Genomic DNA, 115,343 nt, shown 5'->3' on the forward strand with positions numbered 1-115,343 from the left:
GGGATTATTTTGCCTATACTATCACTTGTTATGACCTCATTAGCTCTTTTCTCCATATGCCATTTACCAGTTTGAACATATTCTTTAAACGCTTGTCTGTATTCCATTGAATCTAATATATTTTCACTTCTTTTATTAGCTGTCGTTGTTTTCGAGTTAATTCCATACGCTGCAATAGGTTTAAAACTTCTTGTATTTATACTCTGTTCTCCTTCTTCGCCATTACCGTCTTGATTTTCCTCGTTTTCTTCACTTTCTTTACTGCCTTCTAATTCGTCCTTAGCTTCTTGTAACTCTTTTAAAACAGCATCTAACGTTCCTCCTAAAGCTCTTACTTCTTCGATTGTTTCGGCTTTTTTTATTTGCTCTCTTAACTCTCTTTCTCTTTTCTCTTTACTTTCTATTACTCTTTGTAAATATTTTTTAAATGCCATTATATATTACCTCCATATAGGAATTTTATTTTTAGTTTTTCTAATTCTAAATCTTTGTTGATACTATTTCTTTTTTCTTCTTCTTTTTTATTAATTACTTTTTTTCTTGCATTTTCTAAATCTGTTCTATCTCTTGCATTAATTTCAGTCTCTGAATAAATAGGAAAACATACAGCACTTACTTCTGCAATACTAGATATTTTTTTAATACGTCTTGTAGGAAAATCACTGTCTATATTTTCCCATTCTTCATCTCCAACAGAAAACATAAACGACATACCTGTTATATCTCCACGTTTTATAGCTGAATAAAGATTTTTTGCGTCACTATTATTTTCTATGTCCAAATCTGCTTCTATACTTAAACCCTCATTATCTATTTTTATTCTCATAGTAGACTCAGAATCTTTTTTACTCCTAGCTAATGGTATTTTACTTATATCATGATTTACAAATAAAAATACATCGCTTAAATCAGCTCCATTTAATGCCCCTCTTTCAATTATTTCCTCGAAATATCCTAAATTTGCTTTTTTATCATAAACAACAGGTCTACCAATTATAGTTTTTTTATTATTTTCTGTATCTTCTACAGCTCTAAATTCTGCATTAAACTGTCTATTCCTTATTTTCGTTTTCATTTCCTTCACCCCCCTCCTTATTTAATTGATAGCTTTGCGCAATATTAACATTTACATAGTTTAAAGATTGCATCCTTATACCAGCTAATTCTCTAAGTGGCTTAAGTCCAAAAGCTTCCCTTTTTTCGTTTTCGTACATTGCTCCACTATCCCCAAGCAGTCGTATCATTTCTAACTTTTGGCTTGTATTCATAAAGATTAATTCTTTTGAATAAAAGACTATTTTATTCGAAAATTCTATCTCTCTTTTTGTAAATATTCCTTTTGTAAATGCGTCAGACAGACTAATTATAATAGGTTCAAGTGTTTTTTGGTAAAATGCTTCGTATTGTTCTTTTGTATAATTTCCTAACAAAATCGGCAAACTTACTCCAAAATTTCTTAATATTTTTTCATCTATAAATTTTAATGTTGGTTCGTCTATTGCTTGTATATTTCTTGAAAGTGGGATAAATTCGCCTTTTAAATCCATTGCTAGAAAACCACTTTCGCTATTCTTAATTTTTTCTTCTAATGCTTTCAAATTTTCTTGCATTGTTCCATCATCAAGCATTGTGTTATACTTAACAACACCATTTAAGCTATAACCAGTTTTAATATTTTTTGTTATTCCTTCTAATAAATTTTTATTAAGTTGTAATGTATCTAAAAGATGTTCTTTGTCAAATTGTCCATTTTCATTCCCTCCCATAAATTCATTTTTTGAAAATTTATGTCTGATATGAATTACATCAGAATATTTTAAAATTGTTTCATAATTATTTGAAAAAACAAATTTTATAAACAAATTTTCTGTGTTATCTTGCAAAAAAATAACGCTTGTAGGGTCAATAGGATATAGACTCGTCAAGCGTCCTGCTTCATAAAACGGAATAACAAAACTATTTGATTTTAAAAATAAATTCCATATAATTTTTTCAAGAAAATCACTTTTGGTCATAATTGGATTAGGATTATTTAAAACATTTTGTATATTTCCAGAAATGGATATAACATCAACATCATTTTTTATATGTGTTGGTTGCAATTTCTTTATTTCAAGAGCTATGCAACTAATTGCTTGTTGTACAACATCACTTGCGTAAATATCATCACCAAATTGGCTAAAAATAGGAGTATATCCGTTTAGCATATCAGCGAATTTATATTTATTAGTTTTATTTTCTTTTTTCTTTTTAAAAATATCTAAAAAAGCAATTTTTATAACCCCCTTTCATTTATTTTAAGTATCTAAAAAATTCACTTCTATATCTTTTAAAAATCTCATACAAAATAATCAGTGAGACAGCTCCATCGATACGCTTATTATGCTGATTATTTATTTTGACTGGCATAACATAGCCAAGACCATCTATTTCCATAGAAGTATTACCCAAGCACCACATGTCAATTTCATTTTCGTTGTAATTTATTAACTCGTCTTTTAAATCAGCTTCAACTAGTTTCATCGCTCCCGACATTGTGTATCTATTTTGTAGTACCATTTCATACTCAAAACCATAATTATCCATTTGCTTTAAAAAATCCTTTGCGAAACGTTGGTCATAACCAGTTTTAATTACTTTAATTCCAAATATTTTATATAACATATAAAACCAATCCGCCACTAAGCTTAAATCAACGTCATTGCCTTCTACTATAGTGATTAATCCTTGTTTAACCCATTCGGAGTACTTCGCACCTGCGTTTACATCATCCGAATTAGTAAGCTTACTCTCTGGTATCCAATAATGCTGATATATATATTTTGTTTTATCATCTTTTTTCATTAATAAGATTTTTGCACTAGTTAAGTCTGTTGTTTCAGCTAAATCAACACCGCCTAACGCTATGCAATTTTTAAAGTCTTCTATATTGTAGATAGCTTTATATTTATAATCGCTTTCTGAAAGCCAAGCTTGTGCATTAGACTGCTTAAAGTTGAAGTCTTTACTTAAAACAAACATTCTATCTGATTTACTAGTCCGTGCTGCGTCTATTTGTTCCCTTAAATAGTCCCATTTCTTAACAATTCCTAGCGAAGGATTACTTTTTGACCAGCTTTTTTCATCTTCCCAAACCTCCTGCTCGCTATCTTGTGTGTATAACCATGCCAAAGTCCTTTCAGCCATTAAACTGTCATCTTCGCCATTTATTATTTTCCTGCATTTTTTTAATTCTTCATCCAAATAACCATCATTTACAAATCCTTCTGTTGTAATATTTATAAATTTAGGGTTATCTTTAAGCGATTGAGATTGCTCTATTGACTTCCCTATTATATTGTTTTTCATTTCATGAGTTTCATCTACTATCGCAAAGTCAATATTACGACCTTCTTTGTTTCTAGTTCTATCACTTAGTTTAAATACTTTTGAATTATTAGCTAAGCACTTAATAAAACGCTGATTTCTTTTCGTATCTAATTGGTATGGGTCTATAAGTAATCTCATAGTGTCTATAGCATCATAAACGATAGACGCTTGATTGTCGTCATTGCTGCTGCATACTATATCGCTACCTGCATTACCTAAAACTAACTCCGATAAGGCAAGAGCTGAACAAGTTTCGCTCTTTGTATTCTTTCTAGCAATCAATAAAATTATTTTTTTAAAGCGGTCATTTAATGTATTAGCCATTTTGAAGCTATAAACTACTTCTATAAATGCTTTTGCCACAACATAAGTTTCATCGGTTTACCGTAGAAAGGGGATTTTGTAAGTTTAATACAATTTTCCATAAAATCCATTCTTCTGTAAGCTTCTTTTGTATTGTAGATATATTTTGGATTTTCTAAATCATCAATTAAGTTATCAAGTTGCATTATTAACTCTTGTCCTGCTACAATATTCCCTCTTTTTATCTCATTTCTATAATGAGTTAAATAATTAAACATCTAAAAATTTACTCATGTAAGCTCTAAGTGGGCTTTCTTCTCTATTTTCAGAATTAACAAGCATACTGGAAAGCAATTTCATAACATTTATATAAGTTTGTGATAGTTCTTTATATTGTTTACTAGCAGATGTAACTTTTTGCAACTCTGGATTGTTTGGATGAACTTTGATAAAAGGTAGTTTTTTTAATTCTTCTAAGTTTTTTTCAAGAAAAATAACTTCATCTATCATTTTTTCAATCAAAACTTGTTTTTCTTTGTCTATATTCTCAAATATTTTTAACAACTCACCTTTTCTATTCATTTCAAAGTCTTTCACCTCTTTTTTATTTTTCTGAAAAAGTTTCAGTAAAAATCTCGTTTTTTGACCTTCTGCGAGAAATAAGGTCTCCTTCCAGTCCTCTAACACAGTTATTTTTTTATTGAGTAGGGGGGCTATTCTTGATACCTTTCAAACCAATCAATAATATATTTTTTATATTCTTCTGGTCTGTTTGCTGCTCTTAATAAGCATTCCTCTTTACTTGTATTAATAAATATAAATTCGCAACCCAGCATTTGTTCTAATCTTTCACGTTCCATTTTTAGAGGATAACCCCCAACAATGTAAGCATTATTCCACTTACCAGTTCGGCACTTAATCATATCCAATATTAAATCTCTTATACTGAAAACATTAGTCTTTAGCGTATTAGGCTTTATATATCTATCATTAGTACTTATACATTGCCAGATATTGTCTATGTCTAATATCAAATCGTTTTTGCCTGCTACTTCTCTTGTATAACTAGTCTTGCCACAACATGGTGCTCCATAAATCGCATACACTTTTTTAAATGAAGAACTACCAAAACGATTATGTATTTCGTTATGGCATTTATGATGCACTAAAATAATATTATCTGGATTTAAACTTATATTAAAATCATTTATGTTATTGCTATTAAGCTCTATCTTATGATGTGCTATACAATCATAAGATTTTACTATATGTTTATGGCAATGTTCACAATAAAGTATTCCATCCTCTGCAACTCTTTCAAGCTTCAATGTTTCTATTAACTTTTTCCACTCTTTGTTTTTATAAAAATTCATTTCTAAATTCCTCTAATGACTTCATAACCATATCTTATTATTACTACTTTCCTATCGAGTAACTCGCTTAGACGTTCTTGCTCTGTTTCTATATCATCTATTTCTATTCCTTTAGCAGCTTGAATTACAACAGGTGGAAAATTTATCGCATACTTAACTGGTTCTGTATATTTTACTTCGCATGTCTTACTATCATAAAATTTTATTTTCACATTACCACATCCTATTCTCTAATTCTTTTTTTCTTAACTCTAAAGCTTCTTTATTATTTATTACTCTGTGTGGGTCATTTTGCCACACTTCTGGCTTTCTGTTTTTTAGCCAAAATATTTGTGCTGTTGTATCTGGTAAAACATGCTTTGTTACTCTCTTTACTTCTTTACCATCTTTGTAAGTTATTTCATCATAAAAATAACCTAAAGCTCTTTTTAATAATGCATTCTCCACTTGTTTGTCAACAACTTCTTTACCATCTTTTAAGGACTCCGAAAACTCTGGATATTTTTTCTTCCAATCATATAGAGTTGAAATTGATATCCCCATGTTAGCCGCTATTTGCCCATCAATCAAACCATCTTTAGCCCAACCTTCAACCTTCATTAAACCTTCTTTTGTTAACCATTTTTTATATTTACCCACACCACCACCTCATTCTAAAAATAATAAAAGCCTAGAAATTAATCTAAGCTTTTTAAACAGAAAAATATTCACTTATTATATATTTATAGATTTCCCATATTATCATTATAACATTTTATTATCCCTTTGTTTTCCCTCACTTTTCCCTCTACTTTCCCTTTTATATACCAAATGCTTCTATTCCCCATAACAATATATTCATTTTATTTATTATCTCGTCACGCCAACTCTTAGGAGAATTTTTCCCACAGTTTAATTCTTTACATATCTTTTCATTATCTTTTTCTTCAAAATAAAACATTTCAAAAGCTCTAAACTTATAATATTCTTTTTTAATCTTAAACTCTTCTTCTATTATCTTTTTAGCTTCATCTACATAAGCTAACATCTTTGCAGTTCTCATTTTTGTTTTAACCATACTTTTTATAAATATTTTATCCTTTTCCATCTCAAGCTCTTCTATTTTATTTAATATTGGTGTTATATCTCCCTTTACATCTTCAATATTAGATTTTAATATATTATAATTTTCTAGTAACAATCTTGTATTATGTAAATTTTCTCTTTTTTTCTCGTCTTTCATTTCTTTTAATATTTCCCTTGTTAGTTTTTTTATTTCCTTTTTATCCACTTTCAAAACCTCCTATTTGTAGATACTACCACTATTCTTATTTTCAAGTTCTATTCTATTTATAATTTCAAACCCTGCAATTCTTGCAGTATCTTTTATTAGTTTAATAACTATATTTGCCTTTTGCTTTTCTTCATCAACTTTACTTATTGCCTTATATGCTGTATTATCAATGTATCCACTTTTATTATATTTCAAGCTATTCATTATTCCCCTCCTGTGCTTCCGTTTTTAACCATCTTAAACATATATTTGTTTTTCCTACTCCTCGTTTTTCGTTACATTCAATAGCATTACCACAAAAAGCCCCAAATACTTCACAACGTCCACATATATATTCAGCTAATTTTTTAACATCCATATCTTTTATAATTTCAAATACAGTCTTAAAAATCTTTCCTTCTTCTTGTTTTTCTATTAAAATACTTTCTTCTTTTTCTTCACATTTTTTCTTTTCTTCTTTTAAACTATTTTCCTGTTTTGGTTGTCCTTCTTCCTGTTCATTATTTTTTTTGCCTTTTTCTTTGACATCCCTAATACTCAATTCTTCTTTTTCTTTATATTCAGCAAATAAATTTTGTTGCTCTGCTCCTTCCAGTTTAGATAACTCAAAAGCTGTAGATACATTTATATTTTCTTTTTTAAGTTCAGCCTTAAATTCTGAGTTCAAATTTTTTGATATACTTTCATATCTTGCTAATTGCATTGTTGATATCTCCAGCATATTAGCTATTATTTCTCTAGTTCTACCTTTTAGTTTTTTTCTTCTCTTGAAATCAAATTTTTCAAAGATTTCTTTGATTCCCATAGCTTGCAACATTTTCTCATAATCACTTATTTCTCTAATAGTTGAATTAGACATTATCAATAACAATTTTTCTTCCAATTCTTCTAAATCAGTTTCTACTGAGCAAGGTAAAAATTCGTATTCTTTTTTACCTTCATTGACTAACTCTAATGTTGCTAACCTTCTTCTATGACCAGATATAACTTTATATTTATTATCACTTATTTTTTTTACATTTAAATTTTGCTTTATTCCAAATAATTCTATTGAATGTTTCAATTCTTCTATATCATCAGTAGAATAAAAGTTTTCTTTAGATTCTACAAGGTCAAAAACACTTATGTATTTTATATTCAAATTATTTTCTTTGTTATCTTCTTCAACACTATTTTGAGCTTTATTATTAGCTAGTACTTCTAACATATTAAAAGACATATATTTACCTCCTTTAATGTGTACGATTCGTACACGTTTTTACATACTCTTTAGTAAATTTTTTATAATCTTGTGAAGCTCCACAACGACTATTATATTCTCTTAGTGTTTTTTTATAGAATGTACTCTCTTGAATGTTTTTATTAAACCTTATATTTGTTTCAAATACATTACATTTAGTTTTTATCAATCCTTTAAACTGATTATTAACTTCATTGTTTTGGTAATGTGTAAGTAAACAACCTTTAAATTCTAATTCACTATTTATTTGTTTAGCATTTTCTACTTGCTCTAGCAATTCATTAATTGCCTTGTATGAAAAATCATCTGCTCTGATAGGTATTATTACTTGATTAGATGCTATAAGCGAATTGATAGTAATTAAATCAATCGTAGGTGCATTATCAATAATACAATAATCGTATTCATTCTTAACACTATCTAAAGCTATTTTTAATATATTAAATTTATCACTTTCCATATTGTAAATTTTTCTTTCAGCTTCATAGAGATTCATATTACTTGTTATAATATCTATATTTTTATTTTCCGTCTTACATATAAACTCTTTTATATCAACACATTTAGTTGTTAGTATCCTATCTAATCCTTTTTTATCTTCTTTAAACTTTGAAAAATATTGAGATAAATTTCCCTGTTTATCTGCATCTATAAATAAAATCTTAAACCCTAATTTTGATAACATATCTCCAAAATTAGCTGCTGTTATTGTTTTTCCTACTCCTCCCTTAAAATTTAAAATAGATATGATTATAGCTTTTTTAGTTTCCATGTTTATATTTTCTCCTTTTTAATAATTCTTTGGTAATCTTATTGGCATTAAATATCCAATTATATGTTTTTTTATTGATATACGTACTAAAGATTCTGAATCTATAGCTTCTACTTTATCAAACTTTCCAAAGAGCTTTATAAATTCACCATTTAAGTAGACTTCTAACCCTTCACATATATATTTATGGTATGTAATATCCCCGACTGGTATATAGTATTTTAATAACATTTCTTTGTATCCTTCTTCTTTTATCCTACTAAGTATTATCTTTGCTTTATCATTATTAATAGTAAAAAGCTTAGGGTTTAATATCATTTCTTTCTTATCAATCACAAATATGCAAAATCCATCCATAAGATAACATTTATCATCTTTTTCAATTAACATTCTTGTCCTGTTCTTGTTAATACAATCTATGAAATGGTTTATTACTCTCTTTTCCATATCACTAGCTCCCTTTCTTCATTCTTAATCAAACTTAGAAGCTCATTATATTCATCTTCCTGTATAAACCCATTTACTTCAATTTCCTCTAAGTACTGTATAGCTTTTATTGTTGCTTCTAAATCTTCAACATTGTATAGTTCTACTATTTTACTTGCAAGCTGTATTATTTTATCTTTATTAGCTAATAACATAATAATCAACCTTTTTTTATTCTAAGAAACTTTTTAATTCTAGTTCCTCAATAATTTTTTCTATTTTTTTCTTTTTTCTAAACCTCTTCGTTCTTGCTTTTATAGCTTCAAGTCTAGTTATTTTACTATTTAGCATCTTTTTAAATTTTAATTCTATTTCTTTGACTTTATTGTTAAAAGTTTCTATTGTTTTTTTCAAAATCTCATTTTCTTCTTTTAATCTTTCTATTTCTTTTCTTAAAATTCCAGCTCCAGCTTCCATCCCTTTTTTTATATTTTGGTCATTTTCATATCTAATTTTTAAAGACATTTTTTCTGTATGTAGTGCAGCGTTTTTATTTTCTAAGTCTGAAATTATTTTTTCTTTCTTTGAACATTTATCTTTTAGTTCTTCTATTCTACCAATAGCTATTTCATATTCTGCTTTTATTTCATCAAAATCTTTTTTAGTATATAAGTTTAAAAACATTTTATCCCCTCACTTTTTTAATTTCTTGGTATCTTAATAGCTTCTATTTTTTCACTGCAATCTTGAATTACTTTTTCTAGCATATTTATAACTTCTTTTTTTATATAATTTCTTGTTTCTTCGCTAACACTAAATTCTAAATTTTCATCCCAGCCAAAATCAAAGCTTATCATTCTAAAATTTGAAACATCATTACTTTCAATAATTTCTTTTATTTCTTTTGCTTCTTCTTTTGTACTAATTAACTCTTTGTATCTACGATATATTTCTTCTATTTTTTCAAATTCTTCATTAGTCATTAGCTTTTACCCTCTCTTTATCTATAAAGATTATTATTTGTTCTTTTCCCCATCCACAAATTTCTATTTTTTTATTATTTTCTTCACAGTAAGATTCAATTTCTTTCATAGTTATATTTTTTAATTTAAAATCCATGGCAGTTATAAAATTACCTTTTTCTAGTATTTTTTCTATCTTGCTCTTTACTTCAAAGTGACCACACATACACCCATTTTTATTCTCAACTCTACAAGTATTATTAAATTTACATATTTTGCAAATATACTCTCCAGCCTTGGAACATATCGCATCTATTTCTTTATTCATTCTTATTACACCCCTATTCACTTTTCAATTTCATATAATCTAATACTTTTCTTAGTTTTAATTCTTCCATACAATATTTATATAAATTAGGATGTGTCTTTTTTAACATTTGAAATCTGTTAGGTTCTTTTTCTAAATGACATCCATAAATACAGAAAATGCATCCTGTGCGCTTACATAACGTAGTCTTATATGTTTCTATTGTTTCTATTAAATTAGCTTCTATTTCTTTTTTAACCTCACCATACGCTTTAGAAATCATCAATTTATATATATATATATATTTCAATATATCCTGTTCTGTCCAAAACGCTAAAGGTGTAGAAACTGGTCTATCTCTTCCAAAAGCATTGCAGCCTTGTTCCAAATAGTTTCTTTTTCTTAAATTACTTTCTTGTGTCATAGTTCCTATAACTGCTTTTTTACCTGTCTTTTTCTCATATTCCTTAAAAGGTGTTTTTTTCATAATTTCACAACATTTATCACTAATTTCAAAAGGGGCATCTATCATGTATTTCCATTTTTTTGAGATAACAAATTGACTCTTACTTCCATCCTTATTAATTCCATTTAAATGTTTATTTTTTATCACTTCGCTCTTGGTATTTCTAACTTTAGATATGTAATGACTTTGTTCTTTGCTTATAACTGGATAACCATATTTTGATATGACCTTCTTAAAATTTATTTTAGGTTTTATTATTGTTACATTTTCTTTTGTTTTTACAAACTCTTTAATCTCTGGATATTCTAAACCAGTATTACAGAATACAGCTTCTACGTTAGGGTACATTTGTCTAGCAATATCTAAAAGAACAGTACTGTCCTTCCCCCCACTAAAACTTATATAAATATCACCTTCCCAATACTCATACCATTCTTTAAGTCTCCTTTTGGTTAATATTATTTTTGCTTCAAGAGGTAAAGATTGTTTCTGTTTTAATGCCATTTCTTTAAATTCTTTTGATAGCTTATCACTCATTCTTATTACCTTCTTTCTGATTTCTTTTTTCTTTTTTGAATTTATTTTTACAAACATAAGAACAATATTTTTTTAAATACACATTTGTTTCAAACTTCTTTTTGCAGAACTTACATACTCTTAAATACATGTAATCACCTCATTTTAGCCTTCGCATTTTTATATACAAGCTAACTCCTGTTATCTCATTAAAACTAGCTTTACACTCTGTAAATATGTAACCTCTATACTGTTTTTCCCAAAACATTCTATTGTCTAAATCATTTCTTACTATATCCATTACTTTCCTTTTGCTATATTTGTTATCATTGCAACGCTGATAAGGTTTTTCCAAATTCTGTGATGAACTCCAACGTTTCCTACCTTGAGGGTCTTTCATAAGATAATTGCATAAACTTTGTAAACCAAATTCGTTCGGTTGTAGTCTGTGCGTGTTTATCCACCCAAGCTTTTCACCTTCTTTTTTACCTCTTAATCTTCTGACCCATAAACTTTCGACTATATCTCTGTCAAGTTCTCCAGAAAGTATCATGTGATGGTGTACTCTCTTATCTCCATTTTTCTTTTCTCCAAATTCTGTTATTAATAAATATTTAATTGCTCCTAATCCTTCTTTTTTTCTTCTATGATTTATTCTTCTTATATAATTTCTAGCTTCTTTTTCAGCTTCTTCAACTGTACTAGGTAAAAATTTTGGTGCATATGTAAAATGTACAACTAAGTCTTTATTATTAAAATTTGTGTTAGCTAATTGTATAAAGTATCTTTTAGCATTTTTATCATTTAAACTCTTTTGTTTTGGTTTAGATACATATTCTCTTTTACCTCTTTTACCTTTTGTCCCATCTATTCTTGGTATTATATCTATCTCTAAATAGTCATTACAATATATCTTTTTCTCTCTTATAAAACTCTTCATATAGCAGTACCTCTTTAGTCTTTTATTAGCATCTATATATTAGTATCTAGTATTATATATTTGTATAGATACTTTATATCGTTACAATGTTAATACCTATTACAAGCTCGTTATACGCTTAATTTAGCGTGTTTATTGAACTCTGTTGTCTTATCTGCTATAATAAAAAGTAGATATGATTTTATAGCTTTTACAACAAAGTTATTTTGTAAAGTGTCTTATAACTGCGAATTATAAGACACTTTTTGTTTACATATTTTTTAGACTTCAATTTAAATTACTTCCTTTTTTAACTTTTTCTCTTTTTCAGCTCTCATTTCTTCTTCTGTTTTCTTTCTATATGTGTACTTTATTTCTAAATCTACATCAAAAAGTCTTTTTGCCATCATTTCTTTTGCTCTTGCTAATCCTTTACAAAAGTAATCCATGTTCATTTTATTCTCAGTTTTTTCGCATGTTTTTGACATATGTATTCCCCCAATTTTTATCTATTTTTGTTTATTGAATAAGACATTTTTGTCATAATATTCAAACTCTCTTTTACAACCTTCTTCAACATCAATTTCTCTTCTGAAATTTAAAATAAGTTTTCCATCATCATTATAGTAAAAATTAATACTTATTGAATTTTCTGGCACTTCATTTAATATTGTTATCTCATTAGCTCTTACAAGTTCAGCTATTTCTCTTAAATACTGTTTTAAACTCTTATAAGAAACTATTGTATCAAGACAAAATATTTTATCGCTATTATTAAATTTAAAACTTTTTTTAGAAAAGTTGCCTCTATAGTTATCCTCTTTATTTTCATTCCATTTTATATTTTTTCTTTTTTTCTTTTTATCTTGTTTATTTGAAGTAAGCTTTTTATTATTATCTTGTTTTGCTTTTTCTTCCTCTAACTCCCATTCATGAAAATATTCTTCTTTTTTCAAATCACATGAAAGTTCTAACACTAATTCATCATTTATTTTATATTCTTTTTCTATATCAAATAATGAATTGTCATATGCTTCTATTTCATTTGATACTATCTTTAAGCCTTCTACTTCACAATCTTCATAAAATCTAAAACAAAATTCTTCTGCACTTAGAGAATCATATACCAGCTCTCCCTCTGTCTCGTCATCATTATCAGTTACAGCCCAATAAAAAACATTTAATTTGTCTATCTCTTTTTCAAAATCTTTACCTCTTAATATAAACAACTTTCTCACCTCACTTAATTATCTAACTTAAATAACTGATACATCTGAATCATTTGTAATATTTGCACCTTTCATTATGTAAAACATCTTAACTTTTTGCTCGTATGGCATTTTTACAATTTCTTTCATTAAATCATCACTATCAATTTTTTTGCTAAGAAATTCATTTGCTGAACCTCCTTTTGTTTCAATTAGTTTTTGAGTTTTATTTTCAATAACTTTATTCATATTCGACACCTCCACTTCGTTTTGTGTTTTAATCACATTTTACAACTATATTTTGTGCTTGTCAACCATTTTTTACCACCTCATTGTGCTTTACACACTTTTTTCTATATGTTATAATCCTCCTAGGAGGTGACTAAATAAATGCCTATTTATAAAAGAATAAAGGAATTAAGAAAAGATGTATTAAAATTGACTCAAGAAGACTTTTCAAAAAAAATTAACATATCCCGTTCTAATTTAGGAAGTCTTGAAATAGATAGAGTGAAAGTAACGGATAGAGTTATATCAGATATTTGTAGGGAATTTTCAGTTAATGAAAATTGGTTAAGACATGGAAAAGGTGATATTTTTACAGAAAATGATAATACAATAATTTCTGAATTATCTAATAAATATAAACTTGATAATTTAGATGTAAAAATACTTGAAAGTTATCTAAATCTTTCTGGAGAACAAAGAAAAGCAATAAAAAAATATGTATACTCATTAGTTGACACAATACTAGAAGATGATGAATTGTATCAAGATTACAGAAGTGAAAATATCGAAGAAAATGCACAGCAGTCTGCTGCAAGAAATGGTAATACTGAAAATATATCAGAACTAACTGAACTTTATGATTCATCAGAAGAAACTTACAAAAAATAATTTATATTTTAGAAATGTTGATATTGTTTTGAGGTGATAACATGGATTTTTCCACAAATTTGAGAAACATACTAGAAAAAAAACAGCTTAGACAAGCTGACTTATGTAGGATAACTGGCATACAAACATCATTAATGTCAGACTATATAAAAGGTAAAAAGAGTCCAGCTATTTCAAATGCTATTTTAATTGCAGATGCACTTAATATGTCATTGGATATTCTTGTTGGAAAAGATAAAACATCAATTGAAAATATTGAATCAGAAAATTCATTCGAATTAAATGAAAAATTTAAAAAAATAAGGGAGGAACTTGCTTTAAGTCAAAGTGAATTTGGTGAGTCAATAGGTTTAACTAAGTCAAGTATTTCTAATATTGAAAACAACAGTCGTAATGTGACTGAAAAACATATTAAATTAATTTGTAATGAATTAAATGTAAATGAAGATTGGATTAGATTTGGCTCTGGTGATATGTTTATAAAAACAGATATAAATGAGAGACTTAAGCTTGTTCGACTGTATTTTAATCTTTCACAAAAAGATTTTGGGTCAAGACTTACAATAGCACAAAACTATCTATCAAATATTGAAAAAGGTTATAGAAATGTAACAGATAAAATTATTAAAATTACTTGTTTTGAATTTAATATTAATGAGGAATGGTTACGAACTGGAACAGGAAACATGTTTACAAGACAGGATGACATACTTCAACAAGTTGCAATAGAATATAACCTAGACGAATCAGATATTAAAATATTTAGAAATTACTTAAAACTATCAAAAGATGAAAGAAATGTAATAAAAAAATATTTCTTTTCTTTCTCTGATAAAGCAGTTAATAAGGATTAGTGCAAGATTATTTAAGGAAATCAGCTTACAAATTTATTTTAGATAAAAAGATAATGACTTTACCCAGTTTGTCCCCTTGAAATTATCAACAATTCTGATGACTTCAAGGTTTATACATATATAGAATTCTCAAAAGTAATAAAAAAAAATATTGATTTTATAATAGAAAAATATGACTGCCAAGGCTTTGCTTTTTGGAGTGAAAAAGATAGTAAACATATAATTTGTTATAATAGCGACTACTCTTTTTACTCTGTTCATTGGACACTTACACACGAAATAGCTCATATAGTACTAGGTCACACTAAAAAGACAAGTATTGTAAAATTAAATTCTAGAAATAAATTACTTGAATTAGAAGCAGAAATTTTTACACAATATCTTTTATGTCCAGATATAATTTTGTTATATTGTAATATCACAAATATTTATGAAATTATGTATATATGTGGAGTTGATAAAAAAATAGCTTTAATACAAAGTAATTATATAAAAAAAATAAAACTTTCAAATTGTATAACTACCTTAGAAAACTTGATTAAAAAACAATTTTATAAATTTATAAAAAATTATTTAGAGCATAGAAAAAAAGATACTTATTTCTAAATAAAAACACAAAATTATAGTATAATAAAAACTCAATACGTATTGACACGTGTTATATTTTTTGTTATAATATAAATATAGAAAGTTAGGGAGGGGGGGAAATAAGATTGAGAGTAAGAGAAATTCTAAAAATAGCTTTTGAAAATGGTTGGGAAGTAAAAAGTCAAGAAGGTTCACACATAAAACTAATACATAGAGAAACAAATCGAACAGCTATAGTCCCAAATCATAGAGGCGACATAAAAAAAGGAACTCTTAATTCAATATTTAAACAGTTAGGGCTTAAATAGCCCTAGCAGTTTATAAAATTACTCTCTCTAACTTGTTTTTAAATTTTATAAGGTGGTGATTAAATGTATAAAAACGAATATATATTTCCAGCAGTTATAACAAAACATGATAAAGACGACTACGAAGTTAATTTTTATGATTTTGCAAATATAATAACTTGTGGTGAAAATTTAGAAGAAGCCTTCCTTATGGCAGAGGATGCTTTAAAACTAGAATTGTTTGACTTATATTCAGACAGTTTAGAAATCCCAAAAGCTACACAATTAAATAATATTAGTACTAAAGAAAATCAAACTGCCATATTAGTAAAGGTTAATTTAAGAGAAACAATAAAGCAATATGATAGTAAATCAATCAAAAAAACTTTAACTATTCCTTCATGGTTAAATAAAGAAGCTGAAAAAAATAATATAAATTTTTCTCAGTTATTACAGGAAGCATTGAAAAATAAACTTGATATTAATTAATCTTAATCAATAGTGCCTAGTGAATTTAAACTAGGCACTAAACATATAAACAATAGGAGTGATTTTAATGGACAATATAAAACGTGTTGCTCTTTATATACGTGTTAGTACAGAAGAACAAGTATTACATGGTGATAGTATTAGAACTCAAACAGAAGCTTTAGAACAGTATGCAAAAGATAATGGTTTTATTGTAGTCGATAAATATATTGATGAAGGCTATAGTGCAACAAACTTAAAAAGACCTAGCTTGCAACGTATGCTTGAAGATATAAAAGAAAATAAAATTGATTTGATTTTATTAACTAAAATTGATAGATTCAGTAGAGGCGTTAAAAACTTTTATAAAATAATTGAAATTTTAGAAAAACATAAATGTGATTGGAAAACAATTTTAGAAAACTACGACTCTAGTACTGCGGCTGGTAGATTACATATAAATATTATGCTGTCTGTTGCTGAGAATGAAGCTTCACAAACAAGCGAAAGAATAAAATTTGTTTTTAATAATAAAATTAGACGTGGTGAAGTTATAACTGGAAGTGTTTCATTTGGATATAAAATTGTTGATAAGCACTTAGCAATTGATGAGGAAAAAGCCGAAATAGTAAGAGAATGTTTTAATTCCTACGAGAAATTTACTTCAATGATAAGAGCTTTGCAACATATAAACAGCTCTTTCAATACTAACTTTTCTTATAATTTTGTTTACAGAATATTAAAAAATAATATATATACAGGAACATACATTCACAATGATTTAGTTGTAGAGAATTTTTGTGATGCAATTATAAGTTCTGAACAGTTTAATATTGTTCAAAAACTATTATTAAAAAATACCAAAGTTTATAATAATAAATATCTTAATACCCTAGGCATGCAGTATATTTTTTCTGGTATGGTAATATGTAAATGCGGTCGCAAAATGAGTGGTACATATTCTTTAAGTAGGGATAAAATAATATATAAATATTATAGATGTCATGTATCGCAAACAAGTAAAAAGTGTGCTAATACAAAACGCTTGTCAGAAAAAAAGATTGAAGCTTTTTTATTGAAAAATGTAAGAAAACAATTAGAAGAAACTATTCTTAAACATGAATCTAATAATAAAAAAATAAAAAGTAAAAATAATAATAACCAACTTAAAAACAAGATAAAAAAACAAATAAATAAACTACAAGATTTATATTTTGATGATTTAATAGATAAAGAAGATTACAAGCTTAAATACCAAAACCTTAATGCACAATTGATTGAATTAGAAAACAATAATAGAGAGGGAAAAAATTCTATAATAAATTTACAATCTATTAGAAGCTTTTTAGAAATTAACTTTGAAGAGATATACTCTGATTTAAATGACCAAGAAAAAAGAACATTGTGGACTAGTATAATAGACACTATAGTTATTGATGAAAATAAGAATCTTACTATAAATTTTTTATAATAATTTGTTTTAATTTTTGTACTAATACACTATTACCTGATGGTCCTAAAAATCCTAGTATTTCTCCTTTCCCTACTTCAAAATTAATATTTTGTAAAAATTTTTTATTTGTATAACTAAATGATAAATTATCAACTTTAATCATTTTTATCCCACCTTTTTATATATTTGACTATTTTAACTATATAGTCAATAAAAATCAATTTTTTTGTTTGTTAATACTTTTTAGTAAAAATATTAGCAAACAAGTTTAAGAATTTATTCCATAAGTTGTATAACTAGACCTCTTATCATCAATCTTAAAGCATCATCAAAGCAATTCTCACCAACTTCATGTTTGTATAACATAGTAAGAAATACTGCTCTAAACGCACCACTAAAGTTTTCTACACTTTTATTTTTTGCATTTGGAATATAAGATATCATCTTACTAATTTCAAAATCATCATGTTTAAAATGTTCTTCAATTATAGAATCTGGTAATTTTCGCATTAGTATTTCAAATTCTCCATTAATTAACAGATTTAAAATTGAAGTATCATCAACTAACTTATAAAATTTCATAAATATATCTGTCAACTGCTCATATGTAACACTGTCATCAAGTTTTTTTAATTCATATAACATTTGATTTTGTATTGAATCATGTATATCTCTCAATACTTCAAAAAAAAGTAATTCTTTAGATTTAAAAAACAGATAAAAAGTTCCTTTTGGAATATTTGCTCGTCTTACAAGCTCATCAACAGTAGTTTTTCTAATGCCATATTGCTCAATGCACAAACTAGCTTCTTCTTTAAGTCTTTTAACTATGTATTCTCTTTCTTTATCAGAATATGATTTAGGCATCCTTTCACCTCCTATTTGACTAAATTAATCTTTACAGTCAATATAATTCATTTCCACTTTAATGTCAATAAATTTCTTAATTCCATTAAAAATCTTCGAAAATTCTGAATTTTATATAGCTTTTTTTATGCTATAATGTTATAATTAAAGTATAAATAATATATTATTCTATTTTCATATCTATTTGCTTATTTTTTAACTTAGTTTCTAATAGCAGTAATCATATTTATCTTTTTAAAAGTTCCATTTTTAATAAAAAATGAAGGAGTTGATTTTATGACTACTACTACAAAAAATCGTTTTTATGATTTTGTTCAAGAAAACTTAAATAAATATGTTGAAGTAAATTCTTATTTTAGCAGTTGCCCTTTATATGGGGAAATTATAGAAGCAGACAGCTTATCAATTACACTTTGTTCAAGATATATAGACGAATCTAATCCATCTTTAAACGAGACTTACACACTATATTTACCACTTAGCTCTATAATAGCTATTAGAACTATATAAAAAAGTTAATTAAATACAGGTTGTTTTTATATAGGATGTAAGACTTTCTATATAAAAATAACCCTTTTCTATTTATACACTTAAAATATTAATACATATATTTAAAGCTGTAAATAGAATCTTATAATTATTGATTGTTTCAGTTATCAATAATTAAAATAACTATTTACAGCTTACATTTGACACTCTCTACTAGAAATATATTAATCTACTAGTATCTATCTTATTTAGCACTTTTTAATTTTACTAACTCCTTAAAGGCGTTTTGATTTGCACCTCCACCAACTTGAGTTGCTTTTTCTAAAGTTTTATTTTTAAGAACATCTTTTTGACTATCAGCTAATTTATCACCAACCAAAATTACTGGTGACGCATTTTTTGCTCCTAAAGGGCCAACTGCTAATCCATCTATTAAATCATTTTGACTCTTGATTCCATTTTTAACTACATATGCATTTTTCAAAGTATCTTTTTTATAAAAATTATCTATTATCTTTGAATTTGTTTCGTCTCTGCTACTACCAGATAATCTAGTGGGATTTTTAAGTTTACTTTCCAAACTAGTTGATAAAGATACTGTACCGCCAATAATATAAGACTTCTCTATATTTAGTGAGTTTAAAAATTCATCTGCTCCTTGTAATTCGCTTTTTTCATTTGCAAGTATAATTGGAATATTATTTTCTGCTGCGGCTGCACCTACACTAATTGCATCAGCCAAACCTTTTACACCATTTACAACAGCTATTTGAGAAACATTTTTTATACTATTTAGTTTTTGAGCTAATAGCAAGCTTGTCTTATATCTGTCACTTCCTGATATTCTTTCAGTTGATATATTTAAGTTTTTTAATTGTTGTTCAGTTTCTTTACTTATGGAATTTTCTCCACCTATTAAGTATACTTTTTTTGCACCTAATCTCTGTATTTCAGCTTTAGTTTTTGAATTCAAAGCTTCCTTTTGTGTTAATAGTATTGGTGAATTGATAGCAGATGTAAAAGGAGTTGCTGCCAATGCATCCACTATTGAACTTCCATTTACTAAAACTACATTTTCTGAAGAACTAAAGCCATTTTGACTAACTTTAATGGCAGTTTCATATCTATCACTACCAATTAAAGATTCATTTGGAATACTTTCCCCAGAAGATTTTTCTGTAACAGCTTTTATAGTAAAGTTACATGGATAAAACTTGCTATCTCTATTTATATCATAGAATTTTCCAGTACTATCTATAATGTAACTTTCTCCTAAGTTTGCTTTTGCTTTAAACGTATCGTAACCTGGAACATTTGATTCTGAACCTATAGTTGATTCTCCACTTTTATCTTCTATGCTAACTACTATAGCACCTTTTCCTTCTGGTATATCAAAAGAATCGATTGGAACTGTTATGTATCCCGAATATTGTGTAGTGCCCTCTTTTAATTTTTTCATGTTATTTTCTTGAGGTATGCTATTTACTACTGGAGCATAATATATTTCATACTTAGCTCCTATACTCTCAGTTAAAAACATTACAGACTTTAGAGTCTCATCTCCCCTATTAAAGTCAAATACATTTGCAGCTGTTATCTTGTTTGAAATTAAAGGAACAATACTTGCATAGTCATGTTGATACATTTTTTCATCATCATTTGGTTTTTGACCTCCTCTGATTGAGAAATTATCTATATCAGACATAAGAGTCTTATCTTCATAAGATATCCAGAAGTATCCACGTTCAGAATTATAATCTCCCCAACTATTTTTTATTAGCCATGCACCATTTTTTGATGGTCTATTGCTTGAATTAAAGTTATCCTTAGAATAATTGTCATCCCAACCTACAACTGAAATAGCATGGTTAGTGTTAAAACTTTTTGTTGGACAATAATATGAATTTTGGTCTTCACTTTGATACCTAATATCTTCATAATAACCTGATGTTACTGCTCCATACTGTAATATAGCATTTTTTGTAGAGTTTATATCATTACTTACACATACAGCATCTGTTACATTAAAGACAGTTGGTGCTGTATTCATATTAGCTGGTTTTGTTGCTCCTTGTGCTTTAGATATTTTACCATTATATGGAATATCTTTTTCCAATTTAGGACCTGACCAAGATGTTAAGTATCCCATAGCTTCATAATTTAAAGCACCATCCATATCATTTACAGTCCATCCATATTCACCTTCTGAAGCCCACCATCTTAAATGTTCTTCTGATAAATCATAGTCTCCATAATTCTTCAATTTCAGGAAACTTTCTAAAGTTGCCATAGCTGCAAAGTCCCAGCATATTCCAAGATTTTCTTGATTTTTTATTGATGTCATTAATCCTAACTTTCTTGGGTCATAAGATGCTGGAGCTGTTCTTCCTTTGCTTTGAACTTTAGTACCTTCCAATTGATATGGATTTGGTATAATACCATTATATTTTTCTGTACGTCCATTTTTAGCATCTTCTAGATATTGTTTATAGGTCTCACTGTATTCAGCTTTTTTTATCTGATTCAATGTATTTCCATTTTCAGCTGACACAGGAATCGTTGACATTACTAAAATAGAAATTAAAAATAATGCAATAAACCTTGATGCTTTTCTTGAAGCAAACTTTTTCATACTTTCTCCCCCTAACTTCGAGCTAATTTTTAAAGATTTAATACTATATATGACTAAATATTGATTATTTCTAAATATATAATCATTTAAATCAATTATACCAAAGTTTTCCTTTAAAAATAAATAGAATAAAATAAAAAGCTGAAATTATCTTGGATAACTTCAACTTTTTATTTTATTATTTAAGATATTTTTATTTAAATCCAATTACTGCAGCTCCTAGAGCTCCCATTATCTGAGTATCTTCTGCAATAAATATTTTTTTATCTAATATTTCTTCTATCATTTTTACTAACACTTTACTCTTTGCAAGGCCTCCAGTAAATGCAATTTCATCTACTATTTCTCCTCTTGCTAGCATTGATGTTGACTTATTTGCAATAGATTTAAGTATTCCTGCTGCTACATCTCCAGTAGAAATATTTTGAGCTAAGAGACTTACTATTTCTGACTCTGCAAAAACTGTACACATACTAGATATATTAACTGGTTCATTTCCTTGAGCTAGTGTATCAATACTTTCTATATCACTCCCCAAAAGATTAGAAGTAATTTCTAAAAACCTACCAGTACCAGCAGCACACTTATCATTCATTATAAAATTAAATACATTTCCATCTCTATCTAAATTTATAACTTTACTATCTTGGCCACCTACATCTAAAATAGTCCTTACATTCTCATTTAAAAAGTAAACGCCTCTAGTGTGACACGTTATTTCTGTTACTTTCTTATCAGCAAAGTCCATTACTCCTCTGCCATAACCTGTGCCTACTACTTTTTTATATCTTTTTATCAATTCCATCGCTTAACAACTCATAAACTTGTTTAGATGTACTTTTAGGGCTCCATCCAGTTGGTATAATTATTTTTGACAATTTTTTGACCATCAAATAACACACCTTTTGTTGCTACTGACCCTGAGTCCACTCCTATACTAAACATAAACCCTCCTATTATTTACTCCTATAACATCTCCACAAACGCTTCAAATCTAGTTCTTAATTGTTCAGTGTCTGATTTTGAATAATCAGTTTCAAGAGACATAAATGGCTTATTTTTTTCTTTTGTAACAAATTCTCTTACTCTGTAACTTTCTATATTAAATGTATGACAGGCTTGTAAAACTACATCTATTACACCATCTACATTATATTCATCTATTATTCTATCTAATAGTTCAATTCTATGGTCATTGTTCATCATACAAGAGCAACCTATATTTATGTATTTTTGTGTTAAAGCATCATACACATCTTCATTTTCTTCATCAACTAATAAATCATTTGATCTTATAGCTCCACAAAGTTCATATGCAACAACTGATGCTCCAGCATCTTCTAAAGTTTTAACTATTTTTTCACTTATTCCACCAATTGGAGAACCTGTTATAAGAATTCTTGGTTTATCTTTTGTAATTGGACATTCTCCTTTTTCATATCTTTCTTTCATATCATCTATAACTTTTCTTAAAGATTGTTTAAGTTCAGCACGGTCAAATTTAAAACCTGCTTGATATAGAACATTATGAAGTTCAAGACCTGTAAGTGCAGATGGCTGTAATTTACCAAGTGCATAAAACTCTTTTAGAAGTTCTCTTTCTTCATTCTTATCTTTTATAGCAGCTCTTATATCATCTTCTGTTATAGTCACTCCTAAAGACTTTTCAACTTCATCTTTTAATTTTATCATTTCATCTTTCCAAAGCTTATAAGCAAACTCACCTTTTGCAGTATTTGGTAAATGCATTACATATGTTGGTTTAACCTTTGCAAGTTCTTCATACATTTTTTTCTTGCCATCACAGGTAGTTTCTCCTATTAATAAATCAGAAAAATAGAAATATGGACATGTATCTGTTATTGCATGTCCATAACTTGATTTTATTAAAGGACAAAGATTTCTTGGTAACACTTTTTCTGCATCTGGAATTGGTTCTTCACTAACTCCACAAACACCTACTACTGTTGCTCCTGCTGCCATTGGAATTTCAACTGGAGTAAATGTACAGAACACTCCAACCATTTTTTTCCCACTTTCTTTAAGTTCCTTTGCATTTATAAATCCTTTTTGTCTAGCTTCATTAAAACTATCAAATTGTTTTGGTAAATTTGCCATGAAAACATTCCTCCCAATTACTTCTCTTTATAATTCATTTTGTATTTTAAACAGTAAAACTTAAATATTTCCATTAAAATACAAACCTCTACATTAGATTTTATCATGCTTTACCTTTCACTCATCATTGTTTTTATCAATGCAAATCAATATATATATAGATATATTTTATAGTCATTTTTAAAATTTTAACACTTATTAATTAAACTCTCTAATCCTCAATCTATAAGCAAATACTGCTGTTTCATGTAATTTATCAATTAATTTTCCATTCACATAAAATCCTACAAATGCTCCTATTCCAGGCATTAGTTGCAAAAATTTGGCTAAATCTAAATAGTCCCTGTATTCTTGCTGAAATGTTCTCCAATCAAAATCATTGATATCATTTGGTAAATTTTTTATATACTCATCCCAATTATCCATCAATTTAAATGTTGTATTTATATGAGATTGGCTAGAAAAGGCCAACTGCAATATATTTAGTATATAAATTCTTTCTCTATAGTCTTTGACATCATATCCATATATTGAAGCAACATCGTATAAAAATTTTATCTTAATACCTAAAAGTAGAGGAAAATCAGAAAGCCCTAAAAAAATCCCTCCAGCTCCTGTACCTGCTCCTTCAATCATTGCTGTAGTTTTATAATTTTTAGCCTTTTCATCAACTAGCTTTTCCCTTTCCTCTAAAGATATATTTCTAATTGGTGTCTTTGTCGCATATTTATATCCAAACAATACAGTTTTTGTCATTCCTTTTATTGAAGAAGTCATTATTTCATGGTATTTATCTGGCAAGACTCCATTGAATTTATTTTGTATACCTTTTGACGCCTTATCAAATATAGACGGTTTTTTTAATATATCTTTCTTCCATTGTTCTAATTCTTTTTTTGCTAATTCATTATAAGAAATCTCTTTATAATTTTTCAAATTTATCTCCTACTCTAAAATACAAATTTAATTAACTTACTTAATTGATTTAAAGTTATAGTTCATTTAACCTACTAAATTAGACTGTATAAATATTTTTTAGTCTCCTTATCTGCAAAACTTGCTTCTACTGTGTTTTTATAAATTATTTTATAGTCTTCTAAATTTAGATTAAATATATCAAATATTAGATTTAGTTCTGAATTTAAACTTATATCTGACACAGTTCTATTATCAGTATTTATGCTTACATTCAAATTATCTTTATAAAAATCGTAAAATGGATGACTTTTATAAGAATCTACTGTCTTAGTTTGTACATTACTGGTTGGACATATTTCCAGTAATACTTTTTTATTTTTAACTAAATCATATGCATATTTTTCTCCATTAATTTTTATACCATGGCCAATTCTATCTGCCTTTAAAATATTTATAGCATCTAATACATTTTTTCCACTTGCAGCTTCTCCTGCATGTACTGTAACTTTATATCCATAATCTCTTGCCAATTTAAAAGCTTCTTCATATTCACTGCAAAATCCGTCCTTCTCTGGACCACATAAATCTACTGCTACAACACCTCTATTTATAAAAGATTTACCTGCTTCAATTACCAACAATGCCTCTTCTGAGGTCATTGTTCTCATACAACCTAATATTAAATTCCCTTTTACATCATAAACACTTTCAGCATCTCTAATTCCTTCAACCACACTTTCAATTATACTTTTAGCACTCAACCCATTTTGAGTATGAAGTAATGGAGCAAATCTAATTTCTATATATTTAATATTTTCTTTACTTACATCCTCCAAAAGTTCAAAAGTAATTCTTTTTAAACTTTCTTTAGATTGCATAACTTTTAGAGGTAAATCAAATTTTTTTAAATATTCATCAAGTGAAGTACAATCATGTGGAACTTTTGATAATTTTTTTATTTCATCAATATTATCTGATGGTAAGTCTATTTTCTCTTTAAGTGCTATATCAAATATAGTTTCTACTCTAACACTTCCATCTAAATGGCAATGTAATTCTATCTTAGGTAAATTTTCAAACATTTTATCCTCCTTTTATACTTATAAATAATATATTCTATTGATAAGTTTTTAAGTCTTATTTCTATTATAACAATATACTAAAATTTTTCATGTTAAAAGCTGTGTATTAGTAAAATATTCTCATTTAATTTATAATTATCTAATTATATCCATTGATTTTTTTTAATATACATTTATTAATATACATTTGATAGTAAAAATTCCATTACATAATAATTTAAATTATATAAAGGCGATTTTAAATTTTTAAATTACAAAGGAGGACTTATTTTGATTACTTTAACTTTTAATACTATACAAACTTTAACCTTATCTATGCTATTCTTTTTAATTGGTAATCTGTTAAAGAATAAGATTAAATTTTTAAATAACTTCTGTATACCTGCACCAGTAATAGGAGGTCTATTATTTTGTTTTTTAAATTTATTTCTTAAATACTTTCATATAGCAGACATCTCTGTAAGTGGAAACTTAATGCCAAATTTCATAACTTTCTTTTTTACAACTATTGGACTTGAAATAAGCATAAACCTTATAAAAAAAGGTGGTAGTGTATTATTTAGATATTGGATTTTATGTGGAATATTAGCATTTTGTCAAAATATCATAGCCATATCAATATCAAAAATTATAAAACTTGAACCACTTTTAGGACTTATGTGCGGTAATGTATCTATGGAAGGTGGTCATGGTTACTCGGCTGCATTTGGGCTTACAATAGAAAGTCTTGGTATAAATGGTGCAGTTGGAGTTGGCTTATCGGCTGCAACAATAGGTCTTATTATAGGCGGGATATTGGGATGCCCTGTTGCTAGATTTCTAATAGAAAAGTATAAATTGCAACCTTCAACAAAAGCAGATTTATCAAGCCTTAAATATAAAAAAGATTCAATGAGAGTAATGAATAAATTTTTTAGAAACAGGAATAAAATAATCCAAAATAACTCGTCCCAAAAGATAACTCCTACTATATTTTTGGAGCAAGTTCTTCTTATATTTATTTGTATAAATACAGGAGAAATTATAAGCAGAATATTTTATATGACATGTAACATTCTTTTACCTTCTGTTGTGACTTGTATGTTTTCAGCAGTTATTTTTAGAAATTTAAATGACAAAATAAATATACTGGAGTTAAATTTTAAACTTATAGAGTTTCTAAAAGAACTTTCATTAGGAATTTTTCTAACATTATCACTTATGAATATAGATTTATTTGAATTATCAACATTATTGCCTCCAATTCTTCTAATAGTAACTTTTCAAGTAATCTTTATAATTTTATTTTCAATCTTTATTTGTTTTAAGATACTTGGAAAAGATTTTGATTCTGCCATCATAATAAGTGGCTTAATTGGACATGGAATAGGTGCTACTCCAAATGCTTTAGCCAATATGAGCTCTTTAACACAAAAATACGGAGATTCTCCAAAAGCGTTTTTGGTTGTTCCCTTAGTAAGTGGTTTTTTACTAGATGCCATTAGTATCCCTTGTATACTATTTTTTATAAACATACTAAGCTAGTATGTTTATTTTTTGTTATATATTGACAATTTAGCTTTTTTATTATATATTATAAGTATAGAATTTGATAATGATTTTCATTAGGAGGTGTTAATAATGACTGTTTACAACTTAAAACTTGGACAAAAGGGAATTATAGATAATATAGCTGGGAATGAAAAACTTATGAAGAGACTTCTTGCTTTAGGATTAATAGATGGCACTGAAGTTGAAGTAAAAAAAATAGCCCCTCTTAATGATCCTATAGTGATTAGATTTAGAGGATTTGATTTAGCTATTAGAAAATCTGATGCAAAAAATATAAATTTAAAAAATAATTAATATAAAATAAAAATAAAAAAAGAGATTTTAAAATCTCTTTTTTTATTTGCATTAAAAACATTTGCATTAAAACCACAAGTAACCTTAAGAGGATAGTCACTAATATTTATATTTGGTATAAAATTTAAAATAGAAATTCATAAATAGTAGTTATAAAGCTATATGTAAATTTACATAAATATAGTATATTTATGCAATTATTACTTAAGAAAATAATCTCTTCTCTGTTTTTATGTAATTATTTGTTGATATTTCAACATTTTAAAATAAAAGCCAAAAACTTATGTCAGTAAAATGTTTTATCCACAATTTTCTTAAAAGTTTCTCACATTTTATCCACAAGAAAAAGATAGCTACTATTAAATACAAAAAAAGACGTTTTCTAGATGGTATTGTATTTTTATCCATTATACAACAATACCTTTACACAGTATTATATCTAGAGGCTGTTTTCCTAAGTGGAAACAGTTTTATTCTTTTTTGCATAGATAAATCGAACTACTGTGAAAGTCGCTCCCAACAGAACGATTGCTGCCAAAGTGGCATACACCCAGTGCAGACCATACAGAAACACATCTGGACGTCCTTGTACATAATTAGTAACTGGATATCCGATTTTTGCACTCATGCGGTTGTATAACATCGAAGTGCTAAGCGTAACGCCTATGGACATCCCCATGTATCTCATAAGACCAGCAAGGCTACCAGCAAGCCCCAACTCACTATTTAAAACACTGCCCATGACCAAAGAATTGTTGGGTGACTGGAAAAGTCCTGCTCCAAGCGCAATTACAAATAGGAAACATACAAGTATGGCGATAGGGGTAAACTTAGTCAAAAAGACAATCAGAAGCATACCTGTGGCATTGAAAAACAGGCCTAACATAGTTGGCAACTCGCATCCAATACGGTCGGACAGGATACCACTAAGTGGACCCACAACTGCGATAACAACAGGAGTTACTGTTAACAGTATCCCCGCGAGCCCTGGACCGAAAGCTCGTACATCCTGCAAATAAAATGGCAGGAGAATGTTGTGGGCACCAATCGCTATAAAAATAGTGAGCATGGTAATCAGATTAATTATGAACATTTTATTACGGAAAATCCTCAAAGGGATAAGAGGATCCTTGGTACAACGCTCCACAATGAAAAATAGAGTAAGCAACAAAACGCCCACCCCCAGCATGAGCATCAGCGACCATGTTACACCGTTTTGCAACAACGTGATAGGAATGAAAATCAACACGATGGACATAGTCATCAGCAGTGCCCCTTTGATGTCCATCCGACCTGAGTACGCCAGCTTTCTGCGTGGCAAGGTCTTTAGCCCAACTATCAGTGAAACAAACCCAATAGGAATGTTGATGATAAAGATAAAAGGCCATGGTAGTATGCTCAGAATCAATCCACCAATCGTTGGTCCAGCCATACTACCCAGCGCCACAAAAGTGGCTACAAATCCCAGCGCCTTGCCACGTTCCTCTGCAGGAAAGGACTCAGTGATAATCCCTTGATTGGTCGCCAACGCAGCCGCACCGCCCAGTCCCTGCAAAGCACGCATCATAATCAAGAATGGCAATGAATGGGTAATACTGCAAAGCAGCGAGCTTATGGTGAACAATAGCACACCAAACTGAAATATAGGGACTTTTCCCATTGTATCACCCAATCGTCCGAAAATCAGAATAGTAGCACAAGTGACAATAAGATAGATGCTGGCCACCCATTCGACACTGCTCATAGTCACATTCATCTGCGACATCATAACTGGTAATGCGATATTGACAATACTTGTATCAAGTGTAGTCATGAAAGTCATGATTACAACGGTGAACAGAATTCCCCATTTGTGATTGGTATGTTGTTTTTCTTCTGACATAGAAATCTCCATTCCGCCACTAACACTTGTGGCACAAAAAATAATAAAAATGGCGTGCGTCTTCCACCATATTATGTAATAGTTTTAAGTGAGAAGTTATACTACAAAACACAGGAAAGTCCAAGCACAAATAAGTGATACTTAAAGTCTGCACACTAAGAATTCCAGATAGGTATGCTAGCTTTATCTAGGCTACTATGAAAATCAATAGTAACTTTTACATCCATACAATTATACTTTATGACTTCATGCTGTTCTATATTATCAGATTGTCCAACCCACTCCTAGATCCTTGATATCTACTTTCCCACTGTATCGATAAGAATGTCGTATTCAATCAGCATACAGTACATATTTTTATGGAAGATATACATTTTTGTTTGGAGTCTCATAAGAGGTTTGGATTTTGATAGCGCAAACACATGATAATTTTTTATGAACTGTAATTTCAGGCGTTCATAGTATATCTGATCGTCTGGAATTATTTTTCAACTTAATTACATAACTTTCATTTCAGATATATCACTCCCTGTATTACACTTAAATTTAATACTACTACTTTAACTCCAAAGACTCAGTACAGGCGGTTGGTTATACATTACCTGATAGGATTTCATTCTACTGTATTGCTATCAGCTTGCCAAAGCTTCATAGAATTACTTTCGCTCATTTTCCATTTCTCACTAATATTTTTATTATATCACAGTTCATTTTAATTTTCTGCATAGCAAATATAAATATATTCACACAATAATCTATCTAAAGAGTGTCGAGTAACACTTTTGATGTTTATTCCAAAAAAATAAGCACCCTTTTTTATAAGGGTACTAGTGTATATTAATAATCTTATTTAATACAATTATAACATGCCTTATGTTTTAGTATGATAATTTTCGTTCTTTTTATTGTTACAGATTATTCTATCGCTTTATGTGTTTTGTTAATATTTGTAATATTTTAGATACTCTTTATACTCGTTATACTTTTATTAGGAAAATTAATCTAATTATAAGTTGATGATTATATCATAAAGGAGGTATCTACTATGAATTTTGGTAATATCTATCTTATACTTATTGGAGTAGGAATTATAATAGTAACTACAATAATATATTTGATTAAACCTAAAACTAGTTTTTACAGTGAAAAATATTTTAATAAACTAGAATCAACATATGGAAATATAGATAGAAAAAGAACGGTTAAGCTAGAAGTACTTTATCCCTATGTAATAGATCTTGAATATATAGCAATAGGTTTATTAATAAGAAGATTAGATATTACAATATTAGCAATAATATTAGTAGTTATTATAACAGTGGTATTATATTATTTAATTAGAAAGAAATATATAACTGTATGAAAACTAATATAGTTAATGATTAAAACAAAAAGAAGGTAACAACTAATTCTAGTTGCTACCTTCTAATCTATCTATTAATAAAATCTAATACCTTATAAATAGTCTCAAACCTATCAGTTCTCTTTATCATAGTATAATTTTCTTTAGTTAAAAAAATAATTTAAGAGATATAGAATATATGATTCAAGACATATAAACGCAAGTTTGCTTTTATTAGGAGACACTAACATTAAAGTTGTTTCAGAAAAATTATGTTATAAATATATACAAATAACTATGAATAGATACTCTCATGTGCTTGAAGAAATGGATAAAAAAGCATCTGATAATTTAAGTAAAATATTATTCAAATAAACAAAACTGACTGTCAACTAATTGTCAGTTAAACTTAAAAAAATAGGTTTTGTCAGTTCAATGTCAGTCAGTTAGTTTATAATAATTTATTTTAAACATCGCTAAAACTACGTGTTTTAACACTTATTTATGTTTGTTTATACATATTTGTTATTCCTTAAGAGTATAAAATACTAATTAATATTTCAACAAGTTGATTTTCTAGATACACTATATAGGTCTATTAAATTTTACTTTTAAATTTTTATCGTCTTGAACAAGACTATAAGTATTGTCCCATTGTTCTTCTTCATTGCTTTTTTCAAAAATATCATATGGTGTTTTTGCATTTTTATTATTAGAATTTTCTTCTTTTCTATCTAATGTACTATTCTTCACTTCAGAAACAGTATTTTGTCCTCCCTCTGACTCTTGTGCTTTCTTTTCTTTTAATTCTTGAATTTTACTTTCGATTTCTTTTATTTCTTTTTTTAAATTTTCTATTTTTGACTTAGCCATTTCATTATCAATACTTTTATCGTTTTTAACTTTCTCCAATTCTTCTTGCAATACTTTTTTTTGCTGTTCTAAACTTTGTATTTCACTTTGGTTATTACCTGAACTGTCTATATTAGACATCCTTGGTGTCTGACCACTTATACTTTCAATTTTCATTTTAGTAACCTCCTATTTCTATATGTTAAATTTTTCATTTATATATACTTTTATTTACATATATAATATTGGTTACAAATTCTATTTTCAAGTTAATTGTTCTGAAATGTCAGTATAGTGTAATGAAATAATTAGTAATATATTTATTTGAAAATAATCTGATGTATTCTCTATACTTATAGCTCCCTGGTATTTCTTAGCAACCTCTCTTATATTTGAAATTCCGATACCTGAACCACTTGTGTAATTATTTGCTGCATTATAACTATTCCTTATTTCTATCATAAAAAATCCACCATCTAGTTTAGTTGATAGCTTTAAATATCTATTTCGTTTATCTACAAATTTACAAGCTTTAATTGCATTGTCAATAGCATTGGCAAATACTATACAGAGGTCAACATCATTTATACTAGTATTACTTGGTATAATTACGTCACAATCCACCTGTATTCCTAATTGTTTTGCTATGCTTAATTTATTGTTGAAAAGGGCATCAATTACAACATTTCCTGTATTACAAGAAAATGATAGGTCACTGGTTATTTTTTCGAGTTTATTTAAGTACTCTTGTGCTTTTAAAATTTCGCCTTTTTTTAGCAATCCATTTACAATAGCTAAATGATTATTAAAATCATGCCTAAAAGACATCGTTTGTGACAATCGAGATTTTGCTTCTTCAATGTAATTTTTTTGAGAATGAATTTGTTGGTTTAAAATAGCCTTATTTTTCTCTTCTTTTAAATATTGCATCAATTTCTTAAACTCAAATAAAGAGAAAAAAACACATATAATTCCAATTGAAGAAAAAAGGAAAGCTTGAATTTCTTTAGTAAGAGATGTATTCATTAATAATTTTACAGTTTGAAGTTTTGTATCGATATTTATCGTTGAACTTGAATAACCAGTATGCTCAAATGATTGCCAAAATAATATTATGAGTAACAATGGCATTATCAAAATTATTGAATATCTATCAAATTTTACAGTTTTAATATTAAATTTTTTAGCACTATACAAATATATAAATCCAACTATTATAATCGTAATAAAAAATGAAATCTCTGTATTTATAACAAATTTATAAATATTTATATCTGTATTATTTATAAATAGTAAGTAATTAAATGGAGCTATAAATCCATATGCTAACTGCTCAATTATATATACTAATAGAGATAATACTATAGATAAAACTGTAGATTTTTTTATTACATACTTTACAAACAAAAAAGTCAGTAGAAAAAATATAAGCTGTGAATAAAATAAATTATATAAATTAAAATATGTATTTATACTAATTGACAAAACTGATACTAACAAGTATAAAATACAGTCCCCAAATTTCGACTTAGTATTTGTAAAACTAATTAGAAAGTAATATTGCAATACTGCCATTAGACTTCTATCTACTGCAAAAACGAACAAAATACTATATTCTAATAATACATTAGAAGAAGATAAATTAGCCATGCTATCTCCTCCTATTTTTCATATTTTCAAGCATAGCTTCAGAAAATTCTTGTTGACGTAACCTAGAAACAGGTATCATATCTCCATTTTCCATAACTACATTACCATTTTCATAGCTATATACAGCTTGTAAATTAATTATATAACTACGATGACATCTAAAAAAATTTATTGGTAAACTTCTTTCTAGACTATCAATAGTTTCATAATAATCAATAATTTCTTTTTTTAAATGGATATAAATCTTTCTTTTTATAACTTCACAATATAAAATATCTGCTATTTTTAACCTCCAATATGAGTGCCCTTTTTGTATTGTTATATAATTTTTTTCATTACTATCCAGCTTTATAATTATTCTATCCATTGTCTTAGATAGTTTTTCATTAGATAATGGTTTGAGCAAATAATTTATAGCATCTACTTCAAAAGCATCATATACAAATTCCTTTAAAACTGTCACAAAAATTATAAAACAATCATTATCATATGACCTTAGTTTTTTAGCTGCTTGCATTCCATTAATACCTTCCATCTGTATATCTAAAAAGATAATATCAAATAATTCATGATTATATAATAGAGTCTCAGCTTTATCAAAAAGCTCTATATTATATAATAAATTATTTCTATTCATATATAGCTCTATATTTTCTTTTAAATCATTTAGCATATATGATTCATCATCACAAATAGCAATTGAAATCAATATGTAACACCTTCTTTCTCATATTATTTTATTATATAAAGTTAACTTCTTTCTTTCAATTAATCTGTTCTAGTATGCTTAATATATGTTCCAAAGTGAATAACTTTACGTTTCATAGTATATCTAATTTAAATTTATGTATCAATACTCTAAATTTAATTTTCCATTCTAGTAAATTTAAAAACACACAAATATATTTAATATTTTTAAATTACTTAATAAAAAAAGATATCATAAAATAATTTTTAAAAACTATTTCATGACATCTATTTTAATTTAAGTGTTGTGCTATATTTTTATTATTCAAATACTGTTTGGTCTTCTACATCTTCTTTTAATGAATTTAAGGCTTTTAAAACTATGTTCTTTCTAATTTTTTTACTTTCTTCTTCTCCTAGCTTTGGATTCCCAAGTGGGTATGGTATACCTACTGCTGGAACAATTCTATTTGCTCCTATTGTAAGTGATATTGGTACTACAGTACAAACATGGACAACTGCTATACCTGCTCTTTCAATCTCTTTTACCATCGTTGCTCCACAACGAGTACAAGTGCCTCATGTAGATGTTAAAATTACAGCCTCTACTTTATCTTCTACCAATTTTTTAGAAAATTCTTCTCCAAATCTCTTAGAATTACCCACACTTGTTCCAGTACCTGTAGTAGTTATAAAGTAATTTGCCAACTCTCCAATCACACCATCTTTTTCAAATTCTCTAACCACATCTAATGGCACAACTAAGTTTGGATTTTCAAGTACATATGCTCTATCATAACCTCCATGTATAGTTGTAAAATCTTTATTTGACATAGAATTCATACCTGTTAAATCATAAATACCATACTTAGTAGCACTTGAAGATTCGATTTTATCTGGATTATCAGTTGGAACTATACCCCCAGAAGTTACTAATGCAAGTTTTATTTTAGATAAGTCTTTGATAGCCTTTACAGGTGTAACTCTATCGAATTCTGGCATTGGATATTCAGTTTCAAATTGTTCTCCATTCATTTTCTTAACCAACATTTCAATTGCTCTTTCAGAACCTCTAAATTCATGGAAGAAATTTTTTCTTATTCCCCTCATTATATATCCTTCTACTTCGGGAGGTCCTACTTCTTCACCCTTAACTAATTTAATCCCTAGTCTTGACATTATTGGAACTACCTTTCTAAGACTAGCTGCTGAATTTCCTGTAGCTATTATGTGTAAATCTAGTTTAAACATATCTACACCTGGATTTTCTTTATACATTCCTGTAACTACAGGAATATTTAATTCTTCTTCAACAGCTTTACAAATAGTTCCACAGGCTACTCCATATCTCCCTGCATTAAATGCTGGCCCTGCAATAAATAAATCAGGTTTTTCTTCTTTTATCATTTTTAAAAGTTCTCTAGTAGCATTTTCAATATTTTCTCCAAAATATGTGTCTCCACAAATTACAGTTGAAACTATCTCTGCTTCATCTTTGAATTGACTTTGAAATGCCATTCCAGGTCCTACTACTCCCTTTCTTTTTTCTGGTGGAATATCTGCTTTTTCTTCTCCTCCTATACCAGCAAAGAAATTATTTATATAGTGAACAACTCTGATTTTACTCATATCTTAATCCTCCAAATCACTTTATAGTTATTACATCAATTAAGTTAATAATGGTATTAACAATAACCTATACTCAAATATTTATTTAATAATATCTTGCTGTCAAATGATTGTAACCATTTGCTATAGTTGATGCTATTATAATCTGCAATTCTGCATCCATACTTCCATCATCATTTAAGCATCCTTTATATCCACCAATCATCATTTCAACATAATCCAAAGTTCCTATAACTTTTTTCATAGCAGGAAAATGGACTACTAAGTTTCCCTGACCACAAGAAACAAGTGCATCTGCCTCTTTAGTAGCATCTGCTATAGATTGACTCTTTCCATCTTTTCCAGGAAACTCATCAGTTATTAAAACTACACTTGCTCCAACTTCACTACATTTTCTACAATTCATCATAAGGTCAGTGTCTGGATTTCCGTATCCTTCTTCTGTTATTAATACTCCATCAACCCCTAAAAATTCTACTAACTTTGCAACCATATCAGAACTTCTTTCTTTGTCAACTAAAAATACATTTTCATTAGTTAAAATTACACCTATAAAATTTAAGTCTTTTCCATGTCTTTTATATAAGTCATGTATAACTGGATTATTTAAATGGTGGAAAGTAGTCACTTTATCACATGGTGCAACACAATTACCAGATATTATGGCTCCATCCATTATTTCAGTTGGATACATAAATGTTGGAACTATTTGTTTAGCATCAACTCCATAATAATAAGTATCATGTAAAAGTCCCTGTGATTGCAACATATGAACATATGCTACTGTTGGTAGGTCTGGATATTCTTTCACTTGTTTTAATAGTGGTTTTGTTTCATATACTATTATTTCATCTGGTTCAATTTCCTTGCCTGCTTCTCCTATATAGGCGCCTATCTTTAACCCAACTATTCTAGCTGCTTCTTCATAATCATGAGTTTCTATTCCCTCTTTTGCTTTTATAACAATACATACATTATTTGTTTTTGAAAAAGGTGTATATTTAGCAGTAGGACCACTCATATCAATTACACCTTCCTGAAACCCGACTATATTTCCACAAGTTATAACACAAGCTCCTGAAAGGATATGAGTTCTTCCACTTCCTACAGTCTTTACTTTGTTAATAATTCCAGGAAATATTTTGCTTTCATCTCCAATTTTAACTCTAGGTTCTATAACATCTTTAACTGGTGCTATTCTTATTGATTCACCAGGTCTTGCAAGTTCAACATTTACACTTACAATTCTTTCATCTTCTAAAGCTATCTGTTCTATTTCTTTACCATTCACGTATAATATGCCATCTTTTACTTCTGTTTTCTCGCCAAATTCAACGTTTTTTATAAATATATTCCCTAGCTCTAACTTCATATGAAAATCCCCCTTAATACATTTAATCGCAATTAAAAATATCTATTATTACGTTTATTTATATACAAAGCATTTTATATGCCAATTATTTAAAATATAGCTTTTTTATGTTAATGCTATAGATATTTTCATTTTTTACTTATATAAACATTGAATTTACCTATAATTATTGTAAGTCTTAAATTTAAAAATTATAATAAAAAAAATAAGTAGAATTTTTCTACTTATCTTTTAATAATTGTGAGAAATTTTTTGCTCAGTATATGAGAAGTTTTTTTCTCACTTAATATTGTACTCTGATATTTTATTAGTTAATTGTCTTCTGCTAATCTCCAATTTTTTTGCTGTATTTGAAATATTATTTCCACATAGAGATAGAACCTTTTCAATATATTCACACTCAAATTCTTTTCTTATTTCTCTTAGAGGTCTAATACTTATTTTATCATCTATGTTTATATTATTTGATATTAAGTTTAAATTATCTTTTGATAACTTACTTCCTTCACTTAAAACTACTAATCTATTGATTATATTTTTTAATTCTCTTATATTACCTGGATAATCATAATTTATTAAAAAATCAACTACTTCTTTATCAATTGAGGATATTTTTTTATCATGTTCAATCTGGTATTTATTTAAGAAAAAGTCTATAAGTGTATTTAAATCTTCTCTTCTATTTCTTAAAGGTGGTATAGTTATTGTTATTGTACTTATTCTATAAAAAAAATCTTCTCTTATATTACCATTTAGTATTTCTATTTTAGGTTCTTTATTCATTGCACAAATTAATCTAAAATCAACTTTAATAGACTTGTTGCTTCCTATTCTCTCTATAGATTTATCTTCAAGTGTCCTTAACAATTTTACTTGTACATTTAGAGGTATATCTCCTATTTCATCTAAAAATAAAGTGCCCTTATTTGAAAGTTCAAATCTGCCTTTTCTATTATCTACTGCTCCAGTAAAAGAACCTTTTTCATGTCCAAATAACTCAGATTCTAATAAGTTTTCAGAAAAAGAACAACAGTTTACAGGTACAAATATTTCATCTCTTCTTGGACTTAGACTATGTATATATCTAGCTAAAACATCTTTTCCTACACCAGATTCTCCAAGAATTAGTATATTTACATCTTTACAAGCAGCCTTTTCTGCGATTTTTATTATATTATTAAAATCCTTATTTTTAGATTCTAAAGTAAAGTCCAAATTATTTTTTTGTGTACAAACTACTTCTTTTTCTATTTTTACTTTCTCAATTTCTTCTAATAAAGTTTCAATAGGATTGCTTTTTATAAAATAAGATAAAGCTCCTCTTTTCATGGCTTCAACTGCATTTTCAATACTTCCATATCCAGTAACTAATATAACTTCTATATTTTTATTAATAGATTTAATTTTATCTAAAAGTTGTACTCCATCCATGTTTTTCATCATAACATCAGACAAAATCAAATCATAATTTTTATTTTTTTTGATAATACTCACAGCTTCTTCTCCACTTAGTGCTATATCTACCACATATCCATTCTTTTGCAAAATTTTTTTCATTATTGTTCCATACTCTAATTCATCATCAACTACTAGTATCTTCATCATATAGTCACCTCTTTATTTAGTGGAATTTTTATATAAAAACAAGTACCAACTCCCAATTGACTTTTGACACTTATATCTCCGTTATTCTTTTTAATCTCATTATATGTAATATACAATCCTAATCCAGTTCCTTCACCAATCGGCTTTGTAGTATAAAAAGGATTAAATATATCCTTTAAAACGTTTTCTTTTATACCATCACCATTGTCTTTAAAATCTATAAATAAACAGCGCTCTTTCACATAGCAATTTATAATAATTTTACCACCTTTATGTACTGCATCTACTGAATTAGATATTAAATTTATAAATACATGTTTTAAAGACTCTCCATTTATGTAACACACTAAATCCTTATTGCAGTTTATATTTATTTCAACATCTTTTAACTGTAAAACTTTATACTGAAGCTTGACTATATTTTCAATAAAATTTCTCATATTTATATTTTCTAAACTATCATCTGATATTCTTGCAAAATTTAATAAGTTCGTTATTATATTACTTGCTCTATCTACATTACTTTCTATTGATTTTACACAATCATTTACCTCTTCTATAGTAACATTATCTTTTAAAAGATAACAATTATTTCTTATTATTCCTAGAGGGTTTCTTATCTCATGTGCTACTCCAGAAGCTAGTTGCCCTATAGATATCATTTTATTATCTCTCAACAACTTTGCTTCTATTATTTTATCATTAGTTATGTCTTTAATTAAAGCTACTATATATTCAACATTATTTTTTTTATATTCTACAGGGAAAGTACTTATTTTCAAAATTTTATTACTCAGTTCTATTTCACTTGTTTCATGTGTATTTTCAGAAAATGTATTCTCAATAATATTTTTTATTATATCAATTAATTCTTCTTTTTTATATTGTGTCTCATTGATAAAATCATAGAATACTTTATTTGATTCAACTATATTGTAATTGTCATCTATAAGCATTATTATGTCTGTGATACTATTAAATGTAGCCTCTAAAGCCTTCTTATTTTCTATTACTTCTTCTGTTTTCCTTTTTATTTCTATTTTTAATAAATATGTATAACTATAAAAAATATAAATAGATATCAAAATTATGCCTATAAAAATATAAATGATTGGTATGACTCCTCTATCATATAATACATCATCAACTTCATTATATATAGAATACCATTTTTTATTTAAATCTTTATATACACCATTTTTCTGAAGTTTAAAAATTCCCTTATTTAAAATACCAACTAATTCTTCATATTGTTTAGGAACAGCGAGAACTGCCTTTTTGGTATAAATAGGAGTATTTAAAATACTATATTTATCTGAAAGTTCATAGTTTATTACATAGTATTGTAGTACTGGTTCATCACCAACAACTACATCTACTTTACCTGACATTAAATAATTGACTCCAGTCTTTATATCTGGAGTCAACACAATATCTATATTATCAACTCTTTGTTTCAAAAAGTTTATAGAATAGTCACCCTCTGGTATTGCTATTGTTTTTCCTTTTAAATCTCTATAACTATTTATATTCTGTGATTTTTTATCTTTCAATATATTTGCGCTTAACGTATAAATTGGGTCAGTAAATACAAACTTATTTGCTCTTTCTTTTGATGGAATTAAGTCAAAAAATCTTATACTATCATCCACTGGATTTACAAAGGATTCTTTCCACCATGTATTTGGTTTAAAATAGAAATCTCTCCCTATTTGGATTGATAGCGAATTAATTAAATCAACAACAATTCCTTTGTATTGACCATCTTCTTGACCTTTATATCTAAGAGGAGGAGAGCTCTGGTCAGAACTATAAACTAAATTTTCATGTTTTTTTAGCCATTGTTTTTCCTCTTCTGTAAATGGAAGTGATTTCTTAACATATTCAAATATATTCAAATTATACTCCATACCTACATACATATTTGCGAGTAAAACTACAACTAAAAATGAATAAATAATCCCTATAATTACTATCTTTTTTTTATTCACCTTAAAACTCCAATCTTTCTTTTTTATATAAATTCAATATTTAATAACAAAATCCTACTTTTTTCATTAAATATTTATATTTATTATAAGATTAATTGTATAGATGTTGAAACTATAGTCATTACTATTCCTATTAGTGCTTCATACGGAATCAATTTAAATCTTTCACCTATATCCATATTTATACTACCTGCACTAGTATGAAATAATGAACCATGTGGTAATTGTTCAAATACACTAGAACCTGCATTAACAATTGATGCCCCTGAAATTGGTGATAATCCACCACTTACTATAGCATCAGAAAAAGTTGACGATGCTATAGTAGCTCCAGCTGTTGATGATGCTGTTGCCAGTGACATAAGTATACCTGAAATTGGTGCTAATAAAAATTGTGGCATATTTAAATATTGTAGTATACCTATTGTACTCTGTTGTAATTCAGACATTTGTATAATATCTGCAATAGTCCCTGTTCCGAGTAATAATATGCATACACCTTGCATCTTAGATAATCCAAAAGATAAATACTCTCTTGTATTCTTCAAATTTCCTGTAGCTATTAAGGTCGCTACTCCTCCTATAGGAAGTGCAACCATAGGGTCTATTACTATAGGTGATATATTTCCTAAAAACAATAAAAATATAGCTACAATTGGACCACATAATGACTTAAACAAACTTGGTAAGCCCTCTCTTTGCTCCAAGAGTTCATATGATTCTACCTTGTTTCCTTTATTTATTAATAAACTTGCCAAAACAACTGTAATCACAATACCAACAATTGCTGGAATTACGTTTGCTATCATAACACTAGATAGATTTACAGAAAAATTTCCTGCTATCGCAATGGTATTTGGATTTGGTGATATTATATTACCTGCTTTACCTCCACCTAACATAGCTAAAAGTATTGCTAATTTAGAGTAGTTTAATTTTCTTCCTATGTATAAGCCTATTGGTGCTACAGTTATTACAGATACATCCAAATTTACACCTACTCCTGCAAGTACCATTGTTGAAGCAGCTATAGAAAGTAAGGCTCTCTTTTCTCCTAATATCTTTACGATTTGTTCTGATATTTTATCAACTGCTCCTGTTTTTATTAGACTTCCAGCCAATACACCTGATGCTAAAGCTCTAAGAATTGATGGTGAGATATTCATAGCTCCAGTTGCCATAAAATCTACAGTTTCTGTTATACTCGCTCCTCCAATTATTCCCCCAACAAATGCCCCTAACATTAAACTATATACAGCTTGAAATTTCTTTATAATTAAAATAATTGCTACTAATAAGCCAAATATAGCTCCAAAAGTTGTTATTTGCACACTATTCCCTCCTATCTTAAAGTAAGTTAATTCTTTTTTACTTAATTTAATTTTATTTAAATATATTTTAAGTATTCTGTATCCACTTGTCAATTATATTTTAATTTATTCAATTAGATTTAACATTATTTATTCAAAATTATATCTTATATGTTATAATGATTTCATACTATATAATCTTTTTATTTAGGTTATTTTAAAGTAATATTTTTAAAACGAAAAAGAGAGGATATTTATATGAATGATTTAAATTTAGGAGAAAAAATAGCTGAAGTTCGAAAAAAACAAAATCTAAGTATTCGAGATTTAGCAAAACTAGCAGATGTTACACCATCATTATTGAGTCAAATAGAACGAGGTCTTGCTAATCCATCTGTAAACTCATTAAAATCTATAGCCTCTTCTCTAAATGTTCCTCTATTTACATTTTTTGTATCTGAAGTAGATAAAAAAAGTTTAATAGTGAGACGCGATAGTAGAAAGAAAGTTATTTTACCTGGAAGTAATGATGTTGTATATGAAGTTTTAATTCCAGATTCTAGTGGTAACTTAGAATTTGCTATTATGGATTTGGCTCCAAATACATCTTCTTGTGTTGATAGAATTACTCATAATGGAGATGAAATTGCATACATTTTAGAAGGAGAAGTCAAACTATTTATGGATGATGATGAATTTACTCTATTCAAAGGTGATAGTGTTAAGATTCCTCTAGGAACAAAGCACAAATGGCAAAATGATTCTAATAGTGAAAGTAAAGTAGTTTTTGCAGTTATACTATAAAGGGTATACCTTATGAAGAGATATAAATTTATATTTTTTGATGCAGATGATACTTTATTTGATTTTAAAAAGAGTGAATCTTATGCTTTCAAGAAACTTTTATCTAAATTTGGATTGGATTTTAACTTTGAAAAATGTATAAAAATATATAGAAATATAAGTGATAAGCTTTGGCTTGACCTTGAAAAAAACACTATAACTTTAGATGAGCTTAAGCTACTTAGATTTGAACTTTTTGCAAAGGAAATGAAATTAAATGTTGACCCTATAATTCTTAGTAAAATGTACTTAAATCTTTTGTCAGAATGTACTTTTTTAATGCCAGGTACACTTGATGTATTGCCATACCTTAAAAGTAAATATAAAATTATCATAATAACAAACGGAATTTCTAAAGTCCAAAATAATAGGCTTAAAAACTCAGAAATAAAAAAATATATTGATGGAATGATTGTATCAGAAGAAGTAAAAGTATCAAAACCAAATCCAGAAATATTTAAATATGCATTTAAAAAGTTTAAGTGTTATGATAAAACTTCGGCTTTGATGATTGGTGATAGTTTAACTTCAGATATATTAGGAGGAATAAATTCAGGAATAGATACTTGTTGGTTAAACTCCAATAACAGTATAAATTATACTAGTTCTATACCAACTTATGAAATAAACACTCTCATTGAATTAAAAAATTTATTATAATTTATAAGTAGAATCTTATTATTTTGCAATAATTTTTTTAGCTAGCGTATCTTTAAGCTAAAAAAATTATTGCAACTTGCCAATATCAACTTTAATCTTGTAAAAATTTCTAAAAACACTTTCTAATACATTTACTGCATCTTGATTCAGTATTTTCCTTATCACCCATTAATATGAGCATCGCGACACTTTTTATAGGAGCCAATTGATGATAATCATTGATTTTTATTTCCAAATTATTGTATTTATTTTTTATATATTCATAAATGTCTTTTTGATTTTCAACTTTAAAATCTTTATCTCCTGGATATATCTCGTATGATATATTGAGATTACTATAGGTTTCCTTTAAATACATTTTTATTTTTTCATTAATGTAATCTAAACATACTACACCTATTTTGTCTAGTGCTAGACCTGCCATCATATTACAATTTTTCATGTAGTCGTTCATCTTAATATCAATTTTATCTCCTATAGTATATAAAATAGCAAATGCCTTTTTACACTCTTTAGGCATTTTATCAGTATCAATTTCACTTATATAAACTTTAATATTCAATATGCTTTTTATACTTTTTATTTCTTCTTCAACTATTTCATTAATCATTTCTGGAACTTTTCTATTAGAATATCCCAAAAACTTTAGCACTGTATCTTTATTTATATAAATATTTTCTAAATCTATAAATTCTAAATAAGGCATATTTTTACTGTTATTCCAACTCATTCATATCAATCCTATCTAATTCTTTATAACTAATTCTGCCTGCTTTTATGGCTGCTTGTAAATTTTCTACTGGTGTTGTATTTAAACAGTTACAACCAAAATCGCATAGGAAATTATCATACTTTCTCATCTTTTTTAACAACTTTAGTGTTTCCTTTGTGATTTTATCAGGTGTAGAACGTCCAAGAAGTTTTATTGGGTCTAAATTTCCAATTAAAACTATATCTTTTGGAATTCTTGGTGCAATCTCTTCATAGTCTAGAATTTGGTCTAAACTTACTGCATCTATATTGCAACTCAACATATTATCTAACAACTCTCTTGTGTCTCCACATATATGCATACCTTTCCAACAATCAAGTTCATCATATATCTTATTTAAATTTTTTACTATATATTCATCAAATCTAGCTTTGTTTAAAGTTACTGATGTTGGCTCTGCTATTGAAATATATTTTGCACCTGCTTTATTTGCAGCCACAGCATATCGCCTTACTAACTCAGTAGTGAATTCTAATAACTCCTCCACAAATTTTTTATCAGTTATTATACACCTTAAAAGTTGTGTAGCCCCAGCTAATTGACCTGCAAGAGTAAATGGACCTTGTATTGATTCATACAATGGTTTTTTTATGGTTTTTGATATTAGTGACAAGCTTTCTAGATTGAGTGGCATACGTCCACTTGTATAAGGGTCTGGTACATCTAATTTTCTTAACTTTTCACTATCTGTTATTGTATGTGTCAATACACTTGGAAAATCGTAATCTGGTCTTAGTGTCTCTAAGCCCAGAGTCTCACAAAATGTAATTCCATCACAAAATGAATATATAAAATCTGATTCAAAATATTTGTCCATAGTTCTTGCTAATTCCAATTGTAAATCTACACTATCATATACTTCATATGCTTTTTTATTTATTAAAAACAAACCATTTGTACCCATATCAGGCAGGAAAAATCCTCTATCTTCACTATTTATATATTGCAATAAAGTCATATCTGAAAACATTCTAAATTTCTCCTCCTATAAGTTTGTCTATTAATTTAACTGCTTTTGGAGCATTTGGACTATATCCATCTGCACCTATCTCTTCTGCAAAATCCATACTTACAGGACCTCCACCAATTATTACCTTTGGCCTTTTACTTAAATTAAGTCTATTAAGCTTATTTATTACTGATTTCATGTTTTCCATTGTCGTTGTCATCATTGAAGATAAACCTATTATATCTACATTGTTTTTTATAGCTTCTTCTATTATATCTTCGCTTTTTCTATTTACACCTAAATCAATTACTTTATATCCAGTAGCTTCAACCATTACTTTTACAATATTTTTTCCAATCTCGTGGGTGTCACCTTCTACTACAGACATTAAAATTACTCCCTTTGATTTTTTCTTTATCTTTCCAGTGCCCTTTAAGATGCTAATACCTTTGTTTAATGCATCTGTACATACTATCACTTCTGAAAGATAGTATTCTTTATTCTCAAACTTATCTAAAGCACCTATCATACCCTTGTTTAACCCATATTCATATATATCCTCTACATTAATATTTTCCTCTATAGCGTCTTTTACCAACTCTTCTATATTATTTACACCCATATTTAATATACATTCTGCTATTTTTTCAAGTATGTCCATATAATACTCATCCTTTCAAATTCCTTCATAAAAGTACTTTTCCAACACTCATTGAACTAATCTTCCATACCAAATAACTTTATACTCAAGTTACTTGATGTAGGTAATCTCTTCTTTGATTAGCTAATTGAATCAACTTCTTTAAGCCATCTCTAAGAACATTTCTTTTAAATCTTAGGCAAAAAGTATAATAATTATTGGTAGTTTAAATTTGCAGTCCATGGAAAATCTATAGGAAATACTTTTGTAGTAAATTCATATATTTTTTTTAAATGTTTAAATTCATTGTATTGTTCTTCATTTCTTTCGAAAAATAGCTTGTTAAGTTTATCTAAACTTTCTATCATAAGCTCCTCTTCCTTATATTTGATGATATATTTATTTTCAACTTGTTTAAACTCAATATGCTCTAATAGTTCAGAATCTACATATTGATCAAAATAACCTTTTAAATTATCACATAATTTACTGTAATTTATTATTTTAATTGTTCCTTGTTGATAATCTAAAGACTTTAGTTCATTACATCCTAATTGGTCCTTTAGATTTCTTACATGTACCTTATAGTCTAAATACTCTAAACCAAATTTATTCGTAACATATTTTAATATATTTTCAACATTTATATTATTCACTCCTATTTCAACTACTTCTCCTATAATAGAACCTTCTTTTTTTATTGTTCTTATTATTAAATATCCTATTATATTACTATTTTCTTTTATAAATACTTTCTTATAATCAATTGGCCCCCAAGCAATAGTAGCTGCATGTAATAATTTTTTAAATTCATCTCTCGTTCTTATAAATCTAGTACTATTTTGATTATATAATTCAATCATTTTATCTAAATCAGCATCTTTTTCAAAATTAGTTTCATCAAATTCAACTATTTCATATGGTATTTCAATATTTTCTGGCTTTATTGTATATTTATAGAAACTCTTCACTACACTACAGTTTCTTCTACTATATAAACTTCTTGTCCCTGAAATAATTAAAACATCTACACCATCAGAAAACATTTTTTCTTCTGCTTTATCTAGTATTTTAGATGAATATCCCTTCTTCTCATAATCTGGATGTGTGCATACTCCACCTATAGCTGCAACCTTTAGTTTATTTCCTTGAATAGATACATCTTGTACCAAATAGTTTACATCTGAAACTACTTTTTCATTTTCTGATATTATAATCATATTTTCTATGTTATCTTTATTCAATAAAAGGGGAAACTCTTCCACCATAGTTGGCTTATAGTTTCTTGATATTCTAAACACATAGTTTATTAATCCTGTTACTTTATCAAACTCTTCTACTTTTGCACTTCTTGGTTTTATTTCCATCTATATACCTCCTGATGTTATTTAAAATATTTCAATGCTATCATTTTTAGTAAAATATTTATTACCACATTTTTAAATTTATCACTACATTTCTAATTATATCTTTTTTCTTCATGATTTTTAATTGTTTTTCAACAAACTTCTATAAAAAATATATATAATTCCCAGTTATACTTATAAAATGACCATTTATGTATAATATATTGAAATATTTCCTATATGTTTATATGATTAAACTCTATAGGTCAATTGAAACAAACATTTTATTGAGAAGGTTATATTTTTTTATTACCTTCTTTTTTTTATAATAAATTACTATTTGATTAATAGAAAATATTCTAAGTTCCTTTTAAATAATGACTTTATTGTTTAATTGTACTAAAATAGTATATGTAGGTTACAAATAATCTAATAAATACTAAACATTGGAGGTAATAGATATGGCAGATTGTAATTCATGTCCATCAAAGGGAAATTGTAATAGTCAATCAAATTGTTCTATTGAAAATAACCCTAACAATAAATTCGGAAAAATAATTGGTGTTATGAGTGGGAAAGGTGGAGTTGGTAAATCGACTGTAACTGCTTTACTTGCTAATAAACTAAATAAAATGGGATATAAAGTTGGTATATTAGACTCTGATATAACAGGACCAAGTATTCCTAGACTTATGGGTCTAAAAAATGTAAAAGCTTATTCTGATGGTTCTTATATTTATCCTGTAGAAAATTCAAATAACATAAAAGTAATGTCTATAAATCTTATGATAGATGATGAAAATGAACCTGTTGTTTGGAGAGGACCTCTAGTTGGAGGAGTTGTAAAACAATTTTATACTGATGTACTTTGGGAAGAACTAGACTATTTACTTATAGACATGCCCCCAGGCACTGGAGATGTTGCATTAACAGTTATGCAATCTATACCTATAAGTGGAATAGTTATGGTTTCAGTTCCTCAAGATTTGGTATCTATGATTGTATCAAAAGCTGTTAATATGGCTAAAAAAATGAACATAAATGTTCTTGGAGTTATTGAAAATATGAGTTATATTCAATGTCCTGATTGTTCTAAAAAAATCAAACTATTTGATGGTGACTCTACTGAAAAGTTTTTAAATGATTTAGATTTAAAACTTCTAGGTGAACTTCCTATGACTAAAGAAATCATAGATATTACTCATAATGGTGTTACAGACATTAGTAATGATTTAGACTCAATATTAACTGATATTGTTGAAAATATCAAATAGATATAAATTAAAATTTTATAGTTTTACACTCTAATACTAAAAGAGGTGTGTATTTATTTTGTAATATTACAAATAAAATACACACCTCTTTTACATCTATCTATGTTTTAAATACACAAAATATTCTTCTATTATATCTCCATTTTTCACTTTTACTAAGTATTCATTATAGTGAGCATTGTATGGCTGTGTCATTTTACACTCTACTACATTTTCTATATCTTCCAATTCTAAGAGTTCTACATCTTTTAAAAATTTTCTTTCTAAAAGCTCCATTAGTCTTTCCATAACCTATTCCCCCACTTCTCCAACATAATTAAAATAAAGCAAGTAAATTATCTATTTATAAAATTTACTTATTTATATTATATCCCATATCTTACAAATCCTAACAGAATTCATAAATTATTGTGAGAAAATATGTATTAACCTTTTAATAAATCTATCTTATAGTGATATATTAAGTATTCTTTCAATTATGTAAAGCACTCCTCTTAATCCAATAAATGGTGTATATGGATATATATTTACACTTTTTAGGTTTGGATTACTTATCTGTATATCTAACTTTGAATTGTGACTCATATCAATACTAGTACCATCTCCAAATAAAACCAATAACTCATTTTCTTTTAAATATTTATTTCTTTCTAACTCATTATTTCCAATATATACAGATTCGTCATTACAATCTGTATTATGCAATATATTAACTCTATCAACTTCAAGACCTAATTCATTCAATAAATCTTTAAATCCTAAAGCAGTGTCATAATCTCCAAATACAGCACATTTTTTGCTTTCCTTATAAAAATAAAACTTCCTTTTTATATTAAATACTTGTCTTTTTATGTTAGATACTTCAGCTTCATAAGCACTTTTATCCAAATCCCACATAGTTACTTTTTGTATGTCTTTAATAAATTCTTCAGTATTTTTTATTCCATAAGGCTTTTTATACACATAAGGTATATTGTACTTATCCTTCATAAAAGTTGCTGCTTTAATACCTTCTTTCCTAAGTACTATATTTAAACTAGATTTAGATGCATTTTCTATTTCATCTATTGATGTGTATGATGTAAAGGTTACATTTACTTCTTTTTTGAAAAAAGTCTTTATCATCCTTTTAATTTCTTCACAATCTGATAAAAAGTTATATTGGTCTATATTACATCCAATTATATTAAAACTATCAATTTTTTCATTGCTCTCTTTTACTACATCCTTTGCTAATATATAAAGAAAATCTTCAACTCCTTGATTATAATCTTCTCTTAATCCACCTGTTGTAATTGGGATTAACTTACAGTTTACAGAATCACTTATGATATTGCAGATTCCTACTATATCCACACCTATAATAGAAGATACAGATGAAGCCATTACAAATATATATTTTGGGTTAATATTATTATCTATTTCAATTATAGCCTTTTCTAATCTATCATAATTTCCAAACGTAACATCACTTTCACTCATATGAGTTGAATAAATCTTTGCTTTGTCTTCTCCATTTAAACTTCCAATTGCTTCTATCGCATAGTGAGTTGTTCCTGATGGGCCAAATTCTATGACACAGGCTTCACTTATTGATGATACTGTAAATATTATTCCCATTCTATCAGAAGGATTTGGAAAATATTTATATACTTCCATATTAAATCACTTCCTTTCTTGTAACTTTCTCCACATCAAACAATTTAATTAAAGTTTCCATTATGCCTATTGGAAGCTCAAACCCTATTTTTTGTGCATGTTCGTCTAACGTTATTTGCATAAGTCCTTTTTCTTTTAATAACATTGGATTTTCATGGCCTATATAAATATCTGCATTTATAGTATCATACAAACTTCTAAGTGGAGCTATATTCGCAATTCTGCTTATATATGGATTGTGTCCTTTTTTTATTATGTTGTCTTTAAATAAACCATCTTGTTCATATAGTTCACGCACTTGTATAAATTCTGGCACTAACCCTAATTCTGTTAAGAAATCCACTGTTTCAAACGCCATCATTGGTGTATTCCCATAAATTAGCTTTTTACCTTCCATTAGAAGTCTACATTTATTCAATAACAAATTATATTTTTGTCTTTGTTCTAATAATTCATCTTGTACATCTATATCTAAAATGTTACAAAGTTTATTATAGTTTTCCATTATAATTGACTCTTTCATGTTTTTATCAAAATATATGTATTCTATTCCAAATTTATTTTTCATATCTTCAGCTAAATCCAATGCTATCATGTCTGTTACTATATTTAATTTAGCACTAGATGCACTTTTTATATCTCTTATAGTACATTTAGATGGTATTACACAATTTATTTTTACGCCTTCTTTAAAAAGTAACTTTACAAGCTCTGTATCTTCTACATTCTCTTGTCTATGCCCTAAAATATTAACACCTTTTTTATTTGTATGATTCTCCATAACTGATGATAAACTCTTTAAAGCTCTAGTCATTCCAATTATATGAGAATTACAAGTATAATGTTCGGTATTAACTGCTAAAACAGGGATACCTATCAGTTCTTCCAATTCCTCAGATAAAGCATTATAATCCTCACCTATTAACTCTGGTACACATGTAGTTACTATCATTATTGCATCAAACTTTTCAACTTCTGAAATATACTTTACAGCTTCTATTACTTTTTTTTCTGCACCAAAAACTATATCTTTATCTTTTAGAACTACTGAATAAACACTATCTTGACCAGACTGTCTATGATATGCAAAGTTTTTACTATAATAAGTACATTCATTTGTTCCTACTATCACAAGAGCCATGTTTTTTATATATGATGCAGTTAATACAACTCCAAACAATGGACAATGAGTCCCTGGAAACACAGCATATGATAAAGATTTTATATCTTTATCATATGCTATATCTTTTAATCTATTTAATACATTTAAAGTATACATATTTTTTCCTTTCCAATCCTATTACTTATACAACTTTATAAATTTAAAGTTACACTTATATTACTTTTTATATTTTTAAACTGTGGTCATTTCAAATGTTAAAACTTTATATACTACTAGTTCTTCTACATAACATTATTGGATGAATCCTAGGCTTTTTGCTAATTGGGTCTATATCTATATCACATTTTACCTTATAAACATCTTTTATTATTTCTTCACTTATTACGTTATTAGGATGGCCATCCGCTACTATAGCACCATTATTCATAATAATAAGTCTGTCACTGTATTTGCTCGCTTGATTTATATCATGTAGAACCATAATTATAGTCATTCCAAATTTTTTATTTATATCTTTTACAAGTTCCATTAGTTCTAATTGATGAGATATATCTAAATATGTTGTAGGTTCATCTAATAAAAGTATATCTGGCTTTTGACAAAGTGCCATCGCTAACCATACTCTTTGTCTTTCTCCTCCAGATAAATTGCTTACCAATTTATCTTTATATGCTTCAAGACCTGTATTTCTCATTGCCCAATTTACTATCTCTTCATCATTTTTATTTTTACTTTCAAAAAAACCTTTATGTGGTATTCTTCCATAATATATTAAATCTTTTACTTTTATATCCTTTAAGGAGGCATTATGTTGAGCTAATAATGCCACTTTCCTCGAAATTTCTTTATTACTCATGACTTTCATATTTTTCTTACCAATATATATGTCACCCTGTTTAATTTTCAAAATTCTAGATAAGGATTTAAGTAGCGTAGATTTTCCTGAACCATTTGGACCTAATATAGAAACTACTTCTTTTTCCTTAATGCTCACACTCAGATTGTCTATGATAATCTTATCTTCATAACCTATTTTGACATTTTTTACATTGAACATTAATAACCGCCTCTCTTTCTTAATAAATATAAGAAGAATGGACCCCCTATTATAGACATAATAACGCCTACTGGAATCTCTATAGAGCCTCCTATTGTTCTTGCTAATGTATCTGCAATTAATAATACTATACTCCCTAGTACTATACTAAATGGTATCGTATATTTATGGTCACTACCAAGCAACATACGAGTTATATGTGGTACTATAAGACCCACAAAGCTGATGACACCAACTATGGAGGTAGAAACACCTGCTAAAAATATAGCTACTAATGAGATTAGAAACCTACTTTTATTTACATTGAAGCCAAGATTTGTAGCTGCGTCATCTCCTAGTTGCAGTACATTTGTACTTCTGATAAGTAAAATTGCTCCTATCAATCCTATAACAGAATACCATATTAGCATATTTACATCTAACCAAGTCTTTGTGGCTAAACTTCCGTTTAACCACAACATTGCACTTTGAATTCTTTCACTATACATAGTTGATAAATACGATATAACACCACCTAATATAGTGTTTACAGCGACTCCAGCTAGTATAATTCGCTCTGGTCTAAGCCCATTTTTATACGCCATCAAATATACTACTCCACAGGATATGAGTCCTCCTATAAAAGCAACTATTGGTAACATACTTGTATATTGTGGAAATAAAAGCAATATTATAATAGCAGCTACACTTGCTCCTGTAGATATACCTGTTATACCAGGGTCTGCTAATGGATTTTTCATAACAGCTTGTAACAATAATCCTGAAACTGCTAGATTTGCACCAACTAACGCTGCTAAAATATTTCTAGGCAACCTCATTTTATAAACTATTGTAGTAACCATTGTATTATTTTCATTTATCAATGCATCAAATATTTCCCCAATACTTAAATTTACACTCCCTACAGTAGAAAAAACAATTAATAAAATAATTACAGTTATCAACCCTGTAAATATCAATAAGACTTTTTTATTATCCATATTATTCACCTAAAATCTATTTATTTCCATATAAGATATCTCCCAGTTTATTTATTGAATCTTTGACATGTATATTTGCTGATACATTAAATATACTTGAGTCTAAATCTATAACTTTTCCATTTTTCACTGCATTCAATGTAGCCCATGCAGGATTTTTATCAAAAGAATCATCAAATGCTTTTTAGTCTCTTCTATATTCCCATGTGCAAATCTAAGTATGTAATCTGGATTTTCTTTTATAATTTGTTCTAAGCTAAATTGTATATAATCTGAATCCACACTATCTGTTAAGTTATCAGCTATATTTTCAGCACCTACTGTTTTAACCAAATCACCAAGATATGAGCTCTTTGTAGCTAGCATAAAACTATTTCCACCACCAAATAAAATAGCTACTCTTGGTTTTTTATCCTGTTTTTTTGATTTTTCTACGACCAATTCTTCTACTCCTTTTAGCTCTTTTATAAGTTTTTCTGCTTCATCTTGTTTATTTATTTTATTACCTAAATTTTCTATACTTTTAAGAAACTTTGTGTATGTTCCAGTTTCAAAATAGAATGTATCTAGGTTATATTCTTTCATACTCTTCTCAACATTTTCTTTAAACATACTATCAACTATAAATACATCTGGCTCAAGAGATGCTACAATTTCTAAGTCAGGATTCATAGCTTGTCCTACTTCTGGTAGATTTTTATATTTTTCTGGCAATTCAGATTTAGTCGTTGGAATACCTACTAAAGTAGCATCTAATTTATCTAATACTTGTGTTGCTGCTACTGTGGCTGAAACAACTTTTACGTTGTTATTTGACTCCTTATTTGCAGACTCATCATTTGATGGTTTTGAGCATCCTGTTAATATTAATGCACTAAGTAAAAATACTGAACATATCTTTTTAAATTTCATAAAAATTTCCTCCATAATAAACTTTATTTTAAATCTGTATTTTCTATTTTAATCTTATATTTATCTAGTTACTTTTCATAATCTTATTTGCAAGTTCTATATATACTTGTGACATTTCATCATCTTTATCTTCTTCTATAACGGTTCTTCCATTATTCTCAGACTGTTGCATGATTTTATTTCTTGGGATATAGTGAAAAACTTTACTTTTTATTTCATCAGCCAATTTTTCAACTAATTCTATCTCATTCTCAACATTTTTAGCGTTTAATATGAGTCCTTTTAAAGAAGCATATCCTCTATTTTTAAATTGCTCTACAGCTAAAGATATATTACTAGCAGCATACATTGACATCATTTCTCCAGAAGTTACTATATACACTTCATTTGCAAATCCATTTCTTATTGGCATTGAAAATCCTCCACAAACAACGTCTCCAAGTACATCGTAAATTACTACATCTGGATTATATATTTCAAATGCCTTTAATTCTTCTAATTTTTCAAAGGCCGCTATTATGCCTCTTCCAGCGCAACCTACTCCTGGAGTTGGGCCTCCTGCTTCAATACATAATACTCCACCATATCCTTCAAATACTATGTCTTCAAGTTTTAAATCATCTTTCTTCTCTTTCATTACATTGAGAACTGTTGGTATAAATTTTCCTTTCATTAAATTTTTAGTAGAATCTGATTTAGGGTCACATCCTATTTGCATAACCTTATATCCTAAATGAGAAAGTGATGCAGATAAATTGGAAGTTGTTGTTGATTTTCCAATTCCTCCCTTCCCATAAATAGCTATTTTTTTCATTGACTTTTTACCTCTCTTACATCATAATATTATTTAACGAAATTAATTATCATTCGCAATAACTATTTTACGCGATATGTTTTTTAAATTCTTAACTATATTTGTTTTTTTATAAAAATATTTGTATAAATTTAGATGAGGTGATTTTTTGAAATGTTTTAAAGATGATATAGAACTTATCATTAATGATTTTTTTGACTGTTGTAATATCCCAACAAAAGTGATTAATAAGGATTTAAAAGAACTTTGTAGTGTTGGCTACAGTGATAAACTAGAAATATACTTTTCAAGTTTAAACATATTTAATAATATAAAAAGCACAGATTTTATATCTAATAAAAACTTATCCTATATAATGTTAAGTTTTTGCAATGACATACAATTTTTAATTATGCCAATACATAAATTTGATATTTCTAGTGGCTATTTTGTTATAGGGCCTTTTAAATCATGCATTAATAATGATATTGAGTTTTCTGATATACCATTTAAGCCTCTATCATGTGTAGATTATATATCAAATCTTTTATCAGAAATATGTAATGATAAAATGAAACACAAACCAGCTCTTAGTTTTTATGTAAAAAAAACTATCGATTATATTCATAAAAACTACTCAGAGGATATAACAGTAAGTGATATATGTAATGATTTACAACTTAATAAAAGTTATTTTTGCTCCCTATTTAAAAAAGAAAGTGGATATACATTTACTAACTTTCTCAATAAGGTTCGAGTCGAAAAAAGTAAAAAATATTTGCTTCGAGAAGACATGTCTATTTTAGATGTTGCTGTATTTGTTGGGTTCAATAGCCAAAATTATTATAGTATGGTTTTTAAAAAGTTCAACAACCTTACACCAATTGAATATAAAAATATTTATAATTAAAAAATATCATTCTGCAAAGGATGATATTTTTTAATTATAAATATTTTGACGAAAACAGTTAATTCTTTGTTAAGTTGACTTTATCCAAAATATGCTAAATATCACCTTAAGTATTTAAATTACTATATGATATAAGTTTTCTCAAATTAACAACAACTTAAAGATTTAACATTCTCTTAACCTATACTTAACAAAACGTTAATATTTAAATTGACAAAATTTGTTATTCTATATTATGGAAACGATAAATTTTAGTTAATAAAGTTTATAATTCATATAAAAAATTTATTAATTTCTTAAGGGAGGAAATATCGTGAATATAGCAGTTAGTCTTATCGGTGGACTTGGACTTTTTCTTTATGGAATGAGTTTAATGGGAGAAGGTTTACAAAAATCGGCAGGAGACAAATTAAAGAAAATCATCGAACTCTTAACAAGTAATGTTGTTATGGGTGTATTGGTGGGTACAGTTGTTACAGGTATCATACAAAGTTCAAGTGCTACTACTGTAATGGTTGTAGGGTTTGTAAATGCAGGAATAATGAATCTAAGTCAAGCCATTGGTGTAATAATGGGTGCAAATATAGGTACTACTGTTACTGCCCAATTAGTTTCATTTAATCTTGAAGGAATAGCCCCAATTGCATTAGGTATAGGTATAGTATTTTATTTATTTACATCAAATCAAAAAACAAAACACTTAGCTGAAATACTTATTGGTTTTGGTATATTATTTACAGGTATGGAATTTATGAAAGATGCAGTAGCTCCACTTGCTGAGTATAAGGGATTTACTGATACACTCTTATATTTTAGTAAAAATCCTATCCTTGGTATATTAGCAGGATTTGCAATCACTGGTATCATACAAAGTTCAAGTGCTTCTATGGGTATGCTAATAGCTTTAGCTTCTCAAGGAATACTTCCTCTATCAGCTGCTTTACCTATACTTTATGGAGATAATATTGGTACTTGTGTTACTTCACTTTTATCAAGTGTTGGTGCAAATAGAAATGCTAGACGTGCAGCTGTAATGCATTTAAGCTTTAATGTAATTGGTACAATAATATTTATGCTTGTCTTAAATAAACCTATATCAGCAATAGTTACTCATTTTGACCCAACTGACACAGCTAGACAAATAGCAAATGCACATACTTTATTTAATCTTACAAATGTTATAATATTATTGCCATTTTCTAAATACATAGTTAAATTAGCAAATAAACTTATACCTATTAAGGAAACTGAGTCAGAAATTGTAAACAATACTAAGTACTTAGATGAAAGAATGTTTAGTACTCCATCTATAGCACTTGGTAATACTGTACAAGAAGTTGTTAGAATGGGCCATAAAGCTACAAACTCTTTAGAACATTCAATTGTAGGTTTTTTAAATAAAAGTAGTGAGGATATTAAGAAAACTTTTGAGTCTGAAAAAGTTGTTAATAAATTGCAAAAAGATATATTAAATTACTTGTTAAAACTTTCTAAAGAACCACTCAGAGATGATGAACGATTTAGAACAGATTTACTTTTCAATACAGTAAATGATATCGAAAGAGTATCTGACCATGCTGAAAATATAGCTGAGTTGGCTATGACTGTTAAAGAAATGAATGTTAACTTTTCTGATAGTGCAATAAAAGAAATCTATGAAATATACAATAAAACTATGACTAACTTTAAGGATGCTTTAGTAGTTTTAGATGTAAAAGATTTTGAATTAGCAAACAAAGTTTTAGAAGTTGAAAATGAAGTAAATTACTTAGAAAAAACTTTTAGAAATTCTCATATGATTAGATTAAATAATGGTAGTTGTACAATTGATGCTGGTGTACTTTACCTTGACTTACTTACTAACTTAGAAAGAATTTCTGACCATTCAACAAATATAGTAAAACAAGTTTTAAAACTTAAACAGAAAATATAATGACTACAATTTGTATTTAATTTTAATTAACTACTTAATATAATAAAAAGCTATAAATAATAATTCTATTATTTATAGCTTTTTCAATTTAGTTAATATAAATTTAGAATAGGTATTTTTCTTTTTCTCTTATATAATAAACGAGTACCTTAAACATTTGATTTAATTTTAAGCACAGGATTTTTTAATAATTGCTCAAAATCATCTTGTGGCATTGGCTTTGCATAAAAATATCCTTGTGCCAAATAACATCCAATTTTTTTTAGTATTCTCACTTGTTCTATACTTTCTACCCCTTCACATATAACTTTCATATTTAATTCTTTTGCCATATTTACCACTCCACGCACGACAGCTTGTTCACGACTACCATGCATTCCTTTTTGTATAAATGTACGGTCCAACTTAATTATATCAACAGAAAATTGTTGTAATAAGCCAAGAGAGGAATATCCAGAACCAAAATCATCTATAGAAATAGGAAATTCTGATTCTCTTAGTTGATTAAAATGACTCAAAATCTGATTGAGATTTTCAACAAAAATACTTTCTGTGACTTCTATTTCAAGGTATTTGTGAGGTATTTTATAGGAATCCGCTATTTCTATCAATTTTTCTGAGAAGCTTTCATTATTAAAATGAATTCTGGAAAAATTACAGGATACTGGACTAATATTTAATCCCAAATCCATCCATCTCTTTAACATTTTGCAGACTTCTTCATAGATATAAAAGTCAATTTCTACCACAAATCCATTTTTTTCAAAATAAGGAATGAATTTTGCAGGACTTATTATACCTTTATGTGGATAATTCCATCTTACCAATGCTTCACTTCCTACCAATTTATTTGTATTCATATCTACTTTTGGTTGAAAGTATGGAACAAACTCTCCATGTTCTAAGGCTATTTGCATTCTATCTGTTAAGTTTCTTTGATGTAACCCTTCCTCTCTCATAGTCATATCATAAAGTACAACACAACTTTTGTGAGTTATTTCTGTATTTCTTCTTGCATAATTTGCTAGGTCAAGCATGAGAGATATATCATGTTTTTCAACTTCATCTACCATATATACACCAAATACAAGAATAAGTTGGTAAGTTTTTCTCATTTTTTCTACCCAACCATTTAATTGATTATCAATCTTGAAGAGACGTTCTTCTAAGCACTCCCAACTATCGTATTTTAATAACATAACAAATTGGTCTGCAGAAACGCGAGCACAAGATTCTTCAAAAGATACAGAATCTTGTAAAGCTTTAGCTAGTGCACAAAGTATTTCATCTCCTTCTGAAAAACCTAAAGTGTCATTAATCATTCGAAATTGTTTTATATCTAAATAAACAATCACATATGAACCACTTTCTGCACTTCTTAAACTCTTAATAGCTTCTTTACAAAATTTATTTAAATTCCAAATTCCTGTAAGACTATCTCGGTATAACAAACTCTCAATACGTTTATTATTTTTTGACTTTAATAAAAGTAGAAAACTCAAAAGTATAATAATAATAGCTGATACTATAATAACGCCTCCAATAATTGCCATTGGATGCTGGTGGATAATATCTTGCCAAGTTATATCATATTGAATTATCGTATTTTTTAAAATTATTCTGTCCATTTGTTCTGTTGACATATATTGAATACATTTATCTAGTATAGAAAATAACCTCGAATCTGCAGAATCAGAAATACCAATACTTATTTCTTCTGCATAGTTTGTCAAGGTCGAAACAGAAAATTTTTCATAACGAGGATTGGACAATAGATAATCTGCAATATATGTATTTACATAAACAGCATCCACTTTATCCTTTAATACAGCCTCAAAACATTCTTTTGGAGAATTATAATACTCTATAGTTCTATCTAGTTTCCCATCTTCAGTAATATTTTGTCCAATTAAAGAACCATTTACAGCTGCCACTTTTTTAATTTCATTTTCTTTTTCTCCACTAACTAAAACTACTGGAGCACGTAAATAATACTGCGTTGTTCTTATATTGTTTTTTTGGTTGTTAATATAATCGTTTTCCATACCACAAACTATAGATATTCTAGAATCTTTTGATACTTGAAGTGCTTCACTATAACTTTTTGCAGAAACAAATCTAAATTTTAAACCAGTGTTATTTGTAATTTCCTTAAATAAATCAGCAACCACACCAGAAAACTCACCTGTTTTTGAATCACCATATTCTAGTGGTATCTTTGTAGAATCATAAACAGCTGAAATTTCACCAGATTGTTGTATATATTCTTGCTCATCTTTTGTAAATACTGGCTTCTGAGCAGTACTTATAGAAAAATATTTATTATATAATTTTGTTTCATAACTTGAATTCCTAAGTGTCAATGTATTCAAAGCAGAATTCAGTTGAGATAATAAATCCAGTTTTTTATTTGAAACCACAGTATAGAGTGGCTCTGGAGAAAATTGTGCTACACTTTTAAATGTACTAGTCCGACCAAGATGTGTTATAGCAACACCATCAAGATTTCCATTTTTTAAATCTCTTAATAAATCATCTGTTTCTTTATAAGATATAATTTTAACTTCAAAATCATTTGTTTTACAATATTCTTTAAAGTTTTCAGCATCCTTACTATTACTAATAACACCTACTTTCATATCCTGAAATGAATCAAAATCCTCATAATCATAACGAGTATCATCCACTTTTACATTTAAAGTTGTATAGATATTACACATTGGTAGTGTTGGAAAAAGCATTTCTTTTGTACGTTCTTTTGTATAATAGACGCTAGGAAGAACATCTATCTCACCTGATTTTAACATTTCAAGAGCATTTTCCCAACTTTTACAATCTACTATTTCATATTTCCAGTTAGTGTACTTAGTAATTTCTTGTAAGTATTCAAAATTAAATCCTATATACTCTCCATTTTCATTTCGACTCATATAATCGCCATCATCATAATACCCGACTTTAACTGGAACCCTATCTGAAGCAGAGTTAATTTTTATTGGAAAAGAAAGAAAAATCATACAAACAATCAGAATCAATTGATAGGTTTTTAACTTCAAAATTTTGTCCTCCTCCCTCTTAGTAGCTATATTATATCATTTTCAATAGAAAAATAGAATATACTGCCAATTGTTTAACTTTCAAAATACTTCTAAAATATATATTACTAGTGAGAATACAGAAAACTTAACTTATATAAACATACTATTTTTTTATATCTATCACACATAATAAGAATACTTAAAAAGCTATATAAATTTGCAAAATAACAAATTTATATAGCTTTTAACATGGTAAAATAATTCATTTTTTATATAATCTTTTTATAATTACATCAAATTGAAATTCCTATAAATTAATTTTATTGCACAATTGATACTTTAATAATATCCCCATTTTTTCTTTCTAGATGAACCACTTCTCCAGTTAAATCATAGTCAAATGCCTTAACTAGTATTTCAGTAACTTTTTTACCATCAACTACATCATCTTTTCCATTAAATAAATCTAAAGCATTGTTTTCAATCATTCTCTTTGCAAAATTTACAGGTAATTTTATATGTATTTTGTCGCCTGTATGTGATAGAACTCTTATTCTTAAAAACTTTTCTAAATTATTTCTTGGTATTTGTTTTGATGCCATTCTATTAAATCACTCTCCCTTATTTTTTATTTAATAATAAATTTTATTCTTAAAAATATCTTTATATGTATCTATTATAAAAGTAACACCATTATTTTCTGTGTTTAGTTTATACCTAACTCTATCTAATATGCCAGTTTCATGAGTGCATATATTTTTTTTAATAATTGTACATTTTTAGACTTTATTTTATAATTATTCTATATACTTTATACTCTCAATGAAACTTTTTTATCAGAATATTTTATTACATAAAATACTAAAATTAAACTAATCTATTTATCACTAAATAGTATCAGGGGGATATACTTATGATAGAAAAAATTAAAAACATGCTAAAAAATCACAATCATGATATATATATTTCACCACACAAATTATTAAGACCATATATAGCTCACTATACAATAACTTTTCCAGATAAAAATTCTATAGAAAACCTGACATTGATACCTGATGCCAGTGGATGTATCGTATTTGAATTTAGTAAAAAAGGTATAACTAGCAAATTTTGGGGTGCTACAACAAAAACTATTATTGTAAAAAATGATATAGAAAATGTACTATTTAGAGTATTTGTTGAATTTCTTCCATGTGGAGTATACTATTTAACAGGTTTTCCTCAGATAGAATCAGCCGATTTAATAATCCCTGTTAAAGACTTTAACACTCAACTTGATTTCGAAACTAATTCTATCTTTGAAAAGTCCAATACTCTTAAAGAACTCATTGAACAATTCGATAGGTTATTTTTATCGTACTTATTTAAATCTAATATAAAAGATTTAACAATACCAATTCTTATAGATGCTAGGAAACAAAACTCTATTATGTCTGTTAAAAATATTGCTCAAATTAGTTGTTATAGTGAACGCCATTTAAATAGGATTTTTAATAATTCTCTTGGTATGAGTGTTAAGACATACCTTAGATTATTACGTATAAATACAGTACTACAAGAAATACAAAGTAATAATATATCATTTACAACTTTAGCTCAAAATATAGGTTATTATGACCAATCTCACTTTATAAATGATTTTAAATCTATTTGTGGTGTTAATCCAACAACCTATATAAAAAATTTGTCTGATTTTTACAATGAGAAATATAAATTTTAACATATGATTATATTAAAGTTTATATTTGAGGAGGATTTAAAATGATAGAATCAAGATGTGGAATTTTGTGTTGTGAATGTAAGTATAAGGAAGATGTAAATTGCGCTGGATGTACAAATATTGATAAACCTTTTTGGTCTGAAGAATGTCCTGTAAAATCATGTTGTGAGAATAAAAATCTTACACATTGTGGCCTATGTGACACATTTCCATGTGAAATATTAACTCAATTTGCATATGATAAAAAACAAGGTGATGATGGAAAAAGAATTTCTCAATGTGAAAAATGGGCTTCTCTAGCTTTATAATAGTATCATATTTATATATTTTATATTGTATATAAATTAAAATATTAATACCTTAATACATAATTGTATATTCTCTAAGATAGATAGCTATTATTCAATATAAAATAATAGCTATCTATTTTTTTCACAAATAAACATTGATTTTTAAATCTCTTAATTTTATATTTTAATATTTATGTCAATTAAATGTTAGTAAAGTATTTTATCTGCATTTACACCAATATATAGTAACACAAAGCTTTTCAATTTTTTATGGTTAAGCATAAGCAAAAAATGTTAACTAAAAATTACAATTAAGTAGACATTTGTATTAATCTATGATACAATAGTATTTGTGGTAATACACAATTAAATCAAGTATATCTTGATATAGGTTAATAGGAGTATTTTTAATGAATAATGGAATAGTGAAATGGTTTAACAACGAAAAAGGATTTGGTTTTATAACAGTAGAAGGTGGAGATGATGTATTTGCTCATTTCTCAGCTATACAAACTTCAGGATTTAAATCATTAGAAGAAGGTCAAAAAGTAAGCTTTGATATAGTTAAAGGTGCTAGAGGTCAGCAAGCAGAAAACATAACTATATTATAATTATATAGATTTTTCGGAAAAGACTCTTTTAAGAGTCTTTTTTTATTGGTAATATACAATATAATTATTAATTAAGTAAATAATATTATTTGGACAAATAAAAAAATCCCTCTCCTAAATATAAAATACTCTTCATAAATAAGGGTTATTTCAGTAAAGATATATAGTATATTATATATAAAAAATCCAATAGATTAGCTCTATTAGATTTTTATTTCATATATAAATATTTTTCATTAATGTTTTCAAAAGTTTAATAACGTTTTTGAAATTTTATCAAATTTTTCACTAGATATATCAAATTTTTGCTTAAATTTTTCATCGTTCATTCTTTCAACAATTACTTTATCTGGAGATAATTCATAAATAATACTTTTTATCTTATTAATAGATTCCTCATTATCATTATATTCCTTTATAATTGTTACTTCTAAAATAAATTTTCCTTTATACTGTTTATTAAATAAAATCATATTTGAAATATATTCTTCTAGAGTATATCCTATAATTGGTCTCTGAATTTTTTGAAAATCTTTTTCCGATATTGTTTTTATCTCTCCAATGACTTCATCACACATATTGGCTATTTCTATATATTCGTCTTTACCTAATAAATATCCATTAGAAAGTAATCGTACAGGCACTCTTTTGCGCTTTACTAACTCGATTACATCACAAATTTTATCATTCAATAGTGATTCTCCTTTTGAATTAATGAAAACTAGTTCTGCCTTATGCTTTTCTATTATACTTTCTAATTCTCTAAGTGAGTCATCCATCTTGTCAAATGATTGAAGTGTATCCACTTTATTATATGACCTTCCAATAGGACAGAATATACAATCAAAGTTACAATACTTTTCAGGAAGTATATTTACTTCTAATACTCTTTTTCCATCCTCAATATAAATATCTTTATAACTAAAACCACTCATTACTCTATCCTCTCAAAATTAATTTATTGATACTTCTTTATTATTAATATCTAAAATTGAAATTTTACATGTTCCACCTAAATTTTCTTGAACTGTTTTCGCCAAATAATTCAAGGCATTCTCAAATTCTTCAAATCTACTTTCATCTACTAATTCAATACATAAAAATGCATTATTTGTATTTTCAGTAAGCATTGTCCTCACTGCTTCACGCCAATTCCAACATCTACAAATTGCACCTTCATTATCTTTATAGACTATCTCACCTTCATATGGAGATGAGTTTTCTTCTGTTCCTAATGGTATAAATTCTTCATTTCCAACTGCTCTAGTCAACCTAATATCTCCCATAAATTTGTCTATGTCTTCTCCACCACAAGGCAATGCATATTTTAGCGAAATAGAATTGTAAATATCCACTAAGGGGTTAATAGTTGCTATATGATTTCCATTATGAACTCTTTTTAGCAATGCCTCAATAGATGACCTTGCTCCTTTTTTCGTTTTAAATTTTTTGAATGCTTCTCTCCATACTTTAATTACTTGGTTATTGCTAAATTCTAAATCCTTCAAGTGTTTTAATACCTCTTTTTCTCCCTGCAAAATCATTTCCTTGTATTCTTCTTTATCCTTTATAGAGTTGTCTATGTCCTTACAAATAACAACTCCTATCTTTGAACTAGGAAATAGGTTCCAAAACTCATCCTCAACAACAAATTTTTTCATTAGAATACCTCCTCAACTTTAAAATATATAAAAATAAAAAAGCCTACAGAAATATTATTAAATATCTCCCAGGCTTTTATCCTTCCGTGTACACAATAACTGTGCGTTTTCTCTTGGACCTGCCCATTATAAAATGCGGAACCCTAGAAAACTAAACTATATATTTTTGTAATTTATAAAATACAAATAAATTTTAGCATAATATAAGATTTAAAACAATACTATATTGGATTCTTATATTTGTACAAAATAATATTTAAAGGTTATTTAGCTAATCTAATAGAATACTACATTATTGATATAATTTTATTAATAAAATTATAAGTATAAAAATTTCAGAATAAGTCTATTTTAAATGTAAGTTATAAATCCCAATTAAAATAGACTTAAATTTCATTTTATGTTAAAATCTTTACAGTAATAAACAATTTTATTTTAAGGAGATAATTTTATGAATAATTACTTAAAATTTGCTACATATCAGCTCATAGGCTTTACATCTTCTATACCTAAACTTATAAAAATCAAAAAAAATCCAGATAAATTTAGCTTAAAAGAAAAATTTGAATTTATGCAAAAACAAGCTAAAAAATCTTTAGATATAGTAAATATAGACCTTAATATACTTGGCAAAGAAACATTACCAAAAGAACCAATCTTATTTGTTGTAAATCATTCAAGTATGCTTGATAGTTTTATACTAGCAGCAAGTGTAGAAAGACCAATTGGATGTGTAATTGCAGATGAGCCAGTTTGGAGAAATATACCTATATTTAAAGAATGGGCGAAGTTGTTACGATGTGTATATGTAAACAGAAAAAATAATAGAGAAGGGATTAAAAGTATTGCTGAAGCCTCACAAAATATACTTACAGGTCAGAGTATGGCAGTGTTTCCAGAAGGAGATTTAACCTGGATTAAAGAACCAAATTCTCTAGTATCAGATTTTAGAAGTGGAGCCTTAAAAATAGCATATAAAGCAAAGTGTCCTATTGTTCCATTAGTCATAAAAAATTCAAAAGATACTTATGAAGGATATCAACCTATTGGTAAAATTAACTCTGTTCTTGTTGAAGTTGAATTCCTAGAACCAATTTATGACCATATTGAAAATCCTAGACTAAAATCTTCTGTATTAGGAGAAAATATTAAAAAAAATATGATAAACAAAATAGAAAGTTTTAGAAAAACAAATAAAAACTTTTAAAGAATTTTAACATTAAAATTTATTGACTAGAAAAAATTTTAATGTTAAAATTTTTTTAAGAGGTGATTAAGATGGCAAAAAATACAAAACAAACAACAGTTCACATTGATGAAACATTACTTAAAGAAGTTAAAAGAATAGGAATTAATGAAAATAAAAGTATATCTCAAATAATAAATGAATCAATAATAGATTATGTATTAGTTTACAGAGAAAACGAAGACAAAGAAAAAAATGAACACGATAAAAATTTAAATGATACAATAAATGCTTTTAAAAGAGAGGAAGAAAAAAGAGTTGAGGCAAAAAGTGCTGCTAGAGCTATAGCAGAAGCAAAAAAACGAGTTCTCTACTAATAAATATAAAAAATCGGTACAAACTATGCACCGATTTTTTTATATCTAAAACATATTCAAAAAGACTTAAATTTTCTTTAAATTATATCAAATCTCCAACAACTTTCACTTTTATAAGGAGTGCATTACCTGGAAGATATGCAAGTGGAACATCTTCTATATTTAATACTTCTATAGTATCCTTTTTAGCACCTGCTTTTAAAGCTTTGTTTATGGCTTCTTGTTTTGCGTCTTCTATAGCATCTTCTCTAGACATTTTATCTAAGCTGTACACTTTTTCTACATCCCCACTTATTTGCCCTAAAGCTGCACCAATAGCATTTGCTGCAGTATAATGAGGAGGTCTTATAACATCACTTATACCTTTTAGTTTTTCTGGAACAATTATACTTCCTCCACCAGTTAAAACTAATTCAACATCATTTTGGCTAGTCTTCATTTGGTCTACAGCATCTTCTAGTTTTAAAATTACTTTTTTATATACCTCATCACAATAATCTTTATCTAAATTTTCAACATTATTTTTTCTATCCTCAAATGCCATGCCTAACTTTGTAACAACATCTGATAAAGTTAAAGTATCACCACCAAATATTATTGCATCTTCAGTTATTCTATACCCTACACTCTCAGGACCTATTTTTATATTGTCTTTTTCGCCTTTTACACAAGTTCCTCCAGCAAGTCCAATAGTTAAAACATCAGGCATTCTAAAGTTCGTATGTACTCCTCCAATTGTAACAGGAATTGAAGATTCTCTAGGAAATCCATTGTATAATACACCTAAATCACTCGTAGTTCCCCCAACATCTAGTACTATTGCATTTTTTACTTTTGATAAGAAAGACGCTCCCCTTATAGAATTTGTTATTCCACATCCAATTGTGAAAATAGGATACTTCATTGTGTACTCCAAATTCATTAATGTTCCATCATTTTGACTAAAATATATTTCTGCATCTATTCCTAAATCTTTCAATGCTTTTTCAAATCCTAAAGAAACAGCCTTACCTACTCTAGACAATGCAGAGTTTAAAATTGCTCCGTTTTCTCTTTCCAGTATACCTATATTACCTATTTCATTTGATAAGGATATTGGAATATCACCAAGAATCTCTCTAACCCATTTTGCAACTTCTTCTTCTTGTTGCTTATTTACAGGAGCAAATACTCCACTTATTGCAACACTTTCTACCTTGCCTTTTATCTTATTGCAAAAATCTACAACTTCATCTTTACAAAGTTCATTTATCTTTCTTCCATCAAACTCATAACCACCAGATATCAATATTGAATCTAATTCTATTTTTTCTCTTAAATCTTCTGGCCAATCTATAAATGGTAAAATAGCAGTGGTTGCTGGTTTTCCAATTCTTATCATTGCTACATTATTAAGTCTTTTTCTTTCTACTATTGCATTTGTACAGTGAGTTGTACCAAGCATAGCATATTTTATTAATGAATGGTCAATTTTACTTTCATCTATAACTTTTTTTAAGGCATTATAAACACCAGTTTCAACATCTTTTGTAGTTGCTACTTTAACTGAATGGATTACTTTTAATTCCTTATCCAGTATACAAGCATCTGTATTTGTTCCTCCAACGTCAATTCCTACACGATACATCAAAATTTCCCCCTAAATTTTTATTTTCCTTGTAATTCTTCTACTGTTTTATACTCTACATCATATCCAAAGTATTCAGGTCCAACTGTCTCAATTCCTTTTTTAGTTCTCCATTTTTCATTACAAGGAAAAGCTACTACCATCACACGAGAACCATATTTTATTCTTTCTGTAGTTATTGGGAATCCAGTTTCTAAATCTAATATTGCTATTAAATCTGGCGTAATACAAAGTGGTGTACTACCTTTTTTTGCAATTAGATTTTCATTTTGAAATAGTACAGAGTATTCTCCATCATATCCATTAATTCCAGCGAAGAATGCATGCCCTCTAGTAAAACCACCTTTTAACTCTCTTTTAATATCAACTACTTTTCCTTCAAATAATTTATACCCTTTTAATTCTTTCAATATATTTTCAATAGCACCTTTTGAGTCTGACTTATTCTCAAGTAAAAATCCTCCTATAGTTTCAGCTATAGTCAAGGTATTTCCTATCGCAGCTTTTTTAACTTGAGCTCCACTTAAATTATAGTCACTAATAGAAGAACTTCCTCCCATTTCTACTGTTAAAGTTCTAGCCAATCTTTCTGACCAAATTCCATCAACAGGATAAAGGATGGCTGAATTACCCTTTTCATCAGCCATTACAGCAGGTGATGCTTCATATCCTTCAAGATAAAAAGTTACCATTTGAGCTTCCGGAAACGCTCTACCCATAGAATCTGCATCCAAAATAGGAAGCCCTTTTTTTGCAGCAACTGCTATTGGCATAAGTGAATTTATTCCTCCTATTTCTATAGGAATTATAACATCAACTTTTCTATTCAATAATTTTTCCATTATCTCTAAAGGAGTAGTTAATTCCACTTCAGAAAGTAATTTTTCTATTGTAATTACAGGGGAACCCATACCAGATACTGGTACTACTAAAGCATCATCCTCTAGCTCATCTAAACTAATCACTTTTACAGGCCCATACTTTTTAATTGCTTGTTTTGCAACTAATTTACCTATGTATGGGTCTCCTCCACCTCCTGTTCCAAGCACTGCTGCGCCAACTGCTATTTTATCCACGCTTTCTTCTGTTAAAAATCTCATGTTACTTTCTCCTCATATTCCAAATTTATTTTATACTTTACAAGCATATTTCATTAAACTGCTTTTTCTGCTTCTTGTTTGTTTTTTGATGAACAAATCACTTTTCCAATAATTGATTGTATTATAAATCCTGCTATAAATCCATCTAAAGGTGCTATAGTAGTAAGAGTTATAAATCCATATGTAGAAAGGTATGTTATTAATATACCAATTATCCAAGATATTATTGAATGTTTAACTATTGGTTTGTATGCTATCCCCTTATCAAATCCTTTAAGTTCTTGTTTTACTATATAATATTCTGCTGTATACACACCACCAACAGGTGCAATAACAATTCCAAGTAAATTTAAAAATCCTATAAATCCTTCATATATTCCAAATACAGCTAATAAAGTTGCTACAACACCAAGAACTATAGTTAATACTTTTTCAGGAGCTTTTTTTAGTACAAGAGCTATACTTAGTGATGCAGAATATACATTGCTTGTATTTGTAGTCCATTGAGCTAATGTAAGTACAATTATACCTGGTATAGCAATTCCTAATGTAATAAAAATTCTCATAATATCTGAAGTACCCATACATTTTACTAATATTATTGATACTACTATCATAAAAGCATTTCCAAATTGTATCCCTAGAAAACTTGAAAGTGCACAATCTCTTCTACTTTTAGCCCAGCGACTTATATCAGGTGATACTATTGCTCCAACTATTATTATACTCATTGATAGAGAAACTCCACCTGCAAATGTCATAGTCGATTTCATATTATCATCAACTGGAATTCCATTTGCTTTAAAAGCTAAGAATATAGTTAACATCATAAGAATTAATAAGAATGGTACTGAATACACACTTAATTTTTCCATTGCTTTATATCCATAAATAGCTGTACTCATCATCAAAAGACCACCTATGAGGCTTAAAATTTGCATGCTCACATCTAGATTAAATATATCTTTTATTATTATTTGAGCATTTTGAGCAAAAAAGCCTACTTGAACTCCAAACCATCCTAATAAAGAAACTCCTATAACTAGAGAAAATATTTTTGCTCCAGCTTCTCCAAACACATATTTTGTTATCATAGATGTAGATAAGCTTGTAGATGAACCAACTAAAGAGCATATAGTATACAAAATAGCAGAAAAAAATGAACCTACAATTACTGATAATATTGCTTGTTTCATTGGCATACTTTGAGCTAACTCAGCTCCTAAAATAACAGATGATAAATCCACACCTATTGCTACTAGCACTGAAAACATAGCTACCCAACCACGTTTTTGATTCTCTGGAACCTGTTCCAGGGCATAATTAATTTTTTCTTCTTCCATTTTCATCCCTCCATTAAAATTGTAAAACCATTTAATTTGTTTGTTTTACAATTTTCTAATTTATAAATTTATTAACAACCATATATTTATAATTTTCATTTAATATATAGTTTTAAATTTTCTGAAATAATTTTATAATAAAAAACGCCTCTTGGAAAAAATCCAAGAGACGAATACCAATCCGTGTTACCACTCTTATTAGTAAAAATTTATTTTACTCACTCATTTTCTTAAGGCGAATTAAACCACTACTACAATAGAACTGTAATAGTATTCTCCAAAGCTCTTTTCACACAAATTTCAATATTAGTTCTCAGCCAAATCTAACTCTCTGTAAAATTCCTTTATGCTACTTTCTTCTTCTGCGAATCTACGTTATTTATTTATGATTTATATCATAATATATATGCAATATTTTGTCAACTTAAAAAGTAAATTACTTGTATTTTTTAGTTTTATATGTAATTTTTTATATTATTACTGTATTTATATTTTGTATTTTTTAAATTTAATAAAAATTTATATTATTTTTATATACAATTGAATATAATTTTACAAATTATTTTCATTTTTTTGTAAAGTTCTACAACCATATTTTACAATCCAGTTAGTATATTCATTTACACTATACCAATCCTTCGCAAGCTTTACAACTAAATCTGGGTGTGTTTTAGAAATGTCATTTAAATTATTAGCAACACTCTTTCGCACATACAGTGATGAGTCGGTTTTTAATTGTTCCAATATAGGTAGAATAGGTGTAGGGTCTTTTTTAAATTTAGTTAGTGCTTAACCCCAAGGCAACTGTGGACGACAACATGAACGTACAGCAAATAATCATATCTCACATTATACAACAGTATGTTATATTGTTAAATCTATCTATTTAAAATACTTCACACTGCACATTCTGAAATATTGTAAAGTATCTACTGACAGTAAAAATGTCCGAACAGCCTATAAAACAAGGCTATACGAACATTTAATAAAATTTTAAAATATAATCAGAAATTTATTTTAAGTTCAATCAAATTTTTATTGAATTATATCTATTGAATCTCCAATACTTATAATTCCTTCCTTTAAAACCTTAACAAAAATTCCTTCACGTGGCATTACACAGTCCCCTGTTAATTTTTTAATTTCACATCCATTATGACACTTTTTACCTATTTGAGTTACTTCAACTTCACATTTGCCTATCTTTAATTTTGTACCAACAGGTAATGAAAACACTTCTATTCCTTCTGTAGTTATATTCTCAGCAAAGTCTCCAAATTTTAATTGGTCAAAACCTCTCATCTTCATTTTATCTATACTTTCTTTTCCAAGTAAACTTATTTGACGATGCCAGTTTCCCGCATGTGCATCTCCAACTATTCCATAATTTATTTTTAGTTCTGCACATTGCACAGGAACCTTAATTACACCCTTTTTGTCACTTATATTTATTGACACTACTTTAGCCATATTTCCTCCAAATTTTCACCCATATGTTCTTAAATTATTCAAACTTAAAATCACCTGATTTTCCACCAGTTTTCTCCACAAGATGTATATTGCTTATAACCATCTTTTTATCAACTGCTTTACACATATCATAAATTGTAAGTGCTGCTAAAGAACAAGCATTTAATGCTTCCATTTCTACACCAGTTTTACCAAGTGATTTACAGGTTGCATATATTCTAATAGCAGATATAGAATCATCTATCTCAAATTCCAAATCACATCCAACCAATTTAATTTGATGGCACATTGGTATATTTGAAGATGTATTTTTAGCTCCCATTATCCCTGCAACTTGAGCTACAGATAATACATCTCCCTTTTTTATTTGTCCATTTTTTACCTTTTCTAAAGCTTCTTTACCAAGAGTAATCGTAGCTGTTGCTATAGCAGTTCTCTTTGTATCATCTTTTTCACTTATATCTACCATTTTAGCATACCCTTTTTCATTTATGTGCGTTAACATTACCTATCCTCCAATTTCATACATACGTCTATTTGTATCACTACATTTATTTTCTATTAAATGATGTTTTTCTGGCTTTTCTTTTATTATATCTTTCATAGTTTCTCTAAATAACAATGGTTTATGTAAAAGTGGTTTTATATCTATTTCCTCTTTTGAATGTAGACACAGTTTTATTGCACCACTAGAGGTAAGTCTAATACGATTACAAGTGTTGCAAAATGAACAACTTAATGGAGTTATAATTCCTATTCTTCCTTTTGCTCCTTTAAACTTATAATATTCTGCTGTACTTTTTTCATCATTTTTAACTTTATATAAACCATATATTTTTTCAACCATTTCTTTTACATTAAAATATCCTTTTTTGTAGACTCTATTAGCTTCACCTAATGGCATAAGTTCAATAAATCTTACATCAATTGGTGATTTAACTGTTAAAAACATAAAGTCTTTAAGCTCATCATCATTAAATCCATTTATGGCAACACAATTTACCTTTACTTTTATACCTAAATTTAAACATGACTCAATCGATTTTAATACTTCTTTTAAATTGCCACCTCTTGTCACAGATTTATATTTATATTCCTTTAAAGAATCTAAGCTTATATTTACTTTATTCAGACCACATTCTTTAAGCTCAAAGATTCTATCAGAAAGTCCAAGAGCATTAGTTGTCATTCCTATATTTTCTATTCCACATTCTTCTCTTGTAAACCTTATAAGTTCATTTAAATTGGGATATAAAAGAGGTTCTCCTCCAGTAAATCTAACCTTTTTTATACCTTGTTCTGACATAGCCTTTATAATGAATTTATAGTCTTCAAAACTTAGATTATCGTTTATATAATTTTTTTCAAATTTAACATCTGGTGGCATACAATAAACACACCTTAAATTACACTTATCTGTAAGTGAAATACGAAGGTAGTCTATTTTTCTTCCATACTTATCAATCATACTCTATCTACCTCTTTGTCTATTTTTTATCTATCTGAATTATATACTATTTTTTGTTATTAGTGGCACATTCTGTGGCTTCTCCTCTTAAAATTTCTATGCCATGGTCTAAGACATCAATAATGAAACTTAGATTTTCAACTGCACCTTTAGGACTTCCAGGTAAATTTATTATTATAGAATTATTCCTTATTCCACTTACACCCCTACTTAGTATAGCTTTTTTAGTAATTTCTGTAGATTTCATTCTCATGTATTCACTGAGACCTGGTATCTCTCTTTCTAAAACATCTTTAGTAGCCTCTGGAGTTATATCTCTCTTTGAAAATCCAGTACCTCCATTAGTAAGAATTAAATCTACTTTATTACTGTTACAAATTTTTATAATATTTTCCTTTAACATTTCCTTATCATCTTTTATCAACACGTATTCAGTAACTTTATAATTCCCTGTATTTTCAACAAATTCAGTTAATTTTTTTCCTGTTATGTCTTCTCTTTTCCCTTCATAGCCCTTATCACTAAGCGTTATAATTGCTACATTAAACATATGGTTTCACCCCTTTATATATTAATTAAACTTTTATAAATAAAAAATCTATTTAATAGAACCTATTCTGGTAATATTCCTTCTGATAATAATGCTTCTAAAACTGCTCCTGCTATACAACGTCCTTTATCTGATATCGTAAATGAATTTTTTACTTCTTCCATTCGAGGGTCTATATCCAATATCTTTAATCCTTTTTCTATTTGTGAACCATTTCTCAATAAGCCTCTCAAAACACCATCTATAGAAGCTTTCACTTCTATTTTATTTCCATTTTTTTCAGTGATATAACATATTATATCTCCTTTTTTAACTACATCCCCTATATTACATACATTTTCTATTATTCCAACGTTCTCAGAATAAAAAACTCGTTCTTTGGTTATACCCAATATAGCACCTGGTATTCCTGTATTTTTTAAAGCATATCCTTTTCTTATCACTTTTCCTAAATTATGTCCTCTCATAGTTTCAATAACTATGTCTACATCTTTACCTGCACAAAATCCTGGACCTAAAGCTATTGTAAGTGCTGCCATCGCTTTATTTGTTCCAATATTTTTTTTTGCAAGTATACAATCTATAACCGCTACAGGACGTATTTCATCTATATATTTACCTTTTGGGTCTATTATTAGTGCCACGTTTCTTTTATTTAAAGCTTTTTTTATTTCTGCTTTATCTTTGCAATACACACAATAAACACCTTCCACAGAAACTTTCTTTTCATAGATAGCCTCACTAAAAGAAACTTTCCTTCTTATTGCAAGAGGAGTCTCAACTTCTAAAGCGATTATTTTAAAACCACAGTTATGTAACTTATGTATAACTGCTGTTGCTAAATCTCCAGCCCCTCTAACTATTATAACATTGTTCATATTTTCTCCTACTAATAAAAATTTTAAAGTCTATACTTTATATTATATAATATAATTTTACTTATTTATATAATATCATCTTATTTTATTATTATAATGGTTAAAAATTACTTTTACCTGATATTTTTCAAACAAAAAGAGACATCCATAAAATTTATAAAAGATGTCTCTTTCTAATTCCTTATATTTTATTTTTCAGATATATCATTGTTATCTTCTAAAATAACTGCTGTTCCATAAGCAAGCATTTCTGCCGCTCCTTGCATAACTGAAGCTGAAGACAATCTAAATGCTATTATTGCATTTGCACCTTTAGATTCTGCATCTTCAACCATTCTACCAATTGCAATTTGTCTTGCTTCTGTAAGCATTTCATTATATCCTGTAAGTTCTCCTCCAACAAGATTCTTAAAGCTTGCTCCTATATCTTTTCCAACATGTTTTGCTCTTATCGTACTTCCTCTAACTAGCCCTAAAACTTCTGCTATTTTTTTTCCTTCTACTTTTTCTGTAGTTACTATTAACATAATATATCAACTCCTTTATATTCCTGTTTAATATATTATATCATGTAAACAGCAATCTTCTTAATAAATCTTGTAATTTAATACTTTATCTAGGAAATCTATACTATAAAATAAGATATTTCGTTAACCAATTATGTTCCTAATCAATTTTCTATATATAAATTTACTTAGTTAACTCATCATATAAACTTAAATTGTATTCTACATTCAATTTTAAATCCTTAATTTTTTTAATAATCATTTCACTAAAGCTTCCTTTTTCAAACCAGATATTTTGTATGTCTAAAAGTTCTATCTCTTCTAAAATGGCCTCCATCTTAGACTGCTTATCTATAATAGCTACAACATCAATATTGTGTGGTACGTCTTTTAGGCACTCATATACATCTATACCTTCAATATTCTTTTTCTCTTCATCTATAGCAACAACTTTGTACATATTCTTTTTAAGTTCATCTAATATTTTATATGCCTTGCTTTCTTCGTCACTATTATTTAATATCACTGCCCAAGAATCACATTTAAGTAAATTCATAAATTCTCCTCCATATAAATCCTACTCTATTTTACAACCGTAGCTAATTAAACTTCAGTCAATTTTTTATACTCATCAATAGTATTTACATTTAAAAATAAATCTTCGTTATCAAAGTATATATAGCTTTTATCTATTTTTTCTATAAGAGTTCTAAGCTTCAAATCATTTTTCCCTATACATAAAGATACTTTATTTATTATACTCTTTTTGTATCCAGAACACAATGGTTGTAACTTTCCATTTGTTACTGAAATTACACTTTTATCATCCATTTCATCAGCTATTTTTTCGACTACTTCATTATTTAGATATGGCATATCACATGCAACTGTAACTATATCATACTTTGCATGTTTAAGAGCAGTATATATTCCTCCTATTGGACCAACATTTTTTATTATATCATTATAAACTTTAATGTTATATTTTGAGTATAATTCTTCATTGTTAGATACTATTATTACTTCATCAAAATTTTTAAATACTTCTATTGCAATTTCAATAAAAGGCTTTTCATGTAATTCTAGAAAAGCTTTATCTTTCCCCATTCTAGAACTTTTCCCTCCTGCTAAAATTACACCTGTTTTTTCTATACAAATCGCCTCCTTTAAAATACTTTTATTTATATTTGAAAAATGGCGCTATTGCGCCATTTCAACATTGATTGACTACTCAAAAATCTGAATAATTTTTTCTTTAAATGCATTCATAAGTTTTTCTTTTTCTTCTAAATATTCACTATAACACTCATATTCTCTACATATACAATTTATAATTTCACTTGATGTAAAATTGATTTTTTCAAGATTATAGTTATATAAAATTTCAACACTATCAACCTCACTTATGCTATTAAAAATACAATCATATATATCTTCAATTATAAAATTACTATCTTCTTCAAATTGACCTAAAAGTTGTTCTCTATTTTCTTCAAGCAATACATTTTCCTTTATAAATTCTACAAAGTTTTCAAAATCTTCAGTGTTATTACATGGTTCTATTTCAAATAGTATCCTAAAAAATAAATTCCATGGAAACTCTGTATTTAGTCTACTTCTAAAATGATTTCCTAAATCATTACAGAACTTATCATCAAATGTAGGTTCTCTTTCAAACTCTATTTGGTCATTAAAATCTATATCTTTATTTACAATTTCATTTAATCTTGCAAACTCATCAAGCATAAAATTGCCTAAAACTTCATCACTTATATCTTGTTTATTAAAAGAATAACTTAATATAGTTTCACATGGCTTTTTAAAATCCACAACAAAACCTATACTTTTATTCATCTTTTCTGAAAAAGCATCATACACTAATTTTGCAAAGAGTTTTTCAATTTCTTTTTTACTTACTTTCATGTTAAAAGACTTTCCTGAATGAAAGTTTTTATAAATACTCAAAAGCTGATTATCTATCATAGTAAGATTATTCTTTATAGAGTCCATCATATCCTTTATAAATTTATCAGCAAGTAAATATGTGTTATTTTTATAAATTATTTTATGTTCAATCTCACTCCAAAACACATTTACAAGAGATTTAATTTGAAGTTCAAATTTTACTTCTCTATCTAAATATGCAAAAACTCCATCTATCTTATATATTTCAAATCCATTTTTTTGCTTATTAGGTTGTCTTTCAGACAATTTTAATTTAATATTTTTATTTTCTTTATTATAATAGTTTATTTTATCATCTGTTTTATTAAAATATCTTCTTAAAAGCCTATATATCTTATTTTCATCCTCAATAAATCTACACTCAATTCTTAGTCCTATTAAATCAGATACATTATGAATAAGATTACTTGCCTCCCCATATTTTTTTAAATATCTATTTCTAATTATCTTTTCCCTCAAACTTGATTCTGATTTTATTCTAGAGGTTACATTTATATACTCTTGATTTTTTTCGTCCAAGATATTTTCAAAGTACTCTTCTATTTCATCTGATATAGTTTCTAAAGTTGGAGACATTACCCTCAACATTTCTATAGACTCTTCAATAAAATCAAATTCTTTTAATCCCATAAATTTTTACACTCCTATGTTTAATAACTGTTAGCTATTTCAGTTCTTTATATTTAACTACATTCTTATTTTAACATTTTTTCCTATTATAAGTAAGTATTCTCCAAAAACCTTCATATATATTTCAAATTAGAATTAAAATATCAGATAAAATTAAAAGATTTTGTGATAATAAAGTTATAAAAATAGTGGATTTTTTTTCCTAATACGAGTATACTATAGATATAAATATTTAACTAATTAGTTAAATATTTATATCTATAGTAGGGAGGATATTATGGTAAAAGTATTTAAAGCATTAAGTGATGAAACTAGAAGAGAAATTTTAAAATTGCTTAATGAAAGAGATATGAATGCAGGAGAAATAGCAGGTCATTTTAATATGTCTAAACCAGCAATATCTAAACATTTAGATATTTTAAAAGATGCAGAACTTATTAGTTCAGAAAAAATGGGGCAATTTTTGATTTATTCTATTAATTTATCGGTCCTTCAAGAAGTACTTGGAAACTTCTTGGATATTTTTAAAAAGATATAGGAGGCTATTATGGAAAATATAGGTTTAATATTACTTATAGCATTATTAATTATAAACTATGTAAATGCACCAGAAATTTTAGGTTTTTCAAAAGATAACCCTAAAGTTAAAACTGCAAGAAGGTTACAAATGTTATTTTTAATAGTCGCAGTTGGAAGGTTTATCATTCCTTTACTAGGTATAGATGAGATATTTTCTTATGAAATTAACGACAAAGTATCAGTTATAATAAATGCCATTATAATTATGTATTTTGGTAATTTATTACCTAAGCTACAAATTTATAAGAACATAGATACTAAATGTGCTTGGGCCATTGGAGATGAAAAAATATGGAAAAAGGCAAGTAAGATTTTTGCGTATTTATCATTTGTTATATCTATTGGAATGATTATATTGAGTTTTTATTTTGATTCAGATACAGTCACAACAGCATGCCAGTTCATATGGTTTGCAATACCATTATTATATTTATTACTTCATTATAGAAACAAATTTAGAGCTCCTAGTCCTAAATAAATAGTTGTAAATAAAATAAAGCCACCTCTTCTTAAAAAAAGCTATACTTTATTTTAATATTGAAATGAAGTGTTTATAAAATAAATTGCCACCAAGGCATTTATGGTGGCAATTTATTAATAATCATATTTTTAGTATTTTATATAATTTCTAAATATATTAAATTAAATTTTCTTCAATTAAAAACCTATATATATACCTATTGTTAAAAAAACTAAAGATACAGCTGTTAAAATCAGTAATATAGGCATTATAAATTTTACCCATTTTGAAAAAGGAATATGAGCTACTGCAAGTGCTCCCATTAGTACTCCAGATGTTGGAGTTATAAAGTTTGTAAGACCTACCCCAAATTGATAAGCAGTTACTATAACTTGAGCTGATATATTAACTAAATCACCAAGAGGAGCAAGGACAGGCACTGTAAGTGAAGCAAGTCCTGAAGATGATGGAATCAAAAATGCCAACGCAGCTTCCAAGAAAAATGATAGATATACAAATATAACCTTTGGAAGTCCACCTAAAAAGCTTGCTGCAGAATTTAATATAGTATCTATTATAAATCCATTTTGAGCAATTATTACAATTCCACGAGCTAAAGCTATTGCAAGGGCAGCTGATGCTAAATCTTTTGCTCCATCTATGAAACTATCGGAAATTTCACTTTGTGACAATCTACCAACTAATCCAGAAAGTACACCTATCGCAGCAAAACACATTGATATCTCTGGAATATACCATCCTTGACTTAAAACACCCCAAATCATTATTGCCATTCCTATTCCAAATATAGCAAGAACAGATACTTCTTTAAAAGTAAACTCTTTTATTTCAGTTGAAGTATGATTAAGTATTGATTTATTATTTTTATCTATCTCATACACTATTGAGCTTTCAGGGTTTTCTTTAACTTTTTTAGCATAATACATAACAAATGCTATACTGATTAATATATATGCTATAAAAATCACTACTCTATATGCTACTCCTGAACCAGGAGCAAGTTGAGCTAGTGCTTGTGCAATACCAACTGAGAATGGATTTATTGTCGATGCAGCCGCTCCTGCCGCTGCTCCTATAAATACAATCGCAATGGCGGTTAGAGAATCATATCCTAAGGATGTCATAAGTGGAACAAATATCATATAAAATGGTAATGTTTCTTCTGCCATCCCAAATGTAGTACCTCCAAGACCAAATAAAATCATTGATATTGGAATTATAAGTAGTTCTTTTCCTTTAAACTTCGATATAACTGATGCTATTCCTGCTTCTATAGCTCCAGTTCTATTTACAATACCAAAAGCACCTCCAACTATTAAAACAAATCCTACAACTTCTGCTGAATCAATAAAACCTTCTATGGGTGCTTTAAAAACATCCGTAAATCCTTGAGGATTACTTTCTACACTTTGATAAGTCCCTGGTACAACAACCATCCTACCTTCTACATCTTCTCTACTAAATTCACCACTTGGTACTATCCAAGTTAATATTGCCATTAATACTATTAGCAAGAATATAATTGTAAAAGTGTGTGGTATAATAAATCGTTTCTTCTTACTGTCAATCATTATAATGTCCTCCATACTTTACTAAATTTTGAATCTATATAGGATACTTTTTAATCTCTCTGACTAAAGTTTTCCCTTTTTACAATTTTTTATTAGCAAAGATACAAAATAAAAAAGCTCTCTTTTAGATTTTAAAAGATAGCTTTTTTTATTTTTATTCAATTTAAATACTTTACTTTCTATTTTACTAATTGAATTTTTTCATTATAATTTGATATTGTTTCTTCAATATTTTTAGATTTCATTATAGTTGACATTACAGCAAAATCATCACAGTATTTTAATGTTTCTTTGACATTAGATGGTAGGATTCCTCCAAGTGCAACGGTCTTAATATCAGTAATTTTCTTAGCTTCCTTCAAAAGTTCAATTCCTTTTGGCAATAAATTTTCTTTACACTTAGTTTCATATATATGTGATAATGTTATGTAATCTATTTTTATATTTAGTTTTCTTATTATTTCTTCTAGACACTTTACTTCTTCTACTTTATGTAATGACAATCCCAGTATCTTATTTTTATTGAAATTATATCTATTTCCCAGTAAATTCAAAAACAATTTAAATGGAAGATGAATACCTTGACAATCTGTCTTTTCAAAAAATTCTATATTGCTATTTATTATAAAGTTTACTTTAAATCCATCATTATTCTCTTTCTTTTTTATACTATTCTTCAAGCTTTCATCCAATATTTTTTCCTGAAAATTAATATACTTAATTTTATTTTTTATCTTTATATATAAATCTTTTAATGCTTCATATTCTAAATCTTTTTCTCTTATTATAATATTTTCTACACCACTCAATATAGATTCTTTAATAACCTCTAAGTATCGTTCCTCGCTACATAAATTTCTATTTGTTATCAAATACATCTAAAATCTTTCCCAATCTTTAAATACATGTTGATAACCAATTGAATTTAGCATTTTCTCTATATCTTCAACAGTACTTTCATCATTTATTTTGAATTGAGCAGTATCATGTTCATCTTGAGAATGCCCTCCTACATCTGTAGATACACCTGCACTTAATTTAGTTACTCCTAAAGGTACTATATGACTTCTCATTTCCAAATTTTCTCTAGTAGATATATTTAAAGCTGCATGAGGGTCAAACAGCCTCATACAAACCATCGCTTGAACTAAATCAGTGTCGCTTATATCTACTAATTCTTCAAAACAACCTTTGAATGGTCTCATTCTTGGTGTTGAATATGAAAGCTCAATATGAGGATATTTTGTTTTTAGATATTTCCCATGCAATATTGTAAAGAAGGTCTCTTTTCTAAAATCATTTAATCCTAAAAGTGCTCCTATTGATAGAGTTCTCATACCTGCCTTTGCTCCTCTTTCAGGAGCATCTAATCTAAATTTATAATTTGATTTTGGCCCTTTTAAATGAACTCTTTTATATATTTTCTCATCATAAGTTTCTTGGTATACAGTTAGACCTTCAACTCCTTTGTCTACAATATACTTATATTTATCTATTTCCATTGGATATACTTCAATTCCTATAGATGGAAATTTATCTCTTAATATTTCTATAGCCTCACCTATATATTCTACACTTGAATGAAAACTACTTTCACCAGTTAAAACAAGTAGATGTTTGAAACCTTCTTTTGAAATTTCATTTCCTTCCTCTCTGATTTCATCCATAGTTAGTTTTTTTCTTTTTATTCCACTTTTTATATTGTAACTACAATAAACACATTGATTTACACAATAATTTGCTATGTACATTGGTGTATATAGGCAAACTGTCTTTCCAAAATATTGAACACTTAATTTATGTGCTTTTTGTGCCATAGCTTCTAAATGTTTTACAGCAGTTTTAGAAAGTAAATTTAATATATCAAAATCCTCAAGTTTGTCTTTTGATAAACTTCTTAAAACATCATTGTCTGTAACATTATTTAAATATCCATCAAAATCAAAATCCCTATATTTTTCTATTACCTCATAAAAACTCATCATCAATCACCACTTTCTATAAATTGCCTAAAAAACCTGTTAAAGGAGAAGATGCATTTGCAAATTCTGATACACTTCCTGCTTTTGCTATATAAGCTTCTCGTCCACCTTCTACAGCTAACTTAAATGCTCTAGCCATTTGCACAGGGTCACCTGCTGAAGCTATAGCAGTATTAACAAGCACTGCATCAGCTCCCATTTCCATAGCTTCCATAGCTTGAGATGGTTTACCAATACCTGCATCAACTATTATTGGTATATCTAATTCATCTATCATTATTTTTATCATTTCTTTCATTTGAAGACCTCTATTTGAACCAATTGGAGCACCAAGAGGCATAACTGCTGCTGCTTTAGCTTCTATAAGTCTTCTTCCAGCATAAAGGTCTGGTGTCATATATGGAAGTACTATAAATCCTTCATCAGCAAGTATTTTTGTAGCTTTTATAGTTTCTTCATTATCAGGAAGTAAGTATCTAGTATCTGATATTACTTCTATTTTTATAAAGTCTCCACAACCCATTTTTCTAGATATTCTAGCTATTCTTACAGCTTCTTCTGCATTAGTAGCTCCTGACGTGTTTGGAAGTATAGTCATTTCTTTTGGAATATATGTTAAGATATTTTCTTGTTTATTATCTAAATCTACTCTTCTAAGTGCCATTGTTATTATTTCGCTTCCACTTTCTTTGATTACTTTAGGCAATATATCATTTGAGCCATATTTACCTGTTCCAACCAATAATCTGCTATTGAATTCATGTCCTCCAAGTACTAATTTATCCATTTTCTTTCCTCCTCATCTTATTTTTTTCAATTTTCAATCTTTTTATTTTCTGATTCACGTATTTATATATCTATAAGTATTTTTGTTGCCAAATTTGCCATATGATTTGCACAAATAGCAACTCTTGGAGCCATAAGTCCCTCTCCAATTTTAGCTTCATTTACAAAATCTCCACATATATAAAATCTATCTCTTATTTTCTTAGTAGTTATTATATTTGAATCATAATAACCTGCCATACCTGATGATGCTATCAAATATTTATCTTTCAAATTTATTAAGATATAATTACAAACTTGTGCTTTACATGAAGCATCATCAAAAGCTTCAATTATCAAATCTGCCTCTTTAAGTATATCCATATTATATTTATTTAAAAAAATATTTTGCTTTTTTAATTTTATAAATGGATTAATTTTTGTTATATTTTCAACCATAGCATCTGTTTTTAGTTTTCCTATATCATCTATAAAGTATTGCTGTCTATTTAAGTTAGATGGCTCCACAACATCATAATCTATAAGTAGAAGTTCTCCAACTCCAATTCGAGCTAAAGAGATAGCTATATTGGACCCAAGTCCACCTAGTCCCAATATAGCAACTCTTCCTTTTTTTAATTTATTATGCACATTTGGAGTATGTCTAGCTATCAACAAGCTTTCTAACTCATCAAAAGAAGGTTTAACCCCTTTTTGTATAAGTGTTAATTTATCATTTTCAGAAAGTGGAATGTCAGCTTTAATTGGATATCCATTCAACACCAATACATCACATTTATGATTATATTTATCTCTAACTTTATAGGCAGTTGTATTTTTTTCAACATCTGTTAATACTTCATTTACAAATATTTTTATTTTAACCACCTCCAATAAAGCTAATAAGTTCTACAACATCTTCATCCTTTAATATATATGTATTGTAATTGGATTCTTCAATTATTTCTAGATTTATCTCAACTACAACTCTATCGCTCTTCAAATTATATTTATTCAACAAATCTATAACAGTTAAGTTTTCTTTGAATTCAACATTCTTTCCATTAACCTTCACTAAATCACCTCCTCATTTTGACTTTATTCAACTAATGCTCTGCACAAATTATATTAAATTAAGTTCCTCATTGTTTAATATTTTTTTAACTGTTCTCATTGAACACATTTTTCCACACATAGTACAACTATCTTCATGAGTCGGAGTTGACTCATCTCTATATCTTTTAGCTTTTTCAGGGTCTATTGCAAGTCTAAACATTTCACACCAATCTAAATCTGCTCTAGCTTTACTCATTTTGTTATCCCATTCACGAGCTCCTTTAACATTCTTAGCTATATCTCCTGCATGAGCAGCTATTTTAGCAGCTATTATCCCTTCTTTCATATCATCTAAATTAGGTAATCTTAAATGTTCTGCTGGAGTTACATAGCATAAGAAGTCTACTCCTTTAGCACATGCTAATGCTCCTCCTATTGCACTAGTTATATGGTCATAACCTGGGGCTATATCTGTAACCAATGGACCAAGAACATAAAAAGGTGCTCCATGACATAGTCTTTTTTCTAACACTACATTTGCTTCTATTTCATCAATAGCCATATGACCAGGTCCTTCTATCATGACTTGTACATTTCTTTCCCATGCTCTTTTAGTAAGTTCTCCTAATACTACAAGTTCTTGAATCTGAACTCCATCTGTAGAATCTTTTATACAACCAGGTCTACATGCATCCCCCAAACTTAATGTAACATCATACTCTTCACATATATCTAAAATCTTATCAAAATTAGTATAAATAGGATTTTCTTTATTATTTAACTCCATCCAAGCAAATAATAGTGAACCTCCACGAGATACTATATGAGTTAATCTTTCATGATTTTTTATCTTTTGACAAACACTTCTAGTAAGACCAGCATGTATAGTAATAAAATCAACTCCGTCAATAGCATGTTGTCTTATTACATTTAAAAATTCTTCTTCTGTTATATCCTTTAGTTCTTTTTCTAAATACCCTACTGCATCATACATAGGAACCGAACCTATCATTGCAGGTGACATTTCAACAACTTTTTCTCTAAATTCTCTAGTTTTTCCATAGTTACTCAAATCCATTATTGCTTCAGCTTTCATGTCTATTGCCACTTTAACTTTTTCAAGTTCATTTTCTATATTCTTACAATCTCTTGAAATTCCTAAGTTTACATTTATCTTTGTTTTTAAATTTTTACCTACACCTTCTGCACTTAAGGATTTATGATTTTTGTTAGCAGGTATAACAACTTGTCCCTTTGCTATTAATTCTCTTAATTCATTTACATCTACTTGTTCCTTTTGAGAAACGATTTCCATTTCTTTAGTTATTATGCCTTTTCTAGCAGCATCCATTTGCGTTGTATAATTCATATTACATTCCTCCAAGATTAAAGTTATAGTTTTTAACAATAAAAAAAGTGCTTTTCCTTGTTTTGGAAAGCACTCTTATAATCATATATACACTTAGACAAATTTCTCACTATGCAGAATAATTTATCTATTTATATAACAAAATTATATTACAAAGCTTCCCTTCGCAAGCATTATCTTGATCAGGTTATTAGGGTTTGTAAGTTACGGCTTTATCTCTCAGCTAGCCAATTCTAGCGCCCCTAGCTCTAAATTTTTATCATTTTTACAAATTCAGTATAACACAGCAAAAATATTAGTTCAACATAATAATACAAATTTTATATTTTAATCCAGCTAACTTTACTCCAATGATGCACCTTTTTTCGAATTTTCAAGATAAGATTTAAGTATAACAGCCCTTATATTTTCATACTTTATTGAATCTGGAAGTTTTCTTTTTATGTTATTTAAATTTTCATAACCTACTTCTTCACATACTTCTAAAATCATCTTCCTTTCATCTTCACTATAAAAATTTTCTAAATCTAATGTAAATGATATACTTTGCCCATCTTTTAAATAATCATATACATATCCAATAACTGTAGATAGGGAGACTTCTATTTCTTGACTTACACTTTGTATATCCTTACCTTGATTTAACAAATCTAGTGCTATTTCATTGTTTTTTCTGCTTTCTCCATCTAGTATCAATTTTCTTTTTTTCTTTTTCTCCCAAGTAACATCAATACTATTTTCTTTTACATAATGTTTAACTTCATCTAAAATACTAGCCCCATACTTTTCAATTTTTACTTCACCTATACCCGAAATATCCTTTAATTGTTCTTTATCAATAGGATATCTTCCACTTATTTCTTTCAAAGCCTTATTAGTTAAAATCATGTATGGAAGTAATTTTTCTTTTTTAGCATATTCTTCTCTAATATTTATTAGCCTTTCATATAAAGCTTTATCTGTATTAACTTCAAGAAATTCACTATTGACATTCATTAAATCGACATTTTTTTCTTTGTCTTTTTTATCTATATTGTTTTTTTCGACATATTCTTTGATTAGTGTTTCAAAATCTTCACCATATTTTTGATATTTAATTTCTCCTACTCCAGATATATTTAGCATTTCTTCTTTATTGACTGGATAACTACTAGACATAGCTCTAAGTGTTCCATCTCCAAAAACCATATATGGAGCTATTCTTTCTTCACTTGCAATTAAGTGTCTTAATTCTCTTAAAGCACTATATAATTCATCTTCTATTTCTAGAGATTTTGTCATTACAATTTCCTTAAATTCTACCTTTACCTCGCCCTTCAAAACTTTCATAGACATATCATTTAATCTTATAGTTGGGTAACTTCCTCTGTTTCCGCTACCTAAAGTTTCGACTAAATCTAAAAAACCATGAGAAACTAATGTATTTATAAAATTCTTCAAGTCTTCACTTGAATAATCTCTCATAATATTATATGTAGACAAAGTATCTAAACCAAGTTGTAAAATTTTTTTGTTTTTAGACCCTCTAAGTACATCTACAATAGTAGTAACACCATAACTTCTTTTCATTCTAGCTACACATGAAATAACTTTTTGAGCATCTATAGTTTTATCCACTATTTCTCCTTCAACTAAACAATTACTACAGTTATTACAGTTTTCTATATAATTTTCTCCAAAGTAATTTAATATTGTCCTCCTATAGCATGAATTACTATAAACTAAATCAATCATATGCTGAAGTTTTTTATGTTGAAATAATTTTCTTTCAGGATTTTCAACACCAATATCTATTAAATATTTTTGTATATGTACATCTCCTGGAGAAAATAAAAGTATACATTCACTTTTTTCTCCATCCCTACCAGCTCTCCCTATTTCTTGGTAGTAATTTTCTACACTTTGAGGCATATTGTAGTGTATAACCCATCTTATATTGGGCTTATCAATACCCATCCCAAATGCATTTGTTGCTATCATTATATCTATATTATCATTTATAAAATCTTCTTGATTCTTATTTCTTTCATTTTTAGATAAACCTGCATGGTATTTTGATACAGATATATTTCTCTTTGCCAAGCCATTATAAATATTTTCAACTTCTTTTCTAGTAGCTGTATATATAATTCCAGACTCATTTTTATGATTTTGAATATAGTCCAAAATATATTTATTTTTACTAGATGATTTCACTATATTTATTGCTAGATTTTCTCTATCAAACCCTGTTATGTAACAATCTGGACTCTCTAAACACAATAAATTTATTATATCAGCTCTTACCTCTTCTGATGCAGTAGCTGTAAAGGCTGTGACTATAGGTCTTTTAGACAAACTATTGATAAACGTAGAAATCCTTCTATAACTCAGTCTAAAATCATGTCCCCATTGAGATACACAATGTGCTTCATCTATTGCAATTTGACTTATGTCATTATTATTTATTAGTTCAAGAAATTCTTGGGTATCTAATCTTTCTGGAGCAATATAAAGTATTTTATAAGTATTTTTTCTAATATTACTTAATATTTCATTAAATTCTTTGTTTCCCAATGAACTATTTATAAAAGCAGCATTGATTCCCATGGCTTTTAAAGCATCTACTTGGTCTTTCATAAGAGATATAAGTGGTGAAATCACTACTGTCATCCCATCTAATATCAATGCTGGAAGTTGATAACATATAGATTTTCCTCCTCCAGTTGGCATTATAGCTAATACATCTTTTTTATTCAAAATAGAATTTATTATGGACTCTTGGCCTTTTCTAAAACTTGTATATCCATAGTATTTTGATAATATTTCTAAAGGTTTTTTATTCATATATTTCTCTCCCAATTCAAATTAATTAAACTTCTTTTCTGATTATGTTCAAATTTTTATTTTTATATTCACAATCGCATTATTCCAAAGTTTCTAGCTGTTATATATTATATATTAACATATATTTTTAAAAAAATAGTTTGCAAAGTAAAATAATTTATGATACATTCTAAATATAAATTTAATACTTAATCTTCGGGGTAGGGTGAAATTCCCAATCGGCGGTATAGCCCGCGAGCTGAGTTAAAACTTGGTTGATTTGGTTAAATTCCAAAGCCGACAGTAAAGTCTGGATGGAAGAAGATATATGCTAAATAAGTGTTTTTGTAGAGCCGTTTTGCTATACATTTATACAATATTTATTGTAGATTATTCTAAACCCCGAGTTAATTCTCGGGGTTTTTTGTTTGAAAATTATCTAAGTTTAAATAGGGGGTGTAAATATTGTGAAATTTATAAGTCAAAAAGAGAAAGATATTTATTATATGAAAAAAGCTATTGAATTAGCCAAAAATGGAGAAGGTTTTGTAAATCCAAATCCATTAGTGGGATGTGTAATCGTTAAAGATGATGACATAATAGGTAAAGGATATCATGAGAGATTTGGCTCTAATCACGCTGAAATAAATGCTATAAATAGTGCTAATCAAAGTTTAAAAGACACTACCCTTTATGTGAATTTAGAACCCTGTTCTCATTATGGCAAAACACCTCCTTGTGTAGATAAAATTATTCAAAATAAGATTAAGAGAGTCGTAATATCTACATTAGACCCAAATCCAATCGTTTGTGGTAATGGAGTAAAAAAACTAAGAGACAATAACATTGATGTTACTGTAGGTATATTAGAAAAAGAAGCAAAACAATTAAATGAAATATTTTTTTACTATATAAAAACAAAAAAACCTCTTTGTATTGTAAAATCAGCAGTAAGTTTAGATGGCAAGATTGCCACAAAATCGCTAGAATCAAAATGGATATCTAATGAATCATCAAGATATCTAACTCATAAGTATAGAAATAAATATCAAGGTATAATGGTTGGGATAAACACAGTTTTAAATGATAATCCATTGCTAACTTGCAGACTTAACCAAGAAAATGTATCTCACCCTGTAAGAATAATAATAGACACAAACTTAAAATTGCCAGTTGATAGCAAATTAGTTAAAGATAAAAACAATAAAACTATAGTTTTTACGTGTTGTGAAGATAGTGAAAAATCATTAGTTCTAAGAAAAAATAATATTGAAGTAGTACTTTCTCCTAAAAAAAATAATATGGTAGATTTAGAATTTGTAATGTATAAATTAGGAGAATTAAAAATTGATTCTGTTTTAGTTGAAGGTGGTGCTACACTTAATGACAGTCTATTTAGAAACAATTTAGTTGATAAAGTCAAATTGTTTTTATCACCTAAAATTATAGGTGGAAAAGATGCTCCTACTTTCGTTTCTGGAGATGGAATAGATTACTTATCAGATGCTATACAATTAGAAATTAAGAATGTAACTTTAATAGATGGCGATATTTTGGTAGAGTCTGATGTTTTAAATTAAATTTATAAATATACACGTCTAGGAGGTTAAAATGTTTACTGGCATAGTAGAAGAAGTTGGAATACTTAGAAAAATTACTGCTAATGGCAAAAGTGGAAAAGTCACCATACAATCAAATAAAATACTAGATGGTACAAATCTTGGAGATAGTATTGCTGTAAATGGAGTTTGCTTAACTGTTTCAAGTTTAGGTAAAAATGAATTTACTGCTGATGTCATGATGGAAACAGTCCGTTCCACAAATTTAAGTTCATTAAATCCAAGTGATGAAGTAAATCTTGAAAGAGCTATGAGTCTTTCTTCTAGATTTGGTGGACACCTAGTAACAGGTCATGTTGATAGTAAAGGTACTATTTGTAAATTTGAAAAAGATGAAAATGCAGTTTTAATAAGCATACAACCGTCCAAAGAACTTTTATCAACAATGATACACAAAGGTTCTGTTGCTATTGATGGTGTAAGTCTAACTATAGCTTATTTAGATAATGAGATATTTAAGGTTTCGGTTATACCTCATACTAAATTTAACACTACTCTCTTGACAAAGAATATTGGAGACTTTGTCAATTTAGAAAGTGATGTAATTGGAAAGTATGTTAATAATTTTCTTGTAAAAAACTACAAGGAATTAAATTCTAATAGTAGTAACTATAAATCAAATATAGATAAAGAATTTTTATTTAAAAATGGTTTTTAAAAATAATAAAAGGAGTGAATTACATGTTTAACACTATTAAAGAAGCTATTAATGATATCAAAAATGGAAAAATGGTAATCGTAGTTGATGATGAAAGCAGAGAAAATGAAGGAGATTTATTGATGGCAGCTGAAATGGCTACACCTGAGACAATAAACTTTATGGCTACATATGGTAGGGGCCTTATTTGTCTTCCTGCTACTGAAGAAAAATTTAAAAGTCTAAATATACCTCTTATGGTTAAAGAAAATACAGACACATTTCAAACTGCATTTACTGTCACTATAGATGGAATAGATACTTTAACAGGTATATCTGCATATGAGAGAGCTGAAACTGTCAAACTATTCTGTAATGAAAGTTCCACAAGTAAAGATTTTAAAACACCTGGACATGTATTTCCATTAATAGCAAAAACTGGAGGTGTCCTAGTTAGAGATGGTCACACAGAAGCTTCTGTAGACCTTGCTAGACTTGCAGGATTTAAAGAAATTGGTCTTATCTGCGAAATAATGAAAGATGATGGTACAATGGCAAGAGTTGATGATTTAATGATATTTAAAGAAAAACATAATTTAAAAATAATTACTATAAAAGACTTGATAGAATATCGAAAAAGAAATGAAACCACTATAGAAAAAATTTCTAGTGCTTTTCTTCCAACAAAATATGGAAATTTTGAAATAATAGGATATAAAGATATTTACTCAAATGAAGAACACATTGCCCTTACTTATGGAAATGTAAATGAAGAAAATACACTAGTCAGACTTCATTCTGAATGTTTAACAGGTGATGTATTTCATTCTTTAAAATGTGATTGTGGGCTACAGTTAGAAACTTCTATGAAAAAAATTGTAGAAAATGGAAGTGGTGTTTTAATTTATATGAAACAGGAAGGCAGAGGTATTGGGCTTTTAAATAAAATTAAAGCTTATAAACTTCAAGAAGAAGGTTATGATACTGTTGAAGCGAATTTAATGCTTGGATTTGAAGAAGATATGAGAGATTTTTATATCGCTGCTCAGATATTAAAAAATTTACATATAAAAAGTATAAACCTTTTAAGTAATAATCCTGACAAAATAAATCAATTAGAAAAATATGGAATAAAAATTGAACATAGAGTTCCTATTAATGAAGAAATTAATGATTTTAATAAATTATATCTGAAAACTAAGAAGGATAAAATGGGACATCTATTAGATATTATATAGCTAATGGTATTTAATTTTTATTCTACTAAGTAATTTTTATTACAATAATATGCATATATACTAAAAATATAGATTTATAACCTAAATAAAATTGGAGGAAATAAAAATGATATATGAAGGAAAACTTATTGGAAAAGATTTAAAAATAGGTATAATAAACTCTCGTTTTAATGAATTTATAACATCAAAACTTTTATCTGGTGCTCAAGATTGCCTTTTAAGACACGATGTTACTCAGGAAAATATAGAAGTGGTTTGGGTACCTGGAGCTTTTGAGATTCCTCTCGTTGCTCAAAAAATGTCTAAGAGTGGTAAGTATGATGCTATAATATGCTTAGGATGTGTTATAAGAGGTGCTACTTCTCATTATGATTATGTATGTAGCGAAGTATCTAAAGGCATTGCAAAAGTATCTTTGGATAATGAATTACCTGTTATATTTGGAATAGTAACAACAGAAAATATTGAACAAGCTATTGAAAGAGCTGGAACAAAAGCTGGAAATAAAGGATATGATTGTGCTATGAATGCACTAGAAATGGCAAACCTATTTAAGGTTCTAGATTAAATACCTTTATTGATTAAATAGTGGAAATTAAAATAGAGGCTATAAAATACTATTAAGTACCAATATGGCAAAGCATACTTGTCTTTTGGTACTTAATAATTTTAAAGATAATTATCTATTTGAACAACCTTACCCATATCTTCATATTCATTAGAAATGCCAACTCTATTCACGTATATTTTGAAATTAGAATATATACAATCATTATGTAAATTTTTAAGGACACAAGATAGATTTTTAGTGTTAAATTCCCTGTAATCTAGGAAATATAAGTTAATAATAAAAAATACTTTTAAAAGCTTAAAATAACTACAAATATAAATCTAAATATAAAATACCATAAATTTGTACATATTACTATCAAAGCTATCGTTTTTATTTATAGCATATATTAATGTTATATTAATTATCTATTTTATTATTTTCTCGATTAATTATACAATATAATTAAGTAAGCAATAATAAACTATAAATGAACACCATAATTTAATGGTTGTTTATTGAATATTTATGGGGGACTGAATTATGAAAACAAGTTCAATACAAGATTTAACACTAGAAAAACGTAACCTTATAAAAAAATATTCTCTTACTTTGAATGAAGATTTAATTTGGGAATTTAAACACGATAAATACCACACTGTAAAATACTTCACACACAAGTTTGCAGTTAAAGAATCTATATTTGCTCTTTTATTCAATATACACAGATTATGTTATGCTAAAATAAAATACTTTGAATCAAATTTTTCAAAATATGAACCTTATAAATACAACTATCAAGAAGGATTTGTTAAATGTGAAATATATGATATGAGTTTTATGTTGCATAAATATAGCAACATGATGATAGACTTAAGAAATTTACAAGAAATCAAAAATATAGAAGAGTTTAGATTATTTTGTGATTACTTAGAAAGCTTTGAAGATAACTTACAAGATTTAATTGTGTAGTATTTAAAAAGAGAGGTTTTAATATATTATTTATGATAACTAAATTATATTAAAATACTAAAAACTCTTAATAAAATATAATATACTTGATATAAAAAAATATTACTGGAATTAAAAATTCCAGTAATATAAGTTAACTAAAATACTATATTCACATAAATTAAATACATTCTAATCTATCAAAATTACTCTATAATTTTTATACTACTTTTTATCCTAAACGTTCATCAGATAATTCAGTGTGCCACTCTGATACATTTTCTAGTCCTTCTATTTCATCTGCAATAAATACAGGGTCTTTTATTCCAGATTTTTTTTGGCTTGTATAGTCTTTTAAAGCAATAAATGCGTACTTACCTAAAAGAGTTATTGCTATTAAGTTTATTATAGCCATCAGTGCCATAAATAAATCTGCTAAATTCCAGACTACTTCTACTTGAGTAAGAGAACCAAATAAAACCATACCTACAACGAAAACTCTAAATACATTAAGTTTAATTTTACTTCCACTCATAAACTCCATATTTGATTCTCCATAGTAATAATTTCCTACTATAGAACTAAATGCAAATAAGAATATACAAACTGCTATAAAAATATTTCCTATTGGACCTATATGGTGAGTTAAAGCTTCTTGAGCTAATTCAATTCCTGTTGCTCCACTACTAGCATAATCTGAATATAATAATACCATGAATGCTGTACAACTACATATAATTATAGTATCTGTAAAAACACCTAGAGATTGGATTAAACCTTGTTTTACAGGGTGAGTTACATGTGCTGTTGCAGCAGCATTAGGTGCACTACCCATTCCTGCTTCATTAGAAAATAAACCTCTTTTTACTCCAGTCATTACAACTCCCATAAATGTACCAATTGCCATTCCTCTAAAATCAAATGCGCTTTCTACTATTAATGATATAACTCCTGGTATTTCTGTTATATTCATTACAACTATAGCTAAAGCAACTAATATGTATAATCCTGCAAATACAGGAACTATTATTTCTGAAACTTTTGCTATTCTATGAACACCACCAAAAATAACTATTGCTGTTAAAATTCCAAGACCTATTCCCATAGCCATTTTACTTATACCAAATGCATTATTAAAAGCCAATGAAACAGTATTTGCTTGAACTGCATTGAATACAAATCCATAACAGATAGTTATAAGTATTGAAAATAAAACACCCATCCATCTTTTATTTAAACCTTGTTCCATATAATAAGCTGGTCCACCTCTAAAAGCTGGTCCATTCTTAACTTTATAAATTTGAGCCAATGTACTCTCCACAAAACTTGAAGCAGAACCAATTAAAGCTATAAGCCACATCCAAAATACAGCACCAGGACCTCCTGCTACTACTGCAATTGCTATCCCTGCTATATTTCCAGTACCAACTCTTGAAGATGTACTTATACAAAAGGCTTGAAATGAAGATATTTTTCCTTCTTTTTTTGCATTTTTATTTGCTGCACCATCACCTAAAAGCCTAAACATTTCTATAAAATATCTGAATTGTACAAAATTTGTTTTAATAGTAAAGTAAATACCAATTACAACTAACATTATAATTAGAATATAAGACCATAAGTAATTATTTACAAATACTACTGCATTGTTAATGCCTGTTAAAATACCATTTAAAAAATCCATTTTATTAATTACCCCCTGTTAATATTGTTTTCTCAATAAATCTTAAAATCAAAAAAATGCATAATTCCTTGTGAAAAATTCATTAATTTAATTATAATATTTATAAAATTAAATTACAAGGTTTAAAATGAATAATTTCTTTAATAAATTGCAGTTTTATCTTTGAATTCAACTTTATTTTATTAATTTTATAACTTAGATGTAATTAATACTTTATATTGCTTATCAAATACAATAAATTATACTTTTGAAGTATATTTTTTCGTTTGTCGTTTAATATTATAAGTAATGATATGATTTTAAAATTTATTTAAATAACAAAAATTTTCTCTAAATTCTGTTAATTTTTTAAAAACTTTGTTAAATAATATACTTTTATACATCCATTGAAAAAACTAGAAAAAAGTAATACTATATATAGTACTAGCATTAGACACAAAAGAATACAAATGGAGGTACTTATATTATGGAATTTCAACAAATAATAGCTATATGTATATTTTTAATAGTTATGGCAGCTATTATTACAGAAAAGGTAAACAGATCTGTAGCAGCGGTTGGTGGTGCACTATTAATGATAATATTCAATATACTTACACTTGATGAAGGATTAAGCCATATAGACTTCAATACTATTGGAGTATTGGTTGGTATGATGCTATTTGTTGCTGTTGTTAAAAACTCAGGACTATTTGAATATATAGCTATTTGGACTGCAAAAAAAGCTAAAGGTGATCCATGGAGAATAATGATTTGTTTTGCTATTATAACAGCTATTTTATCTGCTGTATTAGATAATGTTACTACTGTTTTACTTATAGGTCCAATGACTATAGTTATTACACAAATTCTAGGACTTAATCCAGTTCCATTTTTAATAACACAAATTTTAGCTTCAAATATCGGAGGTACATCTACTCTTATAGGTGACCCTCCAAATATTATGATTGGTAGTGCTGCCAATCTTAGTTTCATGGATTTTGTAATAAATTTAGGACCTGCTGTTATAGTAATACTTATTATAACAATAATATGTTTTAAATTTATTTATGGAAAAGAACTTGTTGTAGATGATAAAGCCAAAGAAGTAATATTAAAGCTTGATGAAAAAAAATCTATTAAAGATAAACCCTTACTTATAAAAAGTCTTCTTTTAATAGCATTTATACTCTTTGGTTTTATGTTTCATAGCACAATCCATATAGATTCTTCTGTTGTAGCATTAACTGGTGCATCTATAATGCTTCTTATAGGAAAACAAGATGTAGATGAAATTATGGCAGGTATTGAATGGTCTACAATCTTATTCTTTATGGGATTATTTGTAGTAGTTGGTGGATTAGTAGAAGTGGGTATAATAAATAAATTAGCTCAAGCATTGATTGGACTTACAGAGGGCCATATTGTATTTACAATGTTATTAATATTATGGTTATCAGCAATAGTTTCTTCATTCTTAGATAATATTCCGTTTGTTGCAACATTAATTCCACTTATTTTGACTATGCAAGCTGAAGGAATTGATGTAATGCCACTATGGTGGGCAACATCCCTTGGAGCTTGTCTTGGAGGTAATGGGACACTTATTGGAGCCTCTGCCAATGTTGTACTAGCAGGTATAGGCAATAAGCATGGTCATCCTATATCTTTTAAAGAGTATTTTAAGATAGGTTTTCCACTTATGATTATATCTATTATTATATCTACTGTTTATTTAATTATAAAATTTTAGAAAATATAGTATAATAGTATTAAAGGGGATGTGTATATATGAATATTAATACTGTTCAAGGAGATTCAATTGAAGTTCTTTTAAGACAACTTGGAGCTACAAAAATATCAAAAGTAAGTAGTACATTATATTTTATTAAGTTTGATTTAGGAGACAACTGGGAAATATCTTATACTTATAATATTAATGCTAAAGATCAATATTTTTTACAAAGAATTGAACCATATCCTATTGGTAGAGGTCTATTTAATGATGAATATGAAATAATATCATTTATATCAAAGGATTTAAACAAATTTCTAAATGCTAAAAATAGTAGTAACTTTAAAACTTTTGTTGAAGTTACTAGAAAAGTCAATTCTATTATTGATAATGTAGAAGAGTTATTTTTAAACTATAATGTAGATGGAGATGATTTAAAAACACTCAATAAAGAACTTAACGATATATTAAATGATATTAACTATATAGAAAAGCATACAAAGAAAATCTAAAGTAAGATACTTATAAATTTAAGGTTATATATAAAAACTTTGTACAACCTCAAAATTTAATACTAAATATAAAGAATCTTATTTGTTAAAATGATAAAATAGCTGATGAAGCATATGCTTCATCAGCTATCTTGTTTTTAATGATGCCCACATCCATCGTGTGAACAAGTATGATTTGATGGAAATTCTACTAATTTTCCATCTTTAAGTAAGTCCAAATTACCACTGATAGTATCAGCTTCAGCTCTATAAACTTTTATTCCCATACTATTTAATTTAACTATGGCACCTTGCCCTATTCCTCCAACTACTACTGCATCTACAACTGTACCTGATAATGCTTTTATTGGTTGGCATTTCCCATGTTCATGACCTAAATCTCCATTGTCTAAAGATTTAACTTCTCCACTTTCTAAGTCACACACAACAAAGATTGGTGCAGAACCAAAATGACCATATGGTTTACTATCTAATCCTTTATTTTCTTCTACTGGTATACATACTTTCATTATTATTTCTCCCTTCTCTTGCAACATTTTTTCATAGATTTACATTCTTTACTGCATCCTAGATGTATTGTATTTATATCAAATACATCTATAAAGCTTTCACTAGAATTACTTAACATAGAATTTATAAAATCCATACATATGTTAAACACTTCTTTGTTAATATGATATAAAACATAGTATCCTTCTTTATATCCTGTTATTATGCCAATTTCTTTTAATATTTTTATATGTTGTGAAACAGCAGAATCTGAAATTCCTAAATATTTAGAAATTCCTTTTTGGCAGATATTTCTTTTAGATACTAATATAAGTATGTTAAGTCTAGTTTCATCACTCAATGCTTTAAATATTTTAACCAAATTTTCCATAAAGACCTCTTTTTGATTAAGTAATTACTTAATTAAATTATAGTACTCTTAATTAGATTTTTCAACTATTATTTTGAAATTTTGGAACTTATTATAAATAATTCTAATTATTTCTATATATATTTCAATTGCCAATTTAAATCTATCAAAATAAACATACCTATAGATACATCTCTAATGTATCTTGAAGTAAAATAATAATATACAAATAAAAAACTGTCTAAAATAATTATATTATTTTAAGACAGTTTTTTATTTGTATATTTAAAAATTTACTTACTAATTATACTAAGCTCTTTTTAATTTATCTAGATAATAAACAGCATTTAATGCTGCTATTTGACCTTGCCCAGCTGCTTTGATATAAGAATAGGGTTTACCTACACAGTCTCCTGCGGCAAAACATCCTTCTATATTAGTTTTCATATTATTGTCAACCTTAATATGGATACCATCAATTTCTATTCCAGGAATCAATGTACTTGGAGCTGTGCTATCTTTTATAACGAATACTCCATCAACTTCAATATGATTTTCTTTAAAAGATATCTTATTTACAAGTTTATCTCCATCTATTTGCACTGGTCTATCATGTATAATCTCAATAGAATCATCTAAATTATCTGAACTTCTCATAAGGTTTTCTTTTTTATACATAGGTATAAAATAAGTTTTTGAAGTAAGTTCACTTAAGAAATTTGCCTCTTCTTTAGATTCTTCATTATATCCTATAACTGCTACTTTTTTATTTCTATAAAGTGGTGCATCGCATGTAGCACAATATCCTACTCCTCTTCCTAGAAATTCTTCTTCACCTTTTATTGGTCTAGTATATTCTACACCAGTTGCAAGGATTACAGTAGTAGCTTCATACATATCATTTCCAGACATTATTGCAAAGTATTCTCCCATAGCATAAATATTATTTATTCTTTTATTTTCAATTGAAATATCCATGTTATCTATATGGGATTTAAATTTGTCTTTTAATTCATCTCCACTTATATCATAAAAACCTAAATAATTATCTATTGAAGGAGCTTTAACAAGCTTATTGCTTAAATTATCATTGCCAAACATAATCATTGTTTTATTTCTTATTTTTGCATTTATAGCAGCAGATAATCCTGCTGGACCACTACCTATTATAGCTATGTCATATCTCATAATATTCACCCATTTTTATAAATATGATTTTACTTTCATCTCAATTTTGTTCTTAGGCATAAATCCAATTAGAGTTTCAACTGGCTCTCCATCTTTAAATATAATCATAGTTGGTACTGTAGATACACTAAATTGTTGAGCTATTTCTAAGCTTTCATCTATATCAACTTTTACAAATCTAGCTTCGTCTTTCATCTCTTCGCCTAATTCTGCAAATACAGGTCCTAACATATTACAAGGTCCACACCAAGTTGCAAAGAAATCTACTACAACTACTCCTTTACTACCTTCAACACTACTTCTAAATTCAGATGTATTTATAATTTTTGCCATTTTTTTAATCCTCCTAAAAATTTATTATCCTTATAATTATACTATGAAATTTATAAATATAATTTTACTTTTATAAATTCTTTTATATTTTATTTTATACTATTAGTATACCCATTCTTTATTTGTAAAAACAGATTTTTATATTTTTATTATTTTAATTTTTTTGGTATTGATATTTCAAATGTAGTTCCAATACCTATATCAGAAGTTACATCTATTTCGATAGATAAATTCAAGCTAATCATATGTGCTATTGAAAGACCTATTCCAGAACCTTCTAAATCTTTATTTCTCACATTTTCACTTCTAAAAAATCTGTCAAATATAAAAGGCATTTCTTCTTTTTTTATACCTATACCAGTATCTCTTATAAGTAATGTTACTTCATCTTCCACATCTTCTTTTAATTCTAATACTATCTCATCACCTAGTTTAGTATATTTAAAAGCATTATCAATAAAAATTAATATAAGTTGTCTCAATTTATTTTTATCTGTTATTATAACTTTATTCTTTAATTCAGAGTTAAATGTAAATTTTTTTTCTTGAAACTCAGCAATATCCACATAATCTTCTGATATTTCTTCTAGTAATTTTTCTAAATCAATTTCCTCCAAGTTAACTTTAACAATAGAATCTTCCTTAGTAAGAGATAGTAAATCCGTTATCATCTTTTTAAGTCTTCTAGTTTCTTTCATTGCAGTAGCTATTGTTTCAACTTCATCATTTACTGTATTTTCTGGAGATTTTAACATACTTTCTAATTTTGATGAAACTATTGTTATTGGAGTCCTTAACTCATGTGAAGCATCTTGTATAAATTTAGCTTGGTTCCTCCAAGCAGTCTCTATTGGAATTAATGCTTTTCGAGTAAGATATACAGCTACAAAGTATGTTATTATAACAGAAATTAGTATTCCAATTATAAGTACAGATGTCAACTGTTTTAAAGAATTCATCTCTGAGTCAATGTTTCTGATTATTTGTATCTGATATCTGCCCACATCCACATTTAATTCTCTAAATGTATAACCATTTTCTGTATATTTAAAAAATGTATTTTTCTTATCTAGTCTTCTGTCTGGAAGTAATTCATCAAAATATTCATTTTGAGTATAGTAACTTATTCTGTCATTCTCATAAACATATACCATATCTTTAGGGTCTTTAAGTCTTATTGGGTTTAAAAATGAGGTTCTCTTAAATTGAGAAACTATATACTCCAGTTCATCATTGATTTCACTATCAATTCCACTATATGTAAGACCTCTAAAATATGAATATATAAATATAGAAAATATTATTAAAAAACTACCCACTACAACAATGTACATTTTTATCAAATGGTTTTTAGTGCTGGTAAATACATTCTTATTTATCATCGAATATGTATCCTACCTTACGCTTAGTTTTAATATATTTATCATATCCATATTTACTTAGTTTTTTTCTCAGATTACTTACATATACCTCTACTATTTCAATAGTTGCATCTGAATCAATTCCCCATATTCTATCATAAATCTGTTCTTTTAATAAAATTGAACCTTTATTTAAAACAAAATATTCCAATAAGTTAAACTGTTTATTTTGAAGTTTTATTTCTTCTTCTTCAATATACACTCTTTTTTCTAATGTATCTAGATATAAAGATTTAAATTCTAATCCATTTCTTTCTTTTATTTTTCCATTAGTCCTCAATATGGCATATACTCTTGCTACTAGTTCCTCCATATAAAAAGGTTTTGTTAAATAATCATTAGCTCCTATAGTAAATGCTTCTACTTTATCATCTAATGCTTCTTTAGCAGTCAATATAAGTACAGGTGTATCTATATTATTGATTCTCATTTTCTTCAAAATATCAATTCCATTTATATTAGGAAGCATTAAATCTAAAATAACTAAATCATATATATTTTGATTTATTAAATATAATGCTTCTTCTCCATCTTCACACTTTTCAGTTTCAAAATGATTACTAAGTTCTTCTACTACACTTTCTAAAAGCACCCTATTATCTTCAACTATCAAAACCTTCATAAATATCCCCTACCTTTACTTGTCTATCTTGACTTTATGAGATTTCAAATCAATATCTACATTTGCTTTTTCTTTTATATCATCATAAGTATATCCTACTATTTCAACATTCTTTGCTTTTGTTGAACATGTTATATCTATATCTGTTTCTTCTGAAGCCTTCAAAACTTTGTATGATGGTACACGACTTACTGTCAAGTATTCCCCATTATCATTAACTTCTGCCGTCTTAAGGATAATATTTCCTAAGTCTTTTGATGATGAATTCTTTACTTTTATTTGATATGTAATTCCCTCTTTTGACTCATTTACTTTTTTAAGTTCTGAAGTAGATAATACTTCATACTGACTACTATTTTCTAGCTTAATTTTATTGTTTCTTATATCAATAGTATTTTCTTTTAAATTAACATATACAATTTTACCCTCTGCTTCATATTCATATGCATAGACTTCTACACTTTTGGCAAAAGTTTTATGTCCACATTCTACATAAGCAACTTTCCCAGGCATTAAAGTCATATCTAACAGAGATTTACTATCAGATGAAGTAATTTTTTTATTATCATCGTATTCATTATATATTAGTTCAACATTCGATATATTAAATGTTGAATTATTTTCTATCTTTGTGGATGTATCTATTTTTCCACCTTCATCTACAGTTATAATCTCTGTTGCTCCTATATTCAATACTTTTGCATTGTCCTTATCTATTGTTACTTCATTATTGTCTTCTGCTTGAATCTCAACTGAATCAGATTGTTCTTCTTCCCTTTTACATGCAGTCAGTGTAAAAATAAATATTGTTAATATAATCATTAAAAAAATTAATTTTTTTACTATTTTATTCATATTAAGCACCTCATATAGTAGTATTTTATAGTAGATTTTTATACTTTTTCATAAATTCCTTCAATGCTTGTGTAAGTATTTGGTGTTTTTCAAAATTTGAGTTGCTACATAATCTTTCAAAGTCACTCCAAGTTTCTTTATCTATACGTACTCTTGTTGTTTTTAATTCACTTAAAGATTCATTATCTATATGTACATCTTTTTTATTAGATATTTTTTTAGGTTTTATATTATAATCCTTCACTTCTAAATACCAATCATACACTTCACAAAGCTTATCTAAATCTTCTTGAGTTATATTTATTTTTCTGTCTTTTTTAGGTTTAATATTTTTTCTTGATTTTATATTTTTTAAATCTGTGTCGTTAAACTCAATTTGTTCAATACTCTTATTTAAAACCTTTTCATTAGATTTCTTCTTTTTGGTGCTTACCTTTTTTACATTATTAGTGTTATCTTCCTTAGTTTTTTCTTTATCCAAATCTTCTTTATTCTTTAATTCGTCTTTTAATATGTATTTACCTTTTTCTGACTTATATCCTTTTTTATTTAAAAAAGTTCTTAAAGTACTTTGACTAATTTTTAGATTTTGAGCTATCTCTGTAAATTTGATTCCTTTACTTTGAAATTCTAAAAATTTATCAATTCTTTCCTCATTATTCATTAATACTCCTCCGTCAATATCTTCTTGTCTTTCTTTTCATACTTCTTATTATATTCTTCTTTTCTAAATCTACTCTGTTTGATTCAACTATTTTTTGTAACATTTTATTATAAGTAAAATCATCTAAATTATTATTTTTTATATAAAGAAGTGTTTCTTCTTCATACTTAACAAAACAAATTGACAATAGCCATGCCATACCCATTTTAACATAATATTCTTCACTTTGTATATTGTTACAGTATTCAAAAATATCTTTAATATGTTCATCATCAACATAATATATTAAAAACATAACTAATGCAAATCTAATCTCCCACGGATTTTCTGAACAAACATATTTTTTTAATATATCATACATGTATTCTTTATAATTATTTGTACATTTTAGTCCAGAACAAAATCCATCACAAATTGCCCAATTACTAATTTTAGGTACAAATTTTTTTATGTAATATAAAATCTCTTCAAAATTACTATTTATATTGCCAATCACCATACCCTGTAACATAACTTCTTCATAATAAGTATCTTCTGCTACTTCTAAAAATTCTTTCCAGTTGCCTTTACTTATTTCTTTTGACAACTTTCTTAAATTAGGAATTCTAATACCTATTATATTTTCTGTTCCTGGTATAAGTTTCTTATTAAAATCTCTATACTTAACATCTTGCATAGATTTCATATACTCTAAAAATTCGATATATTCCAATTTATCCCATTTTTCCCTACTAAGCATCATTTATTTACTCCTTAGTTCCTTTTTTCTTATTGTAACATAAAATTATATAAAAAAAAGCTTCTACATATCAGAAGCTTTTTCAAAAATGTACTAAATTTTTCAATTTAAAATTTAAATTAAATTAATCTTTACTACAGCATAATATCTCTTTAGAAAATCTTACTAATCTCCCACACCGAAGTCTGTATTATTGTATAAAACTTCTATATTTGGATTTTCATTTAAAAATTCATACTTATTAATAAACCATTTAACCAACTCTTCATCTCTTTTTATTTTAGAAGAATTGTTTATAAAAACATTCACAGTTGCTTTTTCAAAAGTATTTAGAATAATATCCATGTCATTATCTATCATTTCTTTAGTCTGTCCTTTTATTCCAACCATAATACAAGGCGAATCAAAATATTCTTTTACATCTTCTGGAGTTTTAAATCTTGCATTCTTATTTAAAAAATTATTTCTAAAATCATAATCAAATGTTTCAACCCCAATTTTAAATATTATAGGAATTTCAAAATAATCTCTCATTTCCTTTAGTCTATTTTTGTAGGACCAATGACTTTCTAAGAATAGTTTTTTTATATTTTTTTCTTTTATAATCTTCTTTATTCTCTCTAAAGTATCTTTAGGTATTTCAAAACAGCTACCAGAATTTATGACTTCAAGAACTCCATATTTTCCAGTTATATTTTTTAAAACTTCAAAGTTTACTTTGTTCATTTCTTCTTCCAAATTAGAATTATCATCTATATAATCACAAAAAGAACATCTTCCCCATATACATGGAAAGCTTTTAAGTAAAACTATTTCTCTTTGATTTTTATTTATTATCTCACTATATCTATCCATATTCTCTCCTATCTTTCTCCAGTTAATGATACTTTTAAAGTCTTTGGAACTGCATTTAATCCCAAATTTACCAAAACAACAGCAATTAATTTATCTGTATAATCTGTGAACACTTGAGTTATAAACACACTAAATACATCTCCAAGCCCTAGTACTTTTAAAATTTGAACTATATAAGAAGAACCCGATGATGTCACCCCGCCAAACAAAAAAGCTGAAATTACTGAGCTTACTATAGATGTTGGTATGGCAAACAACAATACTCCTAATGGAGTTTTTAAACCAGTTAAGAATTTCTTTTTAAAAGCAATACCAGCAAGTAATCCTGTTGATATCTGAACTGGTGCAAAATAAAGAGAATATACATCAAATGTAACTCCACTTATTAAACTTCCAAACACACCTGTAATAACAGCATATTTAGGCCCCAAAAGTGAAGCTATCATTATAGTTCCTATTGAATCTAAATATATAGGTAGCCTCAGCCCCATAGCTATAAACGCACCTACTATATTTATAGAAATCCCAAAGGCTATAAGTGTAATAGTTTTGACACATATTTTTCTTTTCACACTATATCACTCCTTCCACAGAGTCTATAATGTTTTCATATCCTTTAAAAAGTCTTTTTAAAAACATATACATAAATTTCTTTTCATCAACCTCATTTAAAATAATCGCATTAGCATGTTTTTTGTAGAAATTAAATGAGTCTACTATGGATTGACCCATAGCTATTCCATCTTCCACAATTTCTACATATGATTCAAATCCTTTACATATACTTCTGTCTATAAAATATGCCACTGCTAGAGGGTCATTTATTACACAACCTATTATTCCTTCTTGCTCCCAATGAAAATCAATATAAAATCTAGTGATTTCAGTTATATATTTTGCCATTTTTTCATCAAGTCTATTTATAAACTCAATAATATTAGGAGTAAGTACAATTTTTCTAGTTACATCTAAACCTACCATGTGAATTTTTTTAGATAAATTCTTGTAAACATAATCTGCTCCATGTGGGTCTACCCAATAGTTAAATTCTGCTACTGGAGAACAATTTCCATGAATTTTAAAAGCTCCTCCCATAGATACAAATTCATCAAGATTTTCAAAGGCTTTTTTATCTTTCATAAGTGCTTTAGCTATGTTTGTAAGTGGTGCAAGTGCTATTATAGATACTTTTTCACAATTATGTAAAGTATTTATTATAAAATCTACTGCTCCATTTTTTGCTTTAACTTCTGTCACTTTTTGATAAAAATTTTCTCCTATACCATCTTCTCCATGTGTATCTTGAGCTGTTACAAGTGTTCTTTTTAGTGGTGCTTCTTCTCCTATATATACTGGAATATTTAGTGAAGAACACATTTGAAGTGTTTTTAGTGCATTTTCTGCACCTACATTTGCTGGTACGTTACCACAACATGTGGTAATTCCAATTACTTCTAGCTCTGGTGAGTTTAAAGCCAAAAGGATTGCCAAAGAATCATCAATTCCTGGGTCACAATCAATTATTACTTTTCTTTTTTCCATATTACTATCCTCCTTGATTTGTGGTCGAGGAGAACTACACATCTTTTTTCCACTTTCAAAAAGGTGTGTCTAAGGGTATTAATTATATACTGCCACTATATAATTCCTTAGTTTTTTATACTTGGAGTTCTCGAACAAGTACAGATGTTAAGTTTAGTTATGATTTTAAGTCATTTATTATAACCTGTCAATCAACTAAAACCTTTCAAACACCTGATTTACTAACTACAAAAACACTGTTTGTAGTTTAAAAGAATTTATTATATTTTTATGTGTCTCATTAAAGCATGCTTAAATAATAAACAAACTTTAATAAAATGTGGCACGTTTAAACCGATTATTATTATACAACAATATTATAAATATTACAATTAATACCTTTAATTAAATTTACATATAAAATTTATACTAAATTTAATTTTTATGTTGCAAATAAGCATCAAATGTTATATATTTTTAACAAGAAGTTAAAAATATATAACATTTACTAAAGGAGTTGTTAATAATGAAAAGTTTTAGGGAATTAAATAAACTAGGATTTTTAGGTTTCTTAGGTTTTTTAGGACTAGCTGGAATATATGCTGGTGAAATACGAACTATTAGTTTTTGTGCATTCTTTGTTTTTTTTAGATACTTTAATATTATGCCAGATGAATTATTTAGAGAAAACCTGAGAAAAGCAGCTGTGCCAGCATTTTTCTTTACACTTTCATCGCTATCAGTAGCTATGGTTTTATCCATCATCTCAGATAATATTTCTACTATTGAAAATGGTCTAGGAATAAGTTTTTCTATATCAATGATTAGCTTTGTTGCAGTTTTTGCATACTTACAGTATAAAGAAGGAAAAGGACTAGAGTAATGATGATTCGTTCAAGAACTAAAGAATATAGAGCAAAATATAATATGAAACAAGATGAACTGGCATCATTAGTAGGAGTAAGAAGAGAAACTATAGGAAATCTTGAAAATGGAAAATATAACCCTTCATTAAAATTAGCATTTGACATTGCTAACGTATTCAATGTAAGTATAGAAGAAGTTTTTGAATATATAAAGGATTAGTAACTATTCTCTTCTTAAAATTTTTGCTATACTTTTCTTAAATAGATTAAAACTAATACAATTTGGTGATTATATGAAAAGAAAACTTTCAACACGCTTTTTTGGATATATTTGGTTTGTTCATATTCTTTTTAGTGGCTTTTATATTAAAAAAATTAGTACTAGATACTATGATAGGAATAATAATTCAACCAGTTTTACAGTTGTAATATCCAGTTTTGCATATACACTTGTAAAATATATTAAAGCGAAGTATTATACATATATATTTTCAAATAAAATAATTTATTTTATTTACTGAATATTTTTATTTTTTAGGGGGATGTATTGTGTTTAAAGACAAAATTGATGAATGTGTTCATATAATGACTGCATACATTGTTAGTTTAAAAGAATACTATTCATTTATAGAAACTCAGATTGATGATTTTATTAAAAGATATGGAGAAGATATTGTAGAGTCTTGTCTTCATAGAATTATGATTTTATTATGTGAATGTGGTTTGGCATAAAATTTAATTCATCAAAAAGAATAAGAAGAATTTTATATAAATTCTTCTTATCTAAATATTTAATTTAATAAAGATTTTAAATTACGCTTTTTCTTTTATAAATGCTCTTACTTTATCCATTGTTGACCACACATCACTATCATATATTTGTGTAAATTTTTCTCCTGTGCTCTTACTCATTTCTTCCATCTTGCTACAAGCACCTCCGCCAATAACATACAAATTTTCTGTTTTATATGGCTTATAATCTTTTATATCTGTTACTAAACAGCTTTCATCTTTTCTTTTATAATATAACCCTATTATTTCTGCTGAAACTCTATCATCTCCACTATAAACTATTGTATGTTTAATCTGCTTGATATCTCCACCATTTATATTATTATTTAATACGCCTTCTACGATTAACTTAGCCACACCCTCATATCCAAGTTTTTCTGCTTTCTCATAATCCTCTTTATTGTCACAAAAAAAACTTTCTATTAATATAGCAGTAGGTTTTGAACTATTTAGAATATACAATCCTTTATCTAATTTGGCTCCTCTATTTTTAAATACCATACCTAATTTATTACATATTCTAGTTGCATATTCTAAACCTTTATTACTATAATATAACACTTCTGAGCCTTTTCCTTGACCATCACTTGCATTTAAATGTAACTCTATAAGTAAATCATATTCTCCATTATTAACTTTAGGTATTTTATAAGACTTTTCCTCATTTTTAGAACTAAACTGTTTTTCAGGGCATATTATTACGCTTACTGTATGCCCTTTTTTCCTAAATATATCTGCTAATATTGGTGCCAATAATTTGTTATACTGATATTCATTAACTAATCCATCAGCAGAAGTACATGCACCATTTTTTAGAATACTGTGTCCTACTGTAATACATATTTTCATAACATTTTACTCCTTTAATTAAATTTTATCCATGTATATGTCCCATAATAATGAAAATCTAAATTTATATAAATCATTCATCTTCATAAAAAAAATAATTATCATTTTATTTTTTATAAAAATATCACAAATATTCTTAATATTCAATATATAATACATAAGTGGTAATCTAAAACGCATAACTAGACAAAAACATTTTTATTTTCATTTATTTTCATCTGATTTGATAAACTTTTATGTGATTCTACTATATAATCTCTATTGTCTATTTTTATTTAAAAATTCGTAAAATTATTAATTGATAATACTTTTTTTAACTATAACACTTTTTTATCATTTATATATTTTATAAATACTCTGTTTTAATTTTTTTATGTTAATATCTAATGATTACATTTTTTAGTATAACTTTAGTTATATCAAAAATATTTTAAAAATCTTAAATATATTCACACATTCTCATAAATTATGTTATAATGAGAATATTGCGATGACAGTTTTAGATTTTTGACAACTGGAGTGTAAAATCACTCCCTTTTCTTTTTACTAATTATGATAAATATTTAGTTAATACTAATATGCTATTATATAAAGTAAATATAAAAAATAAACTTTGTTATATGTACATTTTGCATTAATGCAAAAATGAATTTCATATATATTTCTCACAATAGGAGTGCTATGGCACTCTTTTTTGTTTTTTATAATTATGTGAAATATTCAGATACCATGTAATAAACCTTCATTTTTCAATTTTATATAAGAATCAATCATTAGATAAATACTATCTTTTTTATCTTAATATTATCCAAATCAGCACATAATAAATCCAATGTATCTTCTTAATATCACATAAGAAGATTCTAATCAATTTTAGTATCCTAAATTATTTTGCAAAACCAAATTAATTTGATTTAATAGTAATTCAATTAAAATGTGTAAGTACTGTACCAATATAGAAAGTATAGAAATCTAGATTGTTGACAAACTTAAAAATAAAACATACAATAACATTGTAAATTAAATTAACACTGTTAAGTTAAAGAGGTGATTATATGAGTGTCAAAGAAAGACGTAAAAAGGAAAAAATAGAAATGAAGAAAAAAATTATGGATGCTGCCATTGAAATTATCAATCAAGAAGGATATGAAAATTTATCAATTAGAAAAATTGCTACAAAAATAGAATATTCTCCAACTACTATTTATCTTTACTACAAAGATAAGGCACAGATTATTAATGATATGGCTAATGAACTTTATAATAAAATAGAAAATGATTCTATTACTGTTATGGATAAGTACTCCTCATTTTCAGTAGATAAACAAATCAGAGAAATTATGCTTACTTTTATCAAAATTCTTTCTAGCAATCCAGAAATGACAAAAGCCATAATGTATAGTGGAATAAATATTATATTTGCATCTCAAAATACTGCTAGTACTCCTGCTAATAATGGTATAGAGATGTTTGATAAACTTCTTGCTATTGGAATTAAGCAAAAAATATTTAAACCAAACATAGATAATGCTTCTTGGATGCTTATAAGTGCATTATTAGGTTTTGTTTTATGTGCTGTTGAAAATCACTTGTATTCTTTACATAACTTCCCACAATTTATAGACAATTTCGTGGATATTTTACTTGGAGGAATTTACAATGAGCATTCACATCAAAAATCTTAATAAGAAAAATAAATTTTTAAGAATTCTAAAAGTATTAATAGTTTTATTTTTTATATTTATATGTATTATTATTGTAGCTGTAGTTAATTTGAAACCAGAAAAATTAGTAGTACAAAATATAAATCCTACTAAAATAAAAAATGGTACTTATCTTGGAAATGCTGATAATGGTCTAGTAAAAGCTACTGTATCTGTCAAAGTTAACAATGGAGTAATAAAAGATATTCATATATTGAAACATGACACTCTTTTAGGTAAACCAGCTGAAAAGATTGTAAATAATATTATTAAGCAACAATCTTTAGAAGTGGATGCTATAACTTCTGCAACTTACAGCAGTGATACTATACGAAAAGCTATAGAAAATGCTTTACAAAAAGGAGAGTAAAATATGGATACTATTATTGTATATTCAAGTAAATATGGTTGTACAACAGACTGTGAAAATATATTAAAAAGTAAACTATCAAATAATGTTACTATTGTTGATATTAAGGATAAAAACAGTAAAATTGAATTATCAAAATTTGATACAGTTATTATTGGAAGTTCAATATATGTGGGTTCAGTTTCAAAAGAAATTCGTACATTCTGTAATGATAATATAGAGTCATTAAACCAAAAGAAAGTTGGAATTTTTCTTTGTTGCGCATTCTCTGAACAGACGGATAAATATCTATCAAGTAATTTCCCATCATCATTATTAAAGAGTGCAAAATCAATAAGTGTATTTGGTGGTGAAGCTAGATTAGAGAAAATGAAATTTTTTGATAAATTGATTATGAAGTCAGTTACAAAAAATGATTACAATGGTTTGAAAATATCACAGGATAATATAGATAATTTTTTAAGAAATTTTAATGACTAAAATAAGCTATACTCTTCGTTAACAATCCCATCTACCCCTACTTTATGGCAAAGAGCTCAAAAGTCATGGAATGTTTTACCATATATTTTTATATCAAAAGTTACATAACTTTCCCTTATATAACTTTTGATATAAAATATAATAAAGTATACAATATGTTTTCACATTTAAACTTGAACATTATAAAACAAAAACTATTATATTTACTACATTGGAGATGATACTTATGGGAAAAGTTAAAATCAGACTAGCAAAGGAAACAGATGCTGAAGAAATATTAGAAATATATACACCATATATCACTAATACAGCAATTACTTTTGAATATGATATACCAAATATTAGTGATTTTAAAAATAGAATAAAAACAATTTGTTCAAAATATCCATATCTAGTATGTTTAATTGATGAAAAAATTGTTGGATATACTTATGCTCATGAACATAATGAAAGAACTGCTTATCAATGGAATGCTGGATTATCAATTTATATTGATGAAAGGTTTGTAAGTTGTAAAATAGGCATAGCTCTTTATAATTCAATAATAGATATATTAAAATTACAAAATATTCAAAACTTATATGTTAGCATTGCATCGCCTAATATTAAAAGCGAAAGACTTCACCAACACTTTGGTTTCAAACCATGTGGAATTTATCATAATACAGGATATAAGTTTGGTAGTTGGCATGATGTTATGTTATTTGAAAAATACATAGGTACTCATCCTATAAAACCAGACTACATAAAAACAATCAAACAAATTGATACGAAAGAAATCGACACTATTTTAAAAAAAAGCAGTCTTCTTGTCAAATTACTTTAAAATAAAAACTTTAAATAAACCAAAATAAAAATAAGAAAGTAACTTTAAAATAAGTATTTTAAAGTTACTTTCTTATTTTTTATTAAATTTTATAATAATAGTCATATTAACGTAAATACTATAAAAAGAGTTTAAATTTATTTATTTAGTAAAATTAAATCAAAATAGAAAAAATGGAAGGAGAATAATTGATGATAAAACTGATTGGTATATTAATAGTTGTGATTGGATTTATACTTAAAATTGATACATTATTTACTGTATTATTAGCAGGAATAGCAACAGGACTTGTAGCAGGATTAGATTTTAACCAAATCTTTACAACTCTAGGAGATTCTTTTGTCTCAAATAGAGGTGTGTCATTGTTTATACTAACATTACCTGTAATTGGTGTTTTAGAAAGATATGGATTAAAACAAAGAGCAGTTTCTCTAATAGAAAAATTACAAAGACTCACAACAGGAAAAGTACTGAGTATATATATGTTTGCTAGACAAATAGCTGGAGCCTTATCAATAAGAATGAGTGGACATCCTCAATTTGTAAGACCACTTGTTAACCCCATGGCACAAGCTGCTGGATTAAGCAATAGTGATGAATTAAAAGAATCAGACGAAGAAGCTATAAAAGCATTATCTGCTGCATCAGAAAACTATGGTAACTTCTATGGTCAAAACTTATTTGCAGGTAGCAGTGGAGTTTTACTTATAGCATCTACTCTTACTCAATTTGGATATAATGTAACTGGAATTGAGATTGTAAAAGCTAATATCATTATGGCCGTAATAGCATTTATAGCTGCCACAATCCAATTTACTCTATATGATAAAAAATTAAATAAAAGTCATAAGAGATAGATTTATTTAGGAGGTATAAAAGTGCAAAATTTTATAAACATATCATTAGAAATTTTTTATGCATTAATGGGGCTTTTAATGATTGTCATAGCATACAGGTCTTTTACTACAATAGACAATAATAAAAAATACGGTACATCATTATTTTGGATACTAATATCACTACCATTTATATTTGGAAGATTAATTCCAGCTAATATAATAGGAATCATACTAATATTATCTAGTTTATTAACACTTACTAAACAAGTCATATTTGCAAAATACGAAGAGCCAAATGAAAATTTTGGGAAAGAACAGGCAGACAAACTTAAAAATAAAATATTCATACCATCATTAATATTAGCTTTTGCAGCAGTAATTGTAGCTATGAGTCTTTCTAATTTCGATAATTCTTCACAGTTTGCAATAGGTGTAGGTTCAATAATTGCACTAATATCTGCTCTTATAATAACCAAATCAAAATCATCTACCTCAGTTCATGATGGTTCAAGATTATTGCAACAAATGGGACCAGCTAGCATGCTACCACAACTTTTGGTTGCATTAGGTGCTTTGTTTACTCAAGCTGGAGTTGGCGAAGTTATCTCAGGTATGATATCAGGAGTAGTTCCTACTGACAATAGATTATTTGGCGTTATAGCTTATGTATTGGGTATGGTTATATTTACTATGATAATGGGAAATGCATTTGCTGCATTTTCAGTCATAACGGCAGGAATTGGAATTCCTTTTGTATTGTCTCAAGGTGGAAATCCTGCTATAATTGGAGCATTAGCATTAACAGCAGGATATTGTGGAACTCTACTTACTCCAATGGCAGCTAATTTTAATATAGTTCCAGCCGCTTTACTTGAATGTAAAAATGATTATGTTGTTATAAAGTATCAAGCACCAGTTGCTTTAATATTAATTGTAGCACACATATTAGTAATGTATTTTTTAGGATTTTGATATAAATAGGAGGTAAAATAATGAAAGTTTTATTAACAGGGTTTGACCCATTTGGTGGAGAACCAATTAATCCCGCTCAAGAAGCTGTCGAAAGGGTCAAAGATAATATAAATGGCTCAGAAATTATAAAAATAACTATACCAACAGTTATGACAAAATCTGTTGAAGCAATAGATAAAGCTATTCAAAAACACAGCCCTGATATAGTAATATCAGTCGGACAAGCAGGAGGTAGATTTGATATTACACCTGAGAGAGTTGCTATAAATGTAGATGATTTTAGAATAAAAGATAATGAAGGAAATCAGGTTATAGACACGGTTATAAAAGAAGATGGTCAACCTGCATATTTTTCAAAATTACCTGTAAAAGCTATGGTAAAACATATGAATGAAAATAAAATTCCAGCTAGTGTTTCAAATACTGCAGGTACATTTGTTTGCAATCATGTAATGTATGGAATTCTTTACATGATAGATAAAAAATATCCTAATATAAAAGGAGGCTTCATACACATACCATACATGACTTCTCAAATAATAGATAAAAAGAATACACCATTTATGTCTTTAGAAGAAATAGTTAAAGGTTTGGAATTAGCCATAGAAGCTTGTGTAATCTACAAAGATGATATAAAAGAAATTGGTGGTGAAATTTCATAAAAAATATCTAAAATAAATTTTTTAAATTATAAATGAAAATAGACATTTTTTTAAATATAGACTGTAAGTATATTTGTTTAAATTCAAATTTACCTACAGTCTTTTACAATATGTACAATCTTCAAATGTAAAATTAAATTCTATTCTGTTCTCCCCACTCACACATTGCATCTAAAATCTTAATCAAA

Annotated in this window: 127 protein-coding genes, 4 pseudogenes, 3 riboswitches and 1 other annotated feature (2 of these 135 only partly in view); of the genes and pseudogenes, 39 read left to right on the forward strand and 92 right to left on the reverse strand. The window is 27.4% G+C overall.

Going from position 1 to position 115,343, the window contains the following annotated elements:
* From JJC01_11250 to JJC01_11365, 24 genes are all read right to left on the reverse strand, one after another.
* On the reverse strand, positions 1-434 hold the start of the coding sequence (locus JJC01_11250) for a phage major capsid protein (protein UDN56762.1). It extends 853 nt beyond the left edge of the window; 434 of the gene's 1,287 nt are visible here — the first part of the coding sequence; it begins with the start codon at positions 432-434; the stop codon falls past the left edge of the window.
* On the reverse strand, positions 434-1,075 hold the full coding sequence (locus JJC01_11255; GenBank protein ID UDN56763.1) for an HK97 family phage prohead protease: 642 nt from the start codon (positions 1,073-1,075) through the stop codon (positions 434-436). Before JJC01_11255 ends, JJC01_11250 begins: the two co-directional genes overlap by 1 nt.
* The gene (locus JJC01_11260; protein UDN56764.1) at positions 1,053-2,207 is read right to left on the reverse strand and encodes a phage portal protein; all 1,155 of its coding nucleotides are present in this window, start codon (positions 2,205-2,207) and stop codon (positions 1,053-1,055) included. The genes JJC01_11255 and JJC01_11260 overlap by 23 nt, the downstream gene beginning before the upstream one ends.
* Before the next feature lie 85 nt (positions 2,208-2,292).
* Entirely contained in the window at positions 2,293-3,732 is a 1,440-nt protein-coding gene (locus tag JJC01_11265) for a terminase large subunit (GenBank protein ID UDN56765.1), read from the reverse strand.
* Positions 3,714-3,950: a hypothetical protein gene (locus JJC01_11270; GenBank protein UDN56766.1), complete on the reverse strand. Its 237-nt coding sequence runs from the start codon at positions 3,948-3,950 to the stop codon at positions 3,714-3,716. Before JJC01_11270 ends, JJC01_11265 begins: the two co-directional genes overlap by 19 nt.
* Entirely contained in the window at positions 3,943-4,254 is a 312-nt protein-coding gene (locus JJC01_11275; protein UDN56767.1) for a hypothetical protein, read from the reverse strand. Before JJC01_11275 ends, JJC01_11270 begins: the two co-directional genes overlap by 8 nt.
* A gap of 131 nt (positions 4,255-4,385) precedes the next feature.
* Positions 4,386-5,045: an HNH endonuclease gene (locus JJC01_11280; GenBank protein ID UDN56768.1), complete on the reverse strand. Its 660-nt coding sequence runs from the start codon at positions 5,043-5,045 to the stop codon at positions 4,386-4,388.
* A 2-nt stretch (positions 5,046-5,047) separates the two neighbouring features.
* The gene (locus tag JJC01_11285) at positions 5,048-5,257 is read right to left on the reverse strand and encodes a hypothetical protein (GenBank protein ID UDN56769.1); all 210 of its coding nucleotides are present in this window, start codon (positions 5,255-5,257) and stop codon (positions 5,048-5,050) included.
* Between the two features lies 1 nt (position 5,258).
* On the reverse strand, positions 5,259-5,645 hold the full coding sequence (locus JJC01_11290; protein ID UDN60167.1) for a helix-turn-helix domain-containing protein: 387 nt from the start codon (positions 5,643-5,645) through the stop codon (positions 5,259-5,261).
* A gap of 199 nt (positions 5,646-5,844) precedes the next feature.
* A complete protein-coding gene (locus JJC01_11295) occupies positions 5,845-6,315 on the reverse strand; it encodes a hypothetical protein (GenBank protein UDN56770.1) in 471 nt (156 codons plus the stop codon).
* Between the two features lie 12 nt (positions 6,316-6,327).
* Positions 6,328-6,522, reverse strand: a complete 195-nt coding sequence (locus JJC01_11300) for a hypothetical protein (protein ID UDN56771.1) — start codon at positions 6,520-6,522, stop codon at positions 6,328-6,330.
* The gene (locus JJC01_11305; protein ID UDN56772.1) at positions 6,515-7,537 is read right to left on the reverse strand and encodes a ParB/RepB/Spo0J family partition protein; all 1,023 of its coding nucleotides are present in this window, start codon (positions 7,535-7,537) and stop codon (positions 6,515-6,517) included. Before JJC01_11305 ends, JJC01_11300 begins: the two co-directional genes overlap by 8 nt.
* A 13-nt stretch (positions 7,538-7,550) precedes the next feature.
* Complete coding sequence (locus tag JJC01_11310; GenBank protein UDN56773.1) at positions 7,551-8,330, reverse strand: AAA family ATPase; 780 nt, start codon at positions 8,328-8,330, stop codon at positions 7,551-7,553.
* 18 nt (positions 8,331-8,348) lie between these two features.
* Positions 8,349-8,777: a hypothetical protein gene (locus tag JJC01_11315; protein ID UDN56774.1), complete on the reverse strand. Its 429-nt coding sequence runs from the start codon at positions 8,775-8,777 to the stop codon at positions 8,349-8,351.
* Positions 8,762-8,971: a hypothetical protein gene (locus JJC01_11320; GenBank protein UDN56775.1), complete on the reverse strand. Its 210-nt coding sequence runs from the start codon at positions 8,969-8,971 to the stop codon at positions 8,762-8,764. The genes JJC01_11315 and JJC01_11320 overlap by 16 nt, the downstream gene beginning before the upstream one ends.
* A 16-nt stretch (positions 8,972-8,987) precedes the next feature.
* Positions 8,988-9,440: a hypothetical protein gene (locus JJC01_11325; GenBank protein ID UDN56776.1), complete on the reverse strand. Its 453-nt coding sequence runs from the start codon at positions 9,438-9,440 to the stop codon at positions 8,988-8,990.
* A gap of 17 nt (positions 9,441-9,457) precedes the next feature.
* Positions 9,458-9,739: a hypothetical protein gene (locus JJC01_11330; GenBank protein UDN56777.1), complete on the reverse strand. Its 282-nt coding sequence runs from the start codon at positions 9,737-9,739 to the stop codon at positions 9,458-9,460.
* The gene (locus JJC01_11335; GenBank protein UDN56778.1) at positions 9,732-10,046 is read right to left on the reverse strand and encodes a hypothetical protein; all 315 of its coding nucleotides are present in this window, start codon (positions 10,044-10,046) and stop codon (positions 9,732-9,734) included. Before JJC01_11335 ends, JJC01_11330 begins: the two co-directional genes overlap by 8 nt.
* Positions 10,047-10,059: 13 nt before the next feature.
* On the reverse strand, positions 10,060-10,995 hold the full coding sequence (locus tag JJC01_11340) for a phosphoadenosine phosphosulfate reductase family protein (GenBank protein ID UDN60168.1): 936 nt from the start codon (positions 10,993-10,995) through the stop codon (positions 10,060-10,062).
* A 25-nt stretch (positions 10,996-11,020) separates the two neighbouring features.
* Positions 11,021-11,158, reverse strand: a complete 138-nt coding sequence (locus JJC01_11345) for a hypothetical protein (protein UDN56779.1) — start codon at positions 11,156-11,158, stop codon at positions 11,021-11,023.
* A 9-nt stretch (positions 11,159-11,167) separates the two neighbouring features.
* Positions 11,168-11,947, reverse strand: coding sequence for a hypothetical protein (locus JJC01_11350; protein UDN56780.1), 780 nt, complete (start codon positions 11,945-11,947; stop codon positions 11,168-11,170).
* A 272-nt stretch (positions 11,948-12,219) separates the two neighbouring features.
* On the reverse strand, positions 12,220-12,414 hold the full coding sequence (locus tag JJC01_11355) for a hypothetical protein (GenBank protein ID UDN56781.1): 195 nt from the start codon (positions 12,412-12,414) through the stop codon (positions 12,220-12,222).
* A 21-nt stretch (positions 12,415-12,435) separates the two neighbouring features.
* The gene (locus JJC01_11360; GenBank protein UDN56782.1) at positions 12,436-13,155 is read right to left on the reverse strand and encodes a hypothetical protein; all 720 of its coding nucleotides are present in this window, start codon (positions 13,153-13,155) and stop codon (positions 12,436-12,438) included.
* A 27-nt stretch (positions 13,156-13,182) separates the two neighbouring features.
* A complete protein-coding gene (locus JJC01_11365; GenBank protein ID UDN56783.1) occupies positions 13,183-13,383 on the reverse strand; it encodes a hypothetical protein in 201 nt (66 codons plus the stop codon).
* A gap of 141 nt (positions 13,384-13,524) precedes the next feature.
* Between JJC01_11365 and JJC01_11370 the strand changes: the two genes are divergently transcribed.
* The 6 genes from JJC01_11370 (at position 13,525) to JJC01_11395 (ending at position 17,699) form a co-directional block, all read left to right on the forward strand.
* On the forward strand, positions 13,525-14,031 hold the full coding sequence (locus JJC01_11370; protein ID UDN56784.1) for a helix-turn-helix transcriptional regulator: 507 nt from the start codon (positions 13,525-13,527) through the stop codon (positions 14,029-14,031).
* Between the two features lie 41 nt (positions 14,032-14,072).
* Positions 14,073-14,885, forward strand: a complete 813-nt coding sequence (locus tag JJC01_11375; GenBank protein ID UDN56785.1) for a helix-turn-helix transcriptional regulator — start codon at positions 14,073-14,075, stop codon at positions 14,883-14,885.
* Between the two features lie 81 nt (positions 14,886-14,966).
* Positions 14,967-15,491: an ImmA/IrrE family metallo-endopeptidase gene (locus JJC01_11380; GenBank protein UDN60169.1), complete on the forward strand. Its 525-nt coding sequence runs from the start codon at positions 14,967-14,969 to the stop codon at positions 15,489-15,491.
* Positions 15,492-15,598: 107 nt separating this feature from the next.
* The gene (locus JJC01_11385; GenBank protein UDN56786.1) at positions 15,599-15,781 is read left to right on the forward strand and encodes a type II toxin-antitoxin system HicA family toxin; all 183 of its coding nucleotides are present in this window, start codon (positions 15,599-15,601) and stop codon (positions 15,779-15,781) included.
* Positions 15,782-15,844: 63 nt separating this feature from the next.
* On the forward strand, positions 15,845-16,249 hold the full coding sequence (locus JJC01_11390; GenBank protein ID UDN56787.1) for a type II toxin-antitoxin system HicB family antitoxin: 405 nt from the start codon (positions 15,845-15,847) through the stop codon (positions 16,247-16,249).
* Between the two features lie 76 nt (positions 16,250-16,325).
* Complete coding sequence (locus tag JJC01_11395; GenBank protein UDN60170.1) at positions 16,326-17,699, forward strand: recombinase family protein; 1,374 nt, start codon at positions 16,326-16,328, stop codon at positions 17,697-17,699.
* A gap of 34 nt (positions 17,700-17,733) precedes the next feature.
* Here the strand turns inward: JJC01_11395 and JJC01_11400 are convergent.
* Positions 17,734-17,844 (reverse strand): annotated as a pseudogene (locus JJC01_11400) (ABC transporter ATP-binding protein).
* A 113-nt stretch (positions 17,845-17,957) separates the two neighbouring features.
* Entirely contained in the window at positions 17,958-18,548 is a 591-nt protein-coding gene (locus JJC01_11405; GenBank protein ID UDN56788.1) for a TetR/AcrR family transcriptional regulator, read from the reverse strand.
* Positions 18,549-18,824: 276 nt separating this feature from the next.
* Here JJC01_11405 and JJC01_11410 point away from each other — a divergent pair, with 276 nt between their 5' ends.
* Positions 18,825-19,058, forward strand: coding sequence for an ATPase (locus JJC01_11410; GenBank protein UDN56789.1), 234 nt, complete (start codon positions 18,825-18,827; stop codon positions 19,056-19,058).
* 223 nt (positions 19,059-19,281) lie between these two features.
* Here the strand turns inward: JJC01_11410 and JJC01_11415 are convergent, their stop codons facing one another.
* The 5 genes and pseudogenes from JJC01_11415 to JJC01_11435 all read right to left on the reverse strand — a co-directional run bounded on the left by JJC01_11415 (position 19,282) and on the right by JJC01_11435 (position 25,787).
* Positions 19,282-21,669 carry a cell wall-binding repeat-containing protein gene (locus JJC01_11415; protein ID UDN56790.1) on the reverse strand — a complete coding sequence of 796 codons (2,388 nt, stop codon included), beginning with the start codon at positions 21,667-21,669 and terminating at the stop codon, positions 19,282-19,284.
* A 193-nt stretch (positions 21,670-21,862) separates the two neighbouring features.
* Positions 21,863-22,614: pseudogene (locus JJC01_11420) on the reverse strand (2-hydroxyglutaryl-CoA dehydratase).
* Positions 22,615-22,635: 21 nt separating this feature from the next.
* Positions 22,636-23,787, reverse strand: a complete 1,152-nt coding sequence (locus tag JJC01_11425; protein ID UDN56791.1) for a 2-hydroxyacyl-CoA dehydratase — start codon at positions 23,785-23,787, stop codon at positions 22,636-22,638.
* A gap of 198 nt (positions 23,788-23,985) precedes the next feature.
* Positions 23,986-24,723 (reverse strand): EcsC family protein, encoded by a 738-nt coding sequence (locus JJC01_11430; protein UDN56792.1) that lies wholly within the window; start codon positions 24,721-24,723, stop codon positions 23,986-23,988.
* A 74-nt stretch (positions 24,724-24,797) separates the two neighbouring features.
* Positions 24,798-25,787 carry an adenosine deaminase gene (locus JJC01_11435; protein ID UDN56793.1) on the reverse strand — a complete coding sequence of 330 codons (990 nt, stop codon included), beginning with the start codon at positions 25,785-25,787 and terminating at the stop codon, positions 24,798-24,800.
* A gap of 270 nt (positions 25,788-26,057) precedes the next feature.
* Here JJC01_11435 and JJC01_11440 point away from each other — a divergent pair, with 270 nt between their 5' ends.
* Entirely contained in the window at positions 26,058-27,311 is a 1,254-nt protein-coding gene (locus tag JJC01_11440) for a sodium:glutamate symporter (protein ID UDN56794.1), read from the forward strand.
* Positions 27,312-27,407: 96 nt separating this feature from the next.
* Positions 27,408-27,632: a ferrous iron transport protein A gene (locus tag JJC01_11445; protein ID UDN56795.1), complete on the forward strand. Its 225-nt coding sequence runs from the start codon at positions 27,408-27,410 to the stop codon at positions 27,630-27,632.
* Positions 27,633-28,086: 454 nt separating this feature from the next.
* Here the strand turns inward: JJC01_11445 and JJC01_11450 are convergent, their stop codons facing one another.
* A complete protein-coding gene (locus JJC01_11450) occupies positions 28,087-29,514 on the reverse strand; it encodes an MFS transporter (protein UDN56796.1) in 1,428 nt (475 codons plus the stop codon).
* 19 nt (positions 29,515-29,533) lie between these two features.
* Positions 29,534-29,626 carry a CbtB-domain containing protein gene (locus tag JJC01_11455; GenBank protein UDN56797.1) on the reverse strand — a complete coding sequence of 31 codons (93 nt, stop codon included), beginning with the start codon at positions 29,624-29,626 and terminating at the stop codon, positions 29,534-29,536.
* A gap of 933 nt (positions 29,627-30,559) precedes the next feature.
* Here JJC01_11455 and JJC01_11460 point away from each other — a divergent pair.
* Positions 30,560-30,877: a hypothetical protein gene (locus JJC01_11460; protein UDN56798.1), complete on the forward strand. Its 318-nt coding sequence runs from the start codon at positions 30,560-30,562 to the stop codon at positions 30,875-30,877.
* A gap of 564 nt (positions 30,878-31,441) precedes the next feature.
* Here JJC01_11460 and JJC01_11465 read toward each other — a convergent pair.
* The 8 genes from JJC01_11465 to JJC01_11500 all read right to left on the reverse strand — a co-directional run bounded on the left by JJC01_11465 (position 31,442) and on the right by JJC01_11500 (position 41,973).
* Positions 31,442-31,885 (reverse strand): FlxA-like family protein, encoded by a 444-nt coding sequence (locus JJC01_11465; GenBank protein UDN56799.1) that lies wholly within the window; start codon positions 31,883-31,885, stop codon positions 31,442-31,444.
* Positions 31,886-31,972: 87 nt separating this feature from the next.
* Entirely contained in the window at positions 31,973-33,358 is a 1,386-nt protein-coding gene (locus JJC01_11470) for a GHKL domain-containing protein (GenBank protein UDN56800.1), read from the reverse strand.
* 1 nt (position 33,359) lies between these two features.
* The gene (locus JJC01_11475) at positions 33,360-34,067 is read right to left on the reverse strand and encodes a response regulator transcription factor (GenBank protein ID UDN56801.1); all 708 of its coding nucleotides are present in this window, start codon (positions 34,065-34,067) and stop codon (positions 33,360-33,362) included.
* A gap of 299 nt (positions 34,068-34,366) precedes the next feature.
* Positions 34,367-35,674, reverse strand: a complete 1,308-nt coding sequence (gene grdB / locus JJC01_11480; GenBank protein ID UDN56802.1) for a glycine reductase complex selenoprotein B — start codon at positions 35,672-35,674, stop codon at positions 34,367-34,369.
* Between the two features lie 85 nt (positions 35,675-35,759).
* Positions 35,760-37,046, reverse strand: coding sequence for a glycine/sarcosine/betaine reductase component B subunit (locus JJC01_11485; GenBank protein UDN56803.1), 1,287 nt, complete (start codon positions 37,044-37,046; stop codon positions 35,760-35,762).
* 279 nt (positions 37,047-37,325) lie between these two features.
* On the reverse strand, positions 37,326-38,648 hold the full coding sequence (locus JJC01_11490; protein ID UDN60171.1) for a sigma-54-dependent Fis family transcriptional regulator: 1,323 nt from the start codon (positions 38,646-38,648) through the stop codon (positions 37,326-37,328).
* Entirely contained in the window at positions 38,648-40,642 is a 1,995-nt protein-coding gene (locus JJC01_11495; protein ID UDN56804.1) for a transporter substrate-binding domain-containing protein, read from the reverse strand. The genes JJC01_11490 and JJC01_11495 overlap by 1 nt, the downstream gene beginning before the upstream one ends.
* A gap of 83 nt (positions 40,643-40,725) precedes the next feature.
* A complete protein-coding gene (locus JJC01_11500; GenBank protein UDN56805.1) occupies positions 40,726-41,973 on the reverse strand; it encodes a GntP family permease in 1,248 nt (415 codons plus the stop codon).
* A 237-nt stretch (positions 41,974-42,210) separates the two neighbouring features.
* Between JJC01_11500 and JJC01_11505 the strand changes: the two genes are divergently transcribed.
* Complete coding sequence (locus JJC01_11505; GenBank protein UDN56806.1) at positions 42,211-42,756, forward strand: helix-turn-helix domain-containing protein; 546 nt, start codon at positions 42,211-42,213, stop codon at positions 42,754-42,756.
* A 12-nt stretch (positions 42,757-42,768) separates the two neighbouring features.
* Positions 42,769-43,455, forward strand: a complete 687-nt coding sequence (locus JJC01_11510) for a YjjG family noncanonical pyrimidine nucleotidase (GenBank protein ID UDN56807.1) — start codon at positions 42,769-42,771, stop codon at positions 43,453-43,455.
* A 109-nt stretch (positions 43,456-43,564) separates the two neighbouring features.
* Here the strand turns inward: JJC01_11510 and JJC01_11515 are convergent, their stop codons facing one another.
* The 4 genes from JJC01_11515 to JJC01_11530 all read right to left on the reverse strand — a co-directional run bounded on the left by JJC01_11515 (position 43,565) and on the right by JJC01_11530 (position 47,183).
* Positions 43,565-44,185: a hypothetical protein gene (locus JJC01_11515; GenBank protein ID UDN56808.1), complete on the reverse strand. Its 621-nt coding sequence runs from the start codon at positions 44,183-44,185 to the stop codon at positions 43,565-43,567.
* Complete coding sequence (locus tag JJC01_11520) at positions 44,172-45,197, reverse strand: methyltransferase (GenBank protein ID UDN56809.1); 1,026 nt, start codon at positions 45,195-45,197, stop codon at positions 44,172-44,174. The genes JJC01_11515 and JJC01_11520 overlap by 14 nt, the downstream gene beginning before the upstream one ends.
* A gap of 1 nt (position 45,198) precedes the next feature.
* Positions 45,199-45,837 carry a cobalamin-dependent protein gene (locus JJC01_11525; protein ID UDN56810.1) on the reverse strand — a complete coding sequence of 213 codons (639 nt, stop codon included), beginning with the start codon at positions 45,835-45,837 and terminating at the stop codon, positions 45,199-45,201.
* A 194-nt stretch (positions 45,838-46,031) separates the two neighbouring features.
* Positions 46,032-47,183 carry a GNAT family N-acetyltransferase gene (locus tag JJC01_11530; GenBank protein UDN56811.1) on the reverse strand — a complete coding sequence of 384 codons (1,152 nt, stop codon included), beginning with the start codon at positions 47,181-47,183 and terminating at the stop codon, positions 46,032-46,034.
* A gap of 440 nt (positions 47,184-47,623) precedes the next feature.
* Here JJC01_11530 and JJC01_11535 point away from each other — a divergent pair, with 440 nt between their 5' ends.
* Positions 47,624-48,436: an Mrp/NBP35 family ATP-binding protein gene (locus JJC01_11535; protein ID UDN56812.1), complete on the forward strand. Its 813-nt coding sequence runs from the start codon at positions 47,624-47,626 to the stop codon at positions 48,434-48,436.
* A gap of 96 nt (positions 48,437-48,532) precedes the next feature.
* On the opposite strand, the gene JJC01_11540 is transcribed toward JJC01_11535, so the two are convergent.
* From JJC01_11540 to JJC01_11570, 7 genes and pseudogenes are all read right to left on the reverse strand, one after another.
* Positions 48,533-48,724 carry a hypothetical protein gene (locus JJC01_11540; GenBank protein UDN56813.1) on the reverse strand — a complete coding sequence of 64 codons (192 nt, stop codon included), beginning with the start codon at positions 48,722-48,724 and terminating at the stop codon, positions 48,533-48,535.
* A 159-nt stretch (positions 48,725-48,883) separates the two neighbouring features.
* Positions 48,884-50,095 (reverse strand): nitrogenase component 1, encoded by a 1,212-nt coding sequence (locus tag JJC01_11545; protein ID UDN56814.1) that lies wholly within the window; start codon positions 50,093-50,095, stop codon positions 48,884-48,886.
* Position 50,096: 1 nt separating this feature from the next.
* The gene (locus tag JJC01_11550) at positions 50,097-51,374 is read right to left on the reverse strand and encodes an oxalate:formate antiporter (protein UDN56815.1); all 1,278 of its coding nucleotides are present in this window, start codon (positions 51,372-51,374) and stop codon (positions 50,097-50,099) included.
* A gap of 106 nt (positions 51,375-51,480) precedes the next feature.
* Positions 51,481-52,275 carry an ABC transporter ATP-binding protein gene (locus JJC01_11555; GenBank protein UDN56816.1) on the reverse strand — a complete coding sequence of 265 codons (795 nt, stop codon included), beginning with the start codon at positions 52,273-52,275 and terminating at the stop codon, positions 51,481-51,483.
* On the reverse strand, positions 52,275-53,255 hold the full coding sequence (locus tag JJC01_11560; protein UDN56817.1) for an iron ABC transporter permease: 981 nt from the start codon (positions 53,253-53,255) through the stop codon (positions 52,275-52,277). Before JJC01_11560 ends, JJC01_11555 begins: the two co-directional genes overlap by 1 nt.
* Positions 53,256-53,271: 16 nt before the next feature.
* Positions 53,272-54,167, reverse strand: a pseudogene (locus tag JJC01_11565) (ABC transporter substrate-binding protein).
* Positions 54,168-54,231: 64 nt separating this feature from the next.
* Complete coding sequence (locus JJC01_11570) at positions 54,232-54,981, reverse strand: AAA family ATPase (protein UDN56818.1); 750 nt, start codon at positions 54,979-54,981, stop codon at positions 54,232-54,234.
* A 148-nt stretch (positions 54,982-55,129) separates the two neighbouring features.
* On the opposite strand from JJC01_11570, the gene JJC01_11575 reads away from it, so the two are divergent.
* Positions 55,130-55,870 (forward strand): helix-turn-helix transcriptional regulator, encoded by a 741-nt coding sequence (locus tag JJC01_11575; protein ID UDN56819.1) that lies wholly within the window; start codon positions 55,130-55,132, stop codon positions 55,868-55,870.
* 313 nt (positions 55,871-56,183) lie between these two features.
* Positions 56,184-57,803, forward strand: a complete 1,620-nt coding sequence (locus JJC01_11580; GenBank protein ID UDN56820.1) for a Na/Pi cotransporter family protein — start codon at positions 56,184-56,186, stop codon at positions 57,801-57,803.
* 149 nt (positions 57,804-57,952) lie between these two features.
* Here JJC01_11580 and JJC01_11585 read toward each other — a convergent pair whose 3' ends face one another.
* Complete coding sequence (locus JJC01_11585) at positions 57,953-60,859, reverse strand: EAL domain-containing protein (protein ID UDN56821.1); 2,907 nt, start codon at positions 60,857-60,859, stop codon at positions 57,953-57,955.
* Between the two features lie 302 nt (positions 60,860-61,161).
* Positions 61,162-61,443, reverse strand: a complete 282-nt coding sequence (locus JJC01_11590) for a hypothetical protein (protein UDN56822.1) — start codon at positions 61,441-61,443, stop codon at positions 61,162-61,164.
* A 311-nt stretch (positions 61,444-61,754) separates the two neighbouring features.
* Here JJC01_11590 and JJC01_11595 point away from each other — a divergent pair, with 311 nt between their 5' ends.
* The 3 genes from JJC01_11595 to JJC01_11605 all read left to right on the forward strand — a co-directional run bounded on the left by JJC01_11595 (position 61,755) and on the right by JJC01_11605 (position 63,465).
* The gene (locus JJC01_11595; GenBank protein ID UDN56823.1) at positions 61,755-62,564 is read left to right on the forward strand and encodes a helix-turn-helix transcriptional regulator; all 810 of its coding nucleotides are present in this window, start codon (positions 61,755-61,757) and stop codon (positions 62,562-62,564) included.
* A gap of 41 nt (positions 62,565-62,605) precedes the next feature.
* Entirely contained in the window at positions 62,606-62,872 is a 267-nt protein-coding gene (locus JJC01_11600; GenBank protein ID UDN56824.1) for a DUF3795 domain-containing protein, read from the forward strand.
* A 392-nt stretch (positions 62,873-63,264) separates the two neighbouring features.
* A complete protein-coding gene (locus tag JJC01_11605; protein ID UDN56825.1) occupies positions 63,265-63,465 on the forward strand; it encodes a cold-shock protein in 201 nt (66 codons plus the stop codon).
* Positions 63,466-63,710: 245 nt separating this feature from the next.
* On the opposite strand, the gene JJC01_11610 is transcribed toward JJC01_11605, so the two are convergent.
* Positions 63,711-64,400: a radical SAM protein gene (locus tag JJC01_11610; protein ID UDN56826.1), complete on the reverse strand. Its 690-nt coding sequence runs from the start codon at positions 64,398-64,400 to the stop codon at positions 63,711-63,713.
* Between the two features lie 18 nt (positions 64,401-64,418).
* Positions 64,419-65,126, reverse strand: coding sequence for a B3/4 domain-containing protein (locus JJC01_11615; protein UDN56827.1), 708 nt, complete (start codon positions 65,124-65,126; stop codon positions 64,419-64,421).
* A gap of 451 nt (positions 65,127-65,577) precedes the next feature.
* On the opposite strand from JJC01_11615, the gene JJC01_11620 reads away from it, so the two are divergent.
* Together JJC01_11620 and JJC01_11625 are read left to right on the forward strand one after the other, a co-directional pair.
* Positions 65,578-66,333 carry a 1-acyl-sn-glycerol-3-phosphate acyltransferase gene (locus JJC01_11620; GenBank protein ID UDN56828.1) on the forward strand — a complete coding sequence of 252 codons (756 nt, stop codon included), beginning with the start codon at positions 65,578-65,580 and terminating at the stop codon, positions 66,331-66,333.
* Positions 66,334-66,404: 71 nt separating this feature from the next.
* On the forward strand, positions 66,405-66,689 hold the full coding sequence (locus JJC01_11625; GenBank protein UDN56829.1) for a transcriptional regulator: 285 nt from the start codon (positions 66,405-66,407) through the stop codon (positions 66,687-66,689).
* An 82-nt stretch (positions 66,690-66,771) separates the two neighbouring features.
* Here JJC01_11625 and JJC01_11630 read toward each other — a convergent pair whose 3' ends face one another.
* The 13 genes and pseudogenes from JJC01_11630 to JJC01_11690 form a co-directional block, all read right to left on the reverse strand.
* Positions 66,772-68,316 carry a hydantoinase/oxoprolinase family protein gene (locus JJC01_11630; GenBank protein UDN56830.1) on the reverse strand — a complete coding sequence of 515 codons (1,545 nt, stop codon included), beginning with the start codon at positions 68,314-68,316 and terminating at the stop codon, positions 66,772-66,774.
* A 20-nt stretch (positions 68,317-68,336) separates the two neighbouring features.
* Positions 68,337-69,416 (reverse strand): DUF917 domain-containing protein, encoded by a 1,080-nt coding sequence (locus tag JJC01_11635; protein UDN56831.1) that lies wholly within the window; start codon positions 69,414-69,416, stop codon positions 68,337-68,339.
* Positions 69,417-69,469: 53 nt separating this feature from the next.
* Positions 69,470-70,759 carry a cytosine permease gene (locus JJC01_11640; GenBank protein ID UDN56832.1) on the reverse strand — a complete coding sequence of 430 codons (1,290 nt, stop codon included), beginning with the start codon at positions 70,757-70,759 and terminating at the stop codon, positions 69,470-69,472.
* Positions 70,760-70,921: 162 nt separating this feature from the next.
* Positions 70,922-71,133: a binding site (T-box leader), on the reverse strand.
* Positions 71,134-71,335: 202 nt separating this feature from the next.
* Positions 71,336-71,575: pseudogene (locus JJC01_11645) on the reverse strand (DNA alkylation repair protein).
* 219 nt (positions 71,576-71,794) lie between these two features.
* Positions 71,795-72,229: an MOSC domain-containing protein gene (locus JJC01_11650; protein ID UDN56833.1), complete on the reverse strand. Its 435-nt coding sequence runs from the start codon at positions 72,227-72,229 to the stop codon at positions 71,795-71,797.
* Positions 72,230-72,263: 34 nt separating this feature from the next.
* The gene (moaC, locus tag JJC01_11655; GenBank protein UDN56834.1) at positions 72,264-72,734 is read right to left on the reverse strand and encodes a cyclic pyranopterin monophosphate synthase MoaC; all 471 of its coding nucleotides are present in this window, start codon (positions 72,732-72,734) and stop codon (positions 72,264-72,266) included.
* Between the two features lie 3 nt (positions 72,735-72,737).
* Positions 72,738-73,697, reverse strand: a complete 960-nt coding sequence (gene moaA / locus JJC01_11660) for a GTP 3',8-cyclase MoaA (GenBank protein UDN56835.1) — start codon at positions 73,695-73,697, stop codon at positions 72,738-72,740.
* 46 nt (positions 73,698-73,743) lie between these two features.
* Positions 73,744-74,247: a MogA/MoaB family molybdenum cofactor biosynthesis protein gene (locus JJC01_11665; GenBank protein UDN56836.1), complete on the reverse strand. Its 504-nt coding sequence runs from the start codon at positions 74,245-74,247 to the stop codon at positions 73,744-73,746.
* A 62-nt stretch (positions 74,248-74,309) separates the two neighbouring features.
* Positions 74,310-75,125 (reverse strand): EF2563 family selenium-dependent molybdenum hydroxylase system protein, encoded by an 816-nt coding sequence (locus tag JJC01_11670; GenBank protein UDN56837.1) that lies wholly within the window; start codon positions 75,123-75,125, stop codon positions 74,310-74,312.
* A 188-nt stretch (positions 75,126-75,313) separates the two neighbouring features.
* Entirely contained in the window at positions 75,314-75,652 is a 339-nt protein-coding gene (locus tag JJC01_11675) for a heavy metal-binding domain-containing protein (protein UDN56838.1), read from the reverse strand.
* A gap of 163 nt (positions 75,653-75,815) precedes the next feature.
* The gene (locus tag JJC01_11680) at positions 75,816-76,187 is read right to left on the reverse strand and encodes a CoA-binding protein (protein UDN56839.1); all 372 of its coding nucleotides are present in this window, start codon (positions 76,185-76,187) and stop codon (positions 75,816-75,818) included.
* A gap of 47 nt (positions 76,188-76,234) precedes the next feature.
* Positions 76,235-76,816 (reverse strand): molybdenum cofactor guanylyltransferase, encoded by a 582-nt coding sequence (locus JJC01_11685; protein UDN60172.1) that lies wholly within the window; start codon positions 76,814-76,816, stop codon positions 76,235-76,237.
* 42 nt (positions 76,817-76,858) lie between these two features.
* Positions 76,859-78,226 (reverse strand): GTP pyrophosphokinase, encoded by a 1,368-nt coding sequence (locus JJC01_11690; protein UDN56840.1) that lies wholly within the window; start codon positions 78,224-78,226, stop codon positions 76,859-76,861.
* Between the two features lie 277 nt (positions 78,227-78,503).
* Here JJC01_11690 and JJC01_11695 point away from each other — a divergent pair, with 277 nt between their 5' ends.
* Both JJC01_11695 and JJC01_11700 read left to right on the forward strand, forming a co-directional pair.
* Entirely contained in the window at positions 78,504-78,764 is a 261-nt protein-coding gene (locus JJC01_11695; protein ID UDN56841.1) for a winged helix-turn-helix transcriptional regulator, read from the forward strand.
* Positions 78,765-78,773: 9 nt separating this feature from the next.
* Positions 78,774-79,283 (forward strand): SdpI family protein, encoded by a 510-nt coding sequence (locus JJC01_11700; protein ID UDN56842.1) that lies wholly within the window; start codon positions 78,774-78,776, stop codon positions 79,281-79,283.
* Positions 79,284-79,462: 179 nt separating this feature from the next.
* Here JJC01_11700 and yfcC read toward each other — a convergent pair whose 3' ends face one another.
* From yfcC to recQ, 8 genes are all read right to left on the reverse strand, one after another.
* Positions 79,463-80,857 (reverse strand): putative basic amino acid antiporter YfcC, encoded by a 1,395-nt coding sequence (gene yfcC, locus JJC01_11705; GenBank protein UDN56843.1) that lies wholly within the window; start codon positions 80,855-80,857, stop codon positions 79,463-79,465.
* Positions 80,858-81,036: 179 nt separating this feature from the next.
* Positions 81,037-81,735, reverse strand: coding sequence for a thiamine phosphate synthase (locus JJC01_11710; GenBank protein UDN56844.1), 699 nt, complete (start codon positions 81,733-81,735; stop codon positions 81,037-81,039).
* A complete protein-coding gene (thiH, locus tag JJC01_11715) occupies positions 81,736-82,839 on the reverse strand; it encodes a 2-iminoacetate synthase ThiH (protein UDN56845.1) in 1,104 nt (367 codons plus the stop codon).
* A 16-nt stretch (positions 82,840-82,855) separates the two neighbouring features.
* A complete protein-coding gene (locus JJC01_11720; GenBank protein ID UDN56846.1) occupies positions 82,856-83,626 on the reverse strand; it encodes a thiazole synthase in 771 nt (256 codons plus the stop codon).
* A 62-nt stretch (positions 83,627-83,688) separates the two neighbouring features.
* On the reverse strand, positions 83,689-84,492 hold the full coding sequence (gene thiF, locus JJC01_11725; protein UDN56847.1) for a thiamine biosynthesis protein ThiF: 804 nt from the start codon (positions 84,490-84,492) through the stop codon (positions 83,689-83,691).
* Positions 84,485-84,679, reverse strand: coding sequence for a sulfur carrier protein ThiS (thiS, locus tag JJC01_11730; protein UDN56848.1), 195 nt, complete (start codon positions 84,677-84,679; stop codon positions 84,485-84,487). Before thiS ends, thiF begins: the two co-directional genes overlap by 8 nt.
* Positions 84,680-84,727: 48 nt before the next feature.
* The gene (gene thiC / locus JJC01_11735; protein UDN56849.1) at positions 84,728-86,029 is read right to left on the reverse strand and encodes a phosphomethylpyrimidine synthase ThiC; all 1,302 of its coding nucleotides are present in this window, start codon (positions 86,027-86,029) and stop codon (positions 84,728-84,730) included.
* A 142-nt stretch (positions 86,030-86,171) separates the two neighbouring features.
* Positions 86,172-86,283, reverse strand: a riboswitch (TPP riboswitch).
* 88 nt (positions 86,284-86,371) lie between these two features.
* Positions 86,372-88,855 carry a DNA helicase RecQ gene (recQ, locus tag JJC01_11740; protein UDN56850.1) on the reverse strand — a complete coding sequence of 828 codons (2,484 nt, stop codon included), beginning with the start codon at positions 88,853-88,855 and terminating at the stop codon, positions 86,372-86,374.
* Between the two features lie 187 nt (positions 88,856-89,042).
* A riboswitch (FMN riboswitch) is annotated at positions 89,043-89,164 on the forward strand.
* A 137-nt stretch (positions 89,165-89,301) separates the two neighbouring features.
* Between recQ and ribD the strand changes: the two genes are divergently transcribed.
* From ribD to JJC01_11765, 5 genes are all read left to right on the forward strand, one after another.
* Entirely contained in the window at positions 89,302-90,414 is a 1,113-nt protein-coding gene (ribD, locus tag JJC01_11745) for a bifunctional diaminohydroxyphosphoribosylaminopyrimidine deaminase/5-amino-6-(5-phosphoribosylamino)uracil reductase RibD (protein UDN56851.1), read from the forward strand.
* A 31-nt stretch (positions 90,415-90,445) separates the two neighbouring features.
* Positions 90,446-91,111 carry a riboflavin synthase gene (locus JJC01_11750; protein UDN56852.1) on the forward strand — a complete coding sequence of 222 codons (666 nt, stop codon included), beginning with the start codon at positions 90,446-90,448 and terminating at the stop codon, positions 91,109-91,111.
* A 23-nt stretch (positions 91,112-91,134) separates the two neighbouring features.
* Positions 91,135-92,328 (forward strand): bifunctional 3,4-dihydroxy-2-butanone-4-phosphate synthase/GTP cyclohydrolase II, encoded by a 1,194-nt coding sequence (locus JJC01_11755; GenBank protein UDN56853.1) that lies wholly within the window; start codon positions 91,135-91,137, stop codon positions 92,326-92,328.
* A gap of 106 nt (positions 92,329-92,434) precedes the next feature.
* Entirely contained in the window at positions 92,435-92,896 is a 462-nt protein-coding gene (locus JJC01_11760) for a 6,7-dimethyl-8-ribityllumazine synthase (protein ID UDN56854.1), read from the forward strand.
* A gap of 525 nt (positions 92,897-93,421) precedes the next feature.
* Positions 93,422-93,850, forward strand: a complete 429-nt coding sequence (locus JJC01_11765; GenBank protein UDN56855.1) for a hypothetical protein — start codon at positions 93,422-93,424, stop codon at positions 93,848-93,850.
* Positions 93,851-94,061: 211 nt separating this feature from the next.
* Here the strand turns inward: JJC01_11765 and JJC01_11770 are convergent, their stop codons facing one another.
* Entirely contained in the window at positions 94,062-95,513 is a 1,452-nt protein-coding gene (locus JJC01_11770) for an alanine:cation symporter family protein (protein UDN56856.1), read from the reverse strand.
* Between the two features lie 466 nt (positions 95,514-95,979).
* On the opposite strand from JJC01_11770, the gene JJC01_11775 reads away from it, so the two are divergent.
* Both JJC01_11775 and JJC01_11780 read left to right on the forward strand, forming a co-directional pair.
* On the forward strand, positions 95,980-97,245 hold the full coding sequence (locus JJC01_11775) for an ArsB/NhaD family transporter (protein UDN56857.1): 1,266 nt from the start codon (positions 95,980-95,982) through the stop codon (positions 97,243-97,245).
* A 38-nt stretch (positions 97,246-97,283) separates the two neighbouring features.
* A complete protein-coding gene (locus tag JJC01_11780; protein UDN56858.1) occupies positions 97,284-97,739 on the forward strand; it encodes a hypothetical protein in 456 nt (151 codons plus the stop codon).
* A gap of 137 nt (positions 97,740-97,876) precedes the next feature.
* On the opposite strand, the gene JJC01_11785 is transcribed toward JJC01_11780, so the two are convergent.
* From JJC01_11785 to JJC01_11840, 12 genes are all read right to left on the reverse strand, one after another.
* Complete coding sequence (locus JJC01_11785) at positions 97,877-98,248, reverse strand: NifB/NifX family molybdenum-iron cluster-binding protein (GenBank protein UDN56859.1); 372 nt, start codon at positions 98,246-98,248, stop codon at positions 97,877-97,879.
* 2 nt (positions 98,249-98,250) lie between these two features.
* Entirely contained in the window at positions 98,251-98,619 is a 369-nt protein-coding gene (locus JJC01_11790) for a winged helix-turn-helix transcriptional regulator (protein ID UDN56860.1), read from the reverse strand.
* A gap of 288 nt (positions 98,620-98,907) precedes the next feature.
* Positions 98,908-99,786, reverse strand: a complete 879-nt coding sequence (locus JJC01_11795; protein UDN56861.1) for an NAD(P)/FAD-dependent oxidoreductase — start codon at positions 99,784-99,786, stop codon at positions 98,908-98,910.
* Between the two features lie 15 nt (positions 99,787-99,801).
* Positions 99,802-100,119 carry a thioredoxin gene (gene trxA / locus JJC01_11800; protein UDN56862.1) on the reverse strand — a complete coding sequence of 106 codons (318 nt, stop codon included), beginning with the start codon at positions 100,117-100,119 and terminating at the stop codon, positions 99,802-99,804.
* A 149-nt stretch (positions 100,120-100,268) separates the two neighbouring features.
* Positions 100,269-101,501, reverse strand: coding sequence for a HAMP domain-containing histidine kinase (locus JJC01_11805; protein ID UDN56863.1), 1,233 nt, complete (start codon positions 101,499-101,501; stop codon positions 100,269-100,271).
* Positions 101,491-102,162, reverse strand: coding sequence for a response regulator transcription factor (locus JJC01_11810; GenBank protein ID UDN56864.1), 672 nt, complete (start codon positions 102,160-102,162; stop codon positions 101,491-101,493). The genes JJC01_11805 and JJC01_11810 overlap by 11 nt, the downstream gene beginning before the upstream one ends.
* Positions 102,163-102,177: 15 nt before the next feature.
* Positions 102,178-103,017 (reverse strand): hypothetical protein, encoded by an 840-nt coding sequence (locus tag JJC01_11815; GenBank protein ID UDN56865.1) that lies wholly within the window; start codon positions 103,015-103,017, stop codon positions 102,178-102,180.
* 25 nt (positions 103,018-103,042) lie between these two features.
* Positions 103,043-103,681, reverse strand: coding sequence for a DNA-binding protein (locus JJC01_11820; GenBank protein ID UDN56866.1), 639 nt, complete (start codon positions 103,679-103,681; stop codon positions 103,043-103,045).
* A gap of 13 nt (positions 103,682-103,694) precedes the next feature.
* Positions 103,695-104,423, reverse strand: coding sequence for a DNA alkylation repair protein (locus JJC01_11825; protein ID UDN56867.1), 729 nt, complete (start codon positions 104,421-104,423; stop codon positions 103,695-103,697).
* A gap of 162 nt (positions 104,424-104,585) precedes the next feature.
* Complete coding sequence (locus JJC01_11830) at positions 104,586-105,275, reverse strand: radical SAM protein (GenBank protein ID UDN56868.1); 690 nt, start codon at positions 105,273-105,275, stop codon at positions 104,586-104,588.
* Between the two features lie 8 nt (positions 105,276-105,283).
* Positions 105,284-105,847, reverse strand: a complete 564-nt coding sequence (locus JJC01_11835; GenBank protein ID UDN56869.1) for an ECF transporter S component — start codon at positions 105,845-105,847, stop codon at positions 105,284-105,286.
* 1 nt (position 105,848) lies between these two features.
* Entirely contained in the window at positions 105,849-106,817 is a 969-nt protein-coding gene (locus tag JJC01_11840) for a nucleoside hydrolase (protein ID UDN56870.1), read from the reverse strand.
* A gap of 101 nt (positions 106,818-106,918) precedes the next feature.
* Positions 106,919-106,962: riboswitch (PreQ1 riboswitch) on the reverse strand.
* 360 nt (positions 106,963-107,322) lie between these two features.
* On the opposite strand from JJC01_11840, the gene JJC01_11845 reads away from it, so the two are divergent.
* From JJC01_11845 to JJC01_11855, 3 genes are all read left to right on the forward strand, one after another.
* Positions 107,323-107,679, forward strand: a complete 357-nt coding sequence (locus JJC01_11845; GenBank protein UDN56871.1) for a DUF3796 domain-containing protein — start codon at positions 107,323-107,325, stop codon at positions 107,677-107,679.
* A gap of 2 nt (positions 107,680-107,681) precedes the next feature.
* Positions 107,682-107,882 carry a helix-turn-helix transcriptional regulator gene (locus JJC01_11850; protein UDN60173.1) on the forward strand — a complete coding sequence of 67 codons (201 nt, stop codon included), beginning with the start codon at positions 107,682-107,684 and terminating at the stop codon, positions 107,880-107,882.
* 329 nt (positions 107,883-108,211) lie between these two features.
* Positions 108,212-108,394: a hypothetical protein gene (locus JJC01_11855; GenBank protein UDN56872.1), complete on the forward strand. Its 183-nt coding sequence runs from the start codon at positions 108,212-108,214 to the stop codon at positions 108,392-108,394.
* 81 nt (positions 108,395-108,475) lie between these two features.
* On the opposite strand, the gene JJC01_11860 is transcribed toward JJC01_11855, so the two are convergent.
* Positions 108,476-109,303 carry an N-acetylmuramoyl-L-alanine amidase gene (locus JJC01_11860; GenBank protein ID UDN56873.1) on the reverse strand — a complete coding sequence of 276 codons (828 nt, stop codon included), beginning with the start codon at positions 109,301-109,303 and terminating at the stop codon, positions 108,476-108,478.
* A gap of 1,055 nt (positions 109,304-110,358) precedes the next feature.
* Here JJC01_11860 and JJC01_11865 point away from each other — a divergent pair.
* The 7 genes from JJC01_11865 to pcp all read left to right on the forward strand — a co-directional run bounded on the left by JJC01_11865 (position 110,359) and on the right by pcp (position 115,155).
* Positions 110,359-110,988 (forward strand): TetR/AcrR family transcriptional regulator, encoded by a 630-nt coding sequence (locus tag JJC01_11865; protein UDN56874.1) that lies wholly within the window; start codon positions 110,359-110,361, stop codon positions 110,986-110,988.
* Positions 110,963-111,376 carry an FMN-binding protein gene (locus JJC01_11870; GenBank protein ID UDN56875.1) on the forward strand — a complete coding sequence of 138 codons (414 nt, stop codon included), beginning with the start codon at positions 110,963-110,965 and terminating at the stop codon, positions 111,374-111,376. The genes JJC01_11865 and JJC01_11870 overlap by 26 nt, the downstream gene beginning before the upstream one ends.
* A gap of 3 nt (positions 111,377-111,379) precedes the next feature.
* The gene (locus tag JJC01_11875; GenBank protein ID UDN56876.1) at positions 111,380-111,856 is read left to right on the forward strand and encodes a flavodoxin domain-containing protein; all 477 of its coding nucleotides are present in this window, start codon (positions 111,380-111,382) and stop codon (positions 111,854-111,856) included.
* A 226-nt stretch (positions 111,857-112,082) separates the two neighbouring features.
* Complete coding sequence (locus JJC01_11880) at positions 112,083-112,682, forward strand: N-acetyltransferase (GenBank protein ID UDN56877.1); 600 nt, start codon at positions 112,083-112,085, stop codon at positions 112,680-112,682.
* 191 nt (positions 112,683-112,873) lie between these two features.
* Positions 112,874-113,539, forward strand: coding sequence for a DUF969 domain-containing protein (locus tag JJC01_11885; protein ID UDN56878.1), 666 nt, complete (start codon positions 112,874-112,876; stop codon positions 113,537-113,539).
* A 21-nt stretch (positions 113,540-113,560) separates the two neighbouring features.
* The gene (locus JJC01_11890) at positions 113,561-114,493 is read left to right on the forward strand and encodes a DUF979 domain-containing protein (protein UDN56879.1); all 933 of its coding nucleotides are present in this window, start codon (positions 113,561-113,563) and stop codon (positions 114,491-114,493) included.
* Positions 114,494-114,513: 20 nt separating this feature from the next.
* Positions 114,514-115,155: a pyroglutamyl-peptidase I gene (gene pcp, locus JJC01_11895; GenBank protein UDN56880.1), complete on the forward strand. Its 642-nt coding sequence runs from the start codon at positions 114,514-114,516 to the stop codon at positions 115,153-115,155.
* A gap of 133 nt (positions 115,156-115,288) precedes the next feature.
* Here pcp and JJC01_11900 read toward each other — a convergent pair whose 3' ends face one another.
* Positions 115,289-115,343 carry the final stretch of a helix-turn-helix transcriptional regulator gene (locus JJC01_11900; GenBank protein UDN56881.1) on the reverse strand. The gene runs 278 nt beyond the window's last position, so the window shows 55 of its 333 coding nt (coding positions 279-333); its start codon lies off the right edge, out of view; it ends in the stop codon at positions 115,289-115,291.

The organism is Clostridioides sp. ES-S-0010-02 (genome assembly GCA_020641055.1).
Classification (GTDB): domain Bacteria; phylum Bacillota; class Clostridia; order Peptostreptococcales; family Peptostreptococcaceae; genus Clostridioides.

What these genes read in the sequence shown, in the direction of transcription:
- JJC01_11875 (UDN56876.1), top strand. Translation starts at nt 111,380, where the DNA reads ATGGATACTATTATTGTATATTCAAGTAAATATGGTTGTACAACAGAC.
- JJC01_11470 (UDN56800.1), bottom strand. Translation starts at nt 33,358, where the DNA reads ATGGCTAATTTATCTTCTTCTAATGTATTATTAGAATATAGTATTTTG.
- JJC01_11450 (UDN56796.1), bottom strand. Translation starts at nt 29,514, where the DNA reads ATGTCAGAAGAAAAACAACATACCAATCACAAATGGGGAATTCTGTTC.
- moaC (UDN56834.1), bottom strand. Translation starts at nt 72,734, where the DNA reads ATGTTAACGCACATAAATGAAAAAGGGTATGCTAAAATGGTAGATATA.
- JJC01_11365 (UDN56783.1), bottom strand. Translation starts at nt 13,383, where the DNA reads ATGAATAAAGTTATTGAAAATAAAACTCAAAAACTAATTGAAACAAAA.
- JJC01_11485 (UDN56803.1), bottom strand. Translation starts at nt 37,046, where the DNA reads ATGAAGTTAGAGCTAGGGAATATATTTATAAAAAACGTTGAATTTGGC.
- JJC01_11860 (UDN56873.1), bottom strand. Translation starts at nt 109,303, where the DNA reads ATGAAAATATGTATTACAGTAGGACACAGTATTCTAAAAAATGGTGCA.
- JJC01_11700 (UDN56842.1), top strand. Translation starts at nt 78,774, where the DNA reads ATGGAAAATATAGGTTTAATATTACTTATAGCATTATTAATTATAAAC.
- JJC01_11320 (UDN56775.1), bottom strand. Translation starts at nt 8,971, where the DNA reads ATGTTATTAGCTAATAAAGATAAAATAATACAGCTTGCAAGTAAAATA.
- JJC01_11345 (UDN56779.1), bottom strand. Translation starts at nt 11,158, where the DNA reads ATGTATTTAAGAGTATGTAAGTTCTGCAAAAAGAAGTTTGAAACAAAT.
- JJC01_11620 (UDN56828.1), top strand. Translation starts at nt 65,578, where the DNA reads ATGAATAATTACTTAAAATTTGCTACATATCAGCTCATAGGCTTTACA.
- JJC01_11650 (UDN56833.1), bottom strand. Translation starts at nt 72,229, where the DNA reads ATGGCTAAAGTAGTGTCAATAAATATAAGTGACAAAAAGGGTGTAATT.
- JJC01_11640 (UDN56832.1), bottom strand. Translation starts at nt 70,759, where the DNA reads ATGGAAGAAGAAAAAATTAATTATGCCCTGGAACAGGTTCCAGAGAAT.
- recQ (UDN56850.1), bottom strand. Translation starts at nt 88,855, where the DNA reads ATGAATAAAAAACCTTTAGAAATATTATCAAAATACTATGGATATACA.
- JJC01_11625 (UDN56829.1), top strand. Translation starts at nt 66,405, where the DNA reads ATGGCAAAAAATACAAAACAAACAACAGTTCACATTGATGAAACATTA.
- JJC01_11260 (UDN56764.1), bottom strand. Translation starts at nt 2,207, where the DNA reads ATGCTAAACGGATATACTCCTATTTTTAGCCAATTTGGTGATGATATT.
- JJC01_11670 (UDN56837.1), bottom strand. Translation starts at nt 75,125, where the DNA reads ATGAACAATGTTATAATAGTTAGAGGGGCTGGAGATTTAGCAACAGCA.
- JJC01_11850 (UDN60173.1), top strand. Translation starts at nt 107,682, where the DNA reads ATGATTCGTTCAAGAACTAAAGAATATAGAGCAAAATATAATATGAAA.
- JJC01_11630 (UDN56830.1), bottom strand. Translation starts at nt 68,316, where the DNA reads ATGTATCGTGTAGGAATTGACGTTGGAGGAACAAATACAGATGCTTGT.
- JJC01_11275 (UDN56767.1), bottom strand. Translation starts at nt 4,254, where the DNA reads ATGAATAGAAAAGGTGAGTTGTTAAAAATATTTGAGAATATAGACAAA.
- JJC01_11695 (UDN56841.1), top strand. Translation starts at nt 78,504, where the DNA reads ATGGTAAAAGTATTTAAAGCATTAAGTGATGAAACTAGAAGAGAAATT.
- JJC01_11635 (UDN56831.1), bottom strand. Translation starts at nt 69,416, where the DNA reads ATGAGATTTTTAACAGAAGAAAGCGTGGATAAAATAGCAGTTGGCGCA.
- JJC01_11775 (UDN56857.1), top strand. Translation starts at nt 95,980, where the DNA reads ATGGAATTTCAACAAATAATAGCTATATGTATATTTTTAATAGTTATG.
- JJC01_11270 (UDN56766.1), bottom strand. Translation starts at nt 3,950, where the DNA reads ATGTTTAATTATTTAACTCATTATAGAAATGAGATAAAAAGAGGGAAT.
- JJC01_11445 (UDN56795.1), top strand. Translation starts at nt 27,408, where the DNA reads ATGACTGTTTACAACTTAAAACTTGGACAAAAGGGAATTATAGATAAT.
- thiC (UDN56849.1), bottom strand. Translation starts at nt 86,029, where the DNA reads ATGAATTATACAACGCAAATGGATGCTGCTAGAAAAGGCATAATAACT.
- JJC01_11770 (UDN56856.1), bottom strand. Translation starts at nt 95,513, where the DNA reads ATGGATTTTTTAAATGGTATTTTAACAGGCATTAACAATGCAGTAGTA.
- JJC01_11845 (UDN56871.1), top strand. Translation starts at nt 107,323, where the DNA reads ATGAAAAGTTTTAGGGAATTAAATAAACTAGGATTTTTAGGTTTCTTA.
- JJC01_11355 (UDN56781.1), bottom strand. Translation starts at nt 12,414, where the DNA reads ATGTCAAAAACATGCGAAAAAACTGAGAATAAAATGAACATGGATTAC.
- JJC01_11315 (UDN56774.1), bottom strand. Translation starts at nt 8,777, where the DNA reads ATGGAAAAGAGAGTAATAAACCATTTCATAGATTGTATTAACAAGAAC.
- JJC01_11505 (UDN56806.1), top strand. Translation starts at nt 42,211, where the DNA reads ATGAATGATTTAAATTTAGGAGAAAAAATAGCTGAAGTTCGAAAAAAA.
- JJC01_11410 (UDN56789.1), top strand. Translation starts at nt 18,825, where the DNA reads ATGACTACTACTACAAAAAATCGTTTTTATGATTTTGTTCAAGAAAAC.
- JJC01_11280 (UDN56768.1), bottom strand. Translation starts at nt 5,045, where the DNA reads ATGAATTTTTATAAAAACAAAGAGTGGAAAAAGTTAATAGAAACATTG.
- JJC01_11840 (UDN56870.1), bottom strand. Translation starts at nt 106,817, where the DNA reads ATGGAAAAAAGAAAAGTAATAATTGATTGTGACCCAGGAATTGATGAT.
- JJC01_11375 (UDN56785.1), top strand. Translation starts at nt 14,073, where the DNA reads ATGGATTTTTCCACAAATTTGAGAAACATACTAGAAAAAAAACAGCTT.
- JJC01_11525 (UDN56810.1), bottom strand. Translation starts at nt 45,837, where the DNA reads ATGGACATACTTGAAAAAATAGCAGAATGTATATTAAATATGGGTGTA.
- moaA (UDN56835.1), bottom strand. Translation starts at nt 73,697, where the DNA reads ATGATTGATAAGTATGGAAGAAAAATAGACTACCTTCGTATTTCACTT.
- JJC01_11425 (UDN56791.1), bottom strand. Translation starts at nt 23,787, where the DNA reads ATGGCAAATTTACCAAAACAATTTGATAGTTTTAATGAAGCTAGACAA.
- JJC01_11795 (UDN56861.1), bottom strand. Translation starts at nt 99,786, where the DNA reads ATGAGATATGACATAGCTATAATAGGTAGTGGTCCAGCAGGATTATCT.
- JJC01_11405 (UDN56788.1), bottom strand. Translation starts at nt 18,548, where the DNA reads ATGCCTAAATCATATTCTGATAAAGAAAGAGAATACATAGTTAAAAGA.
- JJC01_11880 (UDN56877.1), top strand. Translation starts at nt 112,083, where the DNA reads ATGGGAAAAGTTAAAATCAGACTAGCAAAGGAAACAGATGCTGAAGAA.
- JJC01_11605 (UDN56825.1), top strand. Translation starts at nt 63,265, where the DNA reads ATGAATAATGGAATAGTGAAATGGTTTAACAACGAAAAAGGATTTGGT.
- JJC01_11590 (UDN56822.1), bottom strand. Translation starts at nt 61,443, where the DNA reads ATGGCATCAAAACAAATACCAAGAAATAATTTAGAAAAGTTTTTAAGA.
- JJC01_11765 (UDN56855.1), top strand. Translation starts at nt 93,422, where the DNA reads ATGAAAACAAGTTCAATACAAGATTTAACACTAGAAAAACGTAACCTT.
- JJC01_11390 (UDN56787.1), top strand. Translation starts at nt 15,845, where the DNA reads ATGTATAAAAACGAATATATATTTCCAGCAGTTATAACAAAACATGAT.
- JJC01_11460 (UDN56798.1), top strand. Translation starts at nt 30,560, where the DNA reads ATGAATTTTGGTAATATCTATCTTATACTTATTGGAGTAGGAATTATA.
- JJC01_11710 (UDN56844.1), bottom strand. Translation starts at nt 81,735, where the DNA reads ATGTATTTGATAACAAATAGAAATTTATGTAGCGAGGAACGATACTTA.
- JJC01_11560 (UDN56817.1), bottom strand. Translation starts at nt 53,255, where the DNA reads ATGGATAATAAAAAAGTCTTATTGATATTTACAGGGTTGATAACTGTA.
- JJC01_11490 (UDN60171.1), bottom strand. Translation starts at nt 38,648, where the DNA reads ATGAAGATACTAGTAGTTGATGATGAATTAGAGTATGGAACAATAATG.
- JJC01_11310 (UDN56773.1), bottom strand. Translation starts at nt 8,330, where the DNA reads ATGGAAACTAAAAAAGCTATAATCATATCTATTTTAAATTTTAAGGGA.
- JJC01_11755 (UDN56853.1), top strand. Translation starts at nt 91,135, where the DNA reads ATGTTTAACACTATTAAAGAAGCTATTAATGATATCAAAAATGGAAAA.
- trxA (UDN56862.1), bottom strand. Translation starts at nt 100,119, where the DNA reads ATGGCAAAAATTATAAATACATCTGAATTTAGAAGTAGTGTTGAAGGT.
- yfcC (UDN56843.1), bottom strand. Translation starts at nt 80,857, where the DNA reads ATGATTGACAGTAAGAAGAAACGATTTATTATACCACACACTTTTACA.
- JJC01_11610 (UDN56826.1), bottom strand. Translation starts at nt 64,400, where the DNA reads ATGAGTGGTTTTAGTTATAAAGATATTTATATTGAGGATGGAAAAAGA.
- JJC01_11600 (UDN56824.1), top strand. Translation starts at nt 62,606, where the DNA reads ATGATAGAATCAAGATGTGGAATTTTGTGTTGTGAATGTAAGTATAAG.
- JJC01_11510 (UDN56807.1), top strand. Translation starts at nt 42,769, where the DNA reads ATGAAGAGATATAAATTTATATTTTTTGATGCAGATGATACTTTATTT.
- JJC01_11340 (UDN60168.1), bottom strand. Translation starts at nt 10,995, where the DNA reads ATGGCATTAAAACAGAAACAATCTTTACCTCTTGAAGCAAAAATAATA.
- JJC01_11785 (UDN56859.1), bottom strand. Translation starts at nt 98,248, where the DNA reads ATGAAAGTATGTATACCAGTAGAAGAAAATAAAGGATTAGATAGTAAA.
- JJC01_11665 (UDN56836.1), bottom strand. Translation starts at nt 74,247, where the DNA reads ATGTTTAATGTAGCAATTATAACGCTTAGTGATAAGGGCTATGAAGGG.
- JJC01_11885 (UDN56878.1), top strand. Translation starts at nt 112,874, where the DNA reads ATGATAAAACTGATTGGTATATTAATAGTTGTGATTGGATTTATACTT.
- JJC01_11335 (UDN56778.1), bottom strand. Translation starts at nt 10,046, where the DNA reads ATGAATAAAGAAATAGATGCGATATGTTCCAAGGCTGGAGAGTATATT.
- JJC01_11680 (UDN56839.1), bottom strand. Translation starts at nt 76,187, where the DNA reads ATGAATTTACTTAAATGTGATTCTTGGGCAGTGATATTAAATAATAGT.
- JJC01_11690 (UDN56840.1), bottom strand. Translation starts at nt 78,226, where the DNA reads ATGGGATTAAAAGAATTTGATTTTATTGAAGAGTCTATAGAAATGTTG.
- JJC01_11530 (UDN56811.1), bottom strand. Translation starts at nt 47,183, where the DNA reads ATGGAAATAAAACCAAGAAGTGCAAAAGTAGAAGAGTTTGATAAAGTA.
- JJC01_11865 (UDN56874.1), top strand. Translation starts at nt 110,359, where the DNA reads ATGAGTGTCAAAGAAAGACGTAAAAAGGAAAAAATAGAAATGAAGAAA.
- JJC01_11350 (UDN56780.1), bottom strand. Translation starts at nt 11,947, where the DNA reads ATGAAGAGTTTTATAAGAGAGAAAAAGATATATTGTAATGACTATTTA.
- JJC01_11870 (UDN56875.1), top strand. Translation starts at nt 110,963, where the DNA reads ATGAGCATTCACATCAAAAATCTTAATAAGAAAAATAAATTTTTAAGA.
- JJC01_11465 (UDN56799.1), bottom strand. Translation starts at nt 31,885, where the DNA reads ATGAAAATTGAAAGTATAAGTGGTCAGACACCAAGGATGTCTAATATA.
- JJC01_11540 (UDN56813.1), bottom strand. Translation starts at nt 48,724, where the DNA reads ATGGAAAGACTAATGGAGCTTTTAGAAAGAAAATTTTTAAAAGATGTA.
- JJC01_11550 (UDN56815.1), bottom strand. Translation starts at nt 51,374, where the DNA reads ATGTATACTTTAAATGTATTAAATAGATTAAAAGATATAGCATATGAT.
- JJC01_11300 (UDN56771.1), bottom strand. Translation starts at nt 6,522, where the DNA reads ATGAATAGCTTGAAATATAATAAAAGTGGATACATTGATAATACAGCA.
- JJC01_11720 (UDN56846.1), bottom strand. Translation starts at nt 83,626, where the DNA reads ATGGATAAATTAGTACTTGGAGGACATGAATTCAATAGCAGATTATTG.
- JJC01_11520 (UDN56809.1), bottom strand. Translation starts at nt 45,197, where the DNA reads ATGTTTTCAGATATGACTTTATTGCAATATATAAATAGTGAAGATAGA.
- JJC01_11815 (UDN56865.1), bottom strand. Translation starts at nt 103,017, where the DNA reads ATGAATAAAATAGTAAAAAAATTAATTTTTTTAATGATTATATTAACA.
- JJC01_11760 (UDN56854.1), top strand. Translation starts at nt 92,435, where the DNA reads ATGATATATGAAGGAAAACTTATTGGAAAAGATTTAAAAATAGGTATA.
- JJC01_11255 (UDN56763.1), bottom strand. Translation starts at nt 1,075, where the DNA reads ATGAAAACGAAAATAAGGAATAGACAGTTTAATGCAGAATTTAGAGCT.
- JJC01_11415 (UDN56790.1), bottom strand. Translation starts at nt 21,669, where the DNA reads ATGAAAAAGTTTGCTTCAAGAAAAGCATCAAGGTTTATTGCATTATTT.
- JJC01_11555 (UDN56816.1), bottom strand. Translation starts at nt 52,275, where the DNA reads ATGTTCAATGTAAAAAATGTCAAAATAGGTTATGAAGATAAGATTATC.
- pcp (UDN56880.1), top strand. Translation starts at nt 114,514, where the DNA reads ATGAAAGTTTTATTAACAGGGTTTGACCCATTTGGTGGAGAACCAATT.
- JJC01_11535 (UDN56812.1), top strand. Translation starts at nt 47,624, where the DNA reads ATGGCAGATTGTAATTCATGTCCATCAAAGGGAAATTGTAATAGTCAA.
- JJC01_11545 (UDN56814.1), bottom strand. Translation starts at nt 50,095, where the DNA reads ATGGAAGTATATAAATATTTTCCAAATCCTTCTGATAGAATGGGAATA.
- JJC01_11615 (UDN56827.1), bottom strand. Translation starts at nt 65,126, where the DNA reads ATGAAAAAATTTGTTGTTGAGGATGAGTTTTGGAACCTATTTCCTAGT.
- JJC01_11435 (UDN56793.1), bottom strand. Translation starts at nt 25,787, where the DNA reads ATGTTTGAAAATTTACCTAAGATAGAATTACATTGCCATTTAGATGGA.
- JJC01_11675 (UDN56838.1), bottom strand. Translation starts at nt 75,652, where the DNA reads ATGTTAATAGTAACTACAGAAAAAGTAGAAGGAAAAAAAATAGCAGAA.
- JJC01_11820 (UDN56866.1), bottom strand. Translation starts at nt 103,681, where the DNA reads ATGAATAATGAGGAAAGAATTGATAAATTTTTAGAATTTCAAAGTAAA.
- JJC01_11750 (UDN56852.1), top strand. Translation starts at nt 90,446, where the DNA reads ATGTTTACTGGCATAGTAGAAGAAGTTGGAATACTTAGAAAAATTACT.
- JJC01_11570 (UDN56818.1), bottom strand. Translation starts at nt 54,981, where the DNA reads ATGAAAAAAATAGCTATTTATGGGAAGGGAGGAATTGGAAAATCAACA.
- JJC01_11515 (UDN56808.1), bottom strand. Translation starts at nt 44,185, where the DNA reads ATGAGTTGGAATAACAGTAAAAATATGCCTTATTTAGAATTTATAGAT.
- JJC01_11325 (UDN56776.1), bottom strand. Translation starts at nt 9,440, where the DNA reads ATGTTTTTAAACTTATATACTAAAAAAGATTTTGATGAAATAAAAGCA.
- thiH (UDN56845.1), bottom strand. Translation starts at nt 82,839, where the DNA reads ATGAGTTTTTATGAGGTAATAGAAAAATATAGGGATTTTGATTTTGAT.
- JJC01_11810 (UDN56864.1), bottom strand. Translation starts at nt 102,162, where the DNA reads ATGAAGGTTTTGATAGTTGAAGATAATAGGGTGCTTTTAGAAAGTGTA.
- JJC01_11825 (UDN56867.1), bottom strand. Translation starts at nt 104,423, where the DNA reads ATGATGCTTAGTAGGGAAAAATGGGATAAATTGGAATATATCGAATTT.
- JJC01_11780 (UDN56858.1), top strand. Translation starts at nt 97,284, where the DNA reads ATGAATATTAATACTGTTCAAGGAGATTCAATTGAAGTTCTTTTAAGA.
- JJC01_11595 (UDN56823.1), top strand. Translation starts at nt 61,755, where the DNA reads ATGATAGAAAAAATTAAAAACATGCTAAAAAATCACAATCATGATATA.
- JJC01_11330 (UDN56777.1), bottom strand. Translation starts at nt 9,739, where the DNA reads ATGACTAATGAAGAATTTGAAAAAATAGAAGAAATATATCGTAGATAC.
- JJC01_11805 (UDN56863.1), bottom strand. Translation starts at nt 101,501, where the DNA reads ATGATAAATAAGAATGTATTTACCAGCACTAAAAACCATTTGATAAAA.
- JJC01_11305 (UDN56772.1), bottom strand. Translation starts at nt 7,537, where the DNA reads ATGTCTTTTAATATGTTAGAAGTACTAGCTAATAATAAAGCTCAAAAT.
- JJC01_11830 (UDN56868.1), bottom strand. Translation starts at nt 105,275, where the DNA reads ATGGATAGATATAGTGAGATAATAAATAAAAATCAAAGAGAAATAGTT.
- JJC01_11370 (UDN56784.1), top strand. Translation starts at nt 13,525, where the DNA reads ATGCCTATTTATAAAAGAATAAAGGAATTAAGAAAAGATGTATTAAAA.
- JJC01_11290 (UDN60167.1), bottom strand. Translation starts at nt 5,645, where the DNA reads ATGAAGGTTGAAGGTTGGGCTAAAGATGGTTTGATTGATGGGCAAATA.
- JJC01_11790 (UDN56860.1), bottom strand. Translation starts at nt 98,619, where the DNA reads ATGGAAAATTTGGTTAAAATATTTAAAGCATTGAGTGATGAAACTAGA.